We start from the raw sequence: 110,738 nt of genomic DNA on the forward strand, positions 1-110,738 counted from the left end.
AAGACCGTCAGCCTGATCGTAGTGGACGGCGAGACGCGCGGCGACGAATGGCCGTTCGGCGACGGATCGGTCTTTCCGTCCGGCCCCATGCGCGAGCCGCTGAAGGCCGGGCTGGCGCGCGCCGACGCCGTCGTGGTCATGCTGCCGACCGATGTCGAAGAGGCCGATCCCGAACTGCTGGCGGTCTTCGGCGCCCTGCCCGTCTTCGTCGCGCGCCTGACGCCCGAGGGGCCGCCGCCGCCGGGCCCCCAGGTCGGGTTCGCCGGCATCGCCAAGCCCTGGAAGGTCGAGCGGTCGCTGAAGGCGGCGGGCTGCGACCTGGTCGACTTCGTCCCCTTCCCCGACCACGCGGCCTATACCGCCGCCGACATGACGTTCCTGACCGACCGGGCGGCGGTGTTCGACGCCCGCCTGGTCACGACGGAAAAGGACTGGGTTCGGCTGACGCCCGACCAGCGCAAGGGCGTCGTCGCCTGGCCGGTCGTCGCACGGTTCGAGGACGAGGCGGCTTTCGCCGCCTTCCTGAACGACAGGATTCAGTCGGCGCGATAGACCACGCCGGACTTCATCACGAACTTCATCCGCTCCAGCTCGGTCACGTCCGTCAGCGGATCGCCCGAGACGGCGACGATGTCGGCGGGCATGCCCACGGCGATCTTCCCGGCCTCATTGGCGATGCGCAGGTGTTCGGCGGCGCCGACGGTGGCGGCCTGGATGGCCTCGAGCGGGCTCAGGCCGGCGCGGACCAGAAGCGCGAACTCCTGGGCGTTGTCGCCGTGGGCCGAAACCCCCGAGTCGGTGCCGAAGGCGATCTTGACCCCGCCTTCATGCGCGCGGCGCGCCATATCCAGCATCTTGGGCCCGGCCTCCAGCGCCTTGGCCGTCTGGGCGGGCGTGAAGAAGTTGTCGGGTCCCGAAGCGATGCGCGCCACGAAGTCCCCGGCCAGCAGGGTCGGGATCAGCCAGGCGCCGTTCGACTTGAACAGGCGGATCGACTGGTCGTCCAGATAGGTGCCGTGTTCGATGGAATCGCCGCCGGCCCGCAGGAAGGCGTTGATGCCGTCCACGCCGTGGGCGTGCGCCGTCACCTGGCGGCCCATGCGATGGGCGCTGCCGACGATGGCGGACAGTTCGTCGTCGCTGAACTGCTGGTTCAGGCCGGCGGCGGTGTTGGACAGCACCCCGCCCGTCGCGGTGATCTTGATGATGTCGGCGCCGGCGCGAACCTGGGTGCGCACCGCCCGCATGCAGTCCTCAGGCCCCGAGCAGATGCTCTCGGACGACAGCAGGTGCATGACGTCCTCGCGATAGCCGTTGATGTCGCCATGCCCGCCGTGGATCGACACCGACGATCCCGCCGCAATAATGCGCGGTCCCGGCACATCGCCGTTCCTGACAGCGTTCCGCAGGGCGAAGATGGCCTGGTTCGAGGCGCCCAGATCCGCCACCGTCGTAAAGCCGGCCATCAGGGTGCGACGCGCATAGCGGGCCCCGACCATCGCCTGGTCCGCGTCCGAAAGCGTCACTTCCTCAAGGCGTGCATTGGGGTTCTGCTGGCTCGTCAGATGGACATGGCTGTCGATCAGGCCGGGCAGGACGAAGGCTTGGCGCAGGTCCACGACCTTGCCCTGAGAGGCATCGCCGACGAAGCCGTCGCGCACTTCGACGATCTGGTTCCCTCTGATCACGAGAGTTTTATCGCGTTGCACAACGCCGTTCGTTGGATCAGCAAGCAACCTTCCGGCCTCGACGAACGTTGTTTCGGGTTGCGCCGAAACCCCCGTGGCCACGGGCGTTTGCTGCGCATGAGCGCTTGCCGCCGACGCCATCAGCGCCGCCAGCGCGATTCCGAAACGTTTCATCGATCTCTCCCCGCGACGCGTCGGCCGCAAAAATGCCCCACAAGGCTCAGGTTGCCTCGCCCGTAACCAACTGAAACAAACACGCCTCAAGACCAACCGCAACGAGGGCGTCGCATGCGGCTATCGAGACGAGGACTTATTCTGGGCGGATCGGCCATGCTGGCGGGATGCGCCAGTGCGAGCGCTACGGCGCCGCTGACGACGGCTCAGAACGGAACTCCGATCGCCATGCCGCAGGTCGGTCTGCCCACCGTCCAGACCTCCGCCCTGACGCCGCCGCCGCTTGATCCGCGTGGTCATGTTCGCAAGGAGCTGATGGAGCGCGCCATGACCGCGCTGGACACCCACCATCATCGCCTGCCCCTGCGCGACCGGATGTATCTGGTCGATTTCCAGAAATTCTCGGGCGAGGAGCGGCTGTACGAAGTCGACCTGATCGCGGGTGAAGTGAAGGTGCTGCGCACCTGCCACGGTCGGGGATCGGACCCCAGCCACACCGGCTATGCCCAGCGCTTTTCCAATACGCCGGATTCCAACATGTCCTCGATCGGCGCCTATGCGACGGCGGGCGCCAACTGGGGCGCGCAGCAGGGGCCGAACGTCCTTTTGGACGGGCTGGAATACACCAACGACAAGGCGCGCGAGCGGGCTATTATCGTCCACGGCGCAGACTATGCCGATCCCGACTTCCTGGCGCGCGAAGGCAAGCTGGGTCGCAGCTACGGCTGTTTCTCGGTCGCCCACACCGACCTGCCGGCCTTGCGTGAACGCATGGGCGAAGGCCGACTGCTGTTCGCAGCGGCGTAAGGCTTCAGCCCCGCTCCAGCGCGCGCCAGCCGATGTCGGAGCGGTTGAAGCCGCCCGGCCAGTCGATCTTCCTGATGGCGGCATAGGCGCGTTCGCGGGCCTGGGCGATGTCGTCGCCCTCGGCGCAGATGTTCAGGACACGCCCGCCCGAGGCGGCCAGCAAGCCGTCGTCGCGGCGCTTCGTCCCGGCATGGAAGACCTGGACGTGGGGGCCGAAATCCTGATCGGCGCCGCGGATGATCGAACCTTCCAGCGGGCTGTCGGGATAGCCCTTGGCCGCCATGACCACGCAGATCACCGTCTGAGGCTTGAAGGCGGGCGAAGCCAGTCCCGAGACGTCGCCGCGCGCGCAGCCCAGCAGATAGGGGACGATGTCGCCCGCCATCCGCATCATCAGCACCTGGCATTCCGGGTCGCCGAAACGGGCGTTGAACTCGACCACCTTGGGGCCATCCTCGGTCGCCATCAGGCCGGCGTAGAGGACGCCGCGATAGGGCGCGCCTTCCTCCGCCATCTTGCGGATCGTCGGCTGGACGATCAGCGCGTCGGCCTGCTGCACCAGCTCAGGCGTGAAGACGGGCGCGGGCGAATAGGCGCCCATGCCACCGGTGTTGGGACCGAGGTCGCCGTCGAAGGCGCGCTTGTGGTCCTGCGCGCCGCCGAACAGCAGGGCGCGTTGACCGTCGCACAGGGCGAACAGCGAGCCTTCCTCGCCGTCCATGAACTCCTCGATCACGACGCGGGCGCCGGCCGCGCCGAACCGACCGCCCAGCATGCGCTCGATCTCGGCCTCGGCGTCGGGGCGATCCGGGCTGATGGCCACGCCCTTGCCGGCGGCCAGGCCGTCAGCTTTGATGACATAGGGCGGCCGGAACACGTCCAGCGCCGCCTTGGCGTCCTTGACCGTGTCGTAGACGCCGTAGCCGGCGGTGGGGATTTCGTGCCGTTCAAGGAAGCCCTTCGAAAAGGCCTTCGAGGTTTCCAGCTGCGCCGCCTTGGCGGTCGGCCCGAAGCAGGGAATGCCGGCCGAAGCCAGACGGTCGGCGAGACCAGCGGCCAGCGCCACCTCTGGCCCCACAACGACCAGGTCGGCCTTGATCTCTCTGGCCAGGGCGGCCAGGCCTTCGGCGTCGTCCGCCTTGACGACGCGCAACTCGCACAGCTTCTCGATGCCAGGGTTGCCGGGCGCCGCGACCAGGCGCGTGACCAGCGGCGACTGGGCGATCTTCCAGGCCAGGGCGTGTTCGCGGCCGCCCGATCCGACGAGAAGAATGTTCATGAGATCGGGCAATGACCGGCCGGCGCCGGCCGGTCAAGCGCCCGTCAGACTTAACGCCGCATTCAGCCTCCAATCAGCGCGCTGGCGAGGTCCAGGCCGGCAGGGCCTGAAGCTGACCGGGCGTCATATCGGTGACCAGATCCCGGTCGCCGTTGCGGTCGATCGGAGACACGTCCGCGACCGGAACCAACACCTTCATGTCGCCAGGCCCTTCCAGCTCGATCACCAGATGGGTCAGGGCGCCCGAAGCGTCCAGCACCAGGGTTTCGACATCGCCCAGATCGACGTTGGCGCGCGAATACAGGTCTGCATCCTCCAGCTGATCGCGGGTCATGTTGAAGGCCAAGGCGGCGTTCGAGGCGGCGGCATCCGCCTGTTGATCCGGCAAGGCCACGGGCGCCGCGCCCGGCGCTGGGGCCTGGACCACATCGTCGTCGCGATCCGAGCAGGCGACGACGCCGCCAGTCAGGCAAAGAATGGCGGCGAGCGGGACGAAGCGGTTCATACGGCCTCCTTGGGTGTTAGAGCAGGGCCGAGACGACATAGACGCCCAGGCCCAGCAGAATGATGCAGCCGATGATCAGCCACGGGCTCATGGCGCCGCCGCCCCCGGCGCGGCGCGACAGATCGCGCTCGTGCGGGTCACGGTCAGAAGGATCGGTTCCGGGCGGGTCGGCGGCCATGAAAGTCGAACGACAGGGCGCGCGCGGCGTTCCCGGGCGGATCGACGCAGGCTAGGATGCTTCCATGAGCGACGACACCTACGTATTCGAAGGTCCGGCCGAGGTCCCTGCCCCGCGCGACAACAATCCGCCCCTGTCGATCTCGGAGCTGTCGTTCGCGCTGAAGCGCACGCTGGAAGACCGGTTCGGCCACGTGCGGCTGCGCGGCGAGGTCTCCAAGGTCAATCGCCACGCCTCGGGCCACATCTATCTGACACTGAAGGACGACAAGTCGGCCATCGACGGCGTGGTGTGGAAGGGGTCGGTGCGCGGCCTCGGCGTCCAGCCCGAGGCGGGGCTGGAGGTCATCGTCACCGGCAAGATCACCTCCTATCCGGCGCGGTCGTCCTATCAGATCGTAATCGAGAGCATGGAAGCGGCCGGGGCGGGCGCCCTGCTGGCCCAGTTGGAACGGCTGAAGGTCCGCTTGCGTGAGGAAGGGCTGTTCGAGCCGGGGCGCAAGAAGCCCCTGCCCGCCTTTCCCGCGACCATCGGCGTGATCACCAGCCCGACCGGCGCGGTGATTCGCGACGTGCTGCACCGGATTGCCGAACGCTGGCCCTGTCGTGTCATCGTCTGGCCCGTGGTCGTTCAGGGCGAATCGGCCTGCGGTCAGGTGTCGAACGCCATTCGCGGCTTTGATGCGATGACCGCCGACGGGCCGATCCCCCGCCCCGACCTGCTGATCGTCGCGCGCGGCGGCGGGTCGGTCGAGGACCTGTGGTGCTTCAACGACGAAGGTCTGGCGCGGACCGTGGCGGCGGCGCGCATTCCCATCATCTCGGCCGTGGGGCACGAGACGGATACGACCCTGATCGACTTCGTGTCGGATCGCCGGGCGCCGACCCCGACGGGCGCGGCCGAAATGGCGACGCCGGTGCTGGCGGACCTGCGCTATACCGTCGCCGACATGGACCGGCGCATGGTGCAGGCGGGCGGACGGCTGATCGAGGATCGACGCACGCGCCTGCGGGCCGTGGCGCGCGGCCTGCCGGCGCGGCCGGAGGATCTGCTGGCCCTGGCGCAGCAACGGCTAGACCATGTGTCGAGCCGGCTGGGATCGGGCCTGCAACGCAATGTCGCCCTGCACGAGCGGCTTCTGGCGGTGACGGGCGGCAAGCTGAGCCCGGGCCTGCTGCGCACCCGGATCGAGCGAGGTCAGGACCGGCTGCGCGGCGCGAGCGATCGGCTGGGCGCGGCGCTTCAGGCCGGAGTGGCGCGCGGCGAGCGGCGGCTGTTGCAGGTCTCTGGGCGGCTGTCGCCCGAACCGCTGCATCGACGGCTGGACCAGCGTCAGGCGCGGCTTGAAGCCGTCGGCGCGCGACTGGACGGGGTCATGCCCCGTCGGCTGGAGCGCGAAGCCGATCGCCTGGCGGCGCTGTCTCGCGCGCTGACGACCCTGGACCCCGGACGGCCCAAGCCCGGCTTCGCCCGCGTTGAAGATTCAGACGGCGCCTGGATCACCTCGGCCAAGGCGCTGGAGGCGGGTCAATCGGTCCGACTGGTGTTCGGCGACGGCGTTCAGCCCGCGACGATCGACGGCGGCGAATCCCGTCCGTCCCCGCTGCGGCCGGCGGCCAAGCCGAAGCCGACCGCCGCCGATCAGGGCAGCCTGTTCTGACGCCGGCGGATATGACCCGCGTTTTCCGCTTCGCCCCGGCGCCGCTTCCTGCTAACCGCGCCGCATGAAGATTACGCGCCTCGCCGTCACCGCCTATGTGTTCGCCCTCCTGATCATCGTCCTGGATCAGCTGACCAAGGCCTGGATCATCAGCGGCCTGTCGCTGCAGGAAGTCGGCCGCATCCCCGTCTTCCCGCCGATCCTGAACTTCAGCTGGGTCGAGAACACCGGCGTCAGCTTCGGCCTGTTCGGCGGCGGCGAAGCGCGCTGGGGCCTGGCTATCTTCTCCATCGTCGTCTCGGCAGGCCTGGCCTGGTGGGCGACCCAATCGAACCGTCGCCTGCTGATCACCGCCATCGGCTTCGTTATGGGCGGCGCCCTGGGCAATGTGATCGACCGGATCCGCTTCGGCTATGTGGTCGACTTCATCGACTTCTCGGGCACCGGCGTCTTTCCCTGGGTGTTCAACATCGCCGACAGCGCCATCACCATCGGCGTCGTGCTGCTGATCATCGACAGTCTGGTGTCCGACAAGCCTGTGAAGGTTGGCGCGGCCCCCGAAAAGTCGTAATCACCCCGTCTTCACTATGCCGACTGCGCCATCGCGGCGCTTCCTGCATCAGCCGACCAGAGCCTGAAACCATGCGTATCCGCAGTGTCGCCGTCCTGACCCTCGTCGCCTCCTCCGCGCTCGCCGTCTCGGCCTGCGGAAGCATCAAACAGGGCATCGGCCTGACCAAGGTCGTGCCGGACGAGTTCGTCACCGTCTCCACCGCCCCGCTCAGCATTCCGCCCGAGTACGGCCTGCGTCCGCCCGCACCGGGCCAGCCTCGCCCGCAGGAACTGGCCCCCGAAAGCGCCGCGCGTCAGATCCTGCTGGGTCAGCGCCAGGCCGTCACCCGCACGCCGGGCGAGCAGGTTCTGGTGGCCCAGGCCGGCGGCGAACAGGCCGATCCCCTGGCCCGCTACGTCGTCGACGACGAGTTCGGCGACCTAGCGCACAAGGACGAAAGCTTCGCCAACCGCCTGATGTTCTGGCGCAAGGACGACGCCTCGACCCAGGCCCCGACGGTTCGCCAGACCGCCGAAGGCCAGAAGGCCATCGACGCCACGACCGAGGCGGCCCGCCTTCAGGCCCTGACCGGCGGCCAGCGGGCCATCACGATCCAGCCGCGTCGCAGCAGCGGCTTCAAACTGCCGGGCCTGTAAGGACCGATACGACGAGCGCTTGCCACGGCAGCGTCCGTCCTTATTGTAAACGGACCTGATAAGGAGCCGTTTGCATGAGCCAAACCGTCGATATCGCCGCCCTGTCCGGGATCGACCAACTGCGTCTGGGCATGACGGGCGGCTTCATCGCGCCCATCGCTCGCACAGTCGGCTTCGAACTGACCGAAGTGGAAGAAGGCCGGGTGGTGTTCGAGGCCATCCCCACCACCGCCGTCTATAATCCGCTGGGCACCGTCCATGGCGGTTGGATCGCGACGGTGCTCGACTCGGCCTGCGGCTGCGTTGTCCATTCGACGCTTCGGCCGGGCCAGACTTATACGACGCTGGAACTGAGAACGGTTTTCCATAAGGCGCTGACGGCCGGCACGCCGGTTCGGGCCGAGGGCCGGATCGTTCAGGCCGGTCGCCGGGCGGCCTTCTCGGAGGCCGATCTGCGCGGCCTGGACGGCAAGCTTTATGCAACCGCGACCTCGACTTGCCTGGTGATGGAGCGCTGAGGGCAGCAAGCGTTTGCCGCGCCTCGCTTTAGCCGCTATCAGCGGCGAGCGTTGATGATCGGCCGCCGATCGTCGTGCGCCCTCTCTCGCTGTCGGAAAAATAAGCTGATGCGTCGCGTGTTCACCGCCCTGGCCGCCCTCTCCATCGCGGCCTCCGTCCTGCCCGTCGCCGCCGAGGCCCAGACCTCCCAGCGTCAACGCGAGCGCGACGGGCAACAGCAGCAGGCCTCGGGTGAAGACGCCGCGCCTGCCCGTGCGCCGCGCATCGCCCCCTTGCGTCGCCGCGCCAACGCCGGCCCCTGCCCCTATGTGAAGATTCTCTACGACGCCGCCCGCTACGTCGAACTGGAAGGCGGTCGCGCCGCCGTGGCCAACGTCGGCTATACCGGCGAGATCGAAGGCGTCGCTTCGGACTGCGAATATCGCGAAGCCGATCCGATTCGCGTCGACATGGACGTGCTATTCAACCTGGGGCGCGGCCCGCAGGCGACGGGCGAGCAGCGCACCTACCGCTATTGGATCGCGGTGACCGAGCGGAACAACGCCATCCTGTCCAAGGAATATTTCGATCTGCCGGTGAACTTCGAGGGCCAGCGCACCGCCTCGGTCACTGAAAAGCGCACCATCGTCATTCCGCGCGCCGGTATCGAAACCAGCGGCAGCAACTTCGAAATTCTGGTCGGTTTCGACGTGACGCCGGAAATGGCCGAGTTCAACCGCTCGGGCAGCCGCTTCCGCGTCAACGCCGGCACGACGCCGGCTGCCCCCGCGCCTGCCTCCGCACCGAGCCAATAATGTCTGATCTGAAGACCGTCCTCAGCGAAGCGGTCGCCGCCGCCTTCGCCGCCGAAGGCGTGGATGCGGCCCTGGCCCGCGTCACCCCGTCGGACCGCCCCGACCTGGCCGATTTCCAATCCAATGGCGCGCTCGCCGCCGCCAAGGCGCTGAAGGCCAATCCGCGCGAACTGGCCGGCAAGATCGCCGAGCGCCTGAGTGCGGATGCGCGCTTCGCCTCGGTTGAGGTCGCCGGACCCGGCTTCATCAATCTGAAACTCTCCGACGCGCTGCTGGCCGAACGGGCGACCGAGGTGGCGAACGACGCCGCTCACGCGGGCGCCGCGACTGTGGCCGGACCGCGCCATGTGGTCATCGACTACGGCGGTCCCAACGTCGCCAAGCCGATGCACGTCGGCCATCTGCGCAGCGCCATCATCGGCGAGAGCCTGAAGCGGTTGTTCCGCTTTCGCGGCGACCATGTCACCGGCGACGCCCACTTCGGCGACTGGGGCTTCCAGATGGGTCTGCTGATCGTCGCCTGCGGCGACGAGGGTCTGGCCGAGGCCTTTGTGGCCGAAGGCGACGGCCCCTTCCCGGCCGAAAGCCCCGTCACCCTCGCTGACCTGGACCGCCTGTATCCGCAGGCCGCCGGCAAGGCCAAGGAGGATCCGGCCTTCCGCGACCGCGCCCGCAAGGCGACGGCCGAACTGCAGAACGGCCGTCCCGGCTATCGCGCGCTGTGGCAGCATTTCGTGGCGGTCAGCCGTGAGGCGCTGAAGCGCGAATACGGCGACCTGTCGGTCGATTTCGACCTGTGGAACGGTGAAAGCGACGCCGATCCGCAGATGCCGGAAATGCTGGCGCACCTGAAAGAAACCGGCCTGCTGGTCGAGGACGACGGCGCCCAGGTGGTTCACGTCGCCAAGCCCGGCGAGACGCGCAAGAAGAAGCTGGCCGACGGCTCGGTGATCGAGGCCCCGTCGCCCCCGCCCTTGCTGGTCATCAGCTCGGAAGGCTCGGCCATGTACGGCACGACCGACCTGGCCACGATCCTGGACCGCAAGAAGGCCCTGTCGCCCGACCTGGCCCTCTATGTCGTCGACGAACGTCAGGCCGAACATTTCGAACAGGTGTTCCGCGCCGCCTATCTGGCCGGTTACGCCGAACAGGGCGCGCTGGAGCATCTCGGCTTCGGCACGATGAACGGCCAGGACGGCAAGCCCTTCAAGACCCGCGCGGGCGGTGTGCTGAAACTGCGCGACCTGATCGATCAGGCGACCGAAAAGGCGCGCGAGCGTTTGCACGAGGCCAAGCTGGGCGACGACCTGTCGCCGGAAGAATTCGAAGCCATCGCGCACAAGGTGGCCATCGCGGCCCTGAAGTTCGCCGACCTGTCGAACGCGCGCACGACCAGCTACGTCTTCGATCTCGACCGCTTCATGAGCTTCGAGGGCAAGACGGGGCCCTATCTGCTGTATCAGTCGGTCCGTATCAAATCCCTTCTGCGCAAGGGCGCCGAACAGGGACTGACGCCCGGCGCGATCGTCATCGCCGAACCGGCGGAGCGCGATCTGGCCCTGACGCTGGACGCCTTTTCGACGGCCGTGTCGGACGCCTACGACAAGCGAATGCCGCATCTGGTCGCCGAACACGCCTATCGCGTGGCCCAGTCCTTCTCGAAGTTCTATGCCGCCTGCCCCGTGCTGATCGCGCCGGACGAGGCGACCAAACGCTCGCGTCTGGCTCTGTCGGCTGCCGCTCTGCGCCAGCTGGAAATCGCGCTGAACCTGCTGGGCATCGACACGCCGGAGCGGATGTAGGGTATGGACGGGGCGACATCCTCCCGGAGATCGCCCATGTCGCTCGACGCCTATATCGCCGGCCTGCCCAAGGCTGAACTGCACCTGCACATCGAAGGCTCGCTGGAGCCCGAGCTGATGTTCGAACTGGCGCAGCGCAACGGCGTGTCCATTCCCTACGACAGCGTCGAGGCGGTGCGGGCGGCCTATGACTTTTCGAACCTGCAGGACTTTCTGGACATCTATTACGCAGGGGCCGCCGTCCTGCTGACGCGGCAGGATTTCGAGGATCTGGCCTTCGCCTATTTCCAGCGCGCGGCGGCGGACAATGTGCGCCACGCCGAAATCTTCTTCGATCCTCAGACCCACACCGACCGGGGCGTGCCGTTCGGCGTGGTGGTCGAGGGGCTGATCGCGGGCATGGACCGGGCCAAGGCGGAGCTGGGCGTGAACAGCGGCCTGATCCTCAGCTTCCTGCGCCACCTGACCGAGGACGAGGCGTTTGCGACGCTGGAGGCCGCCAAACCCTATCTGCATCATTTCATCGGTGTGGGTCTGGATTCGTCGGAGGTCGGTCATCCGCCGTCCAAGTTCCAGCGCGTCTTCGCCGCCGCGCGTGAGCTGGGCCTGAAACTGTGCGCCCACGCGGGCGAGGAAGGCCCGCCCGCCTATGTCCACGAAGCGCTGGACCTTCTGAATATCGACCGGATGGACCACGGCAATCGCTCGATGGAGGACGAGGCGCTGGTGCAGCGGCTGGCCGCCGAGCAGATGACCTTGACCGTCTGCCCCCTGTCGAACCTGAAACTCTGCGTGGTCGATGATCTGAAGCACCATCCCGTCCCCGAGATGCTGCGCCGGGGCCTGCACGTCACCCTGAACTCGGACGACCCGTCCTATTTCGGCGGCTATGTGAACGACAACTACAGCCGGCTGGCTGAGGCCGTCGGCCTCACACGCGATCAGGTGACGCAACTGGCGAAGAACAGTTTCGAAGGCTCGTTCCTGGGCGAGGCGGAGAAGGCGGCGTTCCTGGCTGAGGTCGAGGCCTACGCGAAGCGCTGAACCCTCCCTTCTCGTCATTCCGGGGCGTCCGAAGGACGAACCCGGAACCCAGGAGGCTCACATCCGGCCTCAGCTGTATCGTGCAGAGAGGATGCGGCCCTGGGTTCCGGGTCTTCGCTACGCTGCGCCCGGAATGACGAAAGGGACAGGTGATCGCTTCCTCGAACCAGATGTTCCTGATATGTTCCGTCGATGGACCAGGCTGGCACCAAGGCTGAAGACAGCGCGAACCTCCGCTGGCTGTTCGTCGATCTGAACGCCTTCTTCGCCAGCGTCGAACAGCAGATGAACCCGGACTGGCGGGGCAAGCCGGTCATCGTGCGGCCAGCCGAGAGCGAATACACCGGCGCCATCGCCGCCAGCTATGAGAGCAAGGCCTGGGGCGTTCATACCGGGATGCGGGTGTCCGAGGCGCGCAAACTGTGCCCCGATCTGATCGTCGCCGAGGCGCGCCCCGACCTCTACGTTAAAATCCATCAGCAGATCATGGCCGAGATCGATCGCCATGTTCCGGTGTGGAAGGTCGGCTCGATTGACGAATGCTCGTGCGAACTGCTGGGCCCGGAACGGCTGGAGGCGAACGCCGTCGCCCTGGCCCGACGCATTCAGGCGGGCATCCTGCAAAACGTCGGCGACTGTCTGCGGTCGTCCGTCGGGCTGGCGCCGTCGCGGTTTCTGGCCAAGACCGCCTGCGGCATGCAGAAGCCCGCAGGGCTGACGGTGCAGCGCGCCAACGAACTGCCCGGTCCCTTACTGGACCTGCCGCTGTCGAAATATCCGGGCATCGGCTCGCGCATGCAGGTCCGGTTGCAGGCGGCGGGCGTCACCGACACGGCCGGCCTTTGGAACATGAGCGCGAAACAGGCCCGTGCGATCTGGAACAGCATCGAGGGCGAACGCATCTGGCGCGGCCTGCACGGTCTGGACAGCGAGCCGACGCCGGAGAAACCGCCCGCCTCGATCAGCCACAGCCACGTCCTGGCCCAGGCCATGCGGACCCCGGACAAGGCGCGGGCCGTGGCGCGGCGGCTGGTGGTCAAGTGCGGAGCCCGCCTGCGGCGCATGGGCCTGACCGGCGCCAGCCTGACCCTGCATCTGGACATGGGGCCGAAGGCGACGCCCAGAAGCGGTCGACGCGGTTGGGAAACGGCGGCGATGAGTTGTCCCATCGCGCCGACGCAGGACACCTTCGCCCTTCTGACCGCGCTCGACAGTCTGTGGCGCAAGGTCGAGCCGGAGCTGGAGGCGGGACGCCTGAGCTATGTCGGGGTCGGGGTGCACGGCCTGAAATCCCGCGACGCCTTCGAGACCGACCTGTTCGCCGCCGGCCCGGATCAGGACGGCGAGGCCCCGTCTCTTCGCCTGTCCCAGGCGCTAGACGCGCTGAACCGCCGCTATGGCAAGGACACCGTCAGCATCGGCCCCAAGGCCGGCCTGCCCGACTACATCGGCGCCAAGATCGCCTTCACCCGCATCCCCGAGGCCGAGGATTTCTGGGAGTGAGGCCCACCTAGCTCAGCAGGGACGCCGCCGCGATCTCCGCCACGCCCAAGGCCCGGAAACTGTCCCGGGCCGCCGCCTCGGTTTGCGGCGCGATGGCCCGGCTGGCGTCGGCGATCACTACGGCTTCGAACCCTTCGCGAACCGCATCCTCGGCCGTGAAACGGACGCAGTAGTCGAAGGCCAGACCGCACAGGAAGACACGCGTCACGCCCAGGCCACGCAACAGGCCGGCCAGGCCCGTCGGGGTGCGGTGATCGTTCTCGAAGAAGGCGGAATAGCTGTCGACCGCCGGATTATACCCCTTGCGAATCACGGCCATGGCCTTGTCGACCGCCGGCGCGGCATCGGGATGAAAGTCGGCGCCGGGCGTGCCCTGAAGACAATGATCCGGCCACAGCATCTGGCGACCGTAGGCCGCCTCGATCTCGGTGAACGGCGCCGCGCCGGGATGGTTGGAGGCGAAAGAAATCTGGTCCGGCGTATGCCAGTCCTGCGTCACGATCACGAGGTCGAACCGGGCCGACAGGCGGTTGATCAGCGGCATGATCCCCGCACCGCCCGCGACCGCCAGACGGCCGCCTTCGCAGAAGTCGTTCTGCGGATCGATGACCAGAAGGGCGTCGCTCATCACACGCCTGCGTAGACGTCGATCTCGTTGGCCGAGCCGAGCGCGACGGGGATGCGCTGGTGCAGGTGCTCGGGCTGTACGTCCATAATGGCCTGACGACCATCCGTCGTCGCCTTGCCGCCGGCTTGTTCGACCAGGAAGGCCATCGGATTGCCTTCGTACATCAGCCGCAACTTGCCCGGCTTGTTCGGCTCGCGCCTGTCCCAGGGATAGAGGAAGACCCCGCCCCGCATCAGGATGCGGTGAACATCCGCCACCATGGCCGCGACCCAGCGCATGTTGAAGTTCTTGGCTCGCGGCCCCTCGTCGCCCTTCAACAAGTCGCCGACATAGGTCTGAACCGGCTCGGCCCAGTGGCGCAGGTTCGACATGTTGATGGCGAACTCCTTGGTGTCCGGCGAAATGGCGATCTCGTCGTGCGTCAGGATCCAGTCGCCATCGTTCGACAGGGTGAACCCCTTCACGCCCGCGCCCGTCGTCAGCACCAGCATGGTCTGCGCCCCATAGACGGCGTAGAGGGCGGCGACCTGATTGCGGCCCGGCTGCATGAAATCGACCTCGCTCGGCGTCGCGGTCGCGGACTTCAGCACCGAGACGATGGTACCGACGGGGGCGTTGATGTCGATGTTGGACGAGCCGTCCAGCGGGTCGAACAACACCAGATATTCGCCGGCGGGGTTCGAGGCCGGTTGGACCTCGTCCATCTCTTCCGACGCGACGCCGGCGACGGCCGGGCTGGCCAGCAGGGCCTCGGTCAGCATGTCGTTGGTCATCACGTCGAGCTTCTTCTGCTCCTCGTCCTGCACATTGATCTGGCCCGATGCGCCCAGCGCCCCGGCCAGGGCCCCGCCCGCAACCACCTTGCTGATGTCCGCGCAGGTGGCGGCGACTACGGTCAGAACCGTCTTCAGCCCCTCGGGCGCATCCAGGGCGGCGATATGGGCGTCAAGGCGTGTGCGGGTCATGCGGTCGGTCCGGTTCTGGGCGTTGCGCCGTTTTGGCGGGGGACAGGCCCTAGGGCAAGGCAGCAGGGCGAGGCGGCAACGAAAACGCCCCGGCGAAACCGGGGCGCTTCCTTATCCTTCGACGTTGTCGATCAGATCGGCAGGATCGCCGTACCGAACGCCCGTTTCAGTTCGTGGGCGGCGAAGGTCTGGGCCGCCGCCGCATCCGGCACGACCGCCGCCATGCCGAAGAACTCGTGCGTCGAGCCGTTGAAGGTCTTGTGACGCACGTCGACGCCCGCCTGCTCCAGCTTCTCGGCCAGAAGTTCGCCTTCGGTGCGCAGCGGATCGATCTCGGCGCAGATCACCGTCGTCGAGGGCAGGCCCGACAGGTTCGCCTTCTCGACGATATTGATGCGCGGGTCCTGCGCATCGGCCTCGTTGGCGAAGATGTGCTTCACGAACCACTTCATCATCGGCTTGTTCAGCGGCTTGGCGTCGGCGTTCTCGACGTAGGACTCATTGTCCATGTCCACGCCGGCGACCGGGTAGACCAGCACCTGATGTTTGGGCGCCGGCAGGCCGGCGTCGCGCGCCATCATCGACACGCCGATGGCCAGGTTGCCGCCTGCGCTTTCGCCCATCACGGCCACCTTCTGCGGGTCGCCGCGGAAGGTCTGCGCATTCTCCAGCACCCAGCGATAAGCGGCCAGGGCGTCGTCGTGGGCGGCGGGGAAATGATGTTCCGGGGCCTGGCGATAATGGACCGACACCACGATCACGTCGGCCATCTTGGACACGCCGCGCGGGCCGCCGTCATAGACGTCCAGATCGGCGATCACGAAGCCGCCGCCGTGGAAATAGACGACGACCGGGTGCAGCTTGTCTTCGGAATGGTCGTGCGGCTTGTAGATGCGCGCCTGGATCTGGCCGGCGGCGCCGGGAATGGTGATGTCGCTGGTCTTTACGCCCATGTCGTCGCTGGGGTCCTTGCCGTCCTTGCGCAACAGCGATTTCACCGCATCGGTCGGGGTCGGTTGCTGGCGGGCCTCCTCTGGCGACAGGGTCTCGATCGGCTTGCCGCCGAGGGACGCCAGTTCGTCCAGAACCTTCTGCATCGGGCCATCGGCCTTGGCAGGCGTATCGCGCGGCTTGTCGTTGTCGCCGAACAGCTTGTCTATAATGGACATTTTCGCATTCCTGGGTTTGGTTTCGGGGTTCGGAACGACAACCCGCCGCACGCATCCTTGTTCCCGGCCCGCTTGACTTGGCGCTTGAGTCGATGCCTTAGGTCGCAAGCTCTCGCGGGAGAGATCGGGCGCTGGAAACAGGGTTCGACGCCGAAGGCGCAACCGCCCCGGAAACGCTCAGGCAAACGGACCGCGAAGCATACGGACGCTGGAAAGTCGCCCATTCGGGCGCGCCGACGGAGCAAGGCGACATGATTTGGTCGCCGGAATCTCTCAGGCTTCAGGACAGCGGGGGCGCGAGGACGGCGGAGCTCCGCCACAACACGCGACCGTGAAAGCCTGAACCATGATCGACCAGACCCTGAAGACCACGCCCCTGAACGCCGCGCATCGCGCGCTGGGCGCCCGTATGGTGGGCTTCGGCGGCTATGACATGCCGGTCCAGTACGAAGGCGTTCTGGCCGAGCACCGCTGGACGCGGGAACACGCCGGTCTGTTCGACGTCTCGCACATGGGCCAGTGCAAGATCACCGGCGAGGACGCGACCGCCCAGTTCGAGCGTTTCGTGCCCGGCGACTATGCAATCCTGAAGGCCGGCAAGCAGAAGTATTCGCTGCTGCTGAACGGCGAAGGCGGCGTCATCGACGACCTGATGGCCGGACGGCCGGATCACGACGGACTGTTCGTCGTCGTCAACGCCGGCAACAAGGACGAGGACTTCGCCTTCTGGGAAGCCAATCTGGAAGGCGACGCCAAGCTGACGGTGCTGGACCGCGCGCTGATCGCCATCCAGGGGCCGGAAGCCGCCGAGGTCATGGCCGCGCACGAGCCGATCCTGGCCGAAATGGGCTTCATGGAATGCGCCCGTCTGATGCTGTTCGGCGCCGACTGCTACGTCTCGCGCTCGGGCTACACCGGCGAGGACGGCTATGAGATTTCGGTCCCGGCGGATCAGGCCGAGCGCATCTGGAACACCATTCTGGAAGACGCTCGCGTCAAGCCGATCGGCCTGGGCGCCCGCGACAGCTTGCGTCTGGAAGCGGGCCTGCCGCTGCACGGCCACGACATCGACCCGACCACCTCGCCGGTGGAAGGCGCCCTGACCTTCGCCCTGTCCAAGTCACGCAAGGAACGCGCGGACTTCGCCGGCGCCGAGCGCATCCTGAAGGAACTGGCCGACGGCCCCTCGCGAGTTCGCGTCGGGCTGATCGTCAAGGAAGGCGCCCCGGCCCGTGAAGGCGCCGAAATCGCCGACGCCGACGGTAACGTGATCGGCAAGGTCACCTCGGGCGGCCCCTCCCCGACCTTGGGCAAGAACATCGCCATGGGCTACGTCCCGCCGGCCCATGCCGCACTGGGCATGGCGCTGAAGGTCATCGTGCGGGGCAAGACCGCCGCCGCCGAAGTCGTCGCCATGCCCTTCGTGGCCCAACGCTATTACCGCAAACCCAAAGCCTGAGAGATCAGACCATGAAGTTCACCAAGGATCACGAGTGGGTCAGCCTTGACGGCGACATCGCCACCGTGGGCATCTCCAAACACGCCGCCTACGCCTTGGGCGACGTGGTGTTCGTCGAAGTGCCTGAAGTCGGCAAGACCGTCTCCAAGGGCGACAGCTTCGCCGTGGTCGAGAGCGTCAAGGCGGCGTCGGACGTCTACGCCCCCGTCTCGGGCGAAGTGGTCGAGGCGAACGACGCCCTGTCGACCGCCCCGGAAACCGTCAACTCGGGGGCCGAGGCCGACGGCTGGTTCGCCAAGATCAAGGTTTCGGACGCCTCGCAACTGGACGCCCTGATGGACCAGGCGGCCTACGACGCCTTCCTCGCCACCCTCTAAGCCCCATCGGACCCTCTGATTAAAAGTCAGAGGGTCTTCGGCCTTTCATGGCCCAGGACAAGACCATGCGTTACCTCCCCCTGACGCCCGACGACCGCACGGCGATGCTCGCCGCCATCGGCGCGAAATCCATCGATGATCTGTTCGTGGACGTGCCCCAGGCCGCCCGGCTGGACGGCCCCGTCGATCTGCCGCGCGTCGCGGGCGAGCTGGAGGTCGAGCGCGCCCTGTCCGCCATGGCGGCCAAGAACGCCACGGCCGGCGCCGTGCCCTTCTTCTGCGGCGCAGGCGCCTACAAGCACCATGTCCCGGCGACGGTGGACCACGTGATCCAGCGCTCGGAATTCCTGACCAGCTACACCCCCTACCAGCCTGAAATCGCGCAAGGGACTCTGCAGTACCTGTACGAGTTCCAGACCCAGGTCGCGAACCTGACAGGCATGCCGGTCGCCAATGCCAGCCTGTACGACGGTTCGACCGCCATGGCCGAGGGCGTGCTGATGGCGACCCGCGTAACCCGCCGCAACAAGGCGGTGATCTCGGGCGGCGTGCACCCGCACTACGTCAAGGCGACCGAGACCGTGGTTCACGCCGTCGGCGTCGAGACCCTGGCCCTGCCCGCCGCCGTGGACGCCGAGGCCGCCGTGATCGACCAGATCGGTCCCGACACCGCCTGCGTCGTCGTGCAGACGCCCAACGTCTTCGGCACGGCCACCGATGTCACCAAGATCGCCGAGGCCGCCCACGCCGCCGGCGCCCTGCTGATCGTCGTGGTCACCGAGGCCGTGTCGATGGGCCTGCTGAAATCGCCCGGCGAGATGGGCGCCGACATCGTCGCGGCCGAAGGCCAATCGATCGGCAACGCCCTGAACTTCGGCGGTCCCTACGTCGGCCTGTTCGCCACGCGCGAGAAGCTGATCCGCCAGATGCCCGGCCGTCTGACCGGCGAAACGGTGGACGCCGACGGCGAGCGCGGCTTCGTCCTGACCCTGTCCACGCGCGAGCAGCACATCCGCCGCGACAAGGCGACGTCGAACATCTGCACCAACTCGGGCCTGTGCACCCTGGCCTTCACCATCCACATGAGCCTGCTGGGCGAGACGGGTCTGCGCAAGCTGGCCCTGCTGAACCACGAAAAGGCCGTCGCCACGCGCGACGCCCTGGCCGCCATTCCGGGCGTCGAAATCCTGACCGACCGCTTCTTCAACGAGTTCGCGGTGCGCCTGCCCAAGAACGCGGCCGAGGTCGTGGATCAGTTGGCCGCCCATCACGTCCTGGCTGGCGTGCCCTACAGCCGCCTGGCCCCCGACGCCGGCATGGACGATGTCCTGCTGGTCGCTGCGACCGAGACGACCCTGGATGCCGACATCCAGATTCTCGCCAAGTCGCTCTCCAAAGTCCTCGGCGCGTAAGGGATACTGACCATGAGCACCATGAACACCGTCGGCCGCCCGACCGCCCCGAACCAAGTCCAGACCAAGCCCGCCACTCTGACTGGCGGCCGCGGCCTGTTGCAGAACGAAGCCCTGATCTTCGAGGGCGACGGCTGGGGCAAGACTGGCGTCGATCTGCCGGAACCCAAGACGGACGGCTCCGACCTGGGCGAACTGGTCCGCAAGGATCCGATCGGCCTGCCCGGCCTGTCCGAGCCGGAAACCATGCGCCACTATGTGCGCCTGAGCCAGAAGAACCACGCCATCGACCTGGCCATCTATCCGCTGGGGTCGTGCACGATGAAGCACAATCCGCGCCTGAACGAGAAGATGGCCCGCCTGCCCGGCTTCTCAGACATTCACCCGCTTCAGCCGATCTCGACAGTTCAGGGCGCGCTGGAGCTGATGGACACCCTGGCCCATTGGCTGAAGACCCTGACCGGCATGCCCGCCGTCGCCCTGTCGCCCAAGGCCGGCGCCCACGGCGAACTGTGCGGCCTGATGGCGATCCGCGCCGCCCACGAGGCGTCGGGCCAGCATGAGAAGCGCCGCAAGGTCCTGGTGCCCACCAGCGCCCACGGCACCAACCCCGCCACCGCCGCTTTCGTCGGCTATTCGGTGGTCGAAGTCGCCCAGACCGAGGACGGCCGCGTGGACGTCGCCGACCTGGCTTCGAAGCTGGGTGACGACGTCGCCGCCATCATGGTGACCAACCCCAACACCTGCGGCCTGTTCGAGCGCGATATCCTGCAGATCAGCCGCCTAACGCATGAGGCCGGCGCCTATTTCTATTGCGACGGCGCCAACTTCAACGCCATCGTCGGCCGCGTTCGTCCGGGCGACCTGGGCGTCGACGCCATGCACATCAACCTGCACAAGACCTTCTCGACGCCCCACGGCGGCGGCGGTCCGGGCGCGGGTCCGGTGGTGCTGTCCGAAGCCCTGGCCCCCTTCGCCCCGGCCCCCTGGGTCGTGCATGACGAAGGCGGCTATCGCCTGATCGAGCGCGAGGAAGACGAGGCCGAGCAAGCCTTTGGCCGTCTGTGCGCCTTCCAGGGCCAGATGGGCATGTACACCCGCGCCCTGTCCTACATGATGTCGCACGGCGCCGACGGCCTGCGTCAGGTCGCCGAGGACGCCGTCCTGAACGCCAACTACATCAAGGCCCGGCTCGGTGACTTGATGTCGGCCGCCTTCCCCGACGGTCCCTGCATGCACGAGGCGCTGTTCGACGACGAATGGCTGAAGGGCACGGACATCACCACGCTCGACTTCGCCAAGGCGATGATCGACGAGGGCTTCCACCCGATGACCATGTATTTCCCGCTGGTCGTCCACGGCGCCATGTTGATCGAGCCGACGGAAACCGAGTCCAAGGCCGAGCTGGATCGCTTCATCGAAGCGATGCGCGCCCTGGCCGGGGCCGCCAAGGCCGGCGACGTCGATCGCTTCAAGGGCGCGCCCTTCCACGCGCCGCTCAAACGCCTGGACGAGACCCGCGCCGCCCGCTCGCCGGTCCTGCGCTGGACCGCGCCGGAAGGCTCCAACAAGGCGGCCTGATCCCGAAGTCGCCCCTTCCTGCGGGAAGGGGCTGACGCGGGGCGGATCCATCGCTAGGTCATGGCTATGACCTGGACGACGAACGACATCCCCGATCTTTCCGGCCGACTGGCCATCGTCACCGGCGCGACCGGCGGGCTGGGGCTTGAAACCGCCCTGGTGCTGGCCGGCAAGGGCGCGGAGGTCGTGCTGGCGGCCCGCAATCCCGACAAGGGGGCCGAGGCCGAACGGCTGATCCGGTCTCGTCATCCGAATGCGGCCGTGCGGTTCGATCTGCTGGACCTCGCCAGCCTGGCCTCCATCCAGGCCTTCGCCGAGCGCCATCTGGCGACGGGACGCCCCATCGACATCCTGATCGACAATGCGGGCATCATGGCCCTGCCGACACGCCAGACGACCGTCGATGGGTTCGAGATGCAGTTCGGGACCAACTACCTGTCCCACTTCGCCCTGGTCGGCCGCCTGCTGCCTTTAGTGACGGCTGCGAAAGCCCGCGTGGTCCAGCTGTCCAGCGTCGCCCACCGCAGCGGCCATATCCGCCTGGACGACCTGAACTATCAGACCCACTACAGCCCGTGGCCCGTCTATCAGCAGTCCAAACTGGCCATGCTGATGTTCGCCCTGGAGCTTCAGCGCCGCAGCGACGCCCACGGCTGGGGCCTGACCAGCGTGGCGGCTCATCCCGGCTTCGCCCGCACCGACCTGATCGCCAACGGCCATGCCGGCAAGCCCGGCCTGTTCGCGCGCGGCGCCCGGTTGCTGGAGGCCGTGCTCAGCCATTCGGCCGCCGACGGCGCCCTGCCGATCCTGATGGCCGCGACCCTGCCGGACCCGACGCCCGGCGGCTATTACGGCCCCACCGGCTTTCAGGAGATGAAGGGCCCGCCCGGCGTCGCGGTGATCAAGCGCCAAGCCAGGGACGCCGATGTGGCCAGGCGTCTGTGGTCGGAATCAGAGCGTCTGACGGGCGTGGCCTACGGCTGATGTCGCGAGACGTGTCCGTCGCGCCACGGTGCGGAGCGATCGTCTCTTCATGACCAAAGCTTCACCCGCCGGACATCCATCCGCCATGGACGCTGGGCGTTAAGAGGTCTTGTGGCAAGGTCGTCACGGTCGCCTTTTCCTTTCCCGACGAGGGATCGCGCGCCCGTGGCGACCGTTGTCATTACGATACTCCTCACCACCTGGCTTATTCGTGACCTCACTCCCCGTTCCCTTCGTCCGCTCTGACAAGCCGCGCGCCTCGACGCTGCGGGTCATCAAACGCTGGGCGCTGATGGTCGGCGGTCTGTTCGTCGTGCTGCTGGGTATTCTGATCGCCCCCCTACCCGGCCCGGGCGGCATTCCCGTTATCGCCGTCGGCCTGATGCTGATCCTGAAAAGCTCGTTCTGGGCCAAGCGCCAGTTCATTCGCGCCCAATATGCGCGGCCGAAATGGGTCTATCCCTTTCGTCGCCTGATGCGAAAGAAGCCGGAGTTCGCGCCGGTCTTCTGGCAACAGGCGCTGCGGGCCGAGAAGATTGTCACCAGACGCTCCAGCCGTCGCCTCTCGCGCGGCCGAAAGAGCATTCGGCGTTATTTCCGCAAGCTCTTCCGCTGATTAGCGCCTGATTTCGCGGTTGCGTTGCTGCAACCGCTAACCACAGGATCGTGAACACCGCTCTCCCAAGTCAGGCGTATCCTGTCTGCGCGTTATCAGAGAACCACTTAGGCGTTGGGAGGCGCTAAGGTCATGATGTCACGCGTACAAAAAGGTCTGATCGCCGGCGTTGCGGCGACCGTGGCTGTCTCGCTGCTCGAAATACCCAATATGTTCCTTAACTGGTTCGATCCCTTCCAGGGGGTCATCGCTAGCATGCTTGGAATGCCCGGCAATCTGGCCGTCGGCTGGATCGTCCATGTCATCAGCGGCGTCTTTATCCTGGGGCCGCTATTCGCCATCCTGTGTCCCCGCTTGCCGACGGACACGCCCGAGACCAAGGGCATCGTCTTCGCCGTCGGCGCCTGGATCCTGATGATGGCCGCCATCGTGATGTTCGGCAACTACCGCACCTTCACGGCCGGCGCGGGCTTCGGCACGTTCGCCTGGCTGCTGATCACCCACGCGGTCTTCGGCATCGTGCTGGGCAACGTCTATGCCCGGCTGGTGGCGCGCGACAAGCGGATGGGCGCGACCATCATCGGCGGCGCCCACGCTCACTGATCACGGCTTGCTGTCCAAAGAAAAAGGCCCCCGACGGCGACGTCGGGGGCCTCGTTTCATTCAGGATCAGCCCTGATCAGTTCAGGCGATCGCCGATCTGGGCGATGGCGCTGTCGAGCAGCGGATCCTTGGCGCCGCTGGCGACCCGTGCGGCCAGAACCTGTTCCGCCGACTTGGCGGCCAGATCGGCGGCGGCGGCCTTCACCTCGGCCGAGGCCTGGGCTTCGGCTTGGGCGATGCGGGTTTCGGCCATCTTCTGGCGACGGGCCAGGGTCTCTTCCAGCTTGGCCTTGGTCTCGACTTCCAGACGACGGGCGTCGGCTTCGGCCTGAGCCATCATCTCGGCGGCCTGGGCTTCAGCCTCGGCCTTCTCCTTGCGGATCTGGGCCAGCAGGGCTTCGGCTTCGGCGCGCAGGCGCGCGGCCTCGTCCAGGTCGGCCTGGATCTTGACGGCCTTGGCGTCCAGCGCCTTGCCGGCCATCTTGGGCACGCCTGCGGCGATCAGGATGCCGAAGAAGATGATCAGGCCGATGCCGACCCAGATCTCCGCATTGGCGAAGCTCCAGATGCCGTGTTCGAAGATCAGGTTCATCAGGCGGCTCCCTTGACGGCGGCCAGCTCGGCGGCGGTCGCGGCCTTGCCGGTCAGACGTTCGACCATGGCGGCGGTCGTGTCGGAGGCGATGGTGGAGACATTGGCCATGGCGGCGTCGCGGGTCTTGCCGATCGAGGCTTCCGCCTCGGCGATGCGGGCGTTGACCACGGCTTCTTCGGCGGCCTGACGAGCGTTCGCTTCTTCGGTCACGCGCGCCTTGGCGGCGGCGGCCGTGGCGCGGGCGTCAGCGCGAGCCTTGGCGACTTCGGCCTGAGCCTGGGCGGCCTGGTCGGCGGCTTCGGCCTGAACCTGGCGCGCGGTCGCGACGGCGGTGGAAATGGTGTCGGCCCGTTCGTCCATCACCTTGCGAAGGCGTGGCGCGAAGACCTTGGAGACCAGAACGTACAGGATGACGAACAGGATCAGCAGATAGCCGATCTGGCCCGCCCAGTGTTCGAACTGGAATTGCGGCAGGCCGCCCGAGCCGTGCTCGGCGGGGGTCGCCGTCTCGGCGTGCAGGTCCGCTTCGACCGAAGGGGGGACCGCGTCGATGGTGTGGGTGCTGGCCATGAACCGTCTACTGCAGGATCAGATGAAGCGGCGCGCGGGCGAACCCCGCGCGCCGTGATCGACTGATATCAGCCGAAGATCATCAGGATGCCGAGCACGAAGGCCAGGATGCCCAGGGCTTCGGCCAGAGCGGCGCCGACGAACAGGTTGCCGACTTGGCCGGCGGCGGCCGACGGGTTGCGCAGGGCGCCGGCAAGGAAGTTGCCGAAGATGTTGCCCACGCCCAGGGCCGAACCGATCATGCCCAGGGTGGCGAGACCAGCGCCGATGTACTTCGCGGCTTCAGCGTCCATGATTGTATTCCTAGATTAAAGTCGTTGGTGGTTGGGGTGAAGAGACTGGTCCGGCCCTTTAGTGGGCGTGGTCCAGGTTGACCACATCGTTCAGATAGATGCAGGCCAGAACGGCGAAGACGAAGGCCTGGAGGAAGGCCACCAGGAACTCCAGAGCGGTCAGGGCGACGACCATGCCCAGCGACAGGGCCGCGACCGGGAAGGCCAGCAGACCGATGCCGCCGCCCAGGCCCAGCAGGCCCAGCGACACGACGAAGCCGGCGAAGATCTTCAGCGCGACGTGACCGCCCAGCATGTTGCCGAACAGACGCAGCGCCAGGGTGACCGGACGCAGCAGGAAGGACACGAACTCGATCAGGCCGACCACCGGGCGCAGCGTCAGCGGCGCGCCCATCGGCCAGAACAGCTTGAAGAAGCCCAGGCCGTTCTTGGCGAAGCCGACGACCAGCACCAGACCGAAGGTGATCAGGGCGAAGGTGGCGGTGATGGCCAGCTGCGAGGTCGCTGTGAAGGTCAGGAACAGACCCAGGATGTTCATGCCCAGGATCAGGATGAACAGGGTGAAGATGAACGGGAAATATTTGCGGCCTTCGTGACCGATGATGGAATCGGCCAGATTGTCGATCAGGCCGAACAGGCCCTCGCCGGCGGCTTGCAGACGGCCGGGCACGACCTGGGCGTTCGCGGTCACGGCGGCCAGGAAGCCGACGATCAGCACGAAGGCGACCGTCATGGCGATGTGCGAGTTGGTGATCGCCAGATCGACCGTCCCCAGCACAGGCAGGGTGACGTCGCCAAGGTCGACGACCTTCTGAATCGCAAACTGATGAATCGGATCGGCCATGAAGCCCTATCGTTCCCCGTCTTCGTCGGCCTCGACGTAGGGCTCGGCCGGAGCCGTCGTCCCTTGCGCCTTGGCCTGCGCCATCAGCCGGTTGGCTGTGCGACGCGCCATGTAAATCGACAAGGCGAAGCCCAGAAGGACCCCGCCGATCAAACCCCACGGACGGGTCCCGAAGGCCCAGTCTGCGATCGCTCCGAACGCCAGTCCCACGAAGACGCCGCCGAGAAGTTCGGCGATGATCTTGTAGGCCTGACCCGACACCTGTTGGCCGGTCAGTTCGGCGGATTTCTCCGCCGTGGTCCGCGCCTCCAATGCGGATGCGCTGTCTTGGAGGCGTTTGATCGCCTCTTCGCGCGATTCCGACATGGGGGATAGGACCTGTGCGTTCGGCGTCCAGACAGTGCGTCTGGACGGGTCTGAATTCGGCGCGGAAACTAATCGTGAGCGGCCTACAGGTCAAGGCGTCGTGATCATAGTCTAAGGCATTGTAGAATATCGACTTTCCATTCGCACCCGCCCGCCGTGACGATGCGCCGCTGCTGCGGGCGACAGAATCCGTCGCATCCGCCCTTCGGCTCCGATGGCGGTCAGCGCCGCAAACGACTAGGTTCGCCGCCATGAATGCGCATGTTCCTGTCCCCAACGCTCCGCTTCGCCCGCTTTCGGTGCGGTTGGCCACCCCGCGGGGCTTTTGCGCCGGGGTCGATCGCGCGATCCAGATCGTCGAGCGCGCGATCGAAAAGTTCGGCGCCCCCGTCTATGTGCGTCACGAGATCGTCCACAACAAACATGTGGTCGAGCGGCTGAAGGCCATGGGCGCTGTCTTCGTCAAGGAACTGGACGAATGCCCTGACGACCGGCCGGTCGTCTTCTCGGCCCACGGGGTGCCCAAGTCCGTGCCGGCGACGGCGCGGGCGCGTGAACTGGTCTTCCTGGACGCGACCTGCCCCCTGGTGTCCAAAGTGCACGTCGAGGCCGAGCGTCACCATGCGGCCGGCCGCCACATCATCCTGATCGGCCACGCAGGCCACCCCGAGGTCGTCGGCACCCTGGGCCAGTTGCCGCCCGGCGCCATCACCCTGGTCGAGACCGAGGCCGACGCCGAATCGTTCGAACGCCCAGACGACGCGCCCCTCGCCTACGCCACCCAGACCACCCTGTCGGTGGACGACACGGCGGGCATCCTGAAGGTGCTGAAGCGCCGCTTCCCCGAACTGCCCGATCCGCACAAGGAAGACATCTGCTACGCCACGACCAATCGCCAGGACGCCGTCAAGGCGTTGGGCGAGGGCTGCGACCTGGTGCTGGTCGTCGGATCCAAGAACTCGTCGAATTCCGTGCGCCTGGTCGAGGTCGCGATGCGCGCCGGCGCTCCGGCCGCCTATCTGGTGGACGATGCGTCCCAGGTGGACTGGTCCTGGTTCGACGGCGTGAACACCGTCGGCGTGACTGCCGGCGCCTCGGCCCCCGAGCCGCTGATCGAGGCCCTGGTCGACGCCATCCGGGCGCGCTTCGACGCCACCGTGACCGAAGACGACGGCGCGCGCGAAACCGTCACCTTCAAACTGCCGCGCCTGCTGACGGCCTAGGCGACCGCCTCCAAAGGCAAGACGACGCGGAAGGTGCTGCCGGCGCCGGGCGCGGTGACGATCTCGATCTTGCCGCCCATCAGAGCGGCCAGACCGTGCGCCGCCGTCAATCCCAGTCCCAGCCCTTCGGCGGTGCGCGTCGCGCTTTCATCGCCCTGGGTGAAGGCCTCGAACAGGCGCGCCGCCTCCGCCGGCTCCATACCCGGCCCCGTGTCCTCGACCTCCAGCACCAGGCCCGCGCCCGCACCCGGGCGCGCGACGGCGCGCAGCATCACGCCGCCGGTGCGCGTGAACCGCACCGCATTGTCCGTCAGCGCCGCCATCAGCTTTTCGACGTGGACCGGGTCGCCCAGCCATTCGCCCTCGGCCGCCTCGACCGAAATCTTCAGCCCCTTGGCCTCGGCCGCGCCCCGGAAGTCGTTGGCGACCCGCCGCAACAGGTTGTCGGGCCGGAATGGCCGTGTCTCCAGCGCCACCGCCCCGTCGCGCAGCCGCACGACATCGAGCAACTCCTCGACCAGCCTCAGTTGCTGACGTCCCGACGCCTTCAGGATTTCCAGCCGCTCGCGCTGCTGCGGCGTCACCAGATCGGCCCCGATAATCTCGGCCATGCCCAGAACCCCGTTCAGGGGCGTACGCAGTTCGTGACTGACGTTGGACAGGAACCGCGTCTTGGCCCGGTTCGCCGCCTCGGCCCGCTCCAGCGCCGCCGACAGGGCGACCTCGGAGGCCTTGAGGCGCCGCACGTCGGCCGTCGTGTTCCACAGCAGCGACCCCGTGCCGATCAGCAGCACGATGAACAGCAGCAGCAGCAGCGGCCCGGCCTTGGTCAGGATCTGATAGCCGGGCTTTTCCGGCGCCCAGACGACACGCCCCAACAGGGCGCCGCCGACATCGCGGACATCGACGCCGACCATGCCCTTGGGCGGCTCCGAATCGCCGGGCTGGAAGTGAATCCGGTCCAGCGCCAGCCTCGTCTTCAATGGCTCGAGCTCGCCGGCGAACGGTTTGAACGACGCGACCACCGGATCGGACGCCGGCGTCGATCCGCCCGCCGTATGCCGCACCACGGTCGAGGCTCCCAGCACATAGACGTCGTCGCCGACGCGAACGAACGCCGCCTTCAGACGCACCCCGGCATCCGCCGTGACCGATCGGTCGCGCCCGGCGGCCTGGGCCCTGAGCGCATCGATCAGCGGACGGGCCGCCTGACCGAAAGGCTGGCCGATCTGCGCCTCGGCCGGTCGCCCCAGGGTGCTGATCCGAAACAGCCGCCCGGTCCCGTCATAGCCGAGGGTGAACTGATGCTTGTGCTGCGCGGCGTAGAAGGCGCCGAAGTTGCGGTCGTACCAGGCCACATCGCCCGCCGTCATCCGATCGACGGCCTCGTCCCAGACCGAGGCGGTGGTCAGGTTTTCGCCAATGGTCTCCAGCGCGCGCGTCAGACGCAGCCGCACCAGACCTTCTTCCTTGCTAGCCTGGTGGGCGTCGATGCCGCGGCTGACGATGGCCAGAACCCCGGCCATGCCGACGATGGACGACAGCATCAGGATCATTGCGATCCTGAACGTGCTCCACGCCCGCCAACCCGTCATCGATGTCACGCCACTCATACGGTCTGGCTTACGGCGCGCAGACTAAGACGGCGTGAACATCACGCTGGGTCAGCTGCGTTCGCCGACGAAATCCTGCGCAAACTCGGGCGCCTCGTCGTCCAGCGGCAATGTGCCGTCCTCGTCGTCGGCCTCCGACGCGCGGCTGGGGTCCGGCACCTCGAACCCGACCGGAAGCGACAGGTCCAACAGGCCCGCCGCCTTCATCTCCTGCACGCCCGGCAGATCGTACAAGGTCGCCAGGCCGAAATGCTCCAGGAACCGATCGGTGGTCGCATAGGTGACGGGCCGTCCCGGCGTGCGCCGGCGTCCGCGCAACCGCACGAACCCCATCTCCAGCAGCAGGTCCAGCGTGCCCTTGGAGATGCTGACGCCGCGCACGCTCTCGATCTCGGCGCGGGTGACGGGCTGGTGATAGGCGATGATCGCCAGCGTCTCCAACGCGGCCTTGGACAGACGGCGCGGCTCCTCGCGCTCCTGCGTCATCATGAAGGCCAGGTCGGGCGCCGTGCGGAAGCGCCAGCGGTCGGCGACGCACTCCAGCTCGACCCCCCGCCCCTCATAGCGGGCGCGCAGACCCGATATGGCGCGCGCGACGTTGCAGTTCTCGGGCAGGCGCGCGGCGATCTCGGCCGCCGTCAGCGGCCCGGCGGCGGCGAACAGCAGGGCCTCGACCCGCCGTTCAATCTCGGCTTCGTCGGGCTGGAACGACAGGTCGCTCACGGCGTCAGCTCCAGGGGCTGGCCCGGTCCGCGCCGCTTCAGATACAGGTCCGCAAACGCCTCGCTCTGCCGGATGTCCATCGCCCCCTCCTTCACCAGCTCCAGACTGGCCGACAGGGTCGAGGCCGTAAAGCTGGCCTGACTGGGCCCCTCTTCGTCCTCACGATGGGGCGCCACCTGTTCCAGCGGCGTCCAGTCGGCCAGCTTGGGCATGATCTCGCGCAGCCAGTCGCGCGCGGCTTCCAATGGAAAGGCCTCGACCCGCTGGCCGGGGGCGTAGCGCCGGGCCTCCTCGCGCCGGCGCTGCACCACATAGGCGCTCATCAGTTCGTACAGGCTGGCGTCGATACGATCCGAAGGCACGATCACCGTCGCTTCGGGATCGCCTCGCGTGAAGACGTCGCGCTTCAGCTGGGGCCGAGCCATCAGCTGTTCGACGGCCTTGCGCATCGCCTCCAGCTTCTGCAGCCTGAAGGCCAGGGCGGCGGCCATCTCTTCGGCCGGCGGTTCTTCGGCCTTGCCCTTGTCGGTGCGCGGCAGCAGCAGGCGCGACTTCAGATAGGCTAGCCAAGACGCCATCACCAGATAGTCCGCCGCCAGGGCGAAGTTGCGCCGCCGCGCCTCATGCACGAAGGCCAGATACTGTTCCGCCAGCTGGGTGATCGACAGCTTCAGCAGATCGACCTTCTGGTTTCGCGCCATGGCCAGCAGGACATGCAGCGGTCCCTCATAGCCTTCCAGATCGACGACGAAGGCCTCGCGCGCCTCGACCTCCTCGGCGTTGAAATCCAGGTTTGGCTGGAACGACTCCGTCATAGGTCTTTAGGCCTGCGCCTCACCCACGTCCGGTCCCTTGGCGACGTCCATGCGGCCGCCCATGGCCTTGAAGAAGCGGTCGTGCCCGGCGACGGGATCCAGCGGCTCGGGCGTCCGCACGATCCGGGCCAGCGCGGCGTCCGCCCGGCGGCGCGCCCCGCCCTTCAGCGGTCCGACGCCCTCGGCGACCTGGCGCATTTCGTCCATGTCGCCGTTCCAGTGGACGACGAGATCGCACCCCGCCTTCAGCGCCTTGTGTGCGCGCTGGGTCAGCGAGCCCGACAGGGCGTTCATCACCAGATCGTCGGACAGCAGCAGACCGCCGAATCCCAACCGCTCGCGGATCAGGCGAATGGCCTTCTTCGACTGCGTCGCCGGATGTTTGCGATCGATCGCGGTGAAGACGATGTGCGCCGTCATGCCGATCGGCATGTCCGACAGGGCCTTGAACGGCGCAAAGTCCCAGGCGTCCAGCGTGTCCAGATCGGCATGAACCGTCGGCAGATCCTTGTGCGTGTCCGCAAAGGCCCGGCCATGGCCCGGCATGTGCTTGATGCAGGGCAGAACCCCGCCCGCCAGCAGTCCCTCCGCCGCCGCCCGGCCAAGCACGGCGACAGTCTCGGGATCGACGCCATAGGCGCGGTCGCCGATAATGTCGTGGGCGCCGGGAACCGGTACGTCCAGCACAGGCAGCAGATCGACGGTCACCCCGACCTCGCGCAGATCGTGCGCCATCAGACGTGCGCCCAGCCGCGTCAGCTCACGCGCCTGCGCCAACTCGTTCGTCGCCTTCAGATAGGCGTTACCCGGCGGATATTTGGGCCAGTGGGGCGGCCCCATCCGCTGGACCCGACCGCCTTCCTGGTCGATCAGGATCGGCGCGTCCGGATCGCCGATGGACGCCCGCAGCTCGTCGGTCAGGGCCCGCACCTGTTCCGGCGTGTCGATATTGCGCCGGAACAGGATGAAGCCCCAGGGTCGGACCTCGGCGAAGAAGGCCTTTTCAGCCTCCGTCAACCGATGTCCCAGGCAGCCATAGATGGCGGCGGACGTCACCGGACGATGCAGTCCCGGCCCGCCGCCTTCAGCGCGTTGCAGAAGGCCACCGCCCGTTCGCGCGACAGGCCCGAGAAGGCCGTCCGGTACAGGGTCGATCCGCTGGACGAGGTCACTTCGGTCACCCGCTTTTCAGCGCCCGAGGCGAACGCGCCGAAGCGGCCGGCGACGGTGGCGTATTCACGGTCCGCGATCTCGGTCGAGGAGAAGGCGCCGATCTGCACCGAGGCCGATCCGCCGGTCGCGGCCGGAGCCTTGGTCGCCGGCGCAGCGACGGGCGCGGGCGCCGGAGTCGTCGGACGCGGCGCAGGCGCGGCCGGCGTCGCCGTATTGGCGGGCGGCAGGCCCTGTCCGGTCGGTGCGGCGGTCGGCGGCGCGGCCGGACGCGGCTGAGGCGCCTCGGGCGGCGGGGTGAAGGTCACGGGCGCATCGGTGGTCTCGGTCTCGTCGCGATAGACGCGCACGCCCTCGGCCGGGTCGATCGGCTGGGCGTCGATGGGCGCGGCGGTCTTCATCTCGCCGACGGGCTGACCCACGGCCGGCGGCGCGTCGGTCGAAGCGCGCATGCCCGAACGATAGAAGAAGATCACCGCCACGATCAGCAGCAGCAGGACCACCGCGCTGATGATCAATGTCACCGGCGGCGCCTTGCCCCCGCCCGAGCCGACATTGCGGCCGCTGCGCGGGTCATAGCTGTTGCGGCGGAACGGCAGGTCGTCGTCGGTCGGCGGCGTATAGGCGCCCCGGCCGGGTTTGTTGTCGTCTTCAAAGGACATGGTCGCGCTCCGCCGTCTGTCGGCGCGAATCGGCGCGCCGAACGATCACTCTACGCCCCCGCGTGCATCTTTCGAATCACAGATCGAGGGCGAGGTCGAGGCTGAACAGCTTCTGGTGCACTTCTATGGCGTAACGGTCGGTCATGCCGGCGATATAGTCGCACACGGCCCGCGCCCGCTGCGTCTTGTCCGGGGTCATGGCCGGCTCGCCCCACTCCGGCGGCATGACCTCAGGCTCGGCCATGAACAGTTCGAACAGCTGCGACAGCACGCGCCGCGCCTGACTGCGGGTTCGGTTGACGCGGTAGTGGCGATACATCCGCTCGAACAGGAACTTCCTCAGCACCGCCAGATCGACGTGCATGGCGTGCGAAAAATCCACCATCGTGCGCCTGGCCATCCGCACGTCCTCGGTCGTGACGACCCGGTCTTCCTCCAGCCGCCGCGCCGTCTCGGCCAGCACGTCCTCGACCATGACGCCGATCATCCGCCGCACCGCCTCGATACGCAGCATCCGGTCGTCGATGTCGGGATATTCGCGGCGCACCTCGGCCAACATCGGGCCGATCAGCGGCACCTGATCCAGATCGCGCAAGGTGATCAGACCCGCCTGCACCCCGTCGTCCACGTCATGATTGTTATAGGCGATGTCGTCGGCGATGGCCGCACACTGGGCCTCCAGCGAGGCGAACGTCCCCAGCCGCAGGTCCCACCCCGCCTCGCCGCCGGCCGCATAGGGGCGCACCACCGACCAGGCCGGCTCGTCCAGCCGGTGCGACACCGGGCCGTTGTGCTTGATGACGCCCTCGACCGTCTCCCAGCTCAGGTTCAGCCCGTCGAACTGCGGATAGCGGTTCTCCAGCTCGGTCAAGACGCGGAAGCTCTGGACGTTGTGATCGAACCCGCCGTGATCGCGCATCTGCACCACCAGCTCGTCCTCGCCGGCGTGGGCGAAGGGCGGATGGCCCAGGTCGTGGGCCAGGGCGATGGTTTCCGCCAGATCGTCGTCCAGCCTCAGCGCATGGGCCAGCGACCGCGCGATCTGCGCCACCTCCAGCGAATGGGTCAGGCGGGTGCGATAGTGATCGCCCTCATGCGCCACGAAGACCTGGGTCTTTTCCTTCAACCGCCGGAACGCCGTCGCATGGATGATGCGGTCACGGTCCCGCGCAAAGGCGGTGCGCGTGCGGCTGGCGGGCTCGAAAACGCGGCGGCCCTGGGTCAGGTCGGCGCGCTCGGCGTAGGAGGCGAGGTCTGTGTGGCTCAAGTCATCAACTTTAAAGCGGCGGCCCTTTGCGAACGGCCCTGCCCGCCTCATATAGACAGCCGTGAGCACCGTCCAATCCACAGAACCGTCCACACCCGCCTTCACCGTCGCCACGCGCGCGCCGGAAGGCATCGTCCTGGCCGCCAGCGCCGCCAAGCGACTGGCCAAGCTGGGCGCGGCCGAGGGCAAGACCCTGCTGCTGCGGGTCGCGGTGGACGGCGGCGGCTGCTCAGGGTTCCAGTATCGGTTCGAACTGGTCGAGACGGCCGAGGACGACGATCTGCGCATCCAGGCCGACGGCCAGACCGCCCTCATCGACCCCGTCTCGGTTCCCTTCCTGAAGAACTCCGAGATCGCCTATGTCGATGAACTGGCCGGCGCCCAGTTCGTGGTCAGGAACCCGAACGCCGCCTCCAGCTGCGGCTGCGGCGTCAGCTTCTCGATCTGACGACGGCCCAGCCGGTCGCCAGGATCGGCGTGGCCAGCAAGGCCGCAAAGGCCCAGTCCCACACCCCATCCTGCAGCAGCGCGCCCACCAGCCCGATCAGGCTGAGCGTAAACAGAACGACGGGCGCGCGGAAGATGGCCCACAGGGTCAGATCCCTCGGGTTGTGACGGCGACGGCTCACGCCTTCCGCCTCCCCTTGCCCAGCCACAAGTAAAGGCCGGACCCCAAAATCACGATGGTGGCGATGTCCAGGAGCGCCCACAGGATTTTCAGCGCCAGCCCGCCATAGTCGCCGAAATGCAGCGGCTGCGACAACGACAGGGTCTTCACATACCAGGGCGCCGGCGCCACCGCCGCCAGTTCCCCCGTCCGCGCGTCGATCAGGGCCGGCGTCGTCATATGCGTCGTCAGCGGCGTGTCGCCGTGGAAGAAGACGGCATAGTGGTGGTCGGTCGAATAGTCGGTCCCCGGAAACGCCACGAACTGCAGCTTCATGCCCGGCAACGCCGCCTTGGCCCGCTCCACCGCCGCGTCCAGCGAGGCCCGGCCTTGGGCGGGCGCCGGCGCATCATAGGCGACCGTCAACTCCTTCAGCGCCGTCTCTTTCCAATAGGCCAGGATGGGCGTGGCCAAGGTGTTGACCACCCCCGTCAGCCCCACCACCAGCACCCAGGCCGCCGTCACCACGCCCAGCAGATTGTGATAGTCCAGCCACCGCGTCCGCGCGGCCTTCTTGACCCGCACGGTCCCGAACGGCAGCCGACGCATGAAGGGCGCATACAGCACCACGCCCGACACCACGGCGACGACCAGCAACAGCCCCATCGCGCCCAGAAACAGCATTCCCGGCAGACCCAGGAACATGTCGGTGTGCAACTGAAGCAGGAACTCCATCACCGGATGACCGGCGACCAACGGCGCGGCCTCGCCGCTGGTCTGATCGATGGGCACGAAACTGTATTTGCCGGCCGGGGCGTCGGGGGCGCGGCTGGTGACGTTCACCACAGGCCGGTCCTCGTCGAAGCTCATGAAGGCCGGAACCTCGCCCGGATGTTTGGCCAGACCAGCGGCCAGCACCTCGTCCAGCGTCAGCAGTCGCCCGTCCGGGTTCTTCGGCGCCCACGGCTCATGCAGCAGCGCCTCGTTCAGCTCGTGGGTGAACACCAGCGGCAGTCCCGTGACGCACAGCATCAGCAGGAACAGGGTCGAGATCAGGCTCGACCACTTGTGCGTCCAGGTCCAGGCGCGGATCGTCCGGGCGTGCATCCGCCGGCGCGGATCAGAACTCGGTCGAGACCGACAGACGCAAGGTCCGCGGCGCGCCCAGCGTCAGATAGTTCGATCCCGGATAGCCGCCGACGGCGACCCACTGATCCTCGTCCGCGACATTCTCGACCCGCGCCCGCAGCGTCACCGGCTTGTCGCCCGCCACGAAGGCGTAGCGCACGCCGGCGTCGAACCGGGTCCAGCTTTCCAGCTCCAGCGTATTGGTCGCATTGGCCGGCTGGGCGCCGGTATGGACCGCCCGGCCCTCGACCGTCAGGCCGCTGACCATCGGCACGTCCCATTCGACATTCAGATTGGCCTGAAAGTCCGGCACCCCGATCGCCGACTTGCCCGCATTGGCGGCGGTCAGCGAACGATTGATCTCGGCGTCCAGCCATGTCGCGCCGCCGATCAGACGCAAGCCTGCGACCGGTTCGCCATAGACGGTCAGCTCGACACCCTTGTTCTCCTGCTCGCCGCCGTCCGAATAGATGGCGGTATTCGGATCGAAGAAGGCGCTGGGCAGGGTCGTGCGGAAGACGCTCAGCGTGCCGCCATATGAACCGGCGTCGTATTTGGCGCCGATCTCGGCCTGCTCGGCGCGGAACGGCGACAGCACGTCGCCGCCGTTCGCCACCGTCACGCCATTGACCACCGCCGGCGCGGTCGTGCCCGGAACCAGGGCTTCGGCATAGTTGGCGTACAGCGAGAGCGCGTCGCTGGGCTTGTAGACCACGGCGAAGGCCGGCGTCGTCGCGTCGCTGGAATAGCCCGACGTGAAGGCGCCGTCGGCATAGGCGTAGGATCGGGTCTCGATCTCCTGATAGCGGACGCCGACGGTCGCCAGCAGCCGTCCGTCCAGGAAGGATAAGACATCGGCGACGGCGAAACTGGTGTTCTTGACCCGCTCGGTAACGTTTGGATCATCCAGATCGCCCGAGACGCTGGCGATGGCCGGCGCCGGCGACAACAGCGGATTGGTCAGCGTCCCCATCGCATAGCCGGCGAAGCTCGACGCCGCCCAGGCGTTCTTGGACTTGGACTGGATCTGCGAGGCCGAAGCGACCAGGCGATGCTCAATCGGGCCGGTCGTCAGGTCGGCGCGCACGCCGATGTCGCCCGACCACACCGTGTCCTCGCGAATATTGTCGAAGCGATAGCCGCGGATCGCGCCCGCCGCGTCGGCGCGCGGATTGGCCAGGCTGTTGTCTTCCTCGCCCTGACGCCCGCCGAAAGCGGCCCAGGCGCTGATGCTGTCGGTCAGGTCGAGCTCGCCGCGCACGGCGCCGAACAGCTGCTCCTCGTCGGTGTAGGTCCAGCGCTGGGCGAAGTTCCTGTCGGCCGAGGGCGCGTCCGGGATGGCGGTTCCCGGCGTCACGCTGGGGCGGGGCGCGTCGATCCGGTGATCCTGCCAGCCCAGATCGGCTGAAAACCGGGCGCGATCGCCTCGGCGGTCCAGTCCAAGGCCCACGACCCGCAGTTGGCCGGTCTCGTCCTCGACGGCGCTTTCGCCCGCACGGCTGGCGATATTCAGGCGCGCGCCCCATTCGCCTTCGTCGCCGAAACGGCGAGCCAGGTCGGCGGCGGCGTAGATCTCGTCACGGCCCGATACGCCTCCGGTCAGGCGCGTCAGGGGGGCGTCGCCCGCCCGCTTCGGCGTCAGGTTGAAGGCGCCGCCGACCCCGGTCCCGCCCGGCGCGGCGCCGTTCAGGAAGGTGGAGGCTCCGCGAAACACCTCGACCCGCTCGACCAGTTCGGCCGCCACGAACTGGCGCGGCAAGACGCCATAGAGCCCGTTGTAGCTCATGTCGTCCGAATAGACCGGGAAGCCGCGAACGACATACAGCTCCTGGAAGTTGCCGAACCCCTTGGACACACGCACCGTCGGATCGTTCTGCAGCACGTCGCCGATGCCGCGCGCCTGCTGATCACGCACCAGTTTTTCGGTGTAGTTGGCGGTCGAGAACGGCGTGTCCATCACGCCCAGATTGCCCAGCAGACCAATGCGTCCACCGCGCGCCACCTGACCGCCCGCCGCCGGCGCCGTCAGCCGCACCTGCGATCCCGTCACCACGATCTCGCCCAGCTCCGCCGGGGCGGTCGCCTGCTGCGCCAGGGCCGGCGAGGCGAGCGTCAGCGTCAGGGCGCTGGCGGTCAAAAGAACGGAGGCACGACGAAGGCAGGGCATTTTGATACGCATTCTCAAAATCAAGTTGAGCGTCCCTAGCCCGATCGCTCGGTGCAATGCAATCCGCCGCACCCGCGACATATTGCATTTAGTCACTTTCCTAATTAGGAAGGTCGCTATGAACACCCTGTTCAAGGCCCTGTCGCATCCGGTGCGTCGTCGCATCATCGCCATGCTGCGCGCCGGTCCGCTGGCCTCCGGCGACATCGCCGCCGCCTTCGACATGAGCTGGCCCACCATCACCGGCCACCTCAACGCCCTGAAGGAGGCCGGCCTGGTCAGCCCGGAGCGCGAGGGCCAGACCATCCGCTACCGATTGGAAATCTCGGCGGTCGAGGAGGCGATGGCCTTTCTGATGGACATCGTCGGAACCGGCGAAGCGACCGAGACCCTGCCCCAGCCCTCAAAGGAAACACGCCGATGAAGGATCGCCTGTCCCTGCTGGACTATCTGACCTTCGCCGTCTTCGGCGTGCAGGCGGCCTTCGCCCTCTACATCGGCGTCAATGGTCCGACGACGCCCATGCCGATGCACTGGAATGCGGACTGGCAGGTCGATCGCTGGGGTGACCGGGTGGAGTTCGCGACCTTCACGGGCGGCATGGCGGTGATCGGCTTCATCGCCGCCGCCGGCCTGGGTCTGGCCGCCCTGCGCGCCGAGGATCAAGGCGACGCCTCACGTCGTCGCTCGATGCGGATCGGTCAGGGGCTGACCGTGTTCATCGTCGCCGCCATCGGTCTGGTCATCGCCTGGGCCAGCCTGGGGCACTCGACCGTCGATAGCGGCCCCGCCGTCATGACCGGCGCCCTGTCGCTGATCCTGCTGGTCACCGGCGCCTTCCTCGGCCGTGTCGCGCCCAATCCCCTGATCGGCTTGCGCACCCCCTGGAGTTACAAGAGCCGCTTGGCCTGGGACCGCTCGAACCGTCTGGCGGGCCGACTGTTCTGCCTGGTCGGTCTGGCCGGCCTGATCGCCGCGCCGCTTGCGTCCCCGCCCTATGGCGTCACGGCCCTGATTGCCGCCGTCATCGTGGTCGCAGGCCTTTCGATCTTCGAAAGCTGGCGCGTGTGGCGCGCCGATCCCGACCGCCAACCCTTCTGAAGGAGACTGCCATGCTGACGCTGACCCACGCCCTTCTCGCCGCCAGCCTGCTCGCGGGCCCGGCCTCGACCGACATCGCCCTGCCCGCCCAGCCGGCGCCCTTGCATGGCACGCTGCTGACGCCAGAGGCGCCTACGGCCGTCGCCGTCATCCTGCCCGGCTCCGGCCCGACCGATCGGGACGGGAACAGCGCGATGGGCGTCGCGGCGGGAACCTATCGCCTGCTGGCCGAGGGCCTGGCGGAACAGGGCGTCGCCACCGTGCGCATCGACAAGCGCGGCATCGCGGCCAGCGCCCCTGCCGGGCTCGACGAAACCAAGCTGCGCTTCGACGACTACGCCGCCGACGCCCGCGCCTGGGCCGCCGAGGGCGCCTCGCGCACGGGACAGCCCTGCGCCTGGCTGATCGGCCACAGCGAAGGCGCCCTGGTCGCGCTGAAGGCGGTCGAGGGCGAGGACGATAAGATCTGCGGCCTGATCCTGTTGTCCGGCGCCGGTCGCCCGGCGGGCGTGGTGATCCGCGAACAGCTCCAGGCCGGCCTGCCCGAACCCCTGAAGACCCAGGCCTTCGCCGTCCTGACCGAACTCGAAGCCGGCCGCACCGTCGCCGATACGCCGCCCGCGCTGGCGGCCCTGTTCCGCCCGTCGGTCCAGCCCTATCTAATCTCGTGGCTGCCGCTGGACCCCGCCGCCCTGCTCGCCGCCTACGACGGCCCGGTCTTCATCGGCCAGGGAACCACCGACCTCCAGATCGGCGTCACGGACGCGCAAGGCTTGGCCGCCGCCGACCCCAAGGCCACGCTCAAAGTCTGGGACGGCGTCAACCACCTCCTGAAGACCGCCCCCGCCGACCGCGCCGCCAATCTGGCGACCTACGCCGATCCGGCCTTACCGCTGGCGCCAGGCCTGGCGCAGGATGTGGCGACGTTCATTCGGGAAACAGAAAGCACTCATTAGATCTAAGCCTTCAACGCCATGATCTGGCCGACCGTCATGTGACAGGAGCGAACGGTCCGACCACCCATTCCATCACACGCCAGTCGCTGTGAGGCGCGCGTCGCCAGCCCTGACGATAGGTGGCGTAAACACTCTGCCCCTGGCGATCAGCAGGTCGGCATGATGCAAAGCCATCGACTTCGACGACTGTCGATGACACCCCATGAAGCTTGCCAGGCTCAAAACTCAATCCAGGACATTCGCCTTCCCGGGCGATCAAGAAGTCGGTTGCACCGCCTTCATCATGGCCGACGCGATTTCTTGGAATGTCGCGCCCTGCCCACTGAAGTCGGGTCCAAGGATCGACCCCTGTTACCCGCCGCCACTCCAGTCGTTTGCGGGTGATCGAGTCATCTTTCAGGATTCGCAAATCCTGCCTCGCGCGACTGAAGACCTCAGCCGCCGCCATCTCGTCGCCGCTAAATCGAAAGCAATTCGATAGTCGGAAAACGCCGTCGGGCGCGGCATCTCCTGAAATCGCAGCGCACGCTGGAAACAGCGGCTCAGCAAGCTTGGCCGCAAGACGTGCGAAGGAAACGATCGCATTGCTCTCGCAACTACTTGAAGACAGTTGCTTGATCCTCGCCCGCGATCGATTGTCAGGAGAGGGCAGCCCGATCTCGGCGAAGATGGCTCCACCATCCATACAAACATTGATGGGCGCAGGCGTTCTGACCTCTACGGGAATGAGCAACTCGTCGCCAGCCTGCTGGATTTGCCGCCAAACCTCCTGCGGTACATCGGCGGTCATCTTGCGGTTGGCTCCAGACGACACTTCCACCGACGGGCTGTGACCGGGACGTCTGACAAAGGCGACGGCGGGTAAGCCTCCCCCGCCCTCGAGGTAGAAGGCGCGATAGACCTCGACGCCGTCGGCTGTCTCAGCCTGCAGCGGCTTCACGTCCAATGCGGCCCTCAGTGCGGCGCGCCCTTCTTCGGTACACACCTCACCTTGTCTCGCCCCTGTGCAGTTCGCAGTCGACGAGGCCGCCACGGAGGCCTGCAACATGAGCGCTAAGATTAAAGACATCGACATCCTCCGGACGCCATATGTCTATGTTCGACACCTCATGTCGATCATCCCATTCTTCCAAACAGAGAACGGCGAACGCTACCAGCTTTAGTTCTGTGATTGATCGGACGGCCGAGGATGGTGCTCTGAGTCAGCCCGCGCCTCATCCGCCAGGGCGAAGAACCGCTCCCGAACCTCGGCCGCGAACGGATTGTCGCGTTCGATGGCGCGGAAGACGGCGGGGCTGTCATGGCGGACCATGTCGACGGCCTGCATCAGCCGGTCGAAACTGGCGGTGGTCATGCGCGTGGGCAGGGGCTCCATGGCCATCAGGACGCGGGCGATCAAATGGGTCAGGCCCTGCACCGTGGCGGCCTCGCGGTCGTGATCCTCAGGACTGACCTGAAATACCTTCAGGCGCAGCGCGCGGCGGCAGAAGGCGGCGACGCGCCGGGCGTCTTTCGCCCCCCTTACCTCGCACACGGTGATCCGCAGACCCGCGATCCCGTCCTTGCCGCTCTGCGGTCCGAACAGGGGGTGGGTGCCCACGATCCGCACGCCGGGCGGCAGCAGGGCGTTCATCGCCTGCGCCGGCTTCACCTTGACCGAGCCCACGTCGATGATCAGGGCGTCGGGCCTCAGGTGCGGGCCGATGGCGACCAGTGTCGCCTCCAGCGCCTCGACCGGCACGGCCAGCACCACCGTGGGACAGGCGGCGGAGGTCGCCAGATCGGTCAGGGTCGCGAGGCCTTCGTCATCGCTCGCCGCCGGATCATGCGCCAGGATCTCGAACCCGGCCGACAGATGCCGCGCCGTCAGCCGCCCGAAGGCGCCGAAGCCGATCAGGCCGAGCCTCTCCCTCACAGCGTCTCCATGAACCGCACCGGCCGCCCGTGCGCCGATCCGATCAGTTCGCCGTCCTGCATCACCACCCGACCGCGCACGATGGTCGCCATCGGCCAGCCGGTCGCCTCCATCCCGTCAAACGGGGTCCAGCCGCAGCGCGTCGCCTGCTGATCGTGAGTGATCGTCCGCTTGGCCTTCAGATCGACGATGGTCAGGTCGGCGTCATAGCTGACGGCCATCCGCCCCTTGTTCGCCGTGCCGAACACCCGCTGCGCCCCTGCAGAGGTCAGGTCGATGAAGCGCTCCAGCGACAGCCGCCCATTGGCGACGTGCGTCAGCATCAGCGGCACAAGCGTCTGCACCCCCGGCATTCCAGACGGCGAGGCCGGATAGGGTTTGGCCTTTTCTTCCTTGGTGTGCGGCGCGTGGTCGGACCCCAGCACGTCGGCCACGCCCTGCTGTATCCCCCACAGCCATAGCGCATCCACATGCTCCTGCGACCGGATCGGCGGGTTCATCTGGGCATAGCTGCCCAGCCGCTCATAGGCTTCCGGTCCGACCAGGGTCAGGTGCTGGGGCGTGATCTCGACGGTGGCGACATCCTTGTGGAAGCGCAGATATTCCATCTCTTCCCGGGTCGTGACGTGCAGCACATGGATGCGCGCGCCCGTCTCCTTGGCCAAGCCGACCAGCCGCCGGGTCGAGCGGATGGCGCTCTCGGCGTCGCGCACCTCGGGGTGGCTGGTCCAGTCGCCGGTGCGGGCCAGACCGCGCCGCTCGATAAGTCGGTATTCGTCCTCGGAGTGGAAGGTGGCGCGTCGGCGCACATTGGACAGCACCTTGCGCACCCCCTCGTCGTCGGCGATCAGCAGGTCCCCGGTCGAGGCGCCCATGAAGACCTTGACCCCGCAGCAGCCCGGCAACCGCTCCAGCTCGCCCAGATAGTCCGCGTTCTCGTGCGTGCCGCCGACGTAGAAGGCGTGGTCCGTCCACATCCGATCCTTCGCCCGCGCCAGCTTGTCGGCCATGGTGTCGGGGTCGGTGGTGTTGGGATTGGTGTTCGGCATCTCGAACACGGCAACGACGCCGCCCAGGGCCGCCGCGCGGCTGCCCGTCTCCAGATCTTCCTTCCACTCCAGCCCCGGCTCGCGGAAATGGACCTGGGTGTCGATCACGCCGGGCAGGACGGTCAGTCCCGTCGCGTCGAAAACCTCGCCCGCCGAGGCCTGGCTCAGGTCGCCGATAAAGGCGATCTTGCCGTCGATCACCCCGACATCCGCCATGCCCCGCCCCGCATGGTTCGCCACCTCGCCGCCACGGACGATCAGGTCATAGGTCTGGGTCATGGGGCGGTTCCTGGGGGATGAGCGATGCGCTCTTACTATATCTCCGCTCATCCCCGCGAAAGCGGGGACCCAGCGCTTTGGGCGCGCTAACCCTGCACCTTCAACATCCGCTGCGCCGCCTTCAGCACCCGCTCCCACGGCAGGTCCATCATGTGCTGGATCGCCTGGTTCAGGCGCGGATCCAGTTTCCTGAACTCTTCATATGTTCGCGGCCCGCGCACGGCCTCGCCCTTCCAGGGTCCGCGCACGGTCTCGTCCGACGGTCCAAACACGGCCACCACCGGCGCGCCCGAGGCCACGGCCAGCTGGGTCCAGATCGAGTCCGCCCCGATGTACAGCACCGACTTCGACAAGGCTGCGACCGTCTGCAGCCGCGTCAGCTTGCCCTGAAGCTCGATCACCCGCGCGCGCGGCACGGCGTAGCGGGTCGTGTGCGCCGCCTCGCGGTCGATCTCTTCGCCCACGATCATCAGCCGCCCGCCCGCCAGCGGCCCGTCGTCGGCCAGCAGCTTGGCCGCGACCTTGGCGTAACGTTCGGCGGGCCATCGCTTGCCCATCCATTCCACGCCCGGCCCGACCGCCAGGATCGGCCCGTCACCGCCTGTCGCCGGGATCAGCGCCTCGACCTGGGCCCGCGTCTCGTCCGAGACATAGAGTTTCGGCGCCGGGATCTCCTCGGGCTCCAGCTTCAGCACCGCCGCCGCCGCCTCGACCGCATGCAGGCCCGGCTGATCCTTGCCCCGCACCGCGCGCTTGTGCCGCCTAAGCTTGCCCGACAGGTCCGAGCCGCGCATGTCCACGACCAGCCCCCATTTTGTCGCCCGCACCTGGTTCCACAGGGCGATCCATTCGAAATGGCCCTCGCGCTCCAGCACGATCAACTTCGTCAGGCGCGGCGTATCGGCGAACAGCGGCGCGCTGGCGGCCGATCCGACGATGGTGAAGGTTGCGTGCGGCAGGCTCTCGACCAGATGCGCCAGCACGCCTGAGGACAGCACGGCGTCCTCGGCGTCCGCCTCGGCGATGTACAGGATGGGAAACCGCCCGATCATCCGTCGACGGATACAGGGATTCTATCTGCGGTTCAGCGCCAAACGCGTGTTTCCACAGGAAGGCCCCATGCGCTACAGCGACACGCATGAGCCAGACGCCCGACCCAGCCGCCGCAGCCGCCGCAGCCGCACTCGAACGTTTCAAGGCCCAGCGCGTCACGGCCATCTATCGGCTGGACCTGATCGCCAAGGGCGCGACGATTTCCTACGAGGACGGCACGCCGATCGACATGGCCTCCGAAAAGGCCCGCCTGGAAGCGGTCGTCGCCGACATGGATCGCCGCATCGCCCGGCTGGAGCGTTCGGCCGGGTGAGTCTGCCCCTTCTCCCCGGCCGGACCTGCGGCGGTTGCGTCGAATGCTGCCGGGTCATTCCGCTGAACCTGCCGGAATTGGCCAAGCCGACGGGCGAGCTGTGCGCCTATTGCATCGACGGCGCCGGCTGTTCGGTTCACGCGATCCGGCCGAACACCTGCCGCATCTGGTTCTGCCTGTGGCGCGTGGTCGAGCTGTCCGACGACTGGCGACCCGATCGCAGCGGCGTCATCGTCCGCCCCGACGGCGTCGAGGACGGGGTCATCACCCTGTATGTCCTGCGCCGCTCCGGCTTCCTGGCCTCGCCCGACTTTTTCGTGACCGTCGCCGGCTGGGTCGCGGAAGGGATCGAGGTCGCGTTCAGCATTCCCGGCCCCATCGGCGCCTATCCGGCCCGCGCCGTCGTCACCGACTGGCTGCGACCGGCCATCGAGGATGGCGACCCGGACGCCTTCACGACCCGCGTCCTGATGTCCCTCGACCGGCTGGCCGAGCACGACTTCCAGCCGGACGGCGTCGTCGCGCGATATGCGGTGACAACCCAGGATCGGCCCGAAGCTTAGCCGAAGCTTAAGCCCTTGGCCCTACGGTGAAATCCGTAACGCCGTCGCTGGAAAGGGCACGCCGTCGATGCAGGCCTGGGACGCGCTGAAACGACCGATCTGGATGTTCGATCCGGTCGCCTTGCGCGGCGTCTACGCCAATGCGGCCGCGCTCGACCTCTGGGGCTCCGACAATCTCGACGCCCTTCTGGCGCGCGATTTCAGCAACGTCTCCCCCGCCGTCCTGGCCCGCACCGAGCGTCTGGCGCGCGAGACGGCGCACGGCGAGACCCTGACGGAAGACTGGACCTTCTACCCGCACGGGCGACCGCTGACGGTGTCGGCGGTGATCTCGACCTATCGCCTGACGGACGGCACGCCGGTCCTGCTGTTCGAGGCCGCGCCCATCACGGTTGAAAACGAGGAGCGTCGCGCGGTCGAGGCCCTGCGCCACACCTCGACCCTGATCACCCTGTTCGACAGCGAAGCCCGCCCGATCTTCTCCAACCCGTCGGCCTTCGCCGCCTACGGATCGACCGCGCACCCCTTCGAGGCCCGGTTCGCCCAGCCCGAGCGCGCCCAGCCCATGCTGGCGACCGCACTGTCGGGTTCGGCGATTTCCGACGTCTGCGAGATCATCACACGAGAGGGCGTGCGCTGGCACCATCTCGACATTCGTCCCGTGACCGACCCCGTCACGGGCCACCTCGGCGTCATGCTGAACGAGATCGACGTGACCGACCGCGTCGAGGCCGAACAGGCCCGCGTCGCCGCCGAGCAGAAGACATCGATGGCCGAGGCCCGGCAGAAGTTCCTGACGGACATGTCGCACGAACTGCGCACGCCGCTGAACGCGGTCATCGGCTTTTCCGACCTGTTGTCAAAGGCCGGCCTGCCCGACGAACACGCCGATCAGGCCGCCCGCATCAATGACGCGGGCCAGCGCCTGTTGTCCGTCGTCAACGACATGATCGACCTGTCGGCCGACAACGTCGTTCCCCTGCCGCCCTCAGACAGCCCGGCCGCGGCCGAGCCCGCCCCGCCGGCCAATGAGGACGTCCCAGCCTTGCGCGTCCTCTATGTCGACGATCACGACAGCAACCGCGCCCTGGTCATGGCGGTGTTGACGGCCCAGGGCATCGTCTGCGCCACCGCCAACGACGGCGAACAGGGCGTCGAGGCCGCCCGCACCGGCGACTGGGACGTGATCCTGATGGATATCCAGATGCCCATCATGGACGGCGTCGAGGCGACCCGCGCCATCCGCGCCCTGCCCGGCGTCGTGGGCCGCACCCCCATCCTGGCCCTGACCGCCAACACCCTGCCGGAGCAGCTGATCCAGTACGAACAGGCCGGCATGGACGACTGCATCGCCAAGCCGATGAACATCGTCGATCTGGTCATGCGCGTCACCGCCTGGGGCGCCAGCGATTGGCGCACCTTCGATCCCCGCCTCGAAGACGCGGCGGCCGCTGTCGCCTAAAATTCGGCGCGGCGTCTTCTGAAGCCACGCCGTCGGCCCTATCTTCGCCCCATGCCCATCGCCCGTCTCGACAGTCGCGCCCTGATCTCCGTCACGGGCGAGGAGGCGAAACCCTTCCTGCACAATCTGCTGACCCAGGACGTGGAGACGCTGGCCCACGGCGAGCTGCGGTTCGGCGCCCTGTTGTCGCCGCCCGGCCGTCTGCTGTTCGACCTGTTCCTTCTGGGACAGGCTGACGGCGTCGTTCTGGATGTCGCCGCAGAGCGCCGCGACGCCCTGATCCAGCGCCTTTCGATGTACAAGCTCAGGGCCAAGGTCACGGTCGCCGCCGACGACCGCCCGGTCTTCGCCGCCTGGCCGGACGCCCCCGCCGGCTTCATCCCCGACCCCCGCACGTCCCTGATGGGCGGTCGTCTCTACGGCGAGGCGACTGCGGACGCCGCCGAGGCCGACTACCACGCCCACCGGCTGTCGATCGGCCTGCCGGATCCGACCGCCGACGCCCCCCAGGACAAGACCTATCCGATCGAGGCCGACTTCGACCTGCTGAACGGCATCGATTTCCAGAAGGGCTGTTTCGTCGGCCAGGAAACGACGTCGCGCATGAAGCGCCGGGGCACGATCAAGAACCGGATGCTGCCGCTGGACTTCGACGGCCCGCCCCCCGCCTTCGGCGCCGAGGTGCTGAAGGGCGAACTCCGCGCAGGCGAGGTCCTCTCGGGTCAGGACGGTTCGGTCATGGCCCTGCTGCGCATCGACCGCCTCGACGGCGACCTGACGGTTGACGGCCGCCCGGTGCGCTTGCGCAAACCCGCCTGGATGGGCGAGGACGTCCTTCCCTCCTCCAACGCGTGAGTCCCCCCATGAAGATCGCCGATCAGATCGTTCTCGTCACCGGCGGGGCGCGCGGCGTCGGCGCCGCCTGCGTCCGCGCCTTCGCCCATGAAGGCGCCCGCGTCGTCATCAACTGGAGGAACAGCGGCGAGGCCGCGAACGCCCTGGCCGCCGAGATCGGCGAGCGCGCCCTCGCCCTCCAGGCCGACGTGACCGACCGCGCCGCGGTGGACGCCATGGTCGCGGCCGCGCAAGGCCGTTTCGGGGCCCCCGTCACCACCGTCGTCAACAACGCCCTGGACTACAGCTTCAACGGCGACGCCCGCTCCCAGATGACCGCCATCGGCTGGGACGAGATGGATCGCCAGTTCTCGACCGTCGTGCGCGGCGCCCTGAACCTGATCCAGGCGACCGCGCCCGGCATGGCTGCGGCCCGGTTCGGCCGCATCGTCAACATCGGCACCAACCTGTTCCAGAATCCGGTCGTACCCTATCACGACTACACCGCTGCCAAGGCCGCCCTGCTCAGCCTGACCCGCACCGCCGCCGGCGACCTCGGCCCCGACGGTGTCACCGTCAACATGGTCTCGGGCGGTCTCCTGCGCACTACCGACGCCAGCGCCGCCACGCCCGAGGCCGTCTTCGACCTGATCGCCGGCATGACCCCGCTGCGATCGGTGACTACGCCCGAAGAGTTCGCCGACGCCGTCCTCTTCTTCGCCTCCCCGTGGAGCCGCGCCGTGACGGGCCAGAACCTGGTCGTGGACGGCGGCTTGGTCCGGGACTGAAGCCCGCGATACTCCTTCTCCCGTTGGGAGAAGGTGGCCCGTAGGGCCGGATGAGGGTCGGGCGGTGGGCCAGTTCGCACAATCCGACCCTCACCCTTTCGCGCCAGAACGACGGCTATCGCCGCTGTGCGCTCAAGCCCTCTCTCAATGGGAGAGGAAACATTAGGTGCCCGCCATCCCATCCTGGCGAAACTTCCACCGACATTTCAGCGAGTTAAAATCCACCAGCGTCAATCGACCATCCCCTCCCCTCAAACGCCCTTACAATGCGCAGGTTTACGAACGGGGGACACAAACACCTGGACGCATCAGACTGTTTTCCAGCATCCAACTTCACCCTCGAAATTGCACTTTCTTGCACTTTGCACGCGTTCTCGAGGTGCAGTGCAATTCCGCCCGCGCCCGAGATTAGACGAATTAGACACTTTAGACGGTGTTTTTTCTTCCCCCGGCCTCAACGCCCAGCCTCCCCTGAAACCGCCCACCCGGCCACTTTCGCCCCATGATCGACTCACATGCTGAAGGCCGATGCGGCTGGTGCGGGACCGACCCCCTCTATGTCGCCTATCACGACACCGAATGGGGCGTACCCGAGCGCGATCCCCGCGCCCTGTGGGAAAAACTGGTGCTCGACGGCTTTCAGGCCGGTCTCGCCTGGATCACCATCCTCAGAAAACGCGAGGGCATCCGCGACGCTTTCGACGGTTTCGATCCCGAGATCGTCGCCCGCTATGACGAGGCCGACATCCAGCGCCTGCTGAACGATCCGCGCATCATCCGCTCGCGCGCCAAGATCAACGCCGCCATACGGGGCGCCCAGATCTGGCTCCAGATGCGCGATGACGGCGAGGACTTCTCCGCCTGGCTCTGGTCCTTCGTCGGCGGCGAACCGATCCAGACCCCGTACGCCGACTATCGCCAGGCCCCGACCCAGACCGAACAGTCCGTCGCCATGGCCAAGGCGCTGAAGAAACGCGGATTCAACTTCTGCGGCCCGGTCATCGTCTACGCCTTCATGCAGGCCGTCGGCATGGTCAACGATCACCAGAGGACCTGCTTCCGTCACGCCCAGGTTCGTGCGATGGCGAGCCATGGCTAAAGCCTCCGCAAATCCGAAGGCCTTCCCGACGCTCGCGCTGGAAACGGTGCTGATCCAGCGGGTCAACGGTCACGTCTGCGGCGTGGACGAGGCCGGGCGCGGTCCCTGGGCCGGCCCCGTCTCTGCGGCGGCGGTGATCCTGAACCCTGACGACCTGCCGCCCGGCATCGACGACTCCAAGGCCCTGACCGAAAAGCGTCGCGCCGCCCTGGAGCCCGAGATCAAGGCCCGCGCCGTCGCCTGGGGCGTCGGCTTCGCCTCGGTGGACGAGATCGAGGAACTGAATATCCTGCACGCCACCGGCCTGGCCATGTGCCGCGCCATCGAGGCCTTGCAGGTCCAGCCGGTCGCCGCCCTCGTCGACGGCAACTATCGGTTCAAGCTTCCCTGCGAAATCCAGACGGTCGTCGGCGGCGATGGATTGTCGCTCTCCATCGCCGCGGCCTCGATTCTGGCCAAGACCGCGCGGGATCGATTGATGATCGATCTGGATGCCCAATACCCCGGCTACGGCTTCGCCAGCCACAAGGGCTACAACGCTCCGATCCATCAGAACGCCTTGAAAACCCTGGGCCCCTGCCCCGCCCACCGGCGCAGCTGGTCGCCGATCAAGGCGCTGTTGCAGGAGACCTGACGCCGTCTCAGATGTGCAGGAAGCCGCCCAGCAACGCGCCCATCAGGGCCGCCACAGCCGCCCCGGCGATCGCCATCATCCAGCGCGGCGGCGGCGCCACCTCGGGCTCGACGTCGATCTGTTCGACGGGCTGAACGGCCTCTACCGGCCGCGTGTAACGCGCGGCGTTGTGGGTGAAGGTCGCATCCGCCATCCGCGGCGCCCACGAGCGCGGCTCGGCCGCCGGACGCACACGGTAGTCGTCGGGGCGATCGGTCTTGGGGGCGGTGTACGGGTGCGGTTGCATAGTCCCACAACGGCACGCAGCGATTCGCGTTCCGCCCTACCCTCCGTTGTTTTCATTGGTGTCTATGCGGCCACGGGCAAGGAGACCGGCCGCTCGGTGACCACGAACAGGTGCTCGACATTCTTGAGCCGCCCGACCTGCCCGACCTTCTCGCCCTTGGGATTATGGATCCCGATCCGGGCGCCGACATAGCGGGGATGCGCCATCTCCAGCACCTGCACATAACCCCGCGCCGACAGCATCTCGACCAGGTCGGCCCGGCTCAGATACCCCTCGTCGTTGAAGCTGACGATCAGGTTCGGCGCCTTGACCCGCTCGATCACGGTCCGCAGCGCCGGACCGATGCCGGGCCGACTGTTGAAGGCGCTTTTCCGCGTCCTCACGTCCACCCGCTTGTTGGCAACGCCATAGGTCTCGGGCCGGTCCCACAGCACCAGGCTCTCCCAGCAATGGTAGTTGCCCAGATAGGAATGCTGGTTGTAGGGCGGGTCCAGGTAGACCAGGTCCGCCTCGACCTTTTCGGCGATCTCGACCGCATCGCCCTGCGTCGCTCGGCACGGCCCGTCCACCGCCGGAACCAGGTCCGGCGTGCGCAGCTCCAGCGTCTTCAACGCCCTCGACGCCCACTGCTTCATATAGGCCATCTGAACCCCGGCGGTGGAATCCACCCGATCCGCCGCCTCCATCAGGCTGACCAAGGCGATGGCCTTGAGTTCCGGCTCCAGTCCCATCGCCTCGATCCGGTCGCGCATGGCGTCGATCCGCGCCCCATTGTCGGGGTGGAAGTACCGCGCATCCTGACAAAAGGCCTGGGTGAACCAGCCCGCCTCGGGCTTCACTGTCCGCAGCTCGGCCAGCACGACCTCGGCCCGCTCGACCCACCGCTCCCGATCCGCCTGGACATAGGTCGTCGCCAGGGCGTGGGCGTAGGCGTTCAGGTCGTTCGACCAGACCTGAAACCCCTGCTTCTTCAAGGCGTGCCCGACCCTCGCCGTGCCCGAAAACAGATCGCACACCCGCCCGCCCTGCGGCAGCACCCCCGCCACCGCCCCGGTCACATGCCCCAGCAAAGCGCGCTTGGAGCCGATATATTTGATCATGACGCGGCCCGACTCATCGCGACAGCATAGCGGCTGTCGCCGGGCGCGCGAAGTTGCCCGGATCGTCGGAATCCAACCGCCGCGCCTAGCTTCAAGCCAACGCGCGGTCCATGCTCAATGCGGCGATTATGGAGAAGGCGCATGCCCCACAGTGAAACCCATCGGGTCGATCGGATCGGCTGGCTCAGGGCGGCGGTGTTGGGGGCCAATGACGGGCTGGTGTCGACGGCCAGTCTGGTGGTGGGCGTCGCGGCGGCGGCGACCAGTCATGGCGGCATATTGATCGCGGGCGTCGCCGGATTGGCGGCAGGCGCCATGTCGATGGCGGCGGGCGAATATGTCTCGGTCAGTTCGCAGTCCGACACCGAAAAGGCCGATCTGGCCCGTGAGGCGGTCGAACTGGCCGGCGATCATGAGGCGGAGACGCGCGAACTGGCTGGCATCTATGTCGGGCGAGGCGTCGCGCCGGATCTGGCGACCGAGGTGGCGCGTCAGATGATGGCGCATGACGCGCTGGGCGCCCATGCGCGCGACGAGCTGGGTATTTCGGAGATCACCACCGCGCGGCCGATCCAGGCGGCGCTGACCTCGGCGATCACCTTCTCGGCCGGAGCCGCCCTGCCTCTGGTTGTCGCCGCCGTTGCGCCGTTGGACACGCTGGCGATCTGGGTCGCGGTTTCCGCCCTGCTGGGTCTGGCCGTGCTGGGCGCCCTGGGTGCCCGCGCAGGCGGCGCGCCGATCGGGCGATCGGTTCTGCGCGTGGTTTTCTGGGGCGCGCTCGCCATGGGCATCACCGCAGGCGTGGGCCGCCTGTTCCACATCGCCGCTTGATCAGAACCGCGCCGTCAGGGCCAGGCGGGCGGTGAGCGGTCGTTGCGGCGTGCTGATGTCGCCTGTGGCGTAGAAGGGGTTGCCGAAGGTGAAGGTGTCGTCGCTGCGGTTGAACAGATTGTCCACCGACGCCCTGATCGCCCAGCGACCGATCTCCATACCGACGCCCAGCGAACTGGTCAGATAGCCGGCCGAGGCGCCGGTGGAGGTCGGCGACAGGGCGATATCGGTCGGGCCGACATAGCTCAGGCGAAGCTCGGAACGCACCGTCGCATGCGCCAGATGCGCCTCATGCACGACGCCGCCCTGCACGCTGAAATCGGCGACCGCTGGCAGTCGTGTGTCGGTCCCCAGCGCGAAACCGAGATCGGGTCGGGTCAACTCGGGATCATTGACGACGGCGTGCGCATCCAGCGTCCAAGGGCCGTCGCGCCATTCGACCTCGCCCTCGATCCCGCGATTGCGGCCGTCGCCCAGATTGGCGGTGAAGGGCAGGCCCCGGGCGTCGAACCGGTCCGACTGGATGTTGCGCCAATCGGCGACGAAGACCGCGCTTCGCCCGCGCAATCGCCCTTCGAACAGGGTGAAGCGCGCGCCCGCCTCGCCGGCGACGATCTCGTCCGGCTTCACCCGTCGCGCAGGCTGCTGATCGCCGCCCGGCACGGCGCCCGCGTTGAAGCCCGGCCCGCGATAGCCCTCCGTCGCCAGGGCGTAGAAGACGAAGGGCCCACGATCATATTCGACCACCAGACGCGGGGTGATATCGACCAGGGCGTCTTCTCCAGACACCTGCGTCGGATCGCCGTCGGTTTCGCTGCGATGCTCGACCCCGATGCGGAACAGGCGCGCGCCGGCCGTGATCTTCAGATGGTCGCTCAGCGCATAGGCGGCGTCGCCGAACAGGGCGGCCTCGTCCACATGGTCGCGCCTGTGCTGTCGATAGACCTCCGGCCCGCCCTGCCCGTCCGAGATTCCTACGGTGCGGGTGTGGGTATATTCCGAGAAGAACAGCCCGGCGCTCCACTTCAGTCGCGCGCCGAAGTCGCCGTTCAACCGCACCTCATGCACCGCAGCCGACAGGTCGTCGGCCTGGTCCAGCGCCGCTGTTCCCGTAAGCCCGAACAATCCGGCCGCAGGCGTCGCATCGTAGCGCGCATCGAGGCCGTGCGACTGAACGCTGGATGAGGCCCGCAGCCGCGCCCAGCCCAAATCCCCATCCACCGAGGCCCAGACGCCGTCGAAATCGTTGCGGCTGGGCTCCGTCAGGCCGCGACGACGCGAATAGGGTTGGTCGGCGCCCAGGTTGGCGTACTGGCTGTCGTCGACGTCGATGGTCTGGGCCAGAAAGCCCGTCTTCAAGGTCCAGCCGGGGGTCAGACGCAGCAGCGCCGCCGCCCTCAGCCCCTGTCGATGCATGCCGCCGGTATTGCTCAGTCCGAGGGCCTGATCATCGACGTAGCCCCCGACCGTCTCGTCATAGCCGACGACCCGGACCGCCAGGCGATCACGCAGGATCGGGGCGTTGATCATCAACTCGACGGCGTCGCCCGGCGCGCCGCCGGCCGTCAGCGCCCCCTCCGCCGTCACGCGTCCATAGACGCCGTTCAGGTCCGGCGCGCGGCTGACCATCTGGACGACGCCGCCCATCGAACCGGCGCCGTACAGCGCCCCCTGCGGCCCGCGCAGAACCTCGACCCGTTCGATGTCGGCCAGACGCAACGCCGGGTCGGGCGCGTCGTAGGTCAGGCGCACGTCATCGAGATAGAGCCCGATCAGGCTTTGCGCCTGTCCCGCAACGGGTCCGTCCGCCAGGCCGCGAATGAAGAGCTTGTCGCGCCCCGGCCCCAGATTTGTGACCGTCAGCCCGGAGACGCGCGCGGCGACGCCCTCGAGGTCGCTGACCCCGGCCCGTTCAAGCGTCACCCCATCCAGCGACGACAGGCCGTAGGGGGCGCGCGACAGCAGCAGATTGTCCGTGCGTGACGCCGTCACCACGACTTCATCCAGGGTCGTCGGGGTCACGGACGCGGGCGGCGCCGAGATCGTCCGCGCGACGGCAGGCGGCGCGGCGGCGACCCGCACGATCCTGTAGGCGCCGTCTCCGATACGGGTCGCGACGCAGTGCGTGCCCAGCATCAATCTGGACAAGGCGGCGTCGACGGAAAGTCGGCCTCTCACCCCGCGCGTTGGGCCGCATCGCTCGGTTCCGGCGGCGTCGATGCTGACGCCCGCCTGCAGGCCGAAGTCGAGAACGGCGGTCCGCAACGGCTGAGGCGAGACCGACACCTGAAGCGACGAACGCCCCTGGGCCATGCCGATCGACGGCGTGGCCACGCCGCAAACGACGACCAGGGCGCAGAGGAAGGCTCGTACCAAAAGGCGACGTCCGAAGCAGGTTCAGCGCCGTTCTAGACGAACCCCTTGCGGCCCGCGAGTGGCCTTGATCGGCAGGAACCGTTCCAGCCGGCCGATCACCGCCGCTTCGTCATCAAGAACCAGCGTGCCGGAGAAGCGCAGGTTCGCCGCGTTCGGCGCCACGGTCACCGGCGTGGCGAAGGCGCGGCTGAGGTCGTCGGCGATCTCGCGTAGCGGCCGATCGTCATAGGCCCGTCGCCCCTGGGTCCAGGCGGCGGCGGTGCGGACATCGACGGGGGCCACGGTCATGCGGTCGTCGGCGTCGTCGCGCTGGACCGACTGACCGACCGTCAGACGCACCCGCCGCGCGGGCTGTTTCAGGTCGCTGACCTCGACGACGCCCCGCAGCACCGCCACCTGGGTGTCATCGGCGGATCTGCGGATGTTGAACGCCGTGCCGACCACGCGCACCTGGCTTTCGCCGACATCGATCAGGAAGGGTCGGCCGGCGTCATGCGCGACATCGAAGGTCGCCTCGGCCTGATCCATATGCACCAGACGCCGTCCTCGCTCCATCTTCACCGACAGGGTCGAGCCGCCGTTGATCTGAAGCCGCGATCCGTCGTCCAAGGTCACCGTCCGCGTTTCGCCGGGCGCGGTGCTGTAGACCACGGTGGGCGCGGTTTGCAGCATCGGACCCAGGAAGATCGCCGCGGCGAGAGCCGCAGCCATCGCCGGGACCGCCACCATCCATCGCCGCCCCGGTCCCTTGCGCCGCTCGCGATGCGCCGACAGGTCGATGACTGGCGCCGGCTGAACGTCGGAACGGTCGTCTAGGACTTCCGAGGCCGCCCAAAGCCCCTCGGCCTCGTCGAAGGCGCGCCGATGGGCCGGATCTTGATCGAGCCAGGCCGTCGCCGCGTCGATGTCCGCAATCGTCACGTCATCGGCGCGCAGACGCACGACCCAGGCGGCGGCCTGGGCGGCGATCTCCTCGTCCTTGATGACAGCGTCCTGGGTCATGATCCGGTCCGGGCCCGAGCGGGCTTTGGGGGAGAGACGACGCGGTCGCGCCGCATCCTCAATGAAAAATGGCGAAAAACAGTCGTCATGGCCAACCGACCCGCAGCAGCAGTTCCTTCAGCGAGGCGGAAACGTATTTTTCGACCGCGCTGCGCGACACGCCCATCCGCTCGGCCACCTCGGCCTGGCTGAGCCCGGCCATCTTGTGCAGACGGAAGGCCTCCGCGGCCTTGGGCGGCATCCGGTTGATCACGGCGACCACCTTTTCCAGTTTCAGCTTGGCCCAGACGGCGTCCTCGGCCGACGGCGCATCCTGGGCTTCGGCCGCATCATCGATAGCGGAAGCGCGCCGCCATTCCAGATCGCGCGCGCCTGCACGACGCTGCGCCTTGGACGCATCCAGGGCCAGATTGGCGGCGATCCGATAGAGGAAGGCCTGCGGATAGCGGACCTCGGCGGCGGCCTCCTCGGTCACGGATTGCAGCCGCACCCAGACATCCTGCGCCAAATCTTCGGCCGCAGCCGACGATCCCGTGCGCGCCGTCAGAAAGCGCACCAGGGCCGGACGGCTGTCCAGCCACGCGTCCGCCAGAGCTTGCCGCGCCGGTCGGCTCGGGTCGTGCTGAGGGGGACCGGAAGGGGCGTTCACCACCCCATCGTGGGTTGCTGCGCCCGTTGCGGCAACCGCGATTGCGACGGCGAAAGATTTTTTTGTGGGGGGTGCCGCACCGCGTCGTCTCTGGCCCGAAGTCCCCTGGCCCGAGGCCCGCATGTTTCCACTCCGCCTGCCCGAAGACGCCGATCCGGTTCGGCCGCGCACGCGCCGCACGCTGTCGTCGCGCATCATCCGATTCGACGACCCCTGCCGAGGCGAACGTCGCCGCGTGGAGCAGTTCATCGAGGCGGCCTATGCCCAAGCCTATGGCGGGCAGATCCAGGCCCATTTCCCGACCCTGATGAGCGTTCAGGACGAGGCGGGCGTCATCTACGCCGCCGTCGGCTTCCGGCACGCCGCCGAAGCGCCTCTGTATCTCGAGCAGTACCTGGACGGCTCCATCGAGACTGTGCTGAGCCAGGCCATCGGCGCCGTCATCGACCGCGCGCAGGTGGTCGAGATCGGCAGCCTGGCCTCCAGCGGACAGGGCGCGACCGTCTTCCTGTTCGCCGCCATGGCCCATCATCTGCAGTCCGAAGGTCTGAGGTTCGCCGTCGCCACCGCGACCGACGAGCTGCGCCGCATCTTCCACAAGGCCGGTCTGGGCGCGCTTCAACTGGCGCGCGCCGATCCGCGCCGCCTGGACGACGGCGGCGGCAGTTGGGGCGCCTACTATCAGACCGATCCGGTGGTGCTGGCCGGCTCGATCGACGCGGCGACCGCGCCGCTGGATCACTTCTCCGAAACGGCGCCGGTCGGACGAGCCGTCCGAACCCGCCTGCACTACGAGGATCGCTCATGAGCGCCGTTCTGGACGCCCTGTCGCGTCGCGCCCGCTCCACGCCCGATGATGTGGTGATTCAGTGGGCCGAGGGTTCGCTAACCGCAGCCGAACTGCTGGCGCAGGTCGGTCAGCTGGCGACCACGCTGGCCGATGATCGATCTCCGGTCGGGGTCCTGCTCGACAACGGGCCAGCCTGGGTCGTCGTCGATCTGGCGCTGATCCTCGCCCAGCGGCCGAGCGTGCCGATCCCGCCCTTCTTCACGGCCGCTCAACGCGATCATGCCCTGGCCGATGCCGGCGCGGGGCTGCTGATCACGCCGGGCGCTCCGGGCGAGCTGACGGCGGGCGGCGCGCCGATCCGGCTGACGCCGACGGGGCTGCCGGTGCGTGATTTGCATCCCGGCACGGCCAAGATCACCTACACCTCCGGCTCGACCGGCGCGCCCAAGGGGGTCTGCCTGTCGCAGGATCAGATGGAGGCGGTCGCCGCCTCTCTGGTTCAGGTCCTGGGCCGGGACCGCGCCGGGCTGCATCTGCCGGTGCTGCCGCTGGCGGTGCTGCTGGAGAATGTCGCCGGCCTCTATGCGACGCTTCTGGCCGGCGGCCGCTATCACGCCGCCAGTCTGGCCGAGGCCGGGATGGGCGAGGCCTTCCGCCCCGACTTTGCGCGCCTGCTGACCACCTCTGTCCAGACCGGCGCCACGACCCTGATCCTGGTGCCCGAACTGCTGCGCGGCCTGATCGCCGTCCAGGGCGCGATGCGGCTGGATCATCGGCTGCAGATGATCGCGGTCGGCGGCGCCCGCGTTTCCCCGGCCCTGCTGGAGGCCGCCGCCAACGCGGGCCTGCCCGTGGTCGAGGGCTATGGCCTCAGTGAATGCGCCTCGGTCGTGGCGCTCAACAGTCCGGACGACGCCCGCCCCGGCACGGTCGGCCGGCCTCTGCCTCACCTTGATGTCCATCTGGCCGACGACGGCGAAATCCTGGTCTCGTCCCATCCCTTCCTCGGCTATGTCGGCCAGAAGCCTGCGCCGGAGCGCCTGCACACCGGCGACATCGGCCGCTTCGACACCGACGGACGGCTCAGCATCGAGGGCCGCAAGGCCAACACCCTGATCACCGCCTTCGGGCGCAACGTCGCGCCCGAATGGGTCGAGAGCGAGCTTCTGGCCGAACCCCAGATCCTTCAGGCCATGGCGATGGGCGAAGCGGAGGCGTCGTTGTCGGCCCTGATCGTGGCGATGCCCGGCGCCGAACCGGCCCAGGTCGAGGCCGCCGTCGCGCGCGCCAACGCCCGCCTGCCCGATTACGCCCGCATCGGCGACTGGCGTCTGGTGCCGCCCTTCGATCCCGCCGCCGGTCAGGTCACGACCAACGGTCGTCCCCGTCGCGAGACCCTGCTGCGCACCTACGCCCCCTCCCCCTCGCAAGCCGCCTGAGAGTTCGCATGTCGTTTTTTGAAACCCTGGTCGCCGCGACCGCAACCGAGCGGGCCGCCTTCGCCGCCATCCCGCAAATCAGGGACGGTCTGGTTGGCCGCATCAGCCGCGACACCTATGTCGCCTATCTGGCCCAGGCCTATCACCACGTCCGCCACACCGTGCCGCTGATGCAGGCCGCCCGGGCGCGGCTGGACGATGATCACGCCGTCTTCAAGGCCGCGCTCGACGATTATATCGCCGAGGAAACCGGCCATGAGCAGTGGATCCTGAACGACATCCGCGCCGCCGGCGGCGACCCCGACCAGACCGTGCAGCACGGCCCGAACGTCGCGACCGAACTGATGGTGGCCTATGCCTATGACACCATCCAGCGCATCAACCCGATGGCGTTCTTCGGCATGGTCTATGTGCTGGAAGGCACCAGCATTCAGCTGGCCAGCGTCGGGGCCGAGGCCGTGCAGCAAAGCCTCGGCCTGCCGCCCGCCGCCTTCACCTATCTGATCTCTCATGGGGCTCTGGATCAGGACCACATCCTGTTCCTCAAGCAACTGCTGGACGGAGTGTCGAACGCCGACGACCGCGCCGCCATCGTCCACATGGCCAAGGTGATGTTCGGCCTGTTCGGCGGGGTCTTCGCCTCCATCCCCCACATCGCAGCGCGGGAGACGGTCGATGCAGTTTGAGGATCGCAACATCCTGGTCACCGGCGGCTCCGGCGCCTTGGGGCGTCGCGTGGTCGAGCGGATCGAGCGCGAGGGCGGTCGGGTTACGATCGTCGCTCGCGCGCCGGTGGCGGGCCATCACACCTTGGTGGGCGATCTATCGAGCCCGCAGGGCCTCGACCGGGTCGCCGAACAGGCCGGCGGCCGCGCCTGGGACATTCTGATCAACATCGCCGGAATCCAGCATTTCGGCCCGCTGGAGCAGCAGACGCCCGAGCATCTGCTGGCGACCTATATGGTCAATCTGGTCGCGCCGGCGCGTCTGGCCCAGGCCGTCCTGCCCGGCATGAAGGCGCGCAAGCACGGCCAGATCGCCAACGTCGGCTCCATTTTCGGCTCGATCAACTTCGCGCACTTCGCCAGCTATTCCAGCGCCAAGGCCGGGATGCGGGCGCTCAGCCAATCGCTGCGCCGCGAATTGGCCGGTACGGGCGTCGGCGTAACCTATGTCGCGCCCCGCGCGGTGGCCACGCCGTTCAACTCCGCCAAGGTCGATGAATATGCGCGCCTGACCGGCATGGCCGTCGACGATCCGGACGCGATCGCCGACCGCATCGTCGCCGCCATCCGCAGCGATCGCCGCGACGTCTATCTCGGCTTCCCCGAAAGCCTGTTCGTCCGCCTCAACGCTCTGGCGCCCGGCCTGATCGACGGGGCCCTGAAATCCAACGACCTGAAAGCCCGCGCCCTGTTCGCCGGCTGAACTACAAAAAAGGAGAGAAACGCCATGAAGACCGCTCTGTTCGCCCTGGCCCTGATGACCGCCCCCCTGACGGTCGCCTCCGTCGCCCATGCCGACGCCTGCGACGACCGCGCGCGCGGTCTCCAGCAGTCGTGGGACCATGTGAATTTCGAGGTCCCGCAAGGCGTTCGAATCGCGGAAATGGCGCGGCTGAACACCCAGGCCGACGCCGTCGTGGCCCAATGCCCCAACCGCGCCGAACCTCTGGTCTGGAACGCCATCATCACCGCATCGGAAGCGGGATTGAAGGGCGGCATCGGCGCCCTGGGCCTCGTGCGTGAGGCGCGCACCGAACTTGAACAGGCCGAGCGGATCAATCCGCGCGCGCTGAACGGCTCGGTCTATGTCAGCCTCGGTTCGCTCTACGCCCAGGTGCCGGGCGCCCCGATCGGTTTCGGCAACCGCCAGCGCGCCCGCGACTACCTCCAGCGCGGTCTGGCCATGGCGCCCAACGACATCGACGCCAACTTCTTCATGGGCGATCTGCTGGTGCGTGAACACGATTGGAACGGCGCCGCCCGCTACCTGCAGAAGGCCATCGACGCCCCCGCTCGCCCCGGCCGTGCCGTCGCCGACCGCGGTCGCAAGGCCGAGGCCCGCGCCCTGCTCGTCCGCGCCCAGCAGCACCACTGAACAGACCCGTCATGAGCCCTGTTCCCCCCGCCCTGTCTCTCGACGTCGTTCAACGCCGTCGCAAATGGTTCGCCGGCCTGGTTCTACTGGCCCTCATCGTCCTGACCGCCAGCGTTCGCTCGGTCGCCGCCCTCGACGGCGAATGGCATGAGGGCGTCGAGGCCCTGGGCCTGGCCGCCATCATCGTCGCCATCGTCGGCCGCGCCTGGTGCTCGCTTTATATCGGCGGACGCAAGAAGGCCGAGATCGTCGATCGCGGCCCTTATTCCATCACGCGCAACCCGCTGTATGTCTTCAGCTTCATCGGCGCCTTCGGCGTCGGCGCCCAGACCGGCAGCGTGACCATCGGCGCGATCTTCGCTGTGGCGACCTTCCTGGTCTTCCTGCGCACGGTCGGTCGCGAAGAGGCCTGGCTGGCCGAACATTTCGGCGCGCCCTATGCCGCCTATTGCGCTCGCACGCCGCGCTTCCTGCCCAATCCCGCCCGCTGGCGCGACGCCGACGAACTGACCATCCGTCCCGCCTTCTTCGTCCGCACCCTGCGCGACGGCCTGGTCTTCCTCGCCGCCATTCCCGTCATGGAAGGCATCGAGCACCTGCAGTCATCAGGGCTGATCGGCTTTCCGATCAGTCTTTTCTAGGCCTAACCGTCGCGCCACTCGCTGAGCATCTGGCCGTCGGCGTCTTCGAAGGCGACGCGGTCCAGGCGCACCGCGCCGATGCAAACCGGCCGTTGATCGGCTGCGGCGGTCCGGCAATGGATGGCGCGGCCGTCGGCGAAGGCGGTCATCCGCCCTTCGAGGACGAGACGGTATCCTTGCGCTGACGGCACGGGGGGTTGACCGTCCTCGCCGCGCAACGTGAACTCATAGGCGCGGCCGTTTCGGCGGCCGGTCCGCGCGCCATTCGGCTTGAACACGGCGGCCAGGCCCACCGTCTGAGACGAAGGCTGGTCGGACGTTGAGGCGCCGCCCGCCATCGCCGGGCAGGCCTCGGTGCGCAGCCAGGGGCGGGCCAGCCAAAATCCCTCGACCGCCTCCAGGCCGCTGTCGTCACGTCCAACCACACCGGACTGCAGCCAATCCGCCGGCGCCAAACTAAACTTCAGGCTTTGGCGGTCTTTCGCCCAGGCGACCGTCGCCAGCCCATCGGCCGCAGCTTCGGCGGCGTCGCTCGGCGCCCCGCAGCCAAAGACCTGGCGGACGACGAACCGTCGCCCGGCCAGAGACGCGCCCCCGACCTCTCCCCCTGCGGCGAAGGCCGAGGCGGCGATGTCCATGGCTTCAAGCAGGCCGGCGCGATCCAGCACCGGCGCAGGCGCGACGGTCACTACCGGCGGCGTTTCGGATTTCTCAGCCGGAGCGGGTGCGGGCTGCGGCTCACGCTGGCACGCGGCGAGCACCAGCAGGGACGCCGCAAGCGCGATTATCGAATACCGAGGCGACGCAATCGTTTCGAGCATGGAACCACCCTAACACGCGAACCGCTGAGGGGGATGCGCTCACCCGAAAAAGGTTGACGCGAACGATGGGGGACGGTCTGCACAGCATCATGACTTTCGACCAGATCGCCGCCCTAGCCGTGCTTGTCGCCGTCGTGGGCGTGTTGATCCATGGCAAGATGCGGGCGGATGTCGTCGCCTTGACGGGCGCCGCCGTCCTCCTGCTGCTGGGCGTCGTGCGGCCGGTTGAGGTGCAGGGCGCCTTCGCCAGTCCCGCGGTCATCGCTTTGGCCGGTCTGTTCGTCATCGCCTACGCCATCGAACTGTCCGGCCTCTTGGGCTGGCTGATCCGACAGGCGACGCAGCTGTCCGCCCGGATCGGCGCCCGGGGCATCTGGATCGTCATCGGCCTGTGCGGTTCGGTCGGCGGCTTTCTGAACAACACCCCTGTGGTGGTCTTGGCCGCGCCGGTGATCCGCGACGTGGCCCAGTCGCTTCGCCTGTCGCCCAAACGCTTTCTGATGCCGCTCAGCCACGTCACGGTCATGGGCGGTCTGCTGACGCTGATCGGGACATCGACCAATCTGCTGGTCAACGACATGGCCCGCAACGCCGGCCAGCCGGTCTTCGGCTTGTTTGAGATCACGCCTGTGGGGCTGGCCATCGCGGTCGTCGGCGGCCTGTGGCTCTATTTTGTGGGCGCGCGCCAACTCGGCCGATCCGTCGCCATGGATGAGGCGGAAGCCGCGCGCTTGGCGGAAATGGAAGAGGCGCGTCGCCGCGCAGAGGCCGAAGCCATCAATCGCCGCAAGCGCCTGCTGCCGTTCGGCCTGCCGCGCCTGGGCGGATCACGAAATCAGGTCGACGGATCGGGCGACGCGCATCTCGGCGACGTGGAACTGTATGGGGCCGCGGATCGCCCGCTGCGGCTGAAGCCGGCGGCGATCTCGCTGGGCGTCTTCGTGCTGGTGATCCTGTCGGCGGCGCTGGGGTGGGCGCCGATCGCCGCCTCGGCCTTCGCCGGAGCCGTCGGACTGATCCTGCTGCGCGTCATCACGCCCGAGGAGGCCTATGCCGGACTGCGCCCCGAAATCTTGCTGCTGATCGCCGGCATGGTCGTGGTCGGCACGGCCATCGAAGTGACGGGGCTGGCGTCCGCCGGCGCAGATCGTCTGATCGGCGTGATCCGGCCGCTGGGGCCGCTGGGCGCCTTGATCGTGCTTTACGGCGTGACGCTGTTCGCCACCGAACTGCTGTCCAACGCCACGGTCGCAGTCCTGATCACCCCCATCGCCGTAGCCTTGGCCGAAAGCCTGGGCGTGGATCCCCGCCCCTTCCTGGTGTGCGTTATGATGGCGGCCTCTGCCGCCTTCGCCACCCCGTTCGGCTATCAGACCAATGTGCTGGTCTTCAACATGGGCGGCTACAGCTACATGGACTTCGTCCGCGTTGGCCTGCCCCTGAACCTGATCACCTGGATCGCCGCCATGGTCGCCATCCCGATCTTCTTCCCGTTCTGATCGAATAGCGTTCGGAGTGGTGCGGGCGGCCGGGCTTGAACCGGCAAGGACTTTCGTCCGGCAGATTTTAAGTCACACACGCCAGCATCAACCAACTGATACTAAAGACCTTTCTATCAGCGATCAGATCGCTGTGTAAGGCTTTGTGTAAGCCTGAACGCCTTGAAGTTGTGGATTTCCCCAAACGTGGATCGACGGCGAGAAACTTCGCCCCCACATATGCGGGTCGAAAGCCCGACCGCCTCCCGGGAGATGCGGTCGAGGAAATGGGGGCGCGTCCACGTGATCAAATGGGGAGACAGTAGGAGGGATCACGACCCCATCTTGGCGATATGGCCGAGCTATCGTCCCTTGTTCCAGCGATATCTAATGATGGAGCTCGTCGCCACTGAAGAGGGCGGCGTCCGGTGGCGAGACCGTCGAATACCCGATGAGCGCGGTTTCGTCAGGATGGACCACCACCCGAACCTCGAGTCAGCAATGTCCGCCGCTGAGGCGCTCAATCCAACCCTGGTCGAAGCGCTCGCTGCTAGGAACCTCCCTGAAGTCGACCGAGTATCCCTAGGGTTGAAGGTGCAGAAGGCGCTTCAGTCGCGCAAACGTCTCGACGAGGAGGAGGCGCTAATGCTCGCCGAAGCGGTGCGCCGTCACCGCGAAACACCCCGACAGGCGCCGGATCAGCTCAAGCTGCACACTGAGGCGGAACCCTACCGAGAAGCGCTGGCGCTGGAGCTCGACACCTATCCCTACCTCCGCATGGCGTTCGTGCACACTGCCGGACGATCGGTCGTGTTGTATCGTGACGCTAACGACCTCTGGAGCAAGCCTTACTACGCCGGAGAAAAATCCGCCGTTTCCGCGATGCGAGCCAGGATAGCGAACGGGTTCAAGTTCCATCAGGATCAGCATTGGGGTCGGGTGAAGGCGCAAATCCGCGCTGAACTCCTCCCGCGTGCCAACCAGTTGCTGCAGCTCGCAAGTGTTCAAAGGATGCTTGCGGAGGCTCTGGCCCGAGGAGAGCGCGTGCTCGTCAGCAACGGCATTGTCTTTTGGTACGAACCTGACGGACAGCTTGGCTGGATGGTGAAGTCGACGACGAGCGACAAGGGCGAAGACGGCGCCACCCTCTGGCGGGAAGGCACCATTCTATCGACCAACCATGGTCGTCTCGTAGTCTTGCCCTACGTCAAGGAAAGCGGCGAACTCGTTCGGGGCCATACCAAAAACGGGCCGGGTGACGGTCGTGCCAAGCCTAGACACCCCTTGCACTACGTCGAGATTCCATTCCGCGAGCTGAAAGGCGATCTGATGATCGGCCTCTTCGGTGAGCTTCCGTACGAATGATGTCTCGGCCGCCGCCGTGCGATTAAATGAGATCGAGCCCTGAGCAAATGACCGAGCCTGCTAACTTGGAGCCTCTGCCCCCCAACGTCGTGCAGAACGTTTTCAGCGCTACCGCAGAAGGGACCGAGGCCATGCGCCTGCGGTCGAAACCCGGCGGCCTGATCTACCACTATTGCGACGCCAATGCCCTGTTGAGCATCTTCAATCACCGATCGGTCTGGGCGACGGATACGAACTACCTCAACGACTCGAAAGAGTTGGTTTCGCTCTTCGACAGCCTGAAGCACCACCTTCCGCCGGGCGGCTCTCCCGCTTCGGAACTCGTCCGCGCGGCGATAAGCGAGTTCGCGGAATTTGCGCCGGGGTTCCGGGCAAACCTCATCGGCATGAGCTCGTTTGTGGCCTGCTTTTCGGAAGACGGCGACGTCCTGAGCCAATGGCGTGCATACGCGGATAACGGCATGGGCTTCGCTATCGGATTCGATCCTACGGATCTCGTGGCGCTCACCGGCGAAAAGCCATCTGAGCTTCGCCGCATGATGTACGGCGGATCTGTCGAAGAAGAGATCGTCCTCCGGTACGTCGATCAGGTCGTCGAAGCGATTAGAGAGATTGAGACGGAGTTCGACCGGTTCGGTTACCCCCAGATGAGCCTATCCAGCTGGCTGAGGTTGCGAACGAGTGAGTTTTTCTACGAACTGGCGTTCGAGTGCAAACACCCGGCATTCCACGAAGAGCGAGAGTGGCGGATCCTTGCCAGAGGCGGGGAAATGCTTTTCCGGGCCTCCAGCGGCAAGCTCGTCCCCTACAAGACGTTGGACATGACGAGCATTTCCAACCCTTCGCTGATGCCGGTGAAGGAGATCGTCATCGGCCCCTGTACGAACAGCTTCGAGGCGGAGCGTGTCTTGACGTACCTCGCCGACAAACTCGGCTACGGCCATTCAGGCATTCGCTTCCGGAAATCTGGCGCGCCGTACCGGCGCTAGTAAGCCCGCAAGGGTGGGGCCGACCGCTGGCCACCCGGCCGCAAGGTGTTTCAGACGCACGTCCGGCCGCGCTCCGTGATGGAGACTGGGCCGTCAGGCGATCAGTCGATCGGCGCTTGTCCCGGGCAGCGGTGTTCGAGGGCGAGGCGGATTGAGCATTGTTTGAACCGGGCGGTCGAAGCCGTAACGGAAAGCCGCAGCGCCAAGGAAAGCCGCGATGAGCCCCGCCGTCCACACGCCCCACCGGGCGGCATCCGACCAGCCGGACTGACCGAAGGCGTCGAATGCTCCAAACCAGACGATCCTGCTCACCTCATTGGTGAGGAACATGGCGAACGACATAAGTCCGAGGTGTTCGATCAGCCTCGACGGCCGCACGGTTGGCAGGGCTCCGGCCGCCCAGATCAAAACGGTAAGCAGGATCACCGAGACCAGTCCGAAGTGGCCGATGATTTGCGCCGCCACGAGGCCGACCAAAGCGAACAGACCGATGCTGCCGGCCCATCTCGGCGTCGAATAGATCCGTGATCCGAAAAGGGCGGCGGCAACCCCAAGGAGGAACAGCGGAAGCGCTCGAATGAATCCGAACCTCAGAGGCAGGCGGTAGAGGGGCTCGCCGAGCCATGTCCGGCACGCCCAGTCCGTGGCAATCATCAACATGCCGGCGCCGATCACCACGGTCCAAGGATCGAGCCGCCAGAGCAGGCGGCATATCCAGGGTAGTAGAAGGTAGCAGCCGAGAAGGGCGGAAAGCGTCCAGGTCGGCGCGTTCCACCCCAGCCCGCCTGGAACGCCGTAGGCCTGAACCAGGAAGACCTGCGCCGGCAGCTGACCCCAATCGAACCACTGCGGATTGCTCGGAGCGATCCCGAAAAGCCCGGCGAGGGCGATTAACAGCGCCAGCGCGCCGACGACCATCAGATGAGATGGCGCGACGCGAAGAAAGCGCTGGCGGACATAGGCGTGTAGCGGGATTGCGTGGGCCGCGAAGCCGTCGCCGTAGATCCGGGAAAGGACGTACCCGGAGTCGATGATGAAGAAATTTGTCAGGAGATAGCCCCGGTCGAACACCGGGTGGAACTGACCCAGAGGCGTCGGGGCCGCTTCGCGGAAGTGGTAGAGAATGATCAGCGCGCCGGCGACAAAGCGCAGGATATCGAGCCAACCACCCCGCGAAATCCTGACGGGCTGCGGTCGTGCGTGCTCCGATGCAATCATCAAGGCCGTGCCTGCCCGGCCGCTGTGGGGTGATCGTGATGACGCGGAGCGAACTGCAACTGATCTCGCGTCAGAACAAGAAGGCCGAACCCCAAGAGGCATACAGCCGCCATGGCGGCGGTCATGACCCGACCAGCCTGCCCCTTCCGCCCGAGACGATAGGTCATGATCGCTAGGAGCGACATGAGAACGCCGAAGGACACGAACACAGGGATGCGGTAGGTCGCCGCCAGCGGTACGGCGAGACAGAAGACGATCGCGCCGGCGACGAGGCTCGCGCCAACCGCGATCAGTGTGTCCTGCACCGGCCGGAACGGCTCTGGCCTCCCGTATAGCTTGGACCGGCCGCGCCCCTTGTAGCGCCCTGGACGCCATCGAGGAGCCTTGCTCCGGATCGGGGATCGCTTGCCCCCCATGGCTTCAGCCCTGCGCGTCCGCCGGGCGAGCCGCGCGGTTGGCCAGCCACACCCGCATGCGGACGATTTCAGCTTCCTGGGTGCGAATGATCTCCTCCGCGAGGCCCTTGACCTCGGGGTCCGAACCTTGGTCGAGCGCAATCCTCGCCATGGCGACCGCCCCCTCGTGGTGGGCGATCATCCCGCGCATGAAGTCGACATCGGCGTCGCCGCTGTAGTCGATGTTCATAGCGGCGTGCATCCGCTCGTTCGCCTCCTTGTAGGACCGAGTGGCGGGGTTATCCGAGGCGGCATCGCTGTGCCCGGCATGCTGGTCGATCGGGCGCGCATCGACTGCCGTCGGCTCCGGCGCCGGGCGCCCCTGCCGCGAGAGCATCCCGAAGCCGAAGACCGAGATCAGGAGAAAGGCGGCGATGACGCCAACCCAGCCGAGACGTTTCATTGGACTATCCTTTGCTTTCCTGAAGGCGGGTCATTCGACGCCGCGCGGACCGCGCCATGCCAGAAGGCGAAGCGCGTTGAAGACGACCAGCAGGGTGGAACCCTCGTGGAGGGCGACGGCAGGTCCGATGCCGAGACCAAGGATCGTCGCCGGGACGAGGAACGCCACGACCCCGAGGCTGACGAACAGGTTCTGGCGGATGATGCGGCGGGTTTGACGGCTAAGACCCACGGTGAAGGGCAACTTCGACAGATCATCCGCCATCAAGGCTACGTCGGCGGTCTCCAGGGCGACGTCCGATCCCGCCGCACCCATTGCGACGCCGACCGTCGCGGTGGCCATCGCCGGAGCATCGTTGACGCCATCGCCGACCATGGCGACCTTGGTCTCCGCCCGCAGTTTCTTGATGGCGTCGACCTTGTCCTCCGGCATCAGGTCGCCCCACGCCTCGGTCAGCCCGACCTGACCGGCCACCGCCTGGGCCGCCTTCTGGTGGTCGCCCGAGATCATGATCATGCGGCGAATGCCGAGCGCGCGGAGCGCGGTAAGGGTCTCGCGCGCCTTGGCCCGAGGCGTGTCGAGAAGGCCGATGACCCCGAGATCCTTTGTCCCGCGGCGAACCACCATGAGCGTCCGTCCCTGGTTTCGAAGGGCCGCGACGGCGATCTCGGTGTCCGGTGCGAGCGGAGCGATGGCCTCCGAACCGAACATCTCCGGTTTGCCGATCCAGACGTCCTGATCGTCGACGCGTGCAGTGACGCCCTTGCCGGTCAGGCTGCGCAACTCCGTGGCCTCACGTACCGATGCCGCGATCAGACGCTGGTTCCCATCGCGAACGATGGCCTCCGCCAAGGGATGATCGCTCAGCCGTTCGACCGCGACTGCGATCTCGAGAAGCTCTGTCTGTGTCGTCTGGCCGAACGGAACGACGTCCGTGATCCGCGGTCGCCCCTCGGTCAGCGTCCCGGTCTTGTCAAAGGCGATGGCGTCGAGAGCCCCCAGGTTTTCGAGCGGGGCGCCACCCTTGACGAGAACACCGGCGCGCGCCGCCCGGGCGACCCCGGACAACACCGCGCTCGGCGTGGCGATCGCGAGAGCGCAGGGACTGGCGGCCACCAGTACGGCCATCGCCCGGTAGAAGCTGTCGCGGAACGGCTCGTCGACGACCACCCAGGCGAACAGGAGGACGAAGGCCAGACCGAGCACGAGGGGCACGAAGACGCGCTCAAAGCGATCGGTGAAGCGCTGGGTCGGCGACTTCTGGGTCTCGGCCTCGCTGACCATCCGGACGACCTTGGCCAAGGTGGTGTCGTTGGATCGACGCGTCGTTTCGATCTCAATGGCGCCGCCGCCGTTAATGGTGCCGGCGAAGACCACCGACGCCGCCGAGATATTTGCCGGCTTGGCGCGGGCCTCCTCGGGGTTCGGGACAGGCTGCTTGTCGACAGGAATGCTCTCCCCTGTCACGGGAGCCTGGTTCACGCTGGATGTTCCCTTCACGACGAAGCCGTCGGCCGGGAGTCGCTCGTTGGGCCGAACGACGACCAAGTCGCCGACTTCCAGCTCTTCGACCGGAAGTTCGACGACGGCCTCTCCTCGCCGCACATGAGCGGTGCGCGGGGCCAAGGCGGCCAGAGCCTCGATCGCCTTCTTGGCGCGACCCATCGCGAAGTGCTCGAGGGCGTGCCCGAGGCTGAACAGGAACAGTAGCAGCGCCCCTTCCGCCCAGGCTCCGAGCGCCGCGGCGCCGGCTGCGGCCACCAGCATCAGGGTGTCGATCTCGAAACGCTTGCGCCGCAGATTCCCGACAGCCTCGCCGACCGTGAACCAGCCGCCCAAGGCATAGGCGATCAGGAAAAGGCCGAAGGGCAGCCATCCCGGCACGCCCGGAATGAATTTCTCGATCAGCCAACCAATCGTGAGCGCGACACCGCTGCCGACCGCGAAAATGAGCTCCGTGTTGGGTCCGAGGAAGCCGCCATGACCATGGTCGTGCCCGTCGCCTTCGGAATGTCCGTGGTCATGGCCATCGCCATCGACGTGGCCATGGCCGTGACCGTCATCGGGCGTATGACTGGCCTCGTGATCGGATGGCGCTTTCGGCTGCGCTTCAGGGGTCTTCGTAGCGGTTGAAGCGGCGCCCTCCGTCGCCCGCACTAGCGCGAGGCCGTGGCTCGCAAGGCGCTCGACAAGCGTCTCACGGTTCGTGATCTGCCGGTCGAACTCCAGGCGCAGAGCGCCAGCCGGATCCAGCACCGCCTCGATCACGCCGGCTTCTTCGCCGAGCGCGGCCGCGAGCGTGCGGGCGTGGCGGGCGTGGCGGACACCCTCCACTCGCCCGACGAGATGCCCGAAACGCTCACTGACCTCGGCTCCGGCCTGACGCGCACGGCGACGGACCTGAGCCAGCGACAGCTGGTCGGGATCGTAGTGGATGCAAAGCTCTGGGCCTCCCTCGCCTTCGGCGACATGCGCCTCAGAGACGCCGGGTTCGGCCCGCAACAGCGCGATCAACCGTCCAACGCAGCCGTCCTGAAGATCGGGCGCATGAGGCAGGAGGACAGGGAAGTTGAGGCGGAGGGTCTTGGGCATGATCGGGCTCCTCAAGAGACGTCACGGGTAAGGGTCGAGCGGTCGGGCACGAACATCCCGGCGCGCTGGGCGGCGGCTCCAGCGACGAAGGCGGCGATCGCCAGAGCCGCGCTCAGGAGGATGACCAGTCGCTTGCGGTCCATCTCGACCTCACGGCAAGGCGATGAGAGCGTCGAGCCAGCCGAGGTTCTGGAGGTGCTCCAGTCCCTCGAACACGGGCAACGCCAGAAGGAAGACAAGGCCGTCGCGGACAGTCCGAAGGAAGAAGGCCGGCCGGACGGACAGTTCCGCCTCATCACGCCACAGGCGCAGGTTCGGAACGAAGCGGGGGGTGCGCACGACGTAGCTGCGGTAGGTGTCGCCGAAGGCCGACGTCAGGAAGCCTTCCTCCCGACTCGCCACGATGCGGAACACGATCCAGCAGGCGACGGCGAAGGTGACGCCGACGGTGAGGCTGCCCGTCTGTGCGCCGATCCCGAATGCGCCGATGAAGCTGAAGACATAGAGCGGGTTTCGACACAGCGAATACGGTCCGCAGGTGACGATCTCCTGCTTCTTGCGGCCGCCGATGTAGAGCGAGCACCAGGCGCGGCCCAGAACGCAGACCATGATGGCGATCAGCCCTAGGTGTTCGACGGGATGCTCCAGCTGTGGCTGGGCCTTCACAAGAGCGGTCCAGGCCAGCAGTGCGAACAATCCAGCCGCGATGAAGAGTTTGCGCCAGCGCTGGACGGACGCGATGTCGATCAGGGGCGGGCTCATTCCACGGGCTCCTTCGCGTCGCGCCGCGCATCTCGCGCATCGCGAAGGATGTCGAAGCCGCCCTTGGCGGCTATGGCGGCGACCAGCACCCCCACCAGCAGATCGGGCCAAGATTGGTCCAACCACATCACCAGGCCGCCGGCGACGAGGATGCCGCCGTTCGACGCGAAATCGTTGAGACTGAAGGTCTCGGCCGCCTTCATGTTGACGTCGCTGCTCTGTTGCCGACGGATCAACAAAAGACAGATCAGATTGATGACCGCCGCCACGACGGCGAGCACCATCATGGTTGGTCCGACCGGCTCGGTTCCCGTCAGTGTCCGGCGCAGGGCGTCGAGCAGGACGAGAACCGAGAAGATCAGAAGCATGACGCCGGACACCTGAGCCGCCCGCGTCTTCCAGATCAGCGCGCGTCCGACCGCCAGGAAGCTGATCAGATAGACGGCCGCATCGGATCCGTTATCGACGGCGTTCGCGAGCAGAGCGCTGGAGTCGGCGGCGAGGCCGCCGACTCCCAGGCCCACGAACAGCAGAGCGTTCAGGAACAGCACCGCCAAGAGGGTGCGGCGCTGGACCTGCTCTGTTTCGTGAGCCCCGCTCATTCCTCGATTCCTTCCGCCTTCCGGTGTTTCACGGCCTTGGCCGCGAAGGTCGGAAGGACAAGGAGGGTCAAGGCCGTGGCCGTCAGGAGGCCGCCGATGACGACGGTGGCCAGCGGCTTCTGCACCTCGGCCCCCGCGCCGTGGGCGAACGCCATCGGGATGAAGCCGACGATGGCGACGAGAGCCGTCGTCAGGACGGCGCGAAGCCGGCTTGTCGCGCCTTCGATGGCGGCAAGACGCGGCGCCGCTCCGCCCGTGAGACGCTCCCGAATGGCCTGCATCAGCACGAGACCGTTCAAGGTCGCGACGCCGGACACGGCGATGAAGCCGACCGCTGCGGAAACCGAGAACGGCATCCCCCTGAGGACAAGCGCCAGGGCGCCGCCGACCAGAGCCAACGGAACGCACGCGAACACCAGGCCCGCCTCGGCGAAGGATCCCAGAGCCATGAAAAGCAAGACCCCGATCAGGATGAAGACGATCGGAATGACCAGCCCCAGACGCTGTTCGGCCCGCTTCAGGTTCTCGAACTGGCCACCCCAGGTCAGGGAGTAGCCGGTCGGAAGATCGACGTCGGCCTCCACCTTGGCCTGGGCCTCGGTGACGAAGCCGCCCAGGTCGCGCCCGCGAACGTTGGCCTGCACCACCATCCGCCGGCTGCCGTCATTGCGGCTGATCTGGTTCTGTCCTTCCGCGACCTGAATCCGGGCGACGGAGGAGAGCGGCACGGTCACGCCTGTGGCGGTCGTTACCGGCAGAGCCGCAAGGGCCGCCGGATCATTCCGTGCATCATCCGCGAGACGGACGACGACGCTGAAGCGACGATCGCCTTCGAAGATTTGCCCGGCCTCGGCGCCGCCGACCGCGGCCGAAACCGCCTCGGAGACATCGGCGGCCGACAAGCCGTAGTTGGCGGCCGCGAAACGATCCACGCTGACGGTCAGGGTGGGCAGCCCGGACGCCTGTTCGACGCGAACGTCGGCAGATCCGGGCGTTGCGCGCAGGGCGGCGGCGACCCGGTCCGCAGTGGCCTGCAGCTGGGTGAAGTCGTCGCCATAGACCATCACGGCGAGGTCGGTCCGAACCCCCGAGATCAGCTCGTTGAAGCGCAGCTCGATGGGCTGGCTGAACTCGAAGCTGTTGCCGAGTTGTCCGGCGGCGAGCTCTTCGAACCGTTCGATCAGCTCCTCTTTCGGAAGGTTCGGATCGGGCCACTCCTTGCGGTCTTTCAGGACGATGACCGCGTCCGAAATGTTCGGCGGCATCGGGTCCACCGCCGCCTCCGCCGTCCCGGTCCGGGCGAAGACAGTCTTCACCTCGGGCTGGGCCTTGATGACGCGTTCGAGGGCCATCTGCATCGCCAGCGATTGTTCCAGCGAGGCGGACGGCACGCGCAACGCCTGCATGGCGATATCGCCTTCATCCAGGGTCGGAATGAACTCCCGCCCCAAAGAACTGAAGGCGATGCCGCCAATGACGAGGGCGCCGAGCGCGGACGCCAGGACGACTTTGGGCCGGTCGACGGCGGCGCGGATCGCCGGTTCGATCCAGCGCCGCGCGTATCGGAGGATGAAGGTCTCGTGCTCGTGGGCGTGGCCGTGCTCATCGACCTCGACCTTCTTCGGATCCCGGACCAGCAGGGCCGTCATCGCCGGCACGAAGGTGAAGGAGAAGATGAAGGCGCCGACGAGGGCCAGCATCACCGTTGCGCCCATGGGGATGAAGGTCTTGCCCTCCACGCCCTCAAGCATCAGCAGCGGCGTGAAGACCAGGAGGATGATCAGCTGGCCAAAAGCAGCCGGTTTGACCATCTGACGCGCCGCGGCTCCAGCAACCTCGAGCCGCTCCCGGCGTGTCAGCATTCGACCGGCTTCGGCCCGCCGCTGGCTGAGCATCAGCAGGGTATTCTCGACCACCACGACCGCGCCGTCGACCAGAAGGCCGAAGTCCAGCGCGCCGAGGCTCATCAGGTTTCCGCTGATGCCAAAGCGGTTCATGCCGATGACCGCGAACAGGAAGCTGATCGGGATCATCAGGGCGGTGATCGAGGCCGCACGGATGTTGCCGAGCAGCAGGAACAGCACCACGATCACCAGCAGAGCGCCTTCGATCAGGTTCTTGGCGACGGTTGAGATGGTCTTGTTGACCAGCGAGCTGCGGTTCAGGACCGGTTCGGCGACAACGCTCGGCGGCAGGCTCGCGGAAACCTCCTCGAGACGTTCGGCTGCGGCTTGGGCCACCGTCCGGCTGTTGCCGCCGGCCAGCATCAGCGCCGTACCAACCACGGCCTCGTGGCCGTCGCGGCTGGCGCCGCCGAGACGCGGCGCCTGGCCAATCTCGACGGTGGCGACGTCGGCGACCCGGACGACCAGTCCGTTGCGGTTGACGACGGGGGCCTGGGCGAGATCCGGGATGGTCTGCGCCAAGGCGTCGGTCCGCACGGTCAAGGCTTCGCCGGACCGCTGGACATAGCCAGCGCCAGCCTGGGTGTTAGCCCGTTCCAGCGCGACGACGAGATCGTTCAGGCTCAGACCGTAACCCGCCAGACGCGCGGCGTCGGGTCGGACCGCATACTCCTTCACATAGCCGCCGTTCACATCAACGCCGGCCAGTCCCTTCGCGGTCCGCATGCGCGGGGCGATGATCCAGTCCTGAACCGTGCGGAGATAGGTTGCGCGGGCCTGGGGCGTGGTCAGGAGTTCGCCTTCGGGCGTCAGATAGGCGCCGCCCGCCTGCCAGCCGGGCTCACCCGGTTTGGCGAGGTTGGCGCTGTTGAACGGCTTGAAGTCGACCGTCCACATCAGCACCTCGCCCAGTCCCGTGGTGATGGGCGCAAGCGCCGGCTCCACGCCTTCGGGCAACCGTTCGCGCGCCTGGGCCATCCGTTCGGCCACCTGCTGGCGGGCGAAGTAGATGTCCGTGTTGTCGGAGAAGATGACCGTGACCTGGCTGAAGCCGTTTCGGCTCAGCGACCGCGTGGTCTGGATGCCAGGAATACCCGCCATCGCGGTTTCGAGCGGATAGGTGACCTGACGTTCCATCTGCTCGGGCGCGAGCGCTGGCGCGATGGTGTTGATCTGAACCTGCCGGTTGGTGATGTCCGGCACGGCGTCGATGGGTAGCTGCGTCAGGTTGTAGAGGCCGAAGGCGGCGACGATCGCCGTCGCCAGGACCACGAACCATCGGAAGCGGACCGAGGCTTCGATAAGTGCTTTGAACATGACGCCCCCTAGTGCCCGTGCTCGGCTTCGCCCTTGGCCATTTCGGCCTTGAGCAGGAAGGCGTTGGCGGACGCCACGCGTTCAGATCCGGTGAGCCCGCGCAGGATCTCGGTGCGGCCCGCGGCCTGGCGGCCTGCGAGCACTTGCACGGCTTGGAAGCCGCCCTCGACCTGCACGAAGACCACGGTGTTTCCATCGACGGTCTGGACCGCCTCGGTGGGCACGGTCATCCCGCCAGTCGCCTCGCCGGTCACGATGGCGCCAGTGACGGCCGAACCGGCTGGCGGCAGAGACGCGCCAGAGGGTCGGGCCCGGATCACGGTCGCGCCGCTTTCGCTGAGACCGGCGTCGGCGGCGACGCCGGTGACGACGGCGTCGAACTCGCCGTTCGGCCCGGTCACGCGCATTGGCGCACCGGCACGCACATTGGCCGCAAGGGCAGGCGGTGCGTTGAAGACCATCTCGACACGAGCAGGATTGCTGACTTCCGCCACCACGCCGCCCTGGGCGACGAACCCGCCCGGACCGACCTGGACGCTGCTGACCACGCCCGAGATCGGACTGGTCACGCTGAGCCTGCCCGAAGCGTTCGGAGAGCCAGCGGCCGCCGAGCGGGCGCGAGCGGCGCGGGTCGCCGCCTCGGCGCTCAGGAACTGGGCGCGTGACGCTTCGACCTCCTGCCGCGCGACGATGCCCTGATCCGCCAGACTGCGATTTCGCTCATAGGCCTGGCGCGCCGCTTCAGCGGATGCCCCGGCCGCGTCGGCGTCCGCGCGGAAGGTCGCCGCCTCGCCGCTGACAAGGCTCACAAGCGGCTGACCGGCGCGGACCGACTGACCCGGCGCGACGAGAACGCGCTCGACGCGACCTCCGACGGCAGCGCCCACGGCAGCGCGAGAATCGACCATCGGCTCTACGCGGCCGGCGAGCCGGGTCTCCCCTCCTCCTCCGCCGCCGACGCCGACGACCGTGATGCCCGCTGCCTGGATCTCTGCTGTGGTGAGTTCAATCCGACCTTCGGTCTCTGCCCCGGCGGCCTCCCCCTCGGCGTGTCCCCCCTCTTCCTCGGCATGGCCGGCTTCGCCTTCGGCGGCAGCCGGCGCGGCGGGTTCGGAGGACCGGGTGGCCAACCAGAGGCCGCCGCCTCCGAGAATGACCAGGGCGGCGACGCCGCCGATCAGCAGGGTCTTGTTCGATGTGCGCTTGCGCATCACTGGGCTCCTTCGAAGGGGGCGCGGCCATCAAGGCGCGCGAGATCGATCTCGGCTCGGACGCGCGCGAGACGCGCGTCGACCGCTGCAGACCGGGCGTTGACGAGGGCGGTGCGGGTCACCCGCAGTTCGACCTGGGAAATGCGGCCGGACTCAAAGCCGATGCGGGACAGGCGATAGGCTTCCTCTGCGGCGGTGACGCCGCCGTCAGCAGCGTTGACGCGACTGACCGAGGCCGAAAGGCGAGCGACCGCGGCAGCGCGGTCCGCCTGGGCTTCCTGCCGCGCACTCATCAGCCGGGCGTCGGCAGCGCGAAACTCGGCTTGCGCCGCTTCGATGTTTCCCCGGTTCCGGTCGAACAACGGCAGCGGCATGCTGACGCCGAAAGTCAGCGCCGTCGCATCTTCCGCCTCGAAGCGGCGGATGCCGATACTGGCGTTGATGTCGGGGCGGGCCTGAACCCGTTGAACATCGATGCGTCGTTCGGCGGCGGACCGTTGGGCTTCGGCGACGCGGACCGTCGGCGCATCCTCGATCACGGATCCGATCGTCGTCGGCGCCTCGTCGAGAAGGCTGTCTTCGATCTGCGTGACCGGAACCGGGATCATGGCGACAGCCGTGAGACGGGCATAGGCCGCGTCGCGTTCCGCGACAGCTTCATCCCGCGTCGCGCGCGCCGAGGCAGCCTCGGCCTCCCCCTGAATGCCGCGGAGGAGAGGTTCGCGACCTTCCTCTACGAGGGTCAGGGCCGCGCGGGCATCCGCGACGGTCAGCGTGAGGGTTTCTTCCGCGAGCGTGGCTCGCCTCTGCGCGGCCTCCGCTTCGGCATAGATCAGGGCCAGGCGGCCTGCGGCGTCGATGACCGCAAGGTCTCGTTGAAGGCCCACTGCGCCGGCCTCGGCGCGAGCGGCGGCGATGCGCGTCGAACGACGTCCCCACAGCTCGAGATCCTGACTGATCGCCAGGGTCATGTCCGCGTTGTTCAGACCCGAATAGGGGCCTGAGCCATAGGCGTTCTCGACATCGAAGCCGAGGACAGGGTTGGGACGCACCCGTGCCTGACGGACACGGGCTTCCGCTGCGTCGTAGTTGGCGCCCGCCTCAAGGGTCGCAGGCGCATTCCCGAGTTGAGCGAGGAGTTGGGCATAGGTCGGAGCTGGGTCAGCCCATACGGGACTGGCCAGGGTCGCCGCGATCGCAGCGAGGGCGCAGCCGACCGCGTAACGCGGCCGCCTGCGAGATGTGGGAGACATGATTCATTTCCAGAGTTTCTGAGGACGAAGAGGCGCGCTAAGGCCCAGGTCTTCGGTCAGACTCTGGGAGGACGCTTCAGGCCGTCAGGCGTGATGGACGCCCGGAAGTCATCCTGTCGGCCGCTTTGCAGAGGAGGCTCGCCGAACGACGGAGCAAAGGCGTCCACGGCAGGACCGCGCGCCGTTGAGGTGTGGTGGCAGTGGCCGTGCGAGCAGATCCCGTGACCGCCGCTCTTGCCGCTGTGGTCGCCCTCGCTTTGATCATGATCGACGACCGCGTGAGCCGCAGGCGGTTCCGGCAGACAGGTCGCGGCGTCGACGGCGGGCGCAAAGAAGAAGGCGGCGAAGACAAGAGTCATCGCCACGATCAGCTTCGCCCATGTCGTCATCGACCAGGTCATCGCGCGCTGCATACTTTCGTTCTCGAAGTTAGGCAATGCGTTACAAAGTCCGAACAGCGGCGTGGGCTGCGCGGCTCTCCGCCCTAGCCTGCACCAAGATCGAAATGGCGGACTGGAGAAAGACGCCGCCCAGCAGAAGGCCCGCCAGCAAGTCCGGCCACCGGGATCCAGTCAGCCAGACCAGCCCGCCGGCCGCGGCGACGCCCAGGCTGTGGATCAGATCGTTCCGTGTGCAAAGCCAGACGGAGCGCACGTTGGCGTCACCGTCACGGAAACGCACGAGCAGCAGGGCGGCGATTAGATTCGCGGCGAAGCCGACCAGTCCCAGACCGGTGATGACAGCGTTTGCCGTGAGCGCCGCCCGGCCAAAGCCCGATCCGGTCAACCGCGTGTCGCCACAGCCGGCGACGCGAGCGGACGGCCGCTCGCTCGACAAGGGCGATGTCCCGACCCAGCTGCTGGATCGCTATCTGATCGAGCGCGATCGCCAGGGTCGACCGGAGCGCTACTATCGCGACCACAAGGCCGCGGACCCGATGTTCCGTGACCATGGCCGGGCCCTGTCCTCGCAACAGGCCTATCCGGACGCCATCGCCTCCATCGGGCCGTCCCCACGCTCGAACCGCTCCCGCAGCTTTCGAACGGGGGTGCGCTCGCTCTTGCGCACCACGCCACGCGCGCGTCGCGGCGTGGCTTCGGCCTCGACGCCCCGATCACGCAGGGCCGCTGCGAAGGTCTCGCGCCAGAGCTGGAGGTCCGCCTTGCGTGGGTTGAGCCTTTCCCCGTCGCGTCCGAGCGCCCGGACGGTGAGATGGACGTGGGGATGTTTATCGTCCGTATGCAGGGCGAAGACATAGGGGTGACGATCGCCGAACAGGGCGTCCGCGAATGCCCGCGAGGCATCGTGAACCCGGCCGGGATCGACCCCCGCCGGCATGCTCAGAACGATCGACAGGGACACCGGGGCATCCTTTCGGGACGCCAGCACATCCAGTTCTGCGCGCCAGTCCTCGGCCAGCGCGCGGAGCTCCGCCCGTCCCGACAAACCCTCTCCATCGGGGCCCTCCAGGACCAGTTTTCCGTTCCGGGTGATGTAGTCGAGGTGGCGTTGCAGATGGCCGCCGTCCCGCGTTCGTCCGGTGATCTTGACCATCACCTCCGGGACCCGGCGCGCGACGCGCTGAAGCCTGGCGTTCGCCGGCTCGCTGCCCTTCCCCTGGGTGACACGCAGCACCGCGTGCGCCAGCCTCGCCCGCCGCATGCGGACGGGAGGACGCAGCGCCTCCTCGAACCCGAACGGGACGCGAAAGTCGTTCATGGGTCGGGGGCCCAGTACGACAGATTACCCGCGAAGGCGTCCCGCACCCCGACCAGGTGGGCGCGGATTTCGCGGGCGTAGGCGTCCAGCTTAGCGACCTCAAGGTCCAGCACCCCGCCCTCCATCACGGCCGTGTTCAGAGCCCGGGCGATCTGGTTGATGTTGACGCCGATCCGGCGGAGTTCGCGCTGCACCTCCAGAAAGGCGATCGCCTCGCCACGGCTGAGCTGGGGTCGGCCATACAGCCGCGCACGGATCAGGGCCACGGTCCATTGTGTTCGGGACTGCCCTCTCAGGGCCGCCTCGCGCTCCAGGGCGACCATGTCCGCGAGGGTCAGCCGCAGACCGAGTTTGGCCGCCAGGCGCGCGGGCGGCGTCGCCGGGGCGTCCGGAAACGGCGCCTGGGCCGCCGCCTCCATCAGCCGTCGCAGGAGGCGCGCACGTCCGCCGCTCGAGGCCGCGGCAGCGTCGAAGCGGCGGATCAGATCGGGCGGGACGCGAAGGGTGAGGCGATCCATGGGGGGGGTGGTCTGTCAGACATTGCCGGCGCAAAGCCTATCCTGCCCTAGACCCTCACCCCCTTCGCCCCGTAGGCTTACGGGGCTTCCCGCCCTCCCCTCGGCGGCCGGTTCCGGCCGCTCGCCCGCCGCCCTGAAGGGCGCCCCAACCAGGCGCGAAGTGGAAGACCTCGCGGCTCGCCCGCTCGGAGGGGTAGGTATTATTCCTGCCCTACCGGTGGGGCTCGCGCGAACCCCACCTGGGTCGTCAGCCTGCCGCTGAATCAGCGGGACGTTAAGCAGCGCATCTGGCGTAACGATCGTAAGCATACCCAGTCAGGTAGGTCATGACGGCGCCACACCTCCGCAACCCCGGAACCTTGTTCGCTGCCCGTCGCACCCATAGGTTCGTGGGGAAGGAGTTTCCGCCATGTCCACCCCCGCCTCGCCGAGTGTCGTGCCGTTCCCGCCGCTCTCCCCCGCCCCCGCCCCGCCCCCCGCCAAGACCGCCGCGTCGCAGGACCGGATCTGGGGCAAGGCCGTCATCGCCAACGGCTATGCCGGCATCCCGTCGATCCTGATTCAGGCGCAGTCGCGACTGGGTCTGACCGCGATGCAGTTCAACATCCTGGTTCAGCTGCTGGACTATTACCGGGATCCGAACCGCGCCCCCTTCCCGTCGCGGGCGGAACTCGGCCGCCGCATCGGTGTGAAGCCGAAGACCATCCAGACCAATATGCGGCAACTTGAACAGGCCGGCCTAGTGCGTCGCGAGATGCGCAAGACGGCGGCCGGCGACTGGGCCTCCAACGTCTACCATCTCGATGGTCTGATCGAACGGGTCCGCAAGCTCGAACCCGAGTTCACCCAGGCCCGCAAGGAGCGGGAGGCCGCGCGGCTTCGCGTCTCCACTCCGGTGGGATTGCGCCAGCCGTAAAGTCCGGGCCCAGAATTGATTTACCCCGGGGGCATGCTTTGCAGCAGAGGCGATCCCGGGGTGTACGCAGGTAGAGATAATCCATGACCCACCCTGATGCAAGGCCGGCGGCCGACGCCGATGCGGTGGAAGCCGCGCTCTCTCTCGAACGCTTCGCCCGCTATGTCGCGTGGGCGGAAGGCGACCGCGAGCGCGCCGTGGCCCTCTATACGCTGAACACCCAGGTCTCCGAAGCCCTCTATGTGCCCCTCCAGGCGCTGGAGGTCGCGCTGCGCAATCGAATCCATACGGTGATGTCCGAGGCCCATGGCCCGGGCTGGTTCCAGCCCAAGGCCGGTCACGTCACCGACCGTCAGGCCGAGCAGGTGCGCACGGCGATCGCCGAGCTGACCGAGGCGGGCAAGCCGATCGAGGACGGCCGCGTGGTCGCCGCCCTGACCTTCAGCTTCTGGACCTCGATGTTCGGGCGGGAGCAGGACGATCTGTGGAAGCGCACCCTGCACAGGATCGCCACGCGGGAGGGCCGCTTCCTGGCCCGGAAGGACTTCACGGCGCGCCTGACGCAGGTGCGGCTCCTGCGGAACCGTATCGCCCACCACGAACCCATTCTCTACTGGAACCTCCCCAAGCTGCATCAGGCCATGCTGGAGATGACCCGCTGGCTGTCTCCGGCGATGGACGACTGGCGCGGGACGGTCGATCGCTTCCCCGAGGTCCACCCGGCCGAACGTCTCGCCCTGCCCCGGCCCGGGAAGGACGAGGCGTGAGCGAGCCCTCCGGGACGACGAGCCCGGTCATCGACGTGAACATGCTGAGGCGGACGGCCATCGAGGCGCACGGCCTGATCCACGCCGACCGGGCCTACTGGCTTTACTATGATGAAACGAACAACATCCGGCGACTGCATCTCCAGGCCGACGCCTTCAACGTCCCGGACCTGAACTGCTGGGTGCTCGGCGGTCTCGGTCGTCGGGATTCGACCCCGATCGATGTCGCGCCGCTGAGGGCGCGGGCCTTCATCCAGCCCAACGCCGAGGAGCTGCATTTCGCGCTCTTCGGCCGGGGCGAGTTTCCGAAGGTCCTCGGGTCGAGGAAGCTGGAAACGTTTCTCGACTGGGCGCTGGAGGAAGACCTCCTCGTCCACTACCTCGCGCTCGACCCCTTCTACTGGTCCGTCGTCGATGTCGTCGACTCGGTGCTGGCGGCCGGGGAATTGCCGGACGGCTTCGGGGAAACCCTGAAGTCGGACCTCTGCACCGTGCTTCGCGACGACCGGGCCCGGACCGCGGCCCTGATGGCCCGGTTCGACTATCCCGACCTGAAGCCGGAAAACCGGCACGCCTTCATGACCGAGTTGATCGCCTTCGCGGAAGATCACGCCGGTCTGCTGGATCATTTCGACTACCAGATGCTGCGGGGCCTGCTGCAGATGGGCCGCCACCATCCCCTGCACTTCATCGAGGGCGGGGAAGTGCGGGTTCTGATCGACGGCTTCCGGGATTTCTTCCTGGAGCGCATCTGCATTCTGAAGAATGCGCACCACGTCTTCGACGCCGAGGACGTCGTCTCCGGCGAGCTCGCCCGGATGACGTTGACCGACGGCGACGGCCCCTTCTGCAACTATCGCTTCGTCGAGAGGTCGCATGACGATCCCGGCGTCCAAGTCTCCGATGTGATGGTCGGCTTCCTCGCCAAATTCTTCAGCTGGATCTCCAGTGTGGACGAGGACGAGGTTCGGGATTTGAAGGCCGCCCTGAGCCCGGCCCATCTTCACAAGCGCTCGACCCGCTTCCAGCTTCTCTTCAGGCATGTCGCCGAACATCACCTCTCCGAACTGATTGAGCAGCGAGTGTTCGACCCCCTTGAAGGAGAAGTCGTTGTGCCAGCCGTTGGCGAGGATAAAGAGCAGCAGACGCTCGCAGTTCTCCGGCAGGTCCTTCCCCTTCAGCCACTGACCGTAAAGCCAGAGCGCGACGTCAGCCATCTGGATGCCGGCGCTCTGATCGTCGGGCTTCATGACGAAGAGACTGCCCGGAGCCCGCTGCAGGGAGTATCGCTCGCCAGCCCATTCGATGACATCCGGCGAGGCGTTGGAAAACAGACCGTGCCAGGAGCTCAGCGTACGGCCGAACTCGTTCTGCTCATCGTGGATGATCGACGCGATCTTCTTGTTCAGGCGGCTGGACATGGACTGGAGCCCTTCCAGAAGGTTCGCGAAGGCCACCAGATTGGGGAAGTGGCCTTGTTTGGCGAGCTTCTGCTCGGTGGCGAACTGGACGTACTCCGGGTGAGCGATGATCCAGTCCAGCCCCTGCCCCAGCAACTCGCGCGAACGCGCATCGGGCAGGATGTCGAGCCGGGCCTTGATCGCCTCGCAGATCGGCGGAAGCGCTGCGCGCGCGTCCGCTTCCTTGGGCATCAGCAGGCACTTCCAGAAATCCCGGGCGATATCATCGGTGATGACGCCGGCGAGCTTGAACGCTCCGATGATCTTGAGCGGCTTCAGATTATAGGCGTGCCACGGGACGGCGGCGTTCTCCCCGGAATCGAACAGGGTGTCGAACATCTTGGTCGCCAGCAGGTACTTCTTCTCGACCCTCGAGACGAAGAAGGTCGCTCCGGCGCGATGCAGCAACCGGAGCAGGTCGTCAGCGATCGTTTCCAGTCGCCCGAGACCGAGCTCGTTCGCGTGGATGGCGGTAGCGCCGACCTTCCCGGCGATGGCCCGGACCTTGTCGCCGTAGTTCCGGTCGAAGTCGCCCCGGCTGACCAGGGCGGCGGTGTAATAATCGGGCTGCGCCGTGTCGAAGATGTTCCTTCCGGTGTTTCCGGATTCATCGACGTAGGCGAACAGCGGCGTGCGGGCTTCTCCCATGGTTTCTTATTCTCCGTTCTCAGGGGGGCCTGAGACATCGGAACCGGACACCGCCAGTTCAAGACGCAGCGTTCATCGAATTCGGGTTGGTGCGGGCGGCCGGGGTCGAACCGGCATGGGCAAAGCCCGACGGATTTTCATACCACTTCGACTTTCGCCGCCGCCCGAGGGCGTTCGTGGTCTGGACTATCCCTTCGTCATAGCCCGAAGGCCTTAGACGCCGCCCGTCTAGTCTCTACACCTTCCCGTCGAGAGACGGGCTTGGCTCGGGATCGCCATTTGACAGGGTTCCCCGACTTTGAGCGGTTCTACGTCCGGGATTTCCCCCGGCGCACTCAATCCTCAGCTTAAGTCCGTTGCGTCTACCAGTTTCGCCACGCCCGCGAGCCGAACCGGCTCTATAGCCGCGTTCGGCCGCTATCGCCAAGGCGAGGTCAGTCGACGTTCGCCGTCCTCGACGATGGAGACGTCCCTGAACTCAAGACGCTGCGCCTCGTCGGGACGAAGGCCGGTGTTGACCATGAACAGGACGAAGTCGTGGAACTGCTCGCACTCCTCGCGCCACCGTTCCTTTTTCGGGTTCTTTGCCCTCTCCCGCGTCGCTTCGTAGAGCCGCTTGTATTCCTCGGGGGAGAACCAGGCCCGATGGCTGATCTTCCCGGACGCCCGATAGGGGTTGCTCATATCGGGGAGGGCCGAAATCCAACCCTTGCGGTTGGCGCTCTTCAGGATCTGTCGGAGGCAGACCATCTCGTTGTGGAGCGTCTGCCGGCTCGGACGCTTCCAGGCCTTGGCCTTGCCGATCCGCTCCCGACCGTCTGAGACGAAGCGCACCCGCTGTGGCTCCTCGGGAGGTGTAACCCGCTGAAGCCGATAGTCCTGAATCCGACCTGCAGAGACCTCGGAGATCGGCAGGTCGCCGAAGAACGGGTTCAGGTAGAGCCGGATCACCCTACCCTTGCTCGCGACGTACTGAGCGTTGCGCTCGCCCAGCGTCATCGCCGCGTACTCCTTCTCGAACGCCGCGGCAGCCTCGCGGAATGTCTTCTCGCCGCTTCGGCGCGGGGCGATCCGCTCCGGAATTACGACCATCGAATTTGGAGCCGTCGGCAACACGCCGTGCCTCCGCAACCGGTCCTCGGCTACGCGATCGAGATACCAGTCTCGGGCGAACTCTCGCGCGTAGGCGATGTTCGTTTCCTTCGTCGACTGACGATAGTTGCGACCGCTCAGGTACGTCGCGCACTGCCAGAAGCGGCTGTTCTCGCGACGGTACACATGGAGCTTTCCATCCATGAGGGAGTGAGACTCCGACACATGACCTCCTTGCCGCTCACGGCAACTGTGTAAGGCATGTGTAAGTCTCTACTCCTCCTAACCCATTGATTTAGATACGTAAATCTACGGTAGTGGGTTTTAAGTCTGCTGCGTCTACCAGTTTCGCCACGCCCGCAGCCCGGTCTGGCCCGGTTCGGCTCCTATAGACGGAACCGGGCCGGGTCTCCAAGTCGTCAGCGTGTCGGGATCGACGGCGTGGTCGCGGGCCTCATCGCCCGGAAGTCCACGTCGGAATCGGCGATCAGCCACAGCAGGCCCGCCCATGCGGCGACATTCTGATTCAGTTGCGCCGGGTCGATCTTGTCCAGGGTGTCGTTGGCGGTGTGGTGCAGATCGAAATAGCGGGTTCCGTCCTGAGCGAGGCCGAAGAAGGGTACGCCCAGCGGGCCCATGGGTCCGACATCGACGCCGCCTTCGGTCTCGACACGATCCGAGGCCAGGACGCCGATCGGATAGAGGACGCGGGTCGCGGCCTTCTGGAACTCGGACCCTTGTGCGCCGGCGGGCAGGCGCAGGGCATAGACGCGGTCGGCGCCGAAATCGCTCTCGCCGGCGATGATGTGCTTGTCCAGCGCCGCGCCCTGGCCGCGCGCATAGACGCCGCCGCCGTTTCCGGTCTGGGCGGTCGGCTGAGCCACTTCTTCCGAACCGTAGAAGATGACGCGCAAGGTGCGGGCCGGACGGCGGCCGCTGTCGGCGATGGCCTTGGCGGCGGCGACGGTGATGGCGCCCCCTGCCCCGTCATCGATGGCGCCTGTGCCCAGGTCCCAGCTGTCCATGTGGGAGCCCAGGACGATGATCTCGTCGGGGCGCGTGGCGCCCGGCAGATCGCCGATCACATTCTGGCTGGTGGTGCGATAGGTGCGGGCGGTCGAGGTCAGGCGCATGCGTACCGGCTGGCCCAGGGCGACCAGGCGGCTGACCTGATCGGCGTCGGGCGCGGCCAGGGCGAAGGCGGGAATGGTCGGCTTGCCGTCGACATAGCGGGTCGTGCCGGTGTGCGGCATCCGGTCCTCGTCAGAGCCCACCGAGCGCATGACAAAGGCCGCCGCGCCCTTGGCCGCAGCCACGCCGGGGCCGGCGCCGCGCACGCGGGTCTGAGGGCCATAGCCCGAGCCGTCCTGCATTGGGTGCATCTGACCCAGATCGACATAGACGATCTTGCCGCGGACGGCGGCCTCGGGCGCCGCCTGCAGGTCTTCGAAGGTGGAGAAGCGCACGACCTCCGCCTCGACGCCGCCCCTCGGCGTGGCCGGAGAGTGGCCCAGAGCCGCAGCGACCAAGGCCTGGGCGTTGTCGCCGACGATGGCGGCCGAGCTTTCGCCCCTCTCCCATCCGACCAGCGGGAACTCTTCGATGCGGACGTTCTGGAAGCCGTTGGCGCGCAGATAGTCGGCGGCCCAGGCGGCAGCCTGCTGCTCGGAGCGCGAACCCGCCGGGCGCGCGCCGAACCGCGTCGTCAGCTGGGTGACATAGTCCATGGCGATGTTCGTACGCATCGCGGCGTCGCGCACGACGATCGCTTGCTGCACCGTCGCCGCATCCTGAGCATGGGCCGCCGGGATAAACGCGACAAGACCCAGGGCGACGGCGCTGGCGGTCAGCAGACGGATGGACATAGGCAGGCTCCGGACTCAGATGAGAGCCGGACCCTAGGTAGGTTCAATCGTTCTGGAAATAGGGTTCGACCGGACCCTGCAGTTTCACGGTCAGGGCCTTGCCCTTGCGATCCACGCGGTTGCCGAGCGCCAGACGGACCCAGCCTTCGGAGACGCAATATTCCTCGACATTGGTCTTCTCTTCGCCCTTGAAGCGAATGCCGACGCCGCGTTGCAGGACTTCGGCGTCGTGATGCGGGCTGGACGGGTCGACCGAAAGGCGATCGGGGGGCGTGTCGGACATGGCGTTGGTCGGGCTCAGATCTCGGGAAGGCGCGGTGATAGACGCGCAGGCGCGCCCTGCCAATCCGAAACCGGGCTCAATGAACTACGGCAGCAGGTGATAGTGCTGGGCGACAGCGGCCATCATCACGGTTCCGACCGCCGGAACGGCGAGTATGATGGCCCGGCGCATGCGGTGCGCGACGTAAAGCAGTTCGCCGATCATGGCGCGGATCCTCGATGTCATCGCTCTCTGACGGAGCGTTCGAAGATCATCGGTCGAACAGCGCGCGCTGTCGAGACGAAACGTCAGCGCCGAGATCACACTTAAGGTTACTGCACAGTTTGACGGGGCTGGGCGTTGGGGGCGGCTGACGGCTGATAGGCCTGCGGGCCGGTCGCAGCGGGAGCAGTCGCAGGCGTGGCGGCGGCACGGCGTGGCGGCGTCGCGGTCGGGCGAGCCGCCGGTCGCGCAGCGGGACGGTTGGCGGCCGGGCGCGGCGTCGGACGGGTCGTCGGGGCGGCGGCGGGCTGAGCCGTCGGTGTCGCGGGCGGGGTCGTGGCGGCGGGCGCAGAAGCGGCGGGCGTCGCGGCCGGAGGCGTCGCAGCCTCGGCGGCGGCGGCGCGGGCCGCCATCTGCTGGGCCTGGAAGCGGGCGGCCAGCTTCTCGGTCAGCTCCTTGGCTTGCGGCGCGCTCATCTGGGCCATGATGGCGGCCAGGGTGCGCGGACGCATGGCGGCGGCGACCGGCAGGCGCACCCGGTCCTCCAGCGCGGCCATGACCGGGGCGGCCTCCTTGGGACGCATGGCGGAGTAGACCTGAACCAGACGGTCGATCTCGGCCTTCTCGCGCTCGTCCACCTGGCCGAGCATCTGCTTCATCTCGGCCTTCAAGCCTTCCAGCGCCTTGACCTTGGCGTCCAGCTTCTGCTCGGCGGCGACCATCAGCGGCAGGGTGGTGGCGAAGTCCTGATCCCGCGCGTCCAGCGCCGCCCGGCGCTGCGACAGCGACTGGATGATCTTGAGTTCGGCCGGCGAAATCCCCGCCTGCTGGGCCAGCTGTTCGGGAGACAGGGCGGAACAGGTTCCGGGCAGAGCCGGCTTGGGCGGCGCGCCGGCCGCAGCGGGAACCGCCTCCTCGGCCCAGGCTTTGGCCCCGTCGAACAGGCCGGGCGCGACGCCGACGGCGCGCACGGCGACGACCCCGCCGATGGCGATGGCGATCAGGGGCAGGATGCGGGGAAGGCGGGCCATGAAATGGGGTTCCGAACTCAGGCGGCGAACAGGTCGTCGTCGAGATTACGACGCGCGGCGTTGAGGCTTTGTTTGGCGGAATGGTTAGCGGAGCGTCCGGCCGTCAGGGCCTGAACGATGGCGGCGACATTGTCGCGCCCTGCGGGCGCCGCCGCTTCATTGCGACGGTTCGAAGAGGGGCTGGCCAGTCCCTGGATGCGTTGCGCCAGGGCGGCCATGCGCTCGGCCCGCTCCTCGTCTTCGGTTGCGGCCGGCGCCGGAGCGAGGGCGGCCGGTGTCGCGCGACGAACAGATTCGTCCTCGACGATCCGCGCCGGCGCCATGGCCGGCGCGCGGGCGATCAAGGTTTCCAGCTGGGCCTTGACCTCTCGCGCCTTGATGATCCGGTCGTGAAGCAGGTCCGTTTCCTGACCCGAGGCGCGAAGGGTGGCCAGGGCGTTTTCGGCGCGGCCGGCGGCGGCGTTCAGTTCGGTGACGGCCTGGGCGAAGGCCAGTTGTCCGGCGCGCAGGGCGGCCAGCTTGCGTTCCAGCTTGATGCCGTAACCGACCGCCGCGATCAGCAGCACCATCAGCACGCCGTCCATGATCATTCCGGCCATCAGACGTTCACTCCCAGGCGGGCGGCGACTTCCGGATTGACCGGTCCTTCGACGCGTATGGCGATGTGCTGGCCCTTGCGACCCATGCGACCCGTGGTCAGCGGGATGGAGCCGGCGCGGATCGAAACCTCGGAATCCGGCGTAGCGTTCAGCATCATCGTGTCGCCGACCTTGAGGTTCAGCACGCTGGACAGGGGCATTTGCTGTTCGTCCAGGACTGCGCGGACTTCGGTCTCGGTCGTCCAGATCTCGGTGGCCAAGTGGCCTTCCCAGATGTTGTCGCGGCCGAACTTCTCGCCCATGAACTGCTGCAGCAGCATCTTGCGGATCGGCTCCAGCGTCGCATAGGGCAGCAGCAGTTCGATGCGACCGCCGCGATCCTCCATGTCGATCCGCAGCTTGATCAGGATGGCGGCGTTGGCGGGACGCGCGATGGCGGCGAAGCGCGGGTTGGTTTCCAACCGGTCCAGGTTGAAGTGGACCGGGGTCAGCGGCTCGAACGCCTGGCGGGCGTCGTTCAGCACGACCTCGACCATCCGCTGCACCAGCACCCGCTCGATGGTCGTGTAGGGCCGGCCTTCGATGCGCAGCGCCGCCGTGCCGCGACGACCGCCCAGCAGCACGTCGACAATCGAATAGATCAGGTTGGAATCGACGGTCAGCAGACCGTAGTTGTCCAGCTCCTCAGCGCGAAACACCGCCAGGATGGCCGGCAGCGGGATCGAGTTCAGATAGTCGCCGAACCGGATCGACGAAATATTGTCCAGGCTGACTTCGACGTTGTCGGAGGTGAAGTTGCGAAGGCTGGTCGTCATCAACCGCACCAGGCGGTCGAACACGATCTCCAGCATCGGCAGACGCTCGTAGCTGACGAGCGCGGAGTTGATGATGGCCCGGATGCCCGAGCGTTCGGAACCGTCGTCGTCGCCCAGATCGAAGCCCAGCAGGCTGTCGATTTCATCCTGGTTCAGGACGCGTTCGGACAGGGCGTCGCCAGGATCACCCAGACCGCCGAACGGATCGAGTTGCGCCGCGTCGGTCATGCCTATTGCACCAGCATTTCTTCGATCAGCACGGCGTCGATCTTGCCCGGAGCGGCGATCAGATTGACGCGGCGCAGGATTTCGGCGCGCAGCTGATAAGTGCCGGCCGAGCCGCTGAGGTCCTCAGGGCGCAGTTCGCGCACGAAGCCGGTGAACATGTCCTGCAGACGCGGCATTTCTTCCTGCAGATGGGTCGCCACCTCGGCATCCTGCATCTCCAGCGTCAGCTTCAGTTTCAGGAAGGTCGGACGGCCGTCGGGCGACTGAATGTTCATGACCATGTCGGGCAAGGTGTAGAAGGTGACGCCATCCGGCCCTTCGGAAATGACGCCCAGCGCAGGATCGGCCTCGCCTTCCTTGCCGCCGCCGTGACCGCCGCCTTCCTTCTTCTCTTCCTTTTTTTCCGCCTTATCAGCCTTCTCTTCTCCGTGGCCGGCTTCGGCCTCGGGGCCGTGCGCTTCGGCGGGCTTGGGCTTCAGCATGAAGAAGGCGGCCGCGCCCCCGCCGCCCAGCACCAGCAAGGAGACCGGCGCGATGATGAACAGCAGCGGGATTTTCTTTTTCTTGGGCGCGGCGGCGTCGCCCTCGGCGGCCTCGCCTTCGGTCACGGCCGGCAGGTTCGCGTCGGCGTCGGCCGCAGGCGCACCCTTCTTCTTGCCGAACTTGAACATGCGCGCGCCCCGGAGACTCTCTCATGGCGAGGATCGTCCGGTTTGGTTAACGCGACGTTTACAATGGGCAGGATTTGCCGGGTCGGAAGCGGCCTGATCCTGCTCAAACCCGCATTCTACCTGAATTAACTCTGTTGGCACGGCCGTTGCGAGAGGCTGAGACGAAGGAGCACGCCTCTCGTGGAAAACGCCGCCTATATCGGACTGTCACGCCAGATGACGCTGCGTCGCGAACTGGACATCGTGGCCAACAACGTCGCCAACGCCAACACCACCGGCTTCAAGGTCGAGCAGCTGATGCTCGGAACCGAGATCGGTCAGCGGGCGCGCAACGACTCGATCCGCCCGTCGGCCAGCTTCGTGCTGGACAACGGTGTCGGCCGTGACTTCGGCCAGGGCTCGATGCAGCAGACGGGCCGCTCGCTGGACTTCGCCATCTCCGGCGAAGGCGCTTTCTTCACCGTGCGGGACGGCGCCAACGGCGAGGCCTACACCCGCGACGGCGCCTTCACCCTGGACCCGGAGGGGCGTCTGACCACCAAACAGGGTCAGGCCGTGCTTGGCGGCGGCGCGGAGATCGTGCTGGACCCGGCGCTCGGCGCGCCCAGCGTCGGCGCCGACGGCACAATCACCCAGAACGGACAGGTCACAGGCCGGCTGTCGGTCGTACGTTTCGATACGCTGGGCGTGCTCGAAAAGGGCGGCGACAGTCTCTACCGCAATAAGTCCAACGCCCAGCCGATCGAGGCCGCCGACGCCCAGGTTCATCAGGGCTCGCTGGAGTCTTCCAACGTCAATCCGTTGATCGAAATCACCAATCTCGTCGAGATCAGCCGCGCCTACGAGAGCATTTCCAAGCTGATCGAAAACACCACAGACCTGAGCCGCCGCGCCGTCGAGCGCCTCGGCAAGGCCGCTTAAGGGAGAGCCGGAACATGCGCGCTCTGAGAACCGCAGCTTCGGGCATGGCCGCCCAGCAGCTGAACGTGGAGGTCATCTCCAACAACATCGCCAACATGAACACGGTGGGCTTCAAGAAGCAGCGCGCCGAGTTCCAGGACCTGCTGTATCAAAACGTCGAACGCATGGGGGCCCAGTCCTCGGCCTCCGGCACCGTGGTTCCGACCGGCATCCAGATCGGCGCGGGCGTCAAGGCGGGGGCCGTCTATCGCGTTACCGAGCAGGGCACGCCACAGATGACCGGCAACCCTTACGACATGGCCATCGACGGCAAGGGCTATTTCCAGATCAGCCTGCCCTCTGGCGAAAAGGCCTACACCCGCGCCGGCAATCTGCAGGTCAATCCAGAAGGCCAGATGGTGACCGACGACGGCTATCTGCTGGAGCCGGCGATCACTATCCCGCAGGACGCGACCAAGGTGTCGATCTCCAAGACCGGTCTGGTTCAGGTGACCCAGGCCGGACAGCCCGCCCCGACCACGGTCGGGCAGATCGAACTGGCCAGCTTCTTCAACGAGGCGGGTCTGGAAGCCATCGGCGATAACCTGCTGCTAGAAACCGCCGCGTCCGGTCCGGCGATCGTCGGCACGCCCGGCGACGCTGGCTATGGCCAGATCATGCAGTCGTACACCGAGGCGTCGAACGTCGATGCGGTGGCGGAGATCAGCGCTCTGATCGTGGCGCAGCGCGCCTATGAGATGAACTCCAAGGTCATCAGCACCGCCGACCAGATGCTGTCCGTCGCCTCGCAAGTGAAGGGCTAGGGCCATGACCGTGATCCGTTCCCTGCTGCTCGCCGCCGCCGTCAGCGCCTTCGCCGGCGCCGCCCTCGCCAACCCCGTCGTGCTGCGCGCCAACCCCGTGGACGACGACGGTCGCGTCACCCTGGGCGACATCTTCGAGGGCGCGGGCGCTGCGGCCAATGTCGCCGTCGCGGAGCGCGTCGGTCCCTCGGTCGTGCTGGACGCCGGTCAGCTTCAGGCCCAGGCGCGCCAAGCCGGTCTGGACTGGAGCAATCCCAATGGCCTGCGCCGCGTCGCCGTGCGCCGTTCGGCCGGACCCGTTCAGACCGTGGCCGAGGCCGCGCCAACGGAAGCCGTCCAGGCTGCCCAACCTATCGCCCGCGCCGCCTATCGCCCCGGAGCCGCGCCGCAGGTCATCGCCCGCAACGATATGGTGCGCGTCACCTATCAGGTCGGCGGCGTGAACCTGGCCGTCATGGGCAAGGCCATGCGCAGCGCCGGTCTGGGCGAACCGGTCGCCATCATGAACACCACCTCCAATCGCGTCATCGACGCGGTCGCCTCCGGTCCCGGCCAGGCCATCGCCGGCCCCGGCGCCGACATGGCCCGCGCCAATCCCCAACAGTTCGCCGCCCGCTAGGGAATCCAAGTCATGCGTAAAGCCGTCCTGATCCTCGCCGCCCTCGCCCCGCTCGCCGCCTGCTCGACCGTCGCCGAAACGGTGCGCGGTCCAGAACTGGCCCCCATCGGCTATCCCGCCGCGCTGATCCCAGCGCAGCAGGCCTATCTGCCCGCGCGCGAGACCGCGCCGGCCAGCGCCAACAGCCTGTGGCGCACGGGCGCCCGAACCTTCTTCGGCGACCAGCGCGCGCGCCACATCGGCGACATCCTGACGGTCAAGATCGACATCGACGATCGCGCCCAGACCCAGAACTCGACCCAGCGCTCGCGCTCCAACGAGATCAACGCCGGCGTCAGCAACCTGTTCGGCCTGGAAAGCAGCCTGGGCCGGGCCTTCCCCGGCGGCTTCGATCCGTCGAAGATGGTCGGCATGGAAGGCGATCTGAAGTCGTCGGGCAATGGTTCGGTCACCCGCGCCGAAAAGGTGTCGCTGACCATCGCCGCCGTCGTCACCGACGTCCTGGCCAACGGCAATCTGGTGATCCAGGGTCGGCAGGAAGTGCGCACCAACCGCGAGGTCCGCGAACTGACCGTCGCCGGCATCGTCCGCCCCGAGGACATCTCATCGGCCAACGCCATCAACCACACCCAGATCGCCGAGGCGCGCATCTCCTACGGCGGTCGCGGCGACGTCAGCCGCGTCCAGGCTCCGCCCGTGGGTCAGGCGCTGGCGGAACGCTTCAGCCCGTTCTGACGCGGGCTGACCCTGCGGGTTGAACTGCTGACGGATAACCGCGTTCAAGGGAAATGCGGTCGTCCGATTCTCTTGCGGTCACAGCCGCGTCTGACGACATTGAAGGCGACGCGGCGCTGCGCGTCGTCGGCGGGGGCTGACACATGATGCTGATACTCTCCGCCCTGATGGCGGCCGCGATACAGACTGCGCCCGGCGCAGGCTGGACCTGGAGCCTGTACGAGGGCGAGGGACCGATGGTGCTGGCCAACGACATCCCCGACACCGCCAGCCTGCGCGCCACGCTGCAATGCCTGCCGGGTTCGGGCGCCGTCTCGGTCGCGGTCTATGGCGGGGATGCGTCCGCCGGCTTTGCCCGCATCACCTCGGGCGGGTCGACGGCGACCAGCGAGGCGCGCGTCGGGCGTGGCGGCAAGCTGGAGACGGCGATCCCCGTCGAACATCCCGCCTTTTCCGCCTTCGTGTCGAACGGCCGGATGACGATCGCCGTCGGCGACGACGCCAGTACGATCACCGTCGAACGTCCGCACATGGCCAAGCTGCGTCGCTTCGCCGATCGCTGCGCCGGCTGAGGAACTCACGCATGCGTCTTCGATTGATATCAGCCTTGATCGCCGTCTCGGCCCTTGCGGCTTGCGCGACCCAGGCCCCGATGCCCGCAGCCGGCTCTGCGGCGACCGCATCGGCGCCCACGCCCATGCCCGGTTACGACTGGTTTCTGAACACCGATGGGCAGGAGGCCACGCTGGCCTACGGCGTCGCCAACAGCGACGAGGTCAAACTGCGGCTCGCCTGTCAGGCCGGGTCCAGCGCGCTGGAACTGACGGCCGCCAGCGACAAGCCGGGCCGCGAAATCTATCTGGAATCCGGCGGCGACACCGAGCGCTATCGCGCCGCGTCTGAACCAGCCGTCGTACATGACGGCGAACTGCTGACGGCGCAGGCCAAGACCAAGGATCCGGTCTTCCAGCGCTTCCGCCGTTTGGGCTGGATCTCCGCCTGGGCTGACGACGAACGTCACGTCTACGCCGCCCATCCCGCCGCAAAGGTGCAAATCGAGCGGTTCTTCACCGTCTGCGGTTGACGCATCGGCTCTGCTCGGCTTGCGTGCCTCTCCTGACAGGAGGGGCGTCATGAAGATTTCTTATCTGGCTATCGCAGCCATGCTTGCGGCTGGTTCGCCGATCGCGGCCGCCGCGCAGACACCGCCCGCCGCCGTCGCGACCGCCCCGGCAGACGCCGCGCTGAACGCCGTCATCGCCGACTACGAGACCTATCTGAAGTCCGTCGATCCGATCTCGGCCGGCGGAGAGGGCGATTTGGAGGCGATGGGCCGTGTGCCTGACCTGTCGCGCGAGTTTGAACTGGCCCAGCGCGCGCCGCTGGAAGGGTTCGTGCGGCGGCTGACGGCCATCGCCCCGGCAAGTCTTTCCCACGCCGGCGGCATCAACCACGCCTTCCTGCTCTACACGCTTAACCGCAGCCTGGAAGGGTTGGACTACGACACCAGCCGCCTGGCGTTCGACTCCGAAGGCGGCCCCGGAACCTGGGCGCTCTACGTCGGCGGCAGCACGCGGCTGAACTCGGTCGCGGAGGCCGAGGCCTATATCAAGCGTGTCCGGGGCTTCGGCCAAATTTACGCCCAGACGACCGCCAATGCCCGGCGCGGCCTGGATACCGGCTTGGTCCAGGCGCGATCAGTGACCGAAAGCGCCCTGACGCTGGCGCGAAACGATGTGGCGATCAAGCCGGACGCCGAGCCGCTGCTGAAACCCTTGGCGACCCTGCCCTCGACCGTGTCTCAGGCGGATAAGGATCGCCTGACCGCAGCGGCGACGGCGGCGGTTTCGGGAACGATCATTCCCGCGCGCCGGGCCTGGCTGGCCTTCCTCGAGAGCGACTATCTGCCCAAGGCGCCGGTCCAGCCGGGCATCGGCAATCGGCCCGGCGGCAAGGCACTCTACGCCTATCTGGTGCGCGATCACACCACGACAGACCTGACGCCGGACCAGATCCACCAGATCGGTCTGGACGAGGTCGCCCGCATCCGCGCCCGCATGGATGTGGAAATGAAGGCGTCGGGCTGGACCGGCGACTTCGCCGGCTTCCTGAACTTCCTGCGCACCGATCCTCAGTTCTATGCGACCAGCCGCGAGGCCCTGTTGCAGCAGGCCTCGGAGATGGCCAAGCGCGCGGATGGCGGCCTGCCCCCTCTGTTCGCCACCCTGCCCCGCCTGACCTACGACGTGCAGCCCGTGCCGCCGCAGATCGAGGAAAACTACACCACCGGCCGCTACAACGGCGGTTCGATGCAGAACGGCGTCGCGGCCCATTACATCGTCAATACGTCCAAGCTGGATCAGCGCCCGCTTTACGAGCTGCCTGCCCTGACCCTGCATGAGGCCGTGCCGGGCCACCACCTCCAGATCGCCTTGCAGCAGGAAGCGCCCGGCCAACCCTATTTCCGCCGTCAGGCCAATGTCAGCGCCTATACCGAGGGCTGGGGCCTGTATGCCGAATATCTGGGCGAGGAGATGGGCTTCTATCGCACGCCTTACGAGCGGTTCGGCCGGCTGTCCTATGAGATGTGGCGCGCCTGCCGACTGGTCGCGGACACTGGCCTGCACTGGATGGGCTGGACCGAGGAGCAGGCCCGCGCCTGTTTCCGCGACAACTCGGCCCTCGCGCCCCACAACATCGAAACCGAACTTCAGCGCTATATCGGCTGGCCCGGCCAGGCCACGGCCTACAAGATCGGCGAAATCCGCCTGCGCGAGATTCGCGCGCGGGCCGAGCGAGAGCTGGGGTCGAAGTTCAACGTCCGCACCTTCCACGACGCCCTGCTGGTCGAGGGCCCGCTGCCGCTGGCGCTGCTGGACCAGCGGATGGACGCCTGGATCGCGGAGCAGAAGGCGAAGTGACTGTGCGGCCTACGCCCAGTCCGGCTCCGGCAAACCCTTTGACCGCAGGAATTCCGGGTTGAACAGCTTGGACGCATAGCGCGAGCCGGGATCGCACAGGCAGGTCACGATGGTCTTGCCTGGCCCAAACTCGCGCGCCAGCCGCACCGCGCCGGCGATGTTCACCCCCGCCGATCCGCCCAGCGACAGACCTTCATGCTTCACCAGGTCGAACAGGATCGGAAGAAACTCCGCGTCCTCGATCCGATAGGCGTAATCGGGTTTGAAGCCTTCCAGATTGCCGGTGATGCGGGCCACGCCGATTCCCTCGGTGATCGACGATCCCTCGCCCGTCATCTCGCCCTTGGTGAACCAGTTGAACATGGCCGCGCCCGCTGGATCGGCCAGGGCGATGGTCACATCCGGCTTCTGTTCGCGCAGATAGGCGCCGACGCCGGCGATGGTCCCGCCCGAGCCGACGGCCGAGACGAAGGCGTCGACCTGACCGTTGGTCTGCGTCCAGATTTCGGGGCCGGTCGTGTTGTAGTGGGCCTCGCGATTGGCGGTGTTGTCGAACTGATTGGCCCAGATGGCGCCGGCCTCTTCGCTGTCGTTCAGCTCCGCGGCCAGACGCCCGGAATAGTGGACGAAGTGGTTCGGGCTGGAAAAGGGCGCGGCGTCCACCTCGACCAGGCGCGCACCCAGCGAACGGATGGCGGATTTCTTCTCTTCCGACTGGGTGCGTGGAATGACGATGACGACCGGATGACCCAAGGCGGCGCCGACCAGGGCCAGGCCGATGCCGGTGTTGCCGGCCGTGCCCTCAACGATCGTCCCGCCGGGTTTCAGCGCGCCATACGCCCGCGCGCCCTGCACGATCGACAGGGCCGCACGATCCTTGATCGAGCCGCCGGGATTCAGAAACTCGGCCTTGCCCAGGATTTCGCAGCCGGTCGCGTCAGACAGGCGGTTCAGGCGCACCAGCGGCGTATTGCCGATCAGGTCGATGACGGATGACGTAGCGGACAAGGTTGGGCTTTCAGGCGAAGGTCGAGGACAGGGCGGATCAGGCTGCGGCCTGGCGTTGCCCTAAGTGGATGCCGCACTCGACCTTGTCCATGCCCGACCAACGTCCGGCGCGGGCGTCTTCGCCGTCCTGGACCGCGCGGGTGCAGGGCCAGCAGCCGATGGAAGCATAGCCCTGCTCGACCAGCGGGTGACGCGGCAGATCGTTCTCCTCCAGCCAGGCCTCGACGTCGTCCGAATCCCAGTTCGCCAGCGGATTGATCCGCAGCACCCCGTCCAGCACCTCGAACGGCTTCAGATTTGCCCGCGTCGCGGCCTGATAGCGTTTTCGCCCGGTGATGAGCGCATTGAACCCGGCGGTCGCCCGCGCCAGCGGTCGCACTTTTCGCAGGTCGCAGCAGGCGTCGGCATCGGTCTTCCACAGGTCGTCGCGCGCATCCAGCGTCGCCTTCTCGCCCGCATCCGGCGTGACCAGCCGCACGTCGGTCAGGCCCAGCGCCTTGGTCAGTTGGGTGCGATAGGACAGTGTCTGGAGGAAATGCTGGCCCGTCTCCAGAAAGACGACCGGCACGGTCTTGTCCTCGCCGGCGATGATGTCCAGCAGGGCGGCAGACTCGGCGCCGAACGACGAGATGGCGCCGACCCGCAGCCCTAGCGCCGGATCCAGCGCCGCCTTCAGGATTTCGGACGCGTCCTTGCCCTCCGTCTCGCGGTTCAGCCGATCGGCCAGGGCGTCCAGGTCGCGGTCGTTCGACGCCTCGCGCCGACGCTGCCAGATCGTCGGCGCAGGATCGACGGCGGGCTGATAGGCGGCGCTGAACACCTGATCCATCCGGTCCCAGGCCGCTGTATCCGCCCCCTCGGCCAGCTCCACCGCGTCGAAGCCCGAACGCCGCAGGTGTCGCGCCTGATCCGGCAGCACCTTGCCCGCCGCGATCAGACGCCCGGCGTAACCTCGCTCTCGCAACACCGCCGCCAGCGAGAAGCCGCGCCCGTCGCGGAAGGCGTCGAACTCAAGCACCAGCGTGTCTTCGCTCGCGGCGGCGGCCTCGACCTCCTCCAGCGGGGTCGTCACCGACAGGCGCAGCCCGTTCTGTATGCCCTCAAGCCGTTGCATCGAGCGTCTCATAGATGGCGTCGCGGAAGGGATCGGGACCGACGCGGCGCACCGTGTCGATGAACCGCTCGCCGTCCGTACGGATTTGCAGATAGCGGTCCAGGGTCCGCTGGATGGCAGGCGCAACCTCGTCTGCCGGCAGGCTCTTGCCGACGATATCGCCCAGCGCCGCCTGTTCATCGGGCGAACCGCCGACGGTGATCTGGTAGTATTCCTCGCCCTTGCGATCGACGCCGAGTACGCCGATGTGGCCGACGTGATGGTGGCCGCAGGCGTTGATGCAGCCGCTCATGTTGATGCGGACCGGCCCCAGCGTCTCCTGGTAGTCCAGGTCCGCCAAACGCTTGGACAGGGCCTGGGCAACCGGGATCGAGCGGGCGTTGGCCAGGCTGCAATAGTCCAGGCCCGGGCAGGCGATCACGTCGGTCGCCAGATCGGCGTTGGCCGTGGCCAGACCCGCCTCGCGCAGGGCCCGCCAGACCGTCGGCACGTCGTCCAGCTTCACATGGGGCAGGACAAGGTTCTGCTCATAGGCGGCGCGCAGTTCATCGAAAGAATAGCGCTCGGCCAGGTCCGCCACCGCGTCCATCTGGTCCGCCGTGATGTCGCCCGGCACCCCGCCGACCGGCTTCAGCGACACCACCACCGAGGCGTAACCCGGCTGGCGATGACGACGGACGTTGTTGCGCGCAAACCGGGCGAAGTCCGGATCGGCCAGCAGGGCGCGGTCGAACGCGCCGCTCACTTTGGGCAGAGCCTCGAACGGCGGCGGGGCGAAGTAGGCCTGGATACGCGCGGCCTCATCTTCCGGTATCCGCAAGTCCTCCCGCCGCAGGGTGGCGTAGTGTTTGTCCACCTCCTCACGGAAGGCCTCGATGCCCAGCGAGGCCACCAGGATCTTGATCCGCGCCTTGTGGATATTGTCGCGCCGCCCCAGCAGGTTCCAGGCCCGCAGGATCGCGGTCAGATAGGCCAGCAGGTCCGCCGCCGGAACGGCCGCAGCGATCTCCTGACCGATATGGGGCAGACGCCCCTGCCCGCCGCCGACGAAGACGCGGAAGGCCGTGCCGCCGTCCTCGCCCTTCACGATCTGCAGGCCGACATCGTGGGTGCGGATCGCCGCCCGGTCCTTCTCGGCGCCGATCACCGCGATCTTGAACTTGCGCGGCAGGAAGCTGAACTCGGGGTGGATGGTCGACCACTGACGGATGATCTCGCACCAGAGGCGCGGGTCCTCGATCTCGTCGTCGGCGGCGCCGGCGAAGACGTCGGTAGTGGTGTTGCGAATGCAGTTGCCCGAGGTCTGGATGGCGTGCATCTCGACATCGGCCAGCTCGCTCAGGATCGCCGGCAGGTCGATCAGGGCCGGCCAGTTGTACTGGATGTTGCAGCGGGTGGTGAAGTGGCCGTAGCCCTTGTCATAGGTCCGCGCGATATGGGCCAGCCGGCGCATCTGGCGACTGCTGATGACCCCGTAAGGAATGGCGACGCGCAGCATATAGGCGTGAAGTTGCAGATAGACGCCGTTCATCAGCCGCAGCGGCTTGAACTCGTCTTCGGTCAGGTCGCCGGACGCGCGGCGCGCCACCTGATCGGAAAACTCCTCGACCCGCTCACGCACCAGGGCGTGGTCGAACTCGTCATAGCGATACATCAGCCCACGCCTCCGACGACGCTGTGACCGACGGTCGGCCCGGCCGAGCGGATGCGCTCCTTCAGTCGGTCGCGGCCTGACGGCGTATGGTCCTGAACATCGAACAGATAGGGGTTCACGAAGACGTCCGGCCGCCCGGCAACGTCAGCCAGCACAACCTCGGCCGCCGTCTCGTCCAGCACCGAGGCCTCATCGATGTGCTCGACCGGCTGGTTGTCCACGCCCGCATAGATGACGCGGCCGTCCGACAGGCGGTTTGCAGTGACGATCTTCACGCGGCGACCTCCGCTCGAACATCCAGTTGAGCCGCCGAGAAGGCCGCCGTCTCGCCGACGAACAACAGGGCCGGACCAGTCAGGTCGGCGCCGCGCACCAGGGCGCCCAGCCCATCCAGTCGGCCGGTCAGAACCCCCTCATCCGGGCGGCTGCCGTTCTCGACAATGGCGACGGGCGTCGAGGGCGAGCGGCCCGCCGCAATCAGGCGCGCAGCCGTCTCCTCGGCACGGTCCGAACCCATGTAGATGGCCAGGGTGTGGTTCGGGCCGGCCAGCCGCGTCCAGTCGGCCTCGACGCCGCCCGGCTTGGCCTGAGCCGTCACGAAGGTCACGGCCTGGGCGTGGTCGCGATGGGTCAGAGGTATGCCCGCGGAGGCCGCGCAGGCCAGGGCCGCCGTCACGCCTGGCACGACGAAGACCGGCACGCCCGCCGCCCGCATGGCCTCCAACTCCTCGCCGCCGCGCCCGAAGACGAAGGGATCGCCGCCCTTCAGTCGGACCACGCGGTGCCCAGAGCGGGCCTCTGCGATCATCAGGGCCTCGATCTGGTCTTGCGGTACCGAATGGTCGCCGCGCGCCTTGCCCACGTACAGCCGCTTGGCGTCGCGCCGCGCCCGCTCCAGCACCGCCTCGGGCACCAGTCGGTCGTGGATGATGACGTCAGCGTCCTGCAATACGCGAAGCGCCTTCAGCGTCAGCAGTTCGGGATCGCCCGGCCCGGCGCCGACGATGTGGACCACGCCCTGTTCCGGCGCGGCGACGTTCAGCAGGCGCAGCATCTCGCGCCGCGCCTCGGCCGTCCGACCTTCCGCCGCCAGGGTCGCGGCCGGTCCGCGAAACGCCTTTTCCCAGAACCGCCGCCGCGCCATGAAGTCGGGCGTGCTGGCCTTGACCGTGTCACGCAACTCGCGCGCCAGACGCGCCACATGGGCCAGACCGGCCGGCAGCACGCCTTCGATGGCGGTGCGGATGTCCCGCGCCAGGATGGGCGCCGATCCGCCGGTCGCGACGCCGATCACCACCTCGTCGCGGTCGATCAGGGCCGGGGTCTGGAAATCGCTGAGTGCGGGCTGGTCCACCACATTGACCTGCGCCCCCGCCGCCCGCGCCAGGGCGCCGATGCGCCGCGCCTGATCCAGATCGCCCAGGGCGATGAACACCAGCCGCGCGCCCGCCAGATCGTCTGCATCGGGCGCCCGCAACAGAGGCGTCGGCGCGGTCAGGGGCGTCTCGATCCGCTCGGGCGCGCCGTCGGGCGCGAACCATATCACCTCAGCGGGCGTATTCAGAAACAGTCGCAGCTTGGCCAGCGCCGGCTCGCCGCCGCCGATGATCACGATCTTTGCGGCCTCCAGCGGAATGGAGGCGAGAAATACACGCATCGTCTTGCTTTCAGGGCCGTCGGGAGAGGAAACAGGGACGACAGCAGGGCGCGAACCTTCGTCTTCCCCGTCCGGAGCCGCAAACCAGATTGCCTTTGTCTCGCTGATAGGATTTCTATCCGCGATGGTCCGATCCCTGCTCCCGCTCAACGCCCTGCGCGCCTTCGAGGCTGCTGCGCGGCATCTGAACTTCTCGCGCGCCGCCGACGAACTGTCGGTGACGCCCGGCGCCGTCAGCCAGCAGATCCGCCTGTTGGAAGACATCGTCGGCGGGCCGCTGTTTGTACGCGAGGCGCGGGGCTTGCAACTGACCGATCTGGGCCGTTCCTCCGTGCCGCTGCTGCGCGAAGGGTTCGAGCGGCTGATGGACGCCTCGGCCCTGCTGCGCGAGCCGCCGCGCCGCAAACAGGTGTCGATCAGCGTCGCGCCGGGCTTCGCTTCCAAATGGCTGATGCCGCGCATGGACGACTTCCACACCGCCCATCCCGAGATCGAACTGTGGATCTCGGCCGACATGGAGCCGGCGGACCTGAGCGAGGGCAAGGTCGATCTGGCGGTGCGCTATGGTCCCGGCGACTATCCCGGCCTGACGGTCGATCGGCTGATGACCGAGACGGTCCTGCCGGTCTGCGCCCCCTCGCTGATGGATGGCGACAAGCCGATCCGCAAACCCGCCGACCTGATCGGCCACACCCTGCTGCACGACATGTCCAACGACGGCGACCCCAGCCGCCCCGACTGGGCGATGTGGCTGAAGGCGCGGGGCATCCGTCACCCCGATCCGCGTCGGGGCTCGCGCTTCAACCAGTCCGGCCTGTTGATCGAGGCCGCCATATCGGGGCGCGGCATGGCGTTGGCCAAACGCACCCTGGCCCAGGCGGACTTGGCGTCAGGGCGACTGGTCGCGCCCTTCCCTGACGGGTCCGAGGCGGTCGGCTTCGCCTACTACGTCGTCCAGCCCCGCGACCGGCCGCCCTCGCCCAGCGCGACCGCTTTTGTCGGCTGGCTGAAGAAACAGGCCGTGGATCACGACAATACGATGGGGCAGCTCTAGGCTGCCCTCGCCTCTGGAACGAAAGCTTCTCGTCATGGCTAATGGAAAGCCCGCGCGCTTCGCAATCCTGATCGACGCTGAGAACGCCTCGCCCCGCATCGCCGAGGCGCTATTCACCGAGATCGCTACCTTGGGCGAGGCTTCGGCGCGGCGGGTCTATGGGGACTTCTCCAGCGCCCAGATCGCCGGCTGGACCAAGGTTCTGGCACGGTGGGCTATCCAGCCGCAGCAGAACTTCGCCAACACAAAGGGCAAGAACTCGGGCGATATTGCCTTGGTGATCGACGCCATGGACCTGCTGCACTCGGGCCGGTTTGACGGTTTCTGCCTCGTGTCATCAGATTCCGATTTCACGCGTTTGGCAGCGCGCATCCGCGAGGAAGGAGTCGATGTCTACGGTTTCGGCGAACAGAAGACACCAGAAAGCTTCCGCCAGGCCTGCACTCGCTTCATCTACACCGAAAACCTGACCACCCAGGCCGAACCGGACAGCGACGCCAGCAAAAAGTCCTCCGCCGAGCCCGCTCCGGCCAAGCGAAAGCCCACAGAGGCCACGCGCCTGATCGCCTCGGTCCTCGCCGACATGGACGAGGACGGCGACGGCTGGGTTCTGGCCGGGGCCATCGGCAACCGGCTTCGCAACGCCTATCCCGATTTCGACCAGCGCACCTATGGCTACGCCAAGCTGTCAGACCTGATCCGCGCGACCGGCCGGTTCGAGGTGGAGAGCAAAGGGCCGGGCGGAATGCGGATTCGCGACCGGGCGTAGACGTCAGGCCCGCACGGCCTGACTGGCGGACACGCCCAGGGCCTGAAGCGCGGCGGCGGTGATGTGTTCGGCGTTTAGGCCGGCTTGGGCGTACATGGCCATGGGCGCATCCTGGTCCTGGAAGACGTCGGGCAGGTTCAGGGTGCGGATTTTTAGCCCGCCATCCAGCGCGCCCTTTTCGGCCAGCAGTTGCAGTACGAAGGCGCCGAAGCCGCCCATGGCGCCTTCTTCAACCGTGATCAGCGCCTCGTGCTCGCGCGCCAAACGCAGGATCAGATCGGCGTCCAGCGGCTTGGCGAACCGGGCGTCGGCGACGGTGGCCGACACGCCCTTGGCGGCCAGCATGTCCGCCGCCTTCAGCGATTCCTGCAGACGGGTGCCCAGGCTGAGGATGGCGACCGAAGTCCCCTCGCGCACGATCCGGCCCTTGCCGATCTCCAGCGGGGCGGCCAGATCAGGAATCTCCACGCCCACGCCGTCGCCGCGCGGATAGCGGAAGGCGCTGGGCCGGTCGTCGATGGCTAGGCTGGTCGAGATCATCGCCGCCAGTTCGGCCTCGTCGGCGGCGGCCATCAGCACCATGCCGGGCAGCGCGCCCATGAAGCCGATGTCGAACGATCCGGCGTGCGTGGCGCCGTCCGATCCGACCAGGCCCGCCCGGTCCATGGCGAAGCGCACAGGCAACGACTGGATCGCCACGTCGTGGACCACTTGGTCGTAGCCGCGCTGAAGGAAGGTCGAATAGATGGCGCAGACCGGCTTCATCCCGTCCGCCGCCAGACCGGCCGCGAAGGTCACCGCGTGCTGCTCGGCGATGCCCACGTCATAGGTCCGCTCAGGGAAGGCCTGGCCGAACAGGTCCAGACCCGTGCCCGACGGCATGGCCGCCGTGATCGCCACGATCGACGGATCGACCTTGGCGTGTTTGATCAGCTCGGTCCCGAACACCTTGGTGTAGCTGGGCGCATTGGAGATGGCCTTGGCCTGCTTGCCCGAGACCACGTCGAACTTGACGACCGCATGCAGTTTGTCGGCGCTGCTTTCGGCGGGGGCATAGCCCTTGCCCTTCTGCGTCACGACGTGGACCAGCACCGGCCGATCCTCGATTGCGGCCGCCTTCTTCAGGATCGGCACCAGATTGTCCATGTCGTGGCCGTCGATCGGACCAACGTAATAGAAGCCCAGCTCCTCGAAGAAGGTGCCGCCGGTGACCATGCCGCGAGCGTATTCCTCGGCCTTCTTGGCCGCCTTGCGAAACGGGCGCGGCAGGTGTTGGGCCACCGTCTTGCCCAGACGACGGACGTTCTGATAGGCGCCGCCCGACACCAGGCCGGCGAGATAGGCGCTCATCCCGCCCACCGGCGGCGCGATCGACATATCGTTGTCGTTCAGGATGACCATCAGCTGGCCGCTGGTTGCCTCGGCGGCGTTGTTCATCGCCTCATAGGCCATGCCGGCGGACATGGAGCCGTCGCCGATGACGGCCACCACGCGGTTCTTCTCGCCCTTCTGATCGCGCGCCGCGGCGAAGCCCAGGGCGGCGCTGATGGAGGTCGAGGCGTGCGCCGCGCCGAACGGATCGTATTCGCTCTCGCTGCGCTTGGTGAAGCCCGACAGGCCGCCGCCCTGACGCAGGGTGCGGATGCGGTCGCGCCGCCCGGTCAGGATCTTGTGCGGATAGCACTGATGCCCGACGTCCCAGATCAGGATGTCCTTGGGCGTCTCGAACACATGGTGCAGCGCCGTGGTCAGTTCGACCACGCCCAGACCCGCCCCCAGATGGCCGCCGGTGACGGACACGGCGTCGATCGTTTCGGCCCGCACCTCCTGCGCCAGCTGTTTCAGCTGGGAGATATCGAAGTCCCGCGTGTCGGCGGGCGTCTTGACGGTGTCGAGTAGCGGGGTGTCGGGCATCAGCCGTAAAACCTTGGAAAGTCTGGTCGATCAACCCGCAGGTCGGTTCAACGTTTCGTATCAGGACCGGCGCTTTAGCACAAAGTCCACGCTGGCCCTGAGGATTTCGGCCTCGTCGCCGAACGGCTCCAGATGCGACCGGGCTTGGTTTGCGAGATGCGCGACCCTTTGCCGCGCCGCCTCCAGACCCAGCAGGGTGACGAAGTTGGTTTTGCCGAGAGCCGCGTCCTTGCCCCCCGCCGCCTTGCCCATTTCCTCGGCTGAGCCTTCGGCGTCCAGCAGGTCGTCGACAATCTGATAGGCCAGACCGACGTCGTGGGCGAAGCTGATCAGGGCATGGCGGTGCTGGGCAGAGGCGTCGGCGATGATCAGCGGGATTTCGAAGGCATAGGCGAACAGGGCGCCGGTCTTCAGGCGCTGCATCCGCGCCACGCCGCCCAGGTCGTCGCGCACGCCCAGCAGGTCGATCATCTGACCGCCCGCCATGCCCCGCGCGCCGGACGCCAGCGACAGCCGCGCCGCCAGTTCACAGCGCACGGCCGCATCCTCATGGGTGTCGTCATGCAGGATGATGTCGAAGGCGGCCGTCTGCAGCGCATCGCCGGCCAGCACCGCCGTCGCCTCGTCATAGGCCCGGTGAACGGTCGGGCGCCCCCGGCGCACGTCGTCGTCGTCCATGCAGGGCAGGTCGTCGTGAACCAAACTGTAAGCGTGAACGCATTCCAAAGCGCAGGCGGCGCGCAATACCGATCGCTCATCAATGTCGAACAGGCGTGCCGCCTCCAACGCGAAGAACGGCCGCAAGCGCTTGCCGGGGCCCAGCGCCGCATAGCGCATCGCTTCGGTCAGACGGGATTCCGGCCCCTCGGCGCGCGGCAGCAGTTCATCCAGCGCGACCGTGACCAGATCCGCGACCTCAGCCACGCGATCGATCACCGCCTGTTCCGGCGAATTCGCGGCGATGACGCGGTTCACGAGAACCGGCTCCAGACCAGGCTCGGAGACGACACAGGGATCATTCGAACGACGCCGCCTCGACGCCCTTGGCCTGGCCGTCGGGGCCGACCACGATCTTTTCCACACGCAGTTGAGCCGCCTTCAGCCGCGCCTCGCAATGCGCCTTCAGCTTGGCGCCCTCTTCATAGAGGGCGATCGATTCTTCCAGCGGCGCCTGGCCGGATTCCAGACGAGACACGATGGTCTCCAGGCGCTTCAGGGCGTCTTCGAAGCTGAGATCGGCGGGGATGGCGGCGGCGGTGTCGGTCATGGCGCGGACCCTAGAGGCGCGCGCGGGGCGCATCAACGTCAGAAGCGGCTATCGCTTCTCGTAGCGACGCTGCGACCAGTATTTGAAGCCCTGGTTCTGGACCAGTTTCCAGCCGTCGGCCTTCAGCGCCCGGCCGACCATGTGGTTGAAATAGCCGTGGGCGAAAACCAGCACGTCCTGCCCGCCTTCGGCGCGCGCAATCAGCTTCTGCGCCGCCTGATCGGCCCGCGCCTCGGCCTGAGCGCGGGTTTCCTGGCCGCCGTGGTGATCAAAGGCGTGCCACCAGAAGCGCGACACCACGCCCCACCATTTGGGCGACAGCTTGATCCATTCCGGAATCGGCGGCGGCGGCAGGGGCGCCTCGATGAACATGACGTCGGCCATGACCTCGCGCCCGGCGGCGACCGCAGCGGCGGTTTCCTGAGCGCGCTGACGGGTCGAGGCGTAAATGGCTCCAGCGCCCTGCGCCGCCGCGACCAGTTCGGGCGGCGGCGTTTGACCGGCCAGCAGGCCGCCGATCTCATACTTCGCCCACCAGTCGCCGTACTGGCGCGCGGAGATCAGGCATTTGCGCGACAGGGCCGGCTCGCCGTGACGCGTCAGGATGATGGCGCCGGGACGGACAGCGACAAGCGTGCCGACAGATGGCGCGGCGTCAGGCGGGGACACGGACGGTTCAGTCGAATCGAGGGACAGGGCGGGGGCTGACATGACAAGCGGACGGGCCTTTGGTTTCAAGGCGTTAAGCGTCCTCAGTCCTCCCCGAGCGCAGCGACGTGGGCGACCGCAGAGCGGCCTAGTCCTTCAAGGTCGTAACCGCCCTCAAGCGCGGACACAACCTTGCCCGAACAGGTCCGACGCGCGACCTCCAGAATCGCACGCGTCGCCCAGGCGAAATCCCCGGCCTCCAGCGACTGATGCGCCAGCGGATCGCGCCGGTGGGCATCGAAACCGGCCGAGATCAGGATCAGGTCTGGCCGGAACGATTCCAGCGCCGGCATCAATCCGCCGGCGAAGGTCGCACGCCAGTTCTCGCGCGCCGCATGGGGCGCGACGGGAGCGTTGACGATATTGCCGACGCCTGTCTCTGACGCCGCGCCCGTGCCGGGATAGAGCGGCATCTGATGGATGGAGGCCAGGAACAGGCTGTCGTCGTCTTCGAACGCCGCCTGGGTGCCATTGCCGTGGTGAACGTCGAAATCGACCACCGCCACCCGCACCATCCCTTCGGCCTGAGCTACACGCGCGGCGACGGCGACGGAGGAGAACAGGCAGAACCCCATCGAGCGGTCCGGCTCTGCATGGTGGCCCGGCGGGCGCACGGCGGCGAAGGCGCGATCCATCTCGCCCCGCCCCACGGCTCGCACCGCATCGATCGCCGCCCCCGCCGCCAGCCGCGCCGCCGGTACGCTGCCGGGTGAAAGGACGGTGTCGGCGTCCAGTTGGACCATGCCTGCGACCGGCGAGGCGTCCAGCAGGCGTGCGACATAGGCGGCGGGATGCACCCGCTCGAGGTCCCCAACCTCGGCCTGGGTCGCGGCGCGCCGGTCGCGGGCCAGGCCTGCGTCCTCCAGAGCATCCAGCACAGCCTTCAGCCGCTCGGGACTTTCAGGATGGCCCGCGCCCGGCGCGTGGGACAGCATGGACGGATGGGTGAAGATCGGCGGGGACATTGAAGCGACGATACGCCGGGCTTTCGGACTTGTCGCCCGTGACGCGCACCAAGGGGCGCGCTAGAGCCGAGTCATGACCGAGATCGTAATCCGCCCTGCCCGCCCCGAAGACGCCGCCGCCCTGGGCGCCCTGGGCCGCCAAACCTTTATCGACACCTTCGTCGAGGGATTCGGCATCCCCTATCCCGAGGCGGACCTGAACGCGTTTCTAGACGCCAGTTTCGATCTGGAACCGACGCTGAAGAAGTTGGCGGAGCCCGACTGCGCCTGGTGGGTGGCTGACCGCGACGGCGAGCTGCTGGCCTTCGCCAACGCCGGCTCCAACGGCCTGCCCCACCCCGAGGCCAGACCGTCGCACATGGAACTGCGCCGGCTCTATGTGTCAAAGGCGGCGCAAGGTCTGGGGCTGGGAACCCGACTGCTGAAGCTGTCTCTGGACTGGATGCAAACCCACACGGACGGACCGCTTTGGATCGGCGTCTGGAGCGGCAACGACAAGGCCCAGCGCCTCTACGCCGCCTATGGCTTCGAGAAGGCGGGAGAATACGACTATCCCGTCGGCGCCTGGCGCGACCGCGAGTTCATCTTGCGGCGCGGCTGATCCCGGTTCACACCCCTCTTATGCTCCTGCCCTTCTTTACCGCGCTGCGCGACGCCAAGGTTCCGGTGTCGATGAAGGAATGGCTCCATCTGATGGAGGCCATGGATCGCGACGTGGCGGGGCGCGAGGTCGAGGCCTTTTATCATCTGTCGCGCGCGGTGCTGGTCAAGGACGAGAAACACTATGACCGGTTCGATCAGGTGTTCGGGACGGTGTTCAAGGGCGTCGAGTCGGTCGGAACGGGCGAAGACCTGACCACCGACATTCCCGAGGACTGGCTGCGGCTGCTGAACGAAAAATATCTGACCGACGACGAAAAGGCTCAGATCGAGGCTCTGGGCGGATTCGACAAGCTGATGGAGACGCTGAAGCAGCGTCTGGAAGAGCAGAAGGAGCGTCACTCCGGCGGCTCGAAATGGATCGGCACGGGCGGGACCAGCCCCTTCGGACACGGCGGCTATAATCCCGAAGGCGTTCGCATCGGCGGTCCGGGCAAGCATGGCCGGGCGGTCAAGGTGTGGGAAAAGCGCGAGTTCAAGAACCTGGACGACACGGTCGAACTGGGCACCCGCAACATCAAGGTGGCGCTGCGTCGTCTGCGCCGGTTCGCCCGACAGGGCGCGCCGGACGAACTGGATATCGACGGCACCATCGACGGCACCGCGCGTCAGGGCTGGCTGGACATTCAGATGCGGCCGGAGCGACGCAATACGATCAAGGTGCTGCTGTTCCTCGACACCGGCGGGTCGATGGACGGTCACATCAAGCTGGTTGAGGAGTTGTTCTCGGCGGCCAAGACCGAGTTCAAGAACCTGGAGTTTTTCTACTTCCACAACTGCCTGTACGAAGGCGTCTGGAAGGACAATCGCCGCCGGCACACCGAGCGTATCCCGACGTGGGATCTGCTTCACAAATACTCTGGCGACTGGCGCGCCATCTTCGTCGGCGATGCGACGATGAGCCCCTATGAGATCACCATGCCCGGGGGCTCCGTCGAGCACTGGAACGAGGAAGCCGGCGCCGTCTGGATGAAGCGGGCGCGCCAGCAGTGGGAGAAGTCGGTCTGGCTCAACCCCGTTCAGGAGCGGTACTGGGACTACACCGCCTCCGTCGGCCTGTTGCGTGAGGTGATGGAGCAGCGGATGTTCCCACTGACGCTCGAAGGCCTCGACAAGGCGATGCGGGCCCTGACAAGGTAGAGGACGTTCGGGCGAACCGCCTGAACCTTTACGAAGGGTCCGACCATGATCGCCGCCGCCTTCGCCTTGCTGATCCTCCAACAGACTGCGCCGACCGTCTTGTGGGATGCGCCCGCGCCCGAGGCGGTCGTCGAAACGCCAGCGCCGCCGCCCGAGCACAATGTGCCTGCCTGGGGACTGGCCGATCCCTTCGGCTTCGAGCGCGCACGGTGCAGCCCGCTGGTGCGCGGCCGGAAGTCCATGGCCGAATGCCAGACCGAGGTGCGCGAACAGCTGGCCATCGCCATGGGACCGGACCTGCCGGAAGCTCTACGCCCCAGCGGCATGGCCGGCGACTGCCAGATGATCCGGGCCAGCGCCGGGGGTTCGGACTACGCCGTTCAGTGCGGCCCGCAGTCACGCACGGCGACCGCGCCCTCAAGCCTGCGCGAACTGGATTGTCGTCCGCGTCCGGTCGAGGGCGGATTCAGCTCTGAGTGTCGCCAGATCGAGGGCGCCGACAAGAAGGGGCTGTCGCTGACCCTGTGGGGCGCCAAGGATTGATCGAAAGAAAAGCGCCGCCCGCTTTCGCGGACGGCGCTTCGCATCTTCGCGCATTCTAGGGAAGCTTAGGCCTTGTCGCGCAGGCTGTCCTTGACGCCGCCGACAGTATTCTGGACCTTGCCTTCGACCTGATCGGCCTTGCCTTCGGCCTGCATCTTGGTGTCCCCGGTCAGCTTGCCGACGCCTTCTTTAATCTTGCCACCGATGTTCTTGGCGGCGCCTTCGATACGGTCATGGTCAGCCATGGAAATCTCCTAATTTTCATCGCCGCGACGTAACGTTGCGGTTCGAAAAATAAACGACTTCGCTAATGGCCTGTTCCGTAAGGCTCAGCTTGGACGACGCAGCCAGACGGCGACAGCCCAGGCGTGAGAATCGTGGCGCAAGCGCGAGATAGCGAAGGTCGGATCCAGCCACACCAGGGTGTGGTCGTCCTCGCATTTCGCATCGGGATTTTCGGCCGCTACAGTCGCCGTCCAGAAGCCGCCGACATTGTTCACCGGCTCGCGCGTCGAACGCACGAAATATTGGCTGGCCTCGGCGATGCGGTTCAGCGGCGCAACCGTCAGGCCGGTTTCCTCGACGAATTCGCGGATCAGCGCCTGAACCTCGCTCTCTTCCAAATCCAAGCCGCCGCCGGGCAGGTCGAAATAGGGACCGGTCTCGCGTTCGACGCGCACACAGGCGATCAGGCCATCGCGCTCGACGATGCCGAACGCGGTGGCGCGGTGACGATAATCCGAAGCGGGTTTGCGAACGCCGAACTGCAACATGATGAAAACCGACCCTAGAGGTCGAACGACAACCTGGCGCGCACGCCCTTGTGGGCGCCGTCGAACTCGACG

117 protein-coding genes, 2 pseudogenes and 1 riboswitch (2 of these 120 only partly in view) are annotated in these 110,738 nt (G+C 67.2%); of the genes and pseudogenes, 52 read left to right on the forward strand and 67 right to left on the reverse strand.

Features of this window, described 5'->3' with window-relative positions; translation table 11 throughout:
- Positions 1–552 carry the 3' portion of a tetraacyldisaccharide 4'-kinase gene (gene lpxK, locus Q9R14_RS08200; RefSeq protein ID WP_306004098.1) on the forward strand. It extends 465 nt beyond the left edge of the window, so only the last 552 of its 1,017 coding nucleotides appear in the window; its start codon lies beyond the left edge, outside the window; the stop codon is at positions 550–552.
- On the opposite strand, the gene Q9R14_RS08205 is transcribed toward lpxK, so the two are convergent.
- The gene (locus Q9R14_RS08205) at positions 537–1,862 is read right to left on the reverse strand and encodes an amidohydrolase family protein (protein ID WP_306004099.1); all 1,326 of its coding nucleotides are present in this window, start codon (positions 1,860–1,862) and stop codon (positions 537–539) included. The two genes, lpxK and Q9R14_RS08205, sit on opposite strands and share 16 nt — an antisense overlap.
- Positions 1,863–1,976: 114 nt before the next feature.
- On the opposite strand from Q9R14_RS08205, the gene Q9R14_RS08210 reads away from it, so the two are divergent.
- A complete protein-coding gene (locus Q9R14_RS08210; protein ID WP_306004100.1) occupies positions 1,977–2,669 on the forward strand; it encodes a murein L,D-transpeptidase catalytic domain family protein in 693 nt (230 codons plus the stop codon).
- A gap of 4 nt (positions 2,670–2,673) precedes the next feature.
- Here the strand turns inward: Q9R14_RS08210 and purD are convergent, their stop codons facing one another.
- From purD to Q9R14_RS08225, 3 genes are all read right to left on the reverse strand, one after another.
- On the reverse strand, positions 2,674–3,948 hold the full coding sequence (purD, locus tag Q9R14_RS08215) for a phosphoribosylamine--glycine ligase (protein WP_306004101.1): 1,275 nt from the start codon (positions 3,946–3,948) through the stop codon (positions 2,674–2,676).
- Positions 3,949–4,021: 73 nt separating this feature from the next.
- Positions 4,022–4,453 (reverse strand): PRC-barrel domain-containing protein, encoded by a 432-nt coding sequence (locus tag Q9R14_RS08220; RefSeq protein ID WP_055753292.1) that lies wholly within the window; start codon positions 4,451–4,453, stop codon positions 4,022–4,024.
- A 16-nt stretch (positions 4,454–4,469) separates the two neighbouring features.
- Positions 4,470–4,631, reverse strand: a complete 162-nt coding sequence (locus Q9R14_RS08225) for a hypothetical protein (RefSeq protein ID WP_165115848.1) — start codon at positions 4,629–4,631, stop codon at positions 4,470–4,472.
- A gap of 64 nt (positions 4,632–4,695) precedes the next feature.
- Between Q9R14_RS08225 and xseA the strand changes: the two genes are divergently transcribed.
- The 8 genes from xseA to Q9R14_RS08265 all read left to right on the forward strand — a co-directional run bounded on the left by xseA (position 4,696) and on the right by Q9R14_RS08265 (position 13,162).
- On the forward strand, positions 4,696–6,291 hold the full coding sequence (xseA, locus tag Q9R14_RS08230; RefSeq protein WP_306002011.1) for an exodeoxyribonuclease VII large subunit: 1,596 nt from the start codon (positions 4,696–4,698) through the stop codon (positions 6,289–6,291).
- A gap of 64 nt (positions 6,292–6,355) precedes the next feature.
- Positions 6,356–6,862 carry a signal peptidase II gene (gene lspA / locus Q9R14_RS08235; RefSeq protein ID WP_055753290.1) on the forward strand — a complete coding sequence of 169 codons (507 nt, stop codon included), beginning with the start codon at positions 6,356–6,358 and terminating at the stop codon, positions 6,860–6,862.
- Positions 6,863–6,933: 71 nt separating this feature from the next.
- Positions 6,934–7,500, forward strand: a complete 567-nt coding sequence (locus Q9R14_RS08240) for a DUF3035 domain-containing protein (protein ID WP_306002012.1) — start codon at positions 6,934–6,936, stop codon at positions 7,498–7,500.
- A gap of 74 nt (positions 7,501–7,574) precedes the next feature.
- On the forward strand, positions 7,575–8,018 hold the full coding sequence (locus Q9R14_RS08245; RefSeq protein WP_306002013.1) for a PaaI family thioesterase: 444 nt from the start codon (positions 7,575–7,577) through the stop codon (positions 8,016–8,018).
- A gap of 108 nt (positions 8,019–8,126) precedes the next feature.
- The gene (locus Q9R14_RS08250; RefSeq protein ID WP_306002014.1) at positions 8,127–8,813 is read left to right on the forward strand and encodes a Tat pathway signal sequence domain protein; all 687 of its coding nucleotides are present in this window, start codon (positions 8,127–8,129) and stop codon (positions 8,811–8,813) included.
- Positions 8,813–10,615, forward strand: coding sequence for an arginine--tRNA ligase (gene argS / locus Q9R14_RS08255; protein ID WP_306002015.1), 1,803 nt, complete (start codon positions 8,813–8,815; stop codon positions 10,613–10,615). The genes Q9R14_RS08250 and argS overlap by 1 nt, the downstream gene beginning before the upstream one ends.
- A gap of 3 nt (positions 10,616–10,618) precedes the next feature.
- Positions 10,619–11,659, forward strand: a complete 1,041-nt coding sequence (locus tag Q9R14_RS08260; RefSeq protein WP_371929709.1) for an adenosine deaminase — start codon at positions 10,619–10,621, stop codon at positions 11,657–11,659.
- A gap of 192 nt (positions 11,660–11,851) precedes the next feature.
- Entirely contained in the window at positions 11,852–13,162 is a 1,311-nt protein-coding gene (locus Q9R14_RS08265; protein WP_306002017.1) for a type VI secretion protein ImpB, read from the forward strand.
- A gap of 7 nt (positions 13,163–13,169) precedes the next feature.
- Here Q9R14_RS08265 and Q9R14_RS08270 read toward each other — a convergent pair whose 3' ends face one another.
- The 3 genes from Q9R14_RS08270 to Q9R14_RS08280 form a co-directional block, all read right to left on the reverse strand.
- A complete protein-coding gene (locus Q9R14_RS08270; RefSeq protein WP_306002018.1) occupies positions 13,170–13,790 on the reverse strand; it encodes a nicotinamidase in 621 nt (206 codons plus the stop codon).
- On the reverse strand, positions 13,790–14,755 hold the full coding sequence (locus Q9R14_RS08275; protein WP_306002019.1) for a class 1 fructose-bisphosphatase: 966 nt from the start codon (positions 14,753–14,755) through the stop codon (positions 13,790–13,792). The genes Q9R14_RS08270 and Q9R14_RS08275 overlap by 1 nt, the downstream gene beginning before the upstream one ends.
- A 131-nt stretch (positions 14,756–14,886) precedes the next feature.
- Positions 14,887–15,924 carry an alpha/beta hydrolase gene (locus Q9R14_RS08280; RefSeq protein ID WP_306002020.1) on the reverse strand — a complete coding sequence of 346 codons (1,038 nt, stop codon included), beginning with the start codon at positions 15,922–15,924 and terminating at the stop codon, positions 14,887–14,889.
- 105 nt (positions 15,925–16,029) lie between these two features.
- A riboswitch (glycine riboswitch) is annotated at positions 16,030–16,127 on the forward strand.
- A gap of 143 nt (positions 16,128–16,270) precedes the next feature.
- On the opposite strand from Q9R14_RS08280, the gene gcvT reads away from it, so the two are divergent.
- The 7 genes from gcvT (at position 16,271) to Q9R14_RS08315 (ending at position 22,956) form a co-directional block, all read left to right on the forward strand.
- Complete coding sequence (gene gcvT, locus Q9R14_RS08285) at positions 16,271–17,383, forward strand: glycine cleavage system aminomethyltransferase GcvT (protein WP_306002021.1); 1,113 nt, start codon at positions 16,271–16,273, stop codon at positions 17,381–17,383.
- Between the two features lie 11 nt (positions 17,384–17,394).
- Positions 17,395–17,760, forward strand: a complete 366-nt coding sequence (gene gcvH, locus Q9R14_RS08290) for a glycine cleavage system protein GcvH (RefSeq protein ID WP_306002022.1) — start codon at positions 17,395–17,397, stop codon at positions 17,758–17,760.
- Positions 17,761–17,825: 65 nt separating this feature from the next.
- Positions 17,826–19,172, forward strand: coding sequence for an aminomethyl-transferring glycine dehydrogenase subunit GcvPA (gcvPA, locus tag Q9R14_RS08295; RefSeq protein ID WP_306002023.1), 1,347 nt, complete (start codon positions 17,826–17,828; stop codon positions 19,170–19,172).
- 12 nt (positions 19,173–19,184) lie between these two features.
- Complete coding sequence (gene gcvPB / locus Q9R14_RS08300; RefSeq protein WP_371929710.1) at positions 19,185–20,753, forward strand: aminomethyl-transferring glycine dehydrogenase subunit GcvPB; 1,569 nt, start codon at positions 19,185–19,187, stop codon at positions 20,751–20,753.
- A 66-nt stretch (positions 20,754–20,819) separates the two neighbouring features.
- The gene (locus Q9R14_RS08305; protein ID WP_306002024.1) at positions 20,820–21,737 is read left to right on the forward strand and encodes an SDR family oxidoreductase; all 918 of its coding nucleotides are present in this window, start codon (positions 20,820–20,822) and stop codon (positions 21,735–21,737) included.
- A gap of 211 nt (positions 21,738–21,948) precedes the next feature.
- Positions 21,949–22,353 (forward strand): PGPGW domain-containing protein, encoded by a 405-nt coding sequence (locus Q9R14_RS08310; RefSeq protein WP_306002025.1) that lies wholly within the window; start codon positions 21,949–21,951, stop codon positions 22,351–22,353.
- Positions 22,354–22,485: 132 nt separating this feature from the next.
- Positions 22,486–22,956, forward strand: a complete 471-nt coding sequence (locus Q9R14_RS08315) for a DUF6789 family protein (protein ID WP_306002026.1) — start codon at positions 22,486–22,488, stop codon at positions 22,954–22,956.
- 76 nt (positions 22,957–23,032) lie between these two features.
- Here Q9R14_RS08315 and Q9R14_RS08320 read toward each other — a convergent pair whose 3' ends face one another.
- From Q9R14_RS08320 to Q9R14_RS08340, 5 genes are all read right to left on the reverse strand, one after another.
- Positions 23,033–23,548 carry a F0F1 ATP synthase subunit B gene (locus tag Q9R14_RS08320; RefSeq protein WP_306002027.1) on the reverse strand — a complete coding sequence of 172 codons (516 nt, stop codon included), beginning with the start codon at positions 23,546–23,548 and terminating at the stop codon, positions 23,033–23,035.
- The gene (locus Q9R14_RS08325; protein ID WP_112861543.1) at positions 23,548–24,120 is read right to left on the reverse strand and encodes a hypothetical protein; all 573 of its coding nucleotides are present in this window, start codon (positions 24,118–24,120) and stop codon (positions 23,548–23,550) included. Before Q9R14_RS08325 ends, Q9R14_RS08320 begins: the two co-directional genes overlap by 1 nt.
- Before the next feature lie 68 nt (positions 24,121–24,188).
- A complete protein-coding gene (locus tag Q9R14_RS08330; RefSeq protein ID WP_017505298.1) occupies positions 24,189–24,413 on the reverse strand; it encodes a F0F1 ATP synthase subunit C in 225 nt (74 codons plus the stop codon).
- Positions 24,414–24,471: 58 nt separating this feature from the next.
- A complete protein-coding gene (locus tag Q9R14_RS08335; protein ID WP_306002028.1) occupies positions 24,472–25,257 on the reverse strand; it encodes a F0F1 ATP synthase subunit A in 786 nt (261 codons plus the stop codon).
- A 6-nt stretch (positions 25,258–25,263) separates the two neighbouring features.
- Positions 25,264–25,623, reverse strand: a complete 360-nt coding sequence (locus Q9R14_RS08340; RefSeq protein ID WP_306002029.1) for an AtpZ/AtpI family protein — start codon at positions 25,621–25,623, stop codon at positions 25,264–25,266.
- A 251-nt stretch (positions 25,624–25,874) separates the two neighbouring features.
- Between Q9R14_RS08340 and ispH the strand changes: the two genes are divergently transcribed.
- On the forward strand, positions 25,875–26,846 hold the full coding sequence (ispH, locus tag Q9R14_RS08345; protein ID WP_271042792.1) for a 4-hydroxy-3-methylbut-2-enyl diphosphate reductase: 972 nt from the start codon (positions 25,875–25,877) through the stop codon (positions 26,844–26,846).
- Here the strand turns inward: ispH and Q9R14_RS08350 are convergent.
- The 6 genes from Q9R14_RS08350 to Q9R14_RS08375 all read right to left on the reverse strand — a co-directional run bounded on the left by Q9R14_RS08350 (position 26,843) and on the right by Q9R14_RS08375 (position 33,096).
- Positions 26,843–28,402, reverse strand: a complete 1,560-nt coding sequence (locus Q9R14_RS08350; RefSeq protein ID WP_306002030.1) for an ATP-binding protein — start codon at positions 28,400–28,402, stop codon at positions 26,843–26,845. The two genes, ispH and Q9R14_RS08350, sit on opposite strands and share 4 nt — an antisense overlap.
- Positions 28,403–28,510: 108 nt before the next feature.
- Positions 28,511–29,182 (reverse strand): SMC-Scp complex subunit ScpB, encoded by a 672-nt coding sequence (gene scpB / locus Q9R14_RS08355; protein WP_052247644.1) that lies wholly within the window; start codon positions 29,180–29,182, stop codon positions 28,511–28,513.
- The gene (locus tag Q9R14_RS08360; RefSeq protein ID WP_306002031.1) at positions 29,179–29,997 is read right to left on the reverse strand and encodes a ScpA family protein; all 819 of its coding nucleotides are present in this window, start codon (positions 29,995–29,997) and stop codon (positions 29,179–29,181) included. Before Q9R14_RS08360 ends, scpB begins: the two co-directional genes overlap by 4 nt.
- Positions 29,998–30,003: 6 nt before the next feature.
- A complete protein-coding gene (nagZ, locus tag Q9R14_RS08365) occupies positions 30,004–31,053 on the reverse strand; it encodes a beta-N-acetylhexosaminidase (RefSeq protein ID WP_306002032.1) in 1,050 nt (349 codons plus the stop codon).
- Entirely contained in the window at positions 31,050–31,829 is a 780-nt protein-coding gene (locus Q9R14_RS08370; RefSeq protein ID WP_306002033.1) for an SPOR domain-containing protein, read from the reverse strand. The genes nagZ and Q9R14_RS08370 overlap by 4 nt, the downstream gene beginning before the upstream one ends.
- A gap of 76 nt (positions 31,830–31,905) precedes the next feature.
- Positions 31,906–33,096: a deoxyguanosinetriphosphate triphosphohydrolase gene (locus Q9R14_RS08375; RefSeq protein ID WP_306002034.1), complete on the reverse strand. Its 1,191-nt coding sequence runs from the start codon at positions 33,094–33,096 to the stop codon at positions 31,906–31,908.
- Positions 33,097–33,226: 130 nt separating this feature from the next.
- On the opposite strand from Q9R14_RS08375, the gene erpA reads away from it, so the two are divergent.
- On the forward strand, positions 33,227–33,544 hold the full coding sequence (gene erpA, locus Q9R14_RS08380; protein WP_306004135.1) for an iron-sulfur cluster insertion protein ErpA: 318 nt from the start codon (positions 33,227–33,229) through the stop codon (positions 33,542–33,544).
- On the opposite strand, the gene Q9R14_RS08385 is transcribed toward erpA, so the two are convergent.
- The 3 genes and pseudogenes from Q9R14_RS08385 to Q9R14_RS08395 form a co-directional block, all read right to left on the reverse strand.
- A complete protein-coding gene (locus tag Q9R14_RS08385) occupies positions 33,528–33,725 on the reverse strand; it encodes a hypothetical protein (RefSeq protein ID WP_306002035.1) in 198 nt (65 codons plus the stop codon). The genes erpA and Q9R14_RS08385 overlap by 17 nt on opposite strands.
- Positions 33,722–34,914 (reverse strand): annotated as a pseudogene (locus Q9R14_RS08390) (PepSY-associated TM helix domain-containing protein). Before Q9R14_RS08390 ends, Q9R14_RS08385 begins: the two are co-directional and overlap by 4 nt.
- Positions 34,887–37,223 (reverse strand): annotated as a pseudogene (locus Q9R14_RS08395) (TonB-dependent receptor); the annotation flags it as partial. The pseudogenes Q9R14_RS08390 and Q9R14_RS08395, both read right to left, overlap by 28 nt.
- On the opposite strand from Q9R14_RS08395, the gene Q9R14_RS08400 reads away from it, so the two are divergent.
- The 3 genes from Q9R14_RS08400 to Q9R14_RS08410 are packed head-to-tail and all read left to right on the forward strand — an operon-like array spanning position 37,117 to position 39,055.
- The gene (locus Q9R14_RS08400) at positions 37,117–37,422 is read left to right on the forward strand and encodes a metalloregulator ArsR/SmtB family transcription factor (protein ID WP_306002036.1); all 306 of its coding nucleotides are present in this window, start codon (positions 37,117–37,119) and stop codon (positions 37,420–37,422) included. The pseudogene Q9R14_RS08395 and the gene Q9R14_RS08400 overlap by 107 nt on opposite strands.
- On the forward strand, positions 37,419–38,099 hold the full coding sequence (locus tag Q9R14_RS08405) for an SdpI family protein (protein ID WP_306002037.1): 681 nt from the start codon (positions 37,419–37,421) through the stop codon (positions 38,097–38,099). Before Q9R14_RS08400 ends, Q9R14_RS08405 begins: the two co-directional genes overlap by 4 nt.
- A gap of 11 nt (positions 38,100–38,110) precedes the next feature.
- Positions 38,111–39,055, forward strand: coding sequence for an alpha/beta hydrolase (locus Q9R14_RS08410; protein ID WP_306002038.1), 945 nt, complete (start codon positions 38,111–38,113; stop codon positions 39,053–39,055).
- Between the two features lie 34 nt (positions 39,056–39,089).
- Here Q9R14_RS08410 and Q9R14_RS08415 read toward each other — a convergent pair whose 3' ends face one another.
- From Q9R14_RS08415 to Q9R14_RS08430, 4 genes are all read right to left on the reverse strand, one after another.
- The gene (locus Q9R14_RS08415) at positions 39,090–39,995 is read right to left on the reverse strand and encodes a hypothetical protein (protein ID WP_306002039.1); all 906 of its coding nucleotides are present in this window, start codon (positions 39,993–39,995) and stop codon (positions 39,090–39,092) included.
- Between the two features lie 219 nt (positions 39,996–40,214).
- Positions 40,215–40,970, reverse strand: coding sequence for a prephenate dehydrogenase (locus Q9R14_RS08420; protein WP_306002040.1), 756 nt, complete (start codon positions 40,968–40,970; stop codon positions 40,215–40,217).
- Entirely contained in the window at positions 40,967–42,298 is a 1,332-nt protein-coding gene (locus Q9R14_RS08425) for a dihydroorotase (RefSeq protein WP_306002041.1), read from the reverse strand. The genes Q9R14_RS08420 and Q9R14_RS08425 overlap by 4 nt, the downstream gene beginning before the upstream one ends.
- Positions 42,299–42,384: 86 nt before the next feature.
- Positions 42,385–43,350, reverse strand: a complete 966-nt coding sequence (locus Q9R14_RS08430; RefSeq protein ID WP_306002042.1) for a glycosyltransferase family 9 protein — start codon at positions 43,348–43,350, stop codon at positions 42,385–42,387.
- A gap of 86 nt (positions 43,351–43,436) precedes the next feature.
- Between Q9R14_RS08430 and Q9R14_RS08435 the strand changes: the two genes are divergently transcribed.
- From Q9R14_RS08435 to Q9R14_RS08465, 7 genes are all read left to right on the forward strand, one after another.
- Positions 43,437–43,664 (forward strand): hypothetical protein, encoded by a 228-nt coding sequence (locus Q9R14_RS08435; protein WP_306002043.1) that lies wholly within the window; start codon positions 43,437–43,439, stop codon positions 43,662–43,664.
- Positions 43,661–44,227, forward strand: a complete 567-nt coding sequence (locus Q9R14_RS08440; protein ID WP_306002044.1) for a hypothetical protein — start codon at positions 43,661–43,663, stop codon at positions 44,225–44,227. Before Q9R14_RS08435 ends, Q9R14_RS08440 begins: the two co-directional genes overlap by 4 nt.
- A gap of 67 nt (positions 44,228–44,294) precedes the next feature.
- Positions 44,295–45,689 carry a response regulator gene (locus Q9R14_RS08445; RefSeq protein ID WP_306002045.1) on the forward strand — a complete coding sequence of 465 codons (1,395 nt, stop codon included), beginning with the start codon at positions 44,295–44,297 and terminating at the stop codon, positions 45,687–45,689.
- Positions 45,690–45,740: 51 nt separating this feature from the next.
- Positions 45,741–46,544 (forward strand): folate-binding protein, encoded by an 804-nt coding sequence (locus tag Q9R14_RS08450; protein ID WP_306002046.1) that lies wholly within the window; start codon positions 45,741–45,743, stop codon positions 46,542–46,544.
- Positions 46,545–46,552: 8 nt separating this feature from the next.
- Positions 46,553–47,311 (forward strand): 3-oxoacyl-ACP reductase, encoded by a 759-nt coding sequence (locus tag Q9R14_RS08455; protein WP_306002047.1) that lies wholly within the window; start codon positions 46,553–46,555, stop codon positions 47,309–47,311.
- A gap of 502 nt (positions 47,312–47,813) precedes the next feature.
- Complete coding sequence (locus Q9R14_RS08460; RefSeq protein ID WP_306002048.1) at positions 47,814–48,410, forward strand: DNA-3-methyladenine glycosylase I; 597 nt, start codon at positions 47,814–47,816, stop codon at positions 48,408–48,410.
- Entirely contained in the window at positions 48,403–49,044 is a 642-nt protein-coding gene (locus Q9R14_RS08465) for a ribonuclease HII (protein ID WP_306002049.1), read from the forward strand. The genes Q9R14_RS08460 and Q9R14_RS08465 overlap by 8 nt, the downstream gene beginning before the upstream one ends.
- Before the next feature lie 7 nt (positions 49,045–49,051).
- On the opposite strand, the gene Q9R14_RS08470 is transcribed toward Q9R14_RS08465, so the two are convergent.
- Both Q9R14_RS08470 and Q9R14_RS08475 read right to left on the reverse strand, forming a co-directional pair.
- A complete protein-coding gene (locus Q9R14_RS08470) occupies positions 49,052–49,330 on the reverse strand; it encodes a hypothetical protein (RefSeq protein WP_306002050.1) in 279 nt (92 codons plus the stop codon).
- A gap of 62 nt (positions 49,331–49,392) precedes the next feature.
- Positions 49,393–50,430 (reverse strand): DNA adenine methylase, encoded by a 1,038-nt coding sequence (locus Q9R14_RS08475; RefSeq protein WP_306002051.1) that lies wholly within the window; start codon positions 50,428–50,430, stop codon positions 49,393–49,395.
- 141 nt (positions 50,431–50,571) lie between these two features.
- On the opposite strand from Q9R14_RS08475, the gene Q9R14_RS08480 reads away from it, so the two are divergent.
- On the forward strand, positions 50,572–51,261 hold the full coding sequence (locus Q9R14_RS08480) for a VIT family protein (protein WP_306002052.1): 690 nt from the start codon (positions 50,572–50,574) through the stop codon (positions 51,259–51,261).
- Here the strand turns inward: Q9R14_RS08480 and Q9R14_RS08485 are convergent, their stop codons facing one another.
- From Q9R14_RS08485 to Q9R14_RS08495, 3 genes are all read right to left on the reverse strand, one after another.
- Positions 51,262–53,637 carry a TonB-dependent receptor gene (locus Q9R14_RS08485; protein ID WP_306002053.1) on the reverse strand — a complete coding sequence of 792 codons (2,376 nt, stop codon included), beginning with the start codon at positions 53,635–53,637 and terminating at the stop codon, positions 51,262–51,264.
- A gap of 21 nt (positions 53,638–53,658) precedes the next feature.
- Positions 53,659–54,639 carry a FecR domain-containing protein gene (locus Q9R14_RS08490; protein WP_306002054.1) on the reverse strand — a complete coding sequence of 327 codons (981 nt, stop codon included), beginning with the start codon at positions 54,637–54,639 and terminating at the stop codon, positions 53,659–53,661.
- Positions 54,640–54,724: 85 nt separating this feature from the next.
- Positions 54,725–55,288 (reverse strand): RNA polymerase sigma factor, encoded by a 564-nt coding sequence (locus Q9R14_RS08495; RefSeq protein ID WP_306002055.1) that lies wholly within the window; start codon positions 55,286–55,288, stop codon positions 54,725–54,727.
- Positions 55,289–55,409: 121 nt separating this feature from the next.
- Here Q9R14_RS08495 and Q9R14_RS08500 point away from each other — a divergent pair, with 121 nt between their 5' ends.
- Genes Q9R14_RS08500 through Q9R14_RS08525 form a run of 6 tightly spaced genes read left to right on the forward strand, consistent with a single transcriptional unit; the run spans position 55,410 to position 60,258 of the window.
- Entirely contained in the window at positions 55,410–56,096 is a 687-nt protein-coding gene (locus Q9R14_RS08500) for a thermostable hemolysin (RefSeq protein ID WP_306002056.1), read from the forward strand.
- A complete protein-coding gene (locus Q9R14_RS08505; protein ID WP_306002057.1) occupies positions 56,093–57,517 on the forward strand; it encodes an AMP-binding protein in 1,425 nt (474 codons plus the stop codon). The genes Q9R14_RS08500 and Q9R14_RS08505 overlap by 4 nt, the downstream gene beginning before the upstream one ends.
- Positions 57,518–57,525: 8 nt before the next feature.
- The gene (locus Q9R14_RS08510) at positions 57,526–58,203 is read left to right on the forward strand and encodes an iron-containing redox enzyme family protein (RefSeq protein ID WP_306002058.1); all 678 of its coding nucleotides are present in this window, start codon (positions 57,526–57,528) and stop codon (positions 58,201–58,203) included.
- On the forward strand, positions 58,193–58,945 hold the full coding sequence (locus Q9R14_RS08515; protein WP_306002059.1) for an SDR family NAD(P)-dependent oxidoreductase: 753 nt from the start codon (positions 58,193–58,195) through the stop codon (positions 58,943–58,945). The genes Q9R14_RS08510 and Q9R14_RS08515 overlap by 11 nt, the downstream gene beginning before the upstream one ends.
- 24 nt (positions 58,946–58,969) lie before the next feature.
- On the forward strand, positions 58,970–59,617 hold the full coding sequence (locus Q9R14_RS08520; RefSeq protein WP_306002060.1) for a hypothetical protein: 648 nt from the start codon (positions 58,970–58,972) through the stop codon (positions 59,615–59,617).
- A gap of 11 nt (positions 59,618–59,628) precedes the next feature.
- Positions 59,629–60,258 carry an isoprenylcysteine carboxylmethyltransferase family protein gene (locus tag Q9R14_RS08525; RefSeq protein WP_306002061.1) on the forward strand — a complete coding sequence of 210 codons (630 nt, stop codon included), beginning with the start codon at positions 59,629–59,631 and terminating at the stop codon, positions 60,256–60,258.
- A 2-nt stretch (positions 60,259–60,260) separates the two neighbouring features.
- Here the strand turns inward: Q9R14_RS08525 and Q9R14_RS08530 are convergent, their stop codons facing one another.
- A complete protein-coding gene (locus Q9R14_RS08530; RefSeq protein ID WP_306002062.1) occupies positions 60,261–61,079 on the reverse strand; it encodes a hypothetical protein in 819 nt (272 codons plus the stop codon).
- Between the two features lie 89 nt (positions 61,080–61,168).
- Here Q9R14_RS08530 and Q9R14_RS08535 point away from each other — a divergent pair, with 89 nt between their 5' ends.
- The 3 genes from Q9R14_RS08535 to Q9R14_RS08545 all read left to right on the forward strand — a co-directional run bounded on the left by Q9R14_RS08535 (position 61,169) and on the right by Q9R14_RS08545 (position 64,911).
- Positions 61,169–62,578, forward strand: coding sequence for an SLC13 family permease (locus Q9R14_RS08535; RefSeq protein ID WP_292078670.1), 1,410 nt, complete (start codon positions 61,169–61,171; stop codon positions 62,576–62,578).
- Positions 62,579–63,058: 480 nt separating this feature from the next.
- The gene (locus tag Q9R14_RS08540; protein WP_295707773.1) at positions 63,059–63,922 is read left to right on the forward strand and encodes a hypothetical protein; all 864 of its coding nucleotides are present in this window, start codon (positions 63,059–63,061) and stop codon (positions 63,920–63,922) included.
- 47 nt (positions 63,923–63,969) lie between these two features.
- Positions 63,970–64,911 (forward strand): DUF2971 domain-containing protein, encoded by a 942-nt coding sequence (locus Q9R14_RS08545; protein WP_295707770.1) that lies wholly within the window; start codon positions 63,970–63,972, stop codon positions 64,909–64,911.
- 93 nt (positions 64,912–65,004) lie between these two features.
- On the opposite strand, the gene Q9R14_RS08550 is transcribed toward Q9R14_RS08545, so the two are convergent.
- The 14 genes from Q9R14_RS08550 to Q9R14_RS08615 form a co-directional block, all read right to left on the reverse strand.
- Positions 65,005–66,129 (reverse strand): acyltransferase, encoded by a 1,125-nt coding sequence (locus tag Q9R14_RS08550; RefSeq protein ID WP_303718805.1) that lies wholly within the window; start codon positions 66,127–66,129, stop codon positions 65,005–65,007.
- On the reverse strand, positions 66,129–66,434 hold the full coding sequence (locus tag Q9R14_RS08555; protein WP_292051812.1) for a hypothetical protein: 306 nt from the start codon (positions 66,432–66,434) through the stop codon (positions 66,129–66,131). Before Q9R14_RS08555 ends, Q9R14_RS08550 begins: the two co-directional genes overlap by 1 nt.
- A 115-nt stretch (positions 66,435–66,549) precedes the next feature.
- Positions 66,550–66,987 (reverse strand): DUF305 domain-containing protein, encoded by a 438-nt coding sequence (locus Q9R14_RS08560; RefSeq protein WP_295707763.1) that lies wholly within the window; start codon positions 66,985–66,987, stop codon positions 66,550–66,552.
- A 30-nt stretch (positions 66,988–67,017) separates the two neighbouring features.
- Complete coding sequence (locus Q9R14_RS08565; protein WP_242915665.1) at positions 67,018–69,579, reverse strand: heavy metal translocating P-type ATPase; 2,562 nt, start codon at positions 69,577–69,579, stop codon at positions 67,018–67,020.
- An 11-nt stretch (positions 69,580–69,590) separates the two neighbouring features.
- Positions 69,591–69,722 carry a hypothetical protein gene (locus Q9R14_RS08570; protein ID WP_282452813.1) on the reverse strand — a complete coding sequence of 44 codons (132 nt, stop codon included), beginning with the start codon at positions 69,720–69,722 and terminating at the stop codon, positions 69,591–69,593.
- A 7-nt stretch (positions 69,723–69,729) separates the two neighbouring features.
- Complete coding sequence (locus tag Q9R14_RS08575) at positions 69,730–70,341, reverse strand: isoprenylcysteine carboxylmethyltransferase family protein (RefSeq protein ID WP_242915666.1); 612 nt, start codon at positions 70,339–70,341, stop codon at positions 69,730–69,732.
- Positions 70,338–70,943 carry a cation transporter gene (locus tag Q9R14_RS08580; protein WP_242915668.1) on the reverse strand — a complete coding sequence of 202 codons (606 nt, stop codon included), beginning with the start codon at positions 70,941–70,943 and terminating at the stop codon, positions 70,338–70,340. The genes Q9R14_RS08575 and Q9R14_RS08580 overlap by 4 nt, the downstream gene beginning before the upstream one ends.
- The gene (locus Q9R14_RS08585) at positions 70,940–74,164 is read right to left on the reverse strand and encodes an efflux RND transporter permease subunit (RefSeq protein ID WP_035307833.1); all 3,225 of its coding nucleotides are present in this window, start codon (positions 74,162–74,164) and stop codon (positions 70,940–70,942) included. The genes Q9R14_RS08580 and Q9R14_RS08585 overlap by 4 nt, the downstream gene beginning before the upstream one ends.
- An 8-nt stretch (positions 74,165–74,172) precedes the next feature.
- Entirely contained in the window at positions 74,173–75,375 is a 1,203-nt protein-coding gene (locus Q9R14_RS08590) for an efflux RND transporter periplasmic adaptor subunit (RefSeq protein ID WP_035307835.1), read from the reverse strand.
- Positions 75,375–76,628 (reverse strand): TolC family protein, encoded by a 1,254-nt coding sequence (locus Q9R14_RS08595; RefSeq protein ID WP_035307836.1) that lies wholly within the window; start codon positions 76,626–76,628, stop codon positions 75,375–75,377. The genes Q9R14_RS08590 and Q9R14_RS08595 overlap by 1 nt, the downstream gene beginning before the upstream one ends.
- A gap of 56 nt (positions 76,629–76,684) precedes the next feature.
- Positions 76,685–77,041: a hypothetical protein gene (locus Q9R14_RS08600; protein ID WP_197019742.1), complete on the reverse strand. Its 357-nt coding sequence runs from the start codon at positions 77,039–77,041 to the stop codon at positions 76,685–76,687.
- A gap of 28 nt (positions 77,042–77,069) precedes the next feature.
- Positions 77,070–77,465 (reverse strand): cation transporter, encoded by a 396-nt coding sequence (locus tag Q9R14_RS08605; protein WP_306002063.1) that lies wholly within the window; start codon positions 77,463–77,465, stop codon positions 77,070–77,072.
- Between the two features lie 141 nt (positions 77,466–77,606).
- Positions 77,607–78,347 carry a relaxase/mobilization nuclease domain-containing protein gene (locus Q9R14_RS08610; protein WP_306002064.1) on the reverse strand — a complete coding sequence of 247 codons (741 nt, stop codon included), beginning with the start codon at positions 78,345–78,347 and terminating at the stop codon, positions 77,607–77,609.
- Positions 78,344–78,865, reverse strand: a complete 522-nt coding sequence (locus tag Q9R14_RS08615; protein ID WP_306002065.1) for a MobC family plasmid mobilization relaxosome protein — start codon at positions 78,863–78,865, stop codon at positions 78,344–78,346. The genes Q9R14_RS08610 and Q9R14_RS08615 overlap by 4 nt, the downstream gene beginning before the upstream one ends.
- A 409-nt stretch (positions 78,866–79,274) precedes the next feature.
- On the opposite strand from Q9R14_RS08615, the gene Q9R14_RS08620 reads away from it, so the two are divergent.
- The gene (locus Q9R14_RS08620; protein ID WP_295705379.1) at positions 79,275–79,781 is read left to right on the forward strand and encodes a helix-turn-helix domain-containing protein; all 507 of its coding nucleotides are present in this window, start codon (positions 79,275–79,277) and stop codon (positions 79,779–79,781) included.
- 634 nt (positions 79,782–80,415) lie between these two features.
- Here Q9R14_RS08620 and Q9R14_RS16390 read toward each other — a convergent pair.
- The 9 genes from Q9R14_RS16390 to Q9R14_RS08670 form a co-directional block, all read right to left on the reverse strand.
- A complete protein-coding gene (locus Q9R14_RS16390) occupies positions 80,416–82,656 on the reverse strand; it encodes a DUF3800 domain-containing protein (RefSeq protein ID WP_371929711.1) in 2,241 nt (746 codons plus the stop codon).
- A 417-nt stretch (positions 82,657–83,073) separates the two neighbouring features.
- Positions 83,074–83,934, reverse strand: a complete 861-nt coding sequence (locus Q9R14_RS08635; protein WP_306002066.1) for a hypothetical protein — start codon at positions 83,932–83,934, stop codon at positions 83,074–83,076.
- 233 nt (positions 83,935–84,167) lie between these two features.
- Positions 84,168–85,613, reverse strand: coding sequence for a M20/M25/M40 family metallo-hydrolase (locus Q9R14_RS08640; protein ID WP_306002067.1), 1,446 nt, complete (start codon positions 85,611–85,613; stop codon positions 84,168–84,170).
- 43 nt (positions 85,614–85,656) lie between these two features.
- Complete coding sequence (locus tag Q9R14_RS08645) at positions 85,657–85,896, reverse strand: DUF3297 family protein (RefSeq protein WP_045810378.1); 240 nt, start codon at positions 85,894–85,896, stop codon at positions 85,657–85,659.
- Positions 85,897–85,980: 84 nt separating this feature from the next.
- Entirely contained in the window at positions 85,981–86,121 is a 141-nt protein-coding gene (locus tag Q9R14_RS08650) for a hypothetical protein (protein WP_155965911.1), read from the reverse strand.
- Positions 86,122–86,207: 86 nt separating this feature from the next.
- Positions 86,208–87,128, reverse strand: a complete 921-nt coding sequence (locus tag Q9R14_RS08655; protein WP_306002068.1) for a hypothetical protein — start codon at positions 87,126–87,128, stop codon at positions 86,208–86,210.
- 17 nt (positions 87,129–87,145) lie between these two features.
- A complete protein-coding gene (locus Q9R14_RS08660; RefSeq protein ID WP_306002069.1) occupies positions 87,146–87,727 on the reverse strand; it encodes a DUF6468 domain-containing protein in 582 nt (193 codons plus the stop codon).
- A complete protein-coding gene (gene fliM / locus Q9R14_RS08665; protein WP_017504455.1) occupies positions 87,727–88,770 on the reverse strand; it encodes a flagellar motor switch protein FliM in 1,044 nt (347 codons plus the stop codon). Before fliM ends, Q9R14_RS08660 begins: the two co-directional genes overlap by 1 nt.
- Before the next feature lie 2 nt (positions 88,771–88,772).
- The gene (locus Q9R14_RS08670) at positions 88,773–89,441 is read right to left on the reverse strand and encodes a flagellar basal body-associated FliL family protein (protein WP_306002070.1); all 669 of its coding nucleotides are present in this window, start codon (positions 89,439–89,441) and stop codon (positions 88,773–88,775) included.
- Between the two features lie 180 nt (positions 89,442–89,621).
- Here Q9R14_RS08670 and flgF point away from each other — a divergent pair, with 180 nt between their 5' ends.
- From flgF to Q9R14_RS08705, 7 genes are all read left to right on the forward strand, one after another.
- Positions 89,622–90,362, forward strand: coding sequence for a flagellar basal-body rod protein FlgF (gene flgF, locus Q9R14_RS08675; protein ID WP_055754136.1), 741 nt, complete (start codon positions 89,622–89,624; stop codon positions 90,360–90,362).
- Between the two features lie 14 nt (positions 90,363–90,376).
- Complete coding sequence (flgG, locus tag Q9R14_RS08680) at positions 90,377–91,165, forward strand: flagellar basal-body rod protein FlgG (RefSeq protein ID WP_174085936.1); 789 nt, start codon at positions 90,377–90,379, stop codon at positions 91,163–91,165.
- A gap of 4 nt (positions 91,166–91,169) precedes the next feature.
- Positions 91,170–91,784, forward strand: a complete 615-nt coding sequence (locus tag Q9R14_RS08685) for a flagella basal body P-ring formation protein FlgA (RefSeq protein WP_306002071.1) — start codon at positions 91,170–91,172, stop codon at positions 91,782–91,784.
- A 12-nt stretch (positions 91,785–91,796) separates the two neighbouring features.
- Positions 91,797–92,519 carry a flagellar basal body L-ring protein FlgH gene (gene flgH, locus Q9R14_RS08690; RefSeq protein WP_055803887.1) on the forward strand — a complete coding sequence of 241 codons (723 nt, stop codon included), beginning with the start codon at positions 91,797–91,799 and terminating at the stop codon, positions 92,517–92,519.
- 143 nt (positions 92,520–92,662) lie between these two features.
- Positions 92,663–93,091, forward strand: coding sequence for a hypothetical protein (locus Q9R14_RS08695; protein WP_306002072.1), 429 nt, complete (start codon positions 92,663–92,665; stop codon positions 93,089–93,091).
- Between the two features lie 11 nt (positions 93,092–93,102).
- Positions 93,103–93,603: a hypothetical protein gene (locus Q9R14_RS08700; RefSeq protein WP_306002073.1), complete on the forward strand. Its 501-nt coding sequence runs from the start codon at positions 93,103–93,105 to the stop codon at positions 93,601–93,603.
- 49 nt (positions 93,604–93,652) lie between these two features.
- Complete coding sequence (locus tag Q9R14_RS08705) at positions 93,653–95,440, forward strand: DUF885 family protein (RefSeq protein WP_306002074.1); 1,788 nt, start codon at positions 93,653–93,655, stop codon at positions 95,438–95,440.
- 9 nt (positions 95,441–95,449) lie between these two features.
- Here the strand turns inward: Q9R14_RS08705 and Q9R14_RS08710 are convergent, their stop codons facing one another.
- From Q9R14_RS08710 to cysG, 5 genes are read right to left on the reverse strand one after another with little or no spacing between them, the layout of a single operon-like run.
- Positions 95,450–96,448, reverse strand: a complete 999-nt coding sequence (locus Q9R14_RS08710; RefSeq protein ID WP_306002075.1) for a cysteine synthase A — start codon at positions 96,446–96,448, stop codon at positions 95,450–95,452.
- Between the two features lie 37 nt (positions 96,449–96,485).
- Positions 96,486–97,562, reverse strand: a complete 1,077-nt coding sequence (locus Q9R14_RS08715; RefSeq protein ID WP_306002076.1) for a phosphoadenylyl-sulfate reductase — start codon at positions 97,560–97,562, stop codon at positions 96,486–96,488.
- Positions 97,549–99,216 carry a nitrite/sulfite reductase gene (locus Q9R14_RS08720; protein ID WP_306002077.1) on the reverse strand — a complete coding sequence of 556 codons (1,668 nt, stop codon included), beginning with the start codon at positions 99,214–99,216 and terminating at the stop codon, positions 97,549–97,551. The genes Q9R14_RS08715 and Q9R14_RS08720 overlap by 14 nt, the downstream gene beginning before the upstream one ends.
- Positions 99,216–99,491: a DUF2849 domain-containing protein gene (locus tag Q9R14_RS08725; RefSeq protein ID WP_306002078.1), complete on the reverse strand. Its 276-nt coding sequence runs from the start codon at positions 99,489–99,491 to the stop codon at positions 99,216–99,218. The genes Q9R14_RS08720 and Q9R14_RS08725 overlap by 1 nt, the downstream gene beginning before the upstream one ends.
- Positions 99,488–100,873 carry a siroheme synthase CysG gene (gene cysG, locus Q9R14_RS08730; protein WP_306002079.1) on the reverse strand — a complete coding sequence of 462 codons (1,386 nt, stop codon included), beginning with the start codon at positions 100,871–100,873 and terminating at the stop codon, positions 99,488–99,490. The genes Q9R14_RS08725 and cysG overlap by 4 nt, the downstream gene beginning before the upstream one ends.
- A gap of 124 nt (positions 100,874–100,997) precedes the next feature.
- Between cysG and gcvA the strand changes: the two genes are divergently transcribed.
- Both gcvA and Q9R14_RS08740 read left to right on the forward strand, forming a co-directional pair.
- Entirely contained in the window at positions 100,998–101,927 is a 930-nt protein-coding gene (gcvA, locus tag Q9R14_RS08735; RefSeq protein ID WP_306002080.1) for a transcriptional regulator GcvA, read from the forward strand.
- Positions 101,928–101,961: 34 nt separating this feature from the next.
- Entirely contained in the window at positions 101,962–102,696 is a 735-nt protein-coding gene (locus tag Q9R14_RS08740) for an NYN domain-containing protein (protein WP_306002081.1), read from the forward strand.
- Between the two features lie 3 nt (positions 102,697–102,699).
- On the opposite strand, the gene dxs is transcribed toward Q9R14_RS08740, so the two are convergent.
- The 5 genes from dxs to Q9R14_RS08765 all read right to left on the reverse strand — a co-directional run bounded on the left by dxs (position 102,700) and on the right by Q9R14_RS08765 (position 107,550).
- Entirely contained in the window at positions 102,700–104,613 is a 1,914-nt protein-coding gene (gene dxs / locus Q9R14_RS08745) for a 1-deoxy-D-xylulose-5-phosphate synthase (protein ID WP_306004136.1), read from the reverse strand.
- 57 nt (positions 104,614–104,670) lie between these two features.
- Entirely contained in the window at positions 104,671–105,546 is an 876-nt protein-coding gene (locus tag Q9R14_RS08750) for a polyprenyl synthetase family protein (protein WP_066555007.1), read from the reverse strand.
- Positions 105,547–105,625: 79 nt separating this feature from the next.
- On the reverse strand, positions 105,626–105,877 hold the full coding sequence (locus Q9R14_RS08755; protein WP_017504472.1) for an exodeoxyribonuclease VII small subunit: 252 nt from the start codon (positions 105,875–105,877) through the stop codon (positions 105,626–105,628).
- Between the two features lie 48 nt (positions 105,878–105,925).
- A complete protein-coding gene (locus Q9R14_RS08760) occupies positions 105,926–106,588 on the reverse strand; it encodes a histidine phosphatase family protein (RefSeq protein WP_306002082.1) in 663 nt (220 codons plus the stop codon).
- A 41-nt stretch (positions 106,589–106,629) separates the two neighbouring features.
- Entirely contained in the window at positions 106,630–107,550 is a 921-nt protein-coding gene (locus Q9R14_RS08765; protein WP_306002083.1) for a histone deacetylase family protein, read from the reverse strand.
- A 73-nt stretch (positions 107,551–107,623) separates the two neighbouring features.
- Between Q9R14_RS08765 and Q9R14_RS08770 the strand changes: the two genes are divergently transcribed.
- The 3 genes from Q9R14_RS08770 to Q9R14_RS08780 are packed head-to-tail and all read left to right on the forward strand — an operon-like array spanning position 107,624 to position 109,893.
- Positions 107,624–108,151 (forward strand): GNAT family N-acetyltransferase, encoded by a 528-nt coding sequence (locus Q9R14_RS08770; RefSeq protein WP_306002084.1) that lies wholly within the window; start codon positions 107,624–107,626, stop codon positions 108,149–108,151.
- Positions 108,152–108,171: 20 nt separating this feature from the next.
- The gene (locus tag Q9R14_RS08775) at positions 108,172–109,350 is read left to right on the forward strand and encodes a VWA domain-containing protein (RefSeq protein ID WP_306002085.1); all 1,179 of its coding nucleotides are present in this window, start codon (positions 108,172–108,174) and stop codon (positions 109,348–109,350) included.
- 45 nt (positions 109,351–109,395) lie between these two features.
- Positions 109,396–109,893 (forward strand): hypothetical protein, encoded by a 498-nt coding sequence (locus Q9R14_RS08780; protein WP_306002086.1) that lies wholly within the window; start codon positions 109,396–109,398, stop codon positions 109,891–109,893.
- Positions 109,894–109,958: 65 nt separating this feature from the next.
- On the opposite strand, the gene Q9R14_RS08785 is transcribed toward Q9R14_RS08780, so the two are convergent.
- The 3 genes from Q9R14_RS08785 to Q9R14_RS08795 all read right to left on the reverse strand — a co-directional run.
- A complete protein-coding gene (locus Q9R14_RS08785; protein WP_306002087.1) occupies positions 109,959–110,138 on the reverse strand; it encodes a CsbD family protein in 180 nt (59 codons plus the stop codon).
- An 84-nt stretch (positions 110,139–110,222) separates the two neighbouring features.
- Entirely contained in the window at positions 110,223–110,666 is a 444-nt protein-coding gene (locus Q9R14_RS08790) for an NUDIX domain-containing protein (protein WP_306002088.1), read from the reverse strand.
- Between the two features lie 14 nt (positions 110,667–110,680).
- Positions 110,681–110,738, reverse strand: the end of a protein-coding gene (locus Q9R14_RS08795; RefSeq protein ID WP_306004137.1) for a histidine kinase dimerization/phosphoacceptor domain -containing protein. 905 nt of this gene lie beyond the right edge of the window; the window shows 58 of its 963 coding nt (coding positions 906–963); its start codon lies off the right edge, out of view — the gene reads right to left on this strand; it ends in the stop codon at positions 110,681–110,683.

It is taken from the genome of Brevundimonas sp. C43, assembly GCF_030732185.1.
In the GTDB taxonomy this organism is placed as follows: Bacteria; Pseudomonadota; Alphaproteobacteria; order Caulobacterales; family Caulobacteraceae; genus Brevundimonas; species Brevundimonas diminuta_C.

Bases quoted from the DNA above. Each gene is read 5' to 3' on its own strand.
- Q9R14_RS08205 (WP_306004099.1), bottom strand. From the start codon at position 1,862: ATGAAACGTTTCGGAATCGCGCTGGCGGCGCTGATGGCGTCGGCGGCA.
- Q9R14_RS08210 (WP_306004100.1), top strand. From the start codon at position 1,977: ATGCGGCTATCGAGACGAGGACTTATTCTGGGCGGATCGGCCATGCTG.
- purD (WP_306004101.1), bottom strand. From the start codon at position 3,948: ATGAACATTCTTCTCGTCGGATCGGGCGGCCGCGAACACGCCCTGGCC.
- Q9R14_RS08220 (WP_055753292.1), bottom strand. From the start codon at position 4,453: ATGAACCGCTTCGTCCCGCTCGCCGCCATTCTTTGCCTGACTGGCGGC.
- Q9R14_RS08225 (WP_165115848.1), bottom strand. From the start codon at position 4,631: ATGGCCGCCGACCCGCCCGGAACCGATCCTTCTGACCGTGACCCGCAC.
- xseA (WP_306002011.1), top strand. From the start codon at position 4,696: ATGAGCGACGACACCTACGTATTCGAAGGTCCGGCCGAGGTCCCTGCC.
- lspA (WP_055753290.1), top strand. From the start codon at position 6,356: ATGAAGATTACGCGCCTCGCCGTCACCGCCTATGTGTTCGCCCTCCTG.
- Q9R14_RS08240 (WP_306002012.1), top strand. From the start codon at position 6,934: ATGCGTATCCGCAGTGTCGCCGTCCTGACCCTCGTCGCCTCCTCCGCG.
- Q9R14_RS08245 (WP_306002013.1), top strand. From the start codon at position 7,575: ATGAGCCAAACCGTCGATATCGCCGCCCTGTCCGGGATCGACCAACTG.
- Q9R14_RS08250 (WP_306002014.1), top strand. From the start codon at position 8,127: ATGCGTCGCGTGTTCACCGCCCTGGCCGCCCTCTCCATCGCGGCCTCC.
- argS (WP_306002015.1), top strand. From the start codon at position 8,813: ATGTCTGATCTGAAGACCGTCCTCAGCGAAGCGGTCGCCGCCGCCTTC.
- Q9R14_RS08260 (WP_371929709.1), top strand. From the start codon at position 10,619: ATGGACGGGGCGACATCCTCCCGGAGATCGCCCATGTCGCTCGACGCC.
- Q9R14_RS08265 (WP_306002017.1), top strand. From the start codon at position 11,852: ATGGACCAGGCTGGCACCAAGGCTGAAGACAGCGCGAACCTCCGCTGG.
- Q9R14_RS08270 (WP_306002018.1), bottom strand. From the start codon at position 13,790: ATGAGCGACGCCCTTCTGGTCATCGATCCGCAGAACGACTTCTGCGAA.
- Q9R14_RS08275 (WP_306002019.1), bottom strand. From the start codon at position 14,755: ATGACCCGCACACGCCTTGACGCCCATATCGCCGCCCTGGATGCGCCC.
- Q9R14_RS08280 (WP_306002020.1), bottom strand. From the start codon at position 15,924: ATGTCCATTATAGACAAGCTGTTCGGCGACAACGACAAGCCGCGCGAT.
- gcvT (WP_306002021.1), top strand. From the start codon at position 16,271: ATGATCGACCAGACCCTGAAGACCACGCCCCTGAACGCCGCGCATCGC.
- gcvH (WP_306002022.1), top strand. From the start codon at position 17,395: ATGAAGTTCACCAAGGATCACGAGTGGGTCAGCCTTGACGGCGACATC.
- gcvPA (WP_306002023.1), top strand. From the start codon at position 17,826: ATGCGTTACCTCCCCCTGACGCCCGACGACCGCACGGCGATGCTCGCC.
- gcvPB (WP_371929710.1), top strand. From the start codon at position 19,185: ATGAGCACCATGAACACCGTCGGCCGCCCGACCGCCCCGAACCAAGTC.
- Q9R14_RS08305 (WP_306002024.1), top strand. From the start codon at position 20,820: ATGACCTGGACGACGAACGACATCCCCGATCTTTCCGGCCGACTGGCC.
- Q9R14_RS08315 (WP_306002026.1), top strand. From the start codon at position 22,486: ATGATGTCACGCGTACAAAAAGGTCTGATCGCCGGCGTTGCGGCGACC.
- Q9R14_RS08320 (WP_306002027.1), bottom strand. From the start codon at position 23,548: ATGAACCTGATCTTCGAACACGGCATCTGGAGCTTCGCCAATGCGGAG.
- Q9R14_RS08325 (WP_112861543.1), bottom strand. From the start codon at position 24,120: ATGGCCAGCACCCACACCATCGACGCGGTCCCCCCTTCGGTCGAAGCG.
- Q9R14_RS08330 (WP_017505298.1), bottom strand. From the start codon at position 24,413: ATGGACGCTGAAGCCGCGAAGTACATCGGCGCTGGTCTCGCCACCCTG.
- Q9R14_RS08335 (WP_306002028.1), bottom strand. From the start codon at position 25,257: ATGGCCGATCCGATTCATCAGTTTGCGATTCAGAAGGTCGTCGACCTT.
- Q9R14_RS08340 (WP_306002029.1), bottom strand. From the start codon at position 25,623: ATGTCGGAATCGCGCGAAGAGGCGATCAAACGCCTCCAAGACAGCGCA.
- ispH (WP_271042792.1), top strand. From the start codon at position 25,875: ATGAATGCGCATGTTCCTGTCCCCAACGCTCCGCTTCGCCCGCTTTCG.
- Q9R14_RS08350 (WP_306002030.1), bottom strand. From the start codon at position 28,402: ATGATCCTGATGCTGTCGTCCATCGTCGGCATGGCCGGGGTTCTGGCC.
- Q9R14_RS08360 (WP_306002031.1), bottom strand. From the start codon at position 29,997: ATGACGGAGTCGTTCCAGCCAAACCTGGATTTCAACGCCGAGGAGGTC.
- Q9R14_RS08370 (WP_306002033.1), bottom strand. From the start codon at position 31,829: ATGTCCTTTGAAGACGACAACAAACCCGGCCGGGGCGCCTATACGCCG.
- Q9R14_RS08400 (WP_306002036.1), top strand. From the start codon at position 37,117: ATGAACACCCTGTTCAAGGCCCTGTCGCATCCGGTGCGTCGTCGCATC.
- Q9R14_RS08405 (WP_306002037.1), top strand. From the start codon at position 37,419: ATGAAGGATCGCCTGTCCCTGCTGGACTATCTGACCTTCGCCGTCTTC.
- Q9R14_RS08410 (WP_306002038.1), top strand. From the start codon at position 38,111: ATGCTGACGCTGACCCACGCCCTTCTCGCCGCCAGCCTGCTCGCGGGC.
- Q9R14_RS08425 (WP_306002041.1), bottom strand. From the start codon at position 42,298: ATGACCCAGACCTATGACCTGATCGTCCGTGGCGGCGAGGTGGCGAAC.
- Q9R14_RS08430 (WP_306002042.1), bottom strand. From the start codon at position 43,350: ATGATCGGGCGGTTTCCCATCCTGTACATCGCCGAGGCGGACGCCGAG.
- Q9R14_RS08435 (WP_306002043.1), top strand. From the start codon at position 43,437: ATGAGCCAGACGCCCGACCCAGCCGCCGCAGCCGCCGCAGCCGCACTC.
- Q9R14_RS08445 (WP_306002045.1), top strand. From the start codon at position 44,295: ATGCAGGCCTGGGACGCGCTGAAACGACCGATCTGGATGTTCGATCCG.
- Q9R14_RS08450 (WP_306002046.1), top strand. From the start codon at position 45,741: ATGCCCATCGCCCGTCTCGACAGTCGCGCCCTGATCTCCGTCACGGGC.
- Q9R14_RS08455 (WP_306002047.1), top strand. From the start codon at position 46,553: ATGAAGATCGCCGATCAGATCGTTCTCGTCACCGGCGGGGCGCGCGGC.
- Q9R14_RS08460 (WP_306002048.1), top strand. From the start codon at position 47,814: ATGATCGACTCACATGCTGAAGGCCGATGCGGCTGGTGCGGGACCGAC.
- Q9R14_RS08465 (WP_306002049.1), top strand. From the start codon at position 48,403: ATGGCTAAAGCCTCCGCAAATCCGAAGGCCTTCCCGACGCTCGCGCTG.
- Q9R14_RS08470 (WP_306002050.1), bottom strand. From the start codon at position 49,330: ATGCAACCGCACCCGTACACCGCCCCCAAGACCGATCGCCCCGACGAC.
- Q9R14_RS08475 (WP_306002051.1), bottom strand. From the start codon at position 50,430: ATGATCAAATATATCGGCTCCAAGCGCGCTTTGCTGGGGCATGTGACC.
- Q9R14_RS08480 (WP_306002052.1), top strand. From the start codon at position 50,572: ATGCCCCACAGTGAAACCCATCGGGTCGATCGGATCGGCTGGCTCAGG.
- Q9R14_RS08490 (WP_306002054.1), bottom strand. From the start codon at position 54,639: ATGACCCAGGACGCTGTCATCAAGGACGAGGAGATCGCCGCCCAGGCC.
- Q9R14_RS08500 (WP_306002056.1), top strand. From the start codon at position 55,410: ATGTTTCCACTCCGCCTGCCCGAAGACGCCGATCCGGTTCGGCCGCGC.
- Q9R14_RS08505 (WP_306002057.1), top strand. From the start codon at position 56,093: ATGAGCGCCGTTCTGGACGCCCTGTCGCGTCGCGCCCGCTCCACGCCC.
- Q9R14_RS08510 (WP_306002058.1), top strand. From the start codon at position 57,526: ATGTCGTTTTTTGAAACCCTGGTCGCCGCGACCGCAACCGAGCGGGCC.
- Q9R14_RS08515 (WP_306002059.1), top strand. From the start codon at position 58,193: ATGCAGTTTGAGGATCGCAACATCCTGGTCACCGGCGGCTCCGGCGCC.
- Q9R14_RS08520 (WP_306002060.1), top strand. From the start codon at position 58,970: ATGAAGACCGCTCTGTTCGCCCTGGCCCTGATGACCGCCCCCCTGACG.
- Q9R14_RS08525 (WP_306002061.1), top strand. From the start codon at position 59,629: ATGAGCCCTGTTCCCCCCGCCCTGTCTCTCGACGTCGTTCAACGCCGT.
- Q9R14_RS08530 (WP_306002062.1), bottom strand. From the start codon at position 61,079: ATGCTCGAAACGATTGCGTCGCCTCGGTATTCGATAATCGCGCTTGCG.
- Q9R14_RS08535 (WP_292078670.1), top strand. From the start codon at position 61,169: ATGACTTTCGACCAGATCGCCGCCCTAGCCGTGCTTGTCGCCGTCGTG.
- Q9R14_RS08540 (WP_295707773.1), top strand. From the start codon at position 63,059: ATGTCCGCCGCTGAGGCGCTCAATCCAACCCTGGTCGAAGCGCTCGCT.
- Q9R14_RS08545 (WP_295707770.1), top strand. From the start codon at position 63,970: ATGACCGAGCCTGCTAACTTGGAGCCTCTGCCCCCCAACGTCGTGCAG.
- Q9R14_RS08550 (WP_303718805.1), bottom strand. From the start codon at position 66,129: ATGATTGCATCGGAGCACGCACGACCGCAGCCCGTCAGGATTTCGCGG.
- Q9R14_RS08560 (WP_295707763.1), bottom strand. From the start codon at position 66,987: ATGAAACGTCTCGGCTGGGTTGGCGTCATCGCCGCCTTTCTCCTGATC.
- Q9R14_RS08565 (WP_242915665.1), bottom strand. From the start codon at position 69,579: ATGCCCAAGACCCTCCGCCTCAACTTCCCTGTCCTCCTGCCTCATGCG.
- Q9R14_RS08570 (WP_282452813.1), bottom strand. From the start codon at position 69,722: ATGGACCGCAAGCGACTGGTCATCCTCCTGAGCGCGGCTCTGGCGATC.
- Q9R14_RS08575 (WP_242915666.1), bottom strand. From the start codon at position 70,341: ATGAGCCCGCCCCTGATCGACATCGCGTCCGTCCAGCGCTGGCGCAAA.
- Q9R14_RS08580 (WP_242915668.1), bottom strand. From the start codon at position 70,943: ATGAGCGGGGCTCACGAAACAGAGCAGGTCCAGCGCCGCACCCTCTTG.
- Q9R14_RS08585 (WP_035307833.1), bottom strand. From the start codon at position 74,164: ATGTTCAAAGCACTTATCGAAGCCTCGGTCCGCTTCCGATGGTTCGTG.
- Q9R14_RS08590 (WP_035307835.1), bottom strand. From the start codon at position 75,375: ATGCGCAAGCGCACATCGAACAAGACCCTGCTGATCGGCGGCGTCGCC.
- Q9R14_RS08595 (WP_035307836.1), bottom strand. From the start codon at position 76,628: ATGTCTCCCACATCTCGCAGGCGGCCGCGTTACGCGGTCGGCTGCGCC.
- Q9R14_RS08600 (WP_197019742.1), bottom strand. From the start codon at position 77,041: ATGCAGCGCGCGATGACCTGGTCGATGACGACATGGGCGAAGCTGATC.
- Q9R14_RS08610 (WP_306002064.1), bottom strand. From the start codon at position 78,347: ATGAACGACTTTCGCGTCCCGTTCGGGTTCGAGGAGGCGCTGCGTCCT.
- Q9R14_RS08615 (WP_306002065.1), bottom strand. From the start codon at position 78,865: ATGGATCGCCTCACCCTTCGCGTCCCGCCCGATCTGATCCGCCGCTTC.
- Q9R14_RS08620 (WP_295705379.1), top strand. From the start codon at position 79,275: ATGTCCACCCCCGCCTCGCCGAGTGTCGTGCCGTTCCCGCCGCTCTCC.
- Q9R14_RS16390 (WP_371929711.1), bottom strand. From the start codon at position 82,656: ATGGGAGAAGCCCGCACGCCGCTGTTCGCCTACGTCGATGAATCCGGA.
- Q9R14_RS08640 (WP_306002067.1), bottom strand. From the start codon at position 85,613: ATGTCCATCCGTCTGCTGACCGCCAGCGCCGTCGCCCTGGGTCTTGTC.
- Q9R14_RS08645 (WP_045810378.1), bottom strand. From the start codon at position 85,896: ATGTCCGACACGCCCCCCGATCGCCTTTCGGTCGACCCGTCCAGCCCG.
- Q9R14_RS08650 (WP_155965911.1), bottom strand. From the start codon at position 86,121: ATGACATCGAGGATCCGCGCCATGATCGGCGAACTGCTTTACGTCGCG.
- Q9R14_RS08655 (WP_306002068.1), bottom strand. From the start codon at position 87,128: ATGGCCCGCCTTCCCCGCATCCTGCCCCTGATCGCCATCGCCATCGGC.
- Q9R14_RS08660 (WP_306002069.1), bottom strand. From the start codon at position 87,727: ATGGCCGGAATGATCATGGACGGCGTGCTGATGGTGCTGCTGATCGCG.
- fliM (WP_017504455.1), bottom strand. From the start codon at position 88,770: ATGACCGACGCGGCGCAACTCGATCCGTTCGGCGGTCTGGGTGATCCT.
- Q9R14_RS08670 (WP_306002070.1), bottom strand. From the start codon at position 89,441: ATGTTCAAGTTCGGCAAGAAGAAGGGTGCGCCTGCGGCCGACGCCGAC.
- flgG (WP_174085936.1), top strand. From the start codon at position 90,377: ATGCGCGCTCTGAGAACCGCAGCTTCGGGCATGGCCGCCCAGCAGCTG.
- Q9R14_RS08685 (WP_306002071.1), top strand. From the start codon at position 91,170: ATGACCGTGATCCGTTCCCTGCTGCTCGCCGCCGCCGTCAGCGCCTTC.
- flgH (WP_055803887.1), top strand. From the start codon at position 91,797: ATGCGTAAAGCCGTCCTGATCCTCGCCGCCCTCGCCCCGCTCGCCGCC.
- Q9R14_RS08695 (WP_306002072.1), top strand. From the start codon at position 92,663: ATGATGCTGATACTCTCCGCCCTGATGGCGGCCGCGATACAGACTGCG.
- Q9R14_RS08700 (WP_306002073.1), top strand. From the start codon at position 93,103: ATGCGTCTTCGATTGATATCAGCCTTGATCGCCGTCTCGGCCCTTGCG.
- Q9R14_RS08705 (WP_306002074.1), top strand. From the start codon at position 93,653: ATGAAGATTTCTTATCTGGCTATCGCAGCCATGCTTGCGGCTGGTTCG.
- Q9R14_RS08715 (WP_306002076.1), bottom strand. From the start codon at position 97,562: ATGCAACGGCTTGAGGGCATACAGAACGGGCTGCGCCTGTCGGTGACG.
- Q9R14_RS08720 (WP_306002077.1), bottom strand. From the start codon at position 99,216: ATGTATCGCTATGACGAGTTCGACCACGCCCTGGTGCGTGAGCGGGTC.
- cysG (WP_306002079.1), bottom strand. From the start codon at position 100,873: ATGCGTGTATTTCTCGCCTCCATTCCGCTGGAGGCCGCAAAGATCGTG.
- gcvA (WP_306002080.1), top strand. From the start codon at position 100,998: ATGGTCCGATCCCTGCTCCCGCTCAACGCCCTGCGCGCCTTCGAGGCT.
- Q9R14_RS08740 (WP_306002081.1), top strand. From the start codon at position 101,962: ATGGCTAATGGAAAGCCCGCGCGCTTCGCAATCCTGATCGACGCTGAG.
- Q9R14_RS08755 (WP_017504472.1), bottom strand. From the start codon at position 105,877: ATGACCGACACCGCCGCCGCCATCCCCGCCGATCTCAGCTTCGAAGAC.
- Q9R14_RS08760 (WP_306002082.1), bottom strand. From the start codon at position 106,588: ATGTCAGCCCCCGCCCTGTCCCTCGATTCGACTGAACCGTCCGTGTCC.
- Q9R14_RS08765 (WP_306002083.1), bottom strand. From the start codon at position 107,550: ATGTCCCCGCCGATCTTCACCCATCCGTCCATGCTGTCCCACGCGCCG.
- Q9R14_RS08770 (WP_306002084.1), top strand. From the start codon at position 107,624: ATGACCGAGATCGTAATCCGCCCTGCCCGCCCCGAAGACGCCGCCGCC.
- Q9R14_RS08775 (WP_306002085.1), top strand. From the start codon at position 108,172: ATGCTCCTGCCCTTCTTTACCGCGCTGCGCGACGCCAAGGTTCCGGTG.
- Q9R14_RS08780 (WP_306002086.1), top strand. From the start codon at position 109,396: ATGATCGCCGCCGCCTTCGCCTTGCTGATCCTCCAACAGACTGCGCCG.
- Q9R14_RS08785 (WP_306002087.1), bottom strand. From the start codon at position 110,138: ATGGCTGACCATGACCGTATCGAAGGCGCCGCCAAGAACATCGGTGGC.
- Q9R14_RS08790 (WP_306002088.1), bottom strand. From the start codon at position 110,666: ATGTTGCAGTTCGGCGTTCGCAAACCCGCTTCGGATTATCGTCACCGC.